Annotated in this window: 102 protein-coding genes, 2 pseudogenes and 1 riboswitch (1 of these 105 cut by a window edge); of the genes and pseudogenes, 36 read left to right on the top strand and 68 right to left on the bottom strand. The window is 71.0% G+C overall.

Annotated elements, in window-relative coordinates:
• From ACFY9I_RS34420 to ACFY9I_RS34400, 5 genes are all read right to left on the bottom strand, one after another.
• Positions 1-2,135: the 5' portion of a ribonucleoside-diphosphate reductase subunit alpha gene (locus ACFY9I_RS34420; protein ID WP_391008822.1), read on the bottom strand. It extends 268 nt beyond the left edge of the window; the window shows 2,135 of its 2,403 coding nt (coding positions 1-2,135); the start codon lies at positions 2,133-2,135; its stop codon lies off the left edge, out of view.
• Between the two features lie 144 nt (positions 2,136-2,279).
• Positions 2,280-2,369, bottom strand: a riboswitch (cobalamin riboswitch).
• A 160-nt stretch (positions 2,370-2,529) separates the two neighbouring features.
• Complete coding sequence (locus tag ACFY9I_RS34415) at positions 2,530-3,519, bottom strand: nucleoside hydrolase (RefSeq protein WP_391008819.1); 990 nt, start codon at positions 3,517-3,519, stop codon at positions 2,530-2,532.
• A gap of 208 nt (positions 3,520-3,727) precedes the next feature.
• The gene (gene mctP, locus ACFY9I_RS34410) at positions 3,728-5,356 is read right to left on the bottom strand and encodes a monocarboxylate uptake permease MctP (RefSeq protein ID WP_391008816.1); all 1,629 of its coding nucleotides are present in this window, start codon (positions 5,354-5,356) and stop codon (positions 3,728-3,730) included.
• On the bottom strand, positions 5,353-5,622 hold the full coding sequence (locus ACFY9I_RS34405; RefSeq protein WP_391008813.1) for a DUF3311 domain-containing protein: 270 nt from the start codon (positions 5,620-5,622) through the stop codon (positions 5,353-5,355). The genes mctP and ACFY9I_RS34405 overlap by 4 nt, the downstream gene beginning before the upstream one ends.
• Before the next feature lie 236 nt (positions 5,623-5,858).
• Positions 5,859-6,623, bottom strand: coding sequence for a UTRA domain-containing protein (locus ACFY9I_RS34400; RefSeq protein WP_391008810.1), 765 nt, complete (start codon positions 6,621-6,623; stop codon positions 5,859-5,861).
• Positions 6,624-6,991: 368 nt separating this feature from the next.
• On the opposite strand from ACFY9I_RS34400, the gene ACFY9I_RS34395 reads away from it, so the two are divergent.
• From ACFY9I_RS34395 to ACFY9I_RS34380, 4 genes are all read left to right on the top strand, one after another.
• Positions 6,992-8,278: an extracellular solute-binding protein gene (locus ACFY9I_RS34395; protein ID WP_391008807.1), complete on the top strand. Its 1,287-nt coding sequence runs from the start codon at positions 6,992-6,994 to the stop codon at positions 8,276-8,278.
• A 233-nt stretch (positions 8,279-8,511) separates the two neighbouring features.
• Positions 8,512-9,504, top strand: coding sequence for an ABC transporter permease subunit (locus tag ACFY9I_RS34390; RefSeq protein WP_391008804.1), 993 nt, complete (start codon positions 8,512-8,514; stop codon positions 9,502-9,504).
• A complete protein-coding gene (locus ACFY9I_RS34385; protein ID WP_391008801.1) occupies positions 9,501-10,364 on the top strand; it encodes an ABC transporter permease subunit in 864 nt (287 codons plus the stop codon). Before ACFY9I_RS34390 ends, ACFY9I_RS34385 begins: the two co-directional genes overlap by 4 nt.
• A gap of 7 nt (positions 10,365-10,371) precedes the next feature.
• The gene (locus tag ACFY9I_RS34380; RefSeq protein ID WP_391008798.1) at positions 10,372-11,979 is read left to right on the top strand and encodes a glycoside hydrolase family 3 N-terminal domain-containing protein; all 1,608 of its coding nucleotides are present in this window, start codon (positions 10,372-10,374) and stop codon (positions 11,977-11,979) included.
• A 100-nt stretch (positions 11,980-12,079) separates the two neighbouring features.
• Here the strand turns inward: ACFY9I_RS34380 and nagB are convergent, their stop codons facing one another.
• Positions 12,080-12,865 (bottom strand): glucosamine-6-phosphate deaminase, encoded by a 786-nt coding sequence (gene nagB / locus ACFY9I_RS34375; RefSeq protein ID WP_391008795.1) that lies wholly within the window; start codon positions 12,863-12,865, stop codon positions 12,080-12,082.
• Positions 12,866-13,444: 579 nt separating this feature from the next.
• On the opposite strand from nagB, the gene ACFY9I_RS34370 reads away from it, so the two are divergent.
• Entirely contained in the window at positions 13,445-14,911 is a 1,467-nt protein-coding gene (locus ACFY9I_RS34370; RefSeq protein WP_391008942.1) for a histidine kinase N-terminal domain-containing protein, read from the top strand.
• Positions 14,912-15,103: 192 nt separating this feature from the next.
• On the opposite strand, the gene ACFY9I_RS34365 is transcribed toward ACFY9I_RS34370, so the two are convergent.
• Positions 15,104-15,361, bottom strand: a complete 258-nt coding sequence (locus tag ACFY9I_RS34365) for a WhiB family transcriptional regulator (RefSeq protein WP_003992873.1) — start codon at positions 15,359-15,361, stop codon at positions 15,104-15,106.
• Positions 15,362-15,680: 319 nt separating this feature from the next.
• Entirely contained in the window at positions 15,681-16,652 is a 972-nt protein-coding gene (locus ACFY9I_RS34360; RefSeq protein WP_391008792.1) for a diacylglycerol kinase family protein, read from the bottom strand.
• 121 nt (positions 16,653-16,773) lie between these two features.
• On the opposite strand from ACFY9I_RS34360, the gene ACFY9I_RS34355 reads away from it, so the two are divergent.
• Positions 16,774-17,217 carry a hypothetical protein gene (locus ACFY9I_RS34355; RefSeq protein WP_391008789.1) on the top strand — a complete coding sequence of 148 codons (444 nt, stop codon included), beginning with the start codon at positions 16,774-16,776 and terminating at the stop codon, positions 17,215-17,217.
• Positions 17,218-17,440: 223 nt separating this feature from the next.
• On the opposite strand, the gene ACFY9I_RS34350 is transcribed toward ACFY9I_RS34355, so the two are convergent.
• From ACFY9I_RS34350 to ACFY9I_RS34340, 3 genes are all read right to left on the bottom strand, one after another.
• Positions 17,441-18,589 (bottom strand): SigB/SigF/SigG family RNA polymerase sigma factor, encoded by a 1,149-nt coding sequence (locus ACFY9I_RS34350; protein WP_391008786.1) that lies wholly within the window; start codon positions 18,587-18,589, stop codon positions 17,441-17,443.
• Entirely contained in the window at positions 18,586-18,999 is a 414-nt protein-coding gene (locus tag ACFY9I_RS34345; RefSeq protein WP_033525425.1) for an anti-sigma regulatory factor, read from the bottom strand. The genes ACFY9I_RS34350 and ACFY9I_RS34345 overlap by 4 nt, the downstream gene beginning before the upstream one ends.
• Positions 19,000-19,325: 326 nt before the next feature.
• Positions 19,326-19,586 (bottom strand): UBP-type zinc finger domain-containing protein, encoded by a 261-nt coding sequence (locus ACFY9I_RS34340; protein WP_391008783.1) that lies wholly within the window; start codon positions 19,584-19,586, stop codon positions 19,326-19,328.
• A gap of 60 nt (positions 19,587-19,646) precedes the next feature.
• On the opposite strand from ACFY9I_RS34340, the gene ACFY9I_RS34335 reads away from it, so the two are divergent.
• The gene (locus tag ACFY9I_RS34335; RefSeq protein WP_391008780.1) at positions 19,647-21,242 is read left to right on the top strand and encodes a Na+/H+ antiporter; all 1,596 of its coding nucleotides are present in this window, start codon (positions 19,647-19,649) and stop codon (positions 21,240-21,242) included.
• An 8-nt stretch (positions 21,243-21,250) separates the two neighbouring features.
• On the opposite strand, the gene ACFY9I_RS34330 is transcribed toward ACFY9I_RS34335, so the two are convergent.
• Positions 21,251-22,174: a pyridoxal-phosphate dependent enzyme gene (locus ACFY9I_RS34330; protein WP_391008777.1), complete on the bottom strand. Its 924-nt coding sequence runs from the start codon at positions 22,172-22,174 to the stop codon at positions 21,251-21,253.
• Between the two features lie 53 nt (positions 22,175-22,227).
• On the bottom strand, positions 22,228-22,818 hold the full coding sequence (locus ACFY9I_RS34325; protein ID WP_391008774.1) for an N-acetylmuramoyl-L-alanine amidase: 591 nt from the start codon (positions 22,816-22,818) through the stop codon (positions 22,228-22,230).
• A 295-nt stretch (positions 22,819-23,113) separates the two neighbouring features.
• Between ACFY9I_RS34325 and ACFY9I_RS34320 the strand changes: the two genes are divergently transcribed.
• The 4 genes from ACFY9I_RS34320 (at position 23,114) to ACFY9I_RS34305 (ending at position 27,143) form a co-directional block, all read left to right on the top strand.
• Entirely contained in the window at positions 23,114-24,520 is a 1,407-nt protein-coding gene (locus ACFY9I_RS34320; RefSeq protein WP_391008771.1) for a family 2B encapsulin nanocompartment shell protein, read from the top strand.
• Positions 24,521-24,643: 123 nt separating this feature from the next.
• Positions 24,644-25,987, top strand: coding sequence for a family 2 encapsulin nanocompartment cargo protein polyprenyl transferase (locus tag ACFY9I_RS34315; RefSeq protein WP_391008768.1), 1,344 nt, complete (start codon positions 24,644-24,646; stop codon positions 25,985-25,987).
• A gap of 316 nt (positions 25,988-26,303) precedes the next feature.
• The gene (locus ACFY9I_RS34310; protein WP_391008960.1) at positions 26,304-26,669 is read left to right on the top strand and encodes a hypothetical protein; all 366 of its coding nucleotides are present in this window, start codon (positions 26,304-26,306) and stop codon (positions 26,667-26,669) included.
• Positions 26,670-26,729: 60 nt separating this feature from the next.
• Complete coding sequence (locus tag ACFY9I_RS34305) at positions 26,730-27,143, top strand: YciI family protein (protein WP_391008765.1); 414 nt, start codon at positions 26,730-26,732, stop codon at positions 27,141-27,143.
• A gap of 213 nt (positions 27,144-27,356) precedes the next feature.
• Here the strand turns inward: ACFY9I_RS34305 and ACFY9I_RS34300 are convergent, their stop codons facing one another.
• From ACFY9I_RS34300 to ACFY9I_RS34270, 7 genes are all read right to left on the bottom strand, one after another.
• Positions 27,357-28,088: a VOC family protein gene (locus tag ACFY9I_RS34300; RefSeq protein ID WP_391008940.1), complete on the bottom strand. Its 732-nt coding sequence runs from the start codon at positions 28,086-28,088 to the stop codon at positions 27,357-27,359.
• 264 nt (positions 28,089-28,352) lie between these two features.
• A complete protein-coding gene (locus tag ACFY9I_RS34295; RefSeq protein WP_391008762.1) occupies positions 28,353-28,802 on the bottom strand; it encodes a VOC family protein in 450 nt (149 codons plus the stop codon).
• Between the two features lie 183 nt (positions 28,803-28,985).
• Positions 28,986-29,441, bottom strand: a complete 456-nt coding sequence (locus ACFY9I_RS34290) for a helix-turn-helix domain-containing protein (protein WP_391008759.1) — start codon at positions 29,439-29,441, stop codon at positions 28,986-28,988.
• 272 nt (positions 29,442-29,713) lie between these two features.
• Positions 29,714-30,610 carry an ABC transporter permease subunit gene (locus ACFY9I_RS34285; protein WP_391008756.1) on the bottom strand — a complete coding sequence of 299 codons (897 nt, stop codon included), beginning with the start codon at positions 30,608-30,610 and terminating at the stop codon, positions 29,714-29,716.
• Positions 30,611-30,612: 2 nt separating this feature from the next.
• Entirely contained in the window at positions 30,613-31,614 is a 1,002-nt protein-coding gene (locus ACFY9I_RS34280) for an ABC transporter permease subunit (RefSeq protein WP_391008753.1), read from the bottom strand.
• A 100-nt stretch (positions 31,615-31,714) separates the two neighbouring features.
• Positions 31,715-33,067, bottom strand: a complete 1,353-nt coding sequence (locus tag ACFY9I_RS34275; RefSeq protein WP_391008750.1) for an extracellular solute-binding protein — start codon at positions 33,065-33,067, stop codon at positions 31,715-31,717.
• A 173-nt stretch (positions 33,068-33,240) separates the two neighbouring features.
• The gene (locus ACFY9I_RS34270; protein ID WP_391008747.1) at positions 33,241-34,260 is read right to left on the bottom strand and encodes a substrate-binding domain-containing protein; all 1,020 of its coding nucleotides are present in this window, start codon (positions 34,258-34,260) and stop codon (positions 33,241-33,243) included.
• 181 nt (positions 34,261-34,441) lie between these two features.
• On the opposite strand from ACFY9I_RS34270, the gene ACFY9I_RS34265 reads away from it, so the two are divergent.
• Positions 34,442-35,794, top strand: a complete 1,353-nt coding sequence (locus tag ACFY9I_RS34265; RefSeq protein ID WP_391008744.1) for a mucin-1 — start codon at positions 34,442-34,444, stop codon at positions 35,792-35,794.
• Here the strand turns inward: ACFY9I_RS34265 and ACFY9I_RS34260 are convergent.
• Both ACFY9I_RS34260 and sodN read right to left on the bottom strand, forming a co-directional pair.
• Positions 35,746-36,093, bottom strand: a complete 348-nt coding sequence (locus ACFY9I_RS34260) for a hypothetical protein (RefSeq protein ID WP_391008741.1) — start codon at positions 36,091-36,093, stop codon at positions 35,746-35,748. The genes ACFY9I_RS34265 and ACFY9I_RS34260 overlap by 49 nt on opposite strands.
• A 101-nt stretch (positions 36,094-36,194) precedes the next feature.
• Positions 36,195-36,590 (bottom strand): superoxide dismutase, Ni, encoded by a 396-nt coding sequence (gene sodN, locus ACFY9I_RS34255; RefSeq protein WP_031140564.1) that lies wholly within the window; start codon positions 36,588-36,590, stop codon positions 36,195-36,197.
• 145 nt (positions 36,591-36,735) lie between these two features.
• On the opposite strand from sodN, the gene sodX reads away from it, so the two are divergent.
• A complete protein-coding gene (sodX, locus tag ACFY9I_RS34250; RefSeq protein ID WP_391008937.1) occupies positions 36,736-37,170 on the top strand; it encodes a nickel-type superoxide dismutase maturation protease in 435 nt (144 codons plus the stop codon).
• Here the strand turns inward: sodX and ACFY9I_RS34245 are convergent.
• Positions 37,074-37,703: a CGNR zinc finger domain-containing protein gene (locus tag ACFY9I_RS34245; protein ID WP_391008737.1), complete on the bottom strand. Its 630-nt coding sequence runs from the start codon at positions 37,701-37,703 to the stop codon at positions 37,074-37,076. The two genes, sodX and ACFY9I_RS34245, sit on opposite strands and share 97 nt — an antisense overlap.
• A gap of 115 nt (positions 37,704-37,818) precedes the next feature.
• On the opposite strand from ACFY9I_RS34245, the gene ACFY9I_RS34240 reads away from it, so the two are divergent.
• Positions 37,819-38,577: a methyltransferase domain-containing protein gene (locus ACFY9I_RS34240; RefSeq protein ID WP_391008734.1), complete on the top strand. Its 759-nt coding sequence runs from the start codon at positions 37,819-37,821 to the stop codon at positions 38,575-38,577.
• Positions 38,578-38,674: 97 nt separating this feature from the next.
• On the opposite strand, the gene ACFY9I_RS34235 is transcribed toward ACFY9I_RS34240, so the two are convergent.
• Genes ACFY9I_RS34235 through ACFY9I_RS34225 form a run of 3 tightly spaced genes read right to left on the bottom strand, consistent with a single transcriptional unit; the run spans position 38,675 to position 41,377 of the window.
• Positions 38,675-39,436 carry an ATP-binding cassette domain-containing protein gene (locus tag ACFY9I_RS34235; RefSeq protein ID WP_391008731.1) on the bottom strand — a complete coding sequence of 254 codons (762 nt, stop codon included), beginning with the start codon at positions 39,434-39,436 and terminating at the stop codon, positions 38,675-38,677.
• Positions 39,433-40,374: an ABC transporter permease subunit gene (locus ACFY9I_RS34230; protein ID WP_391008729.1), complete on the bottom strand. Its 942-nt coding sequence runs from the start codon at positions 40,372-40,374 to the stop codon at positions 39,433-39,435. The genes ACFY9I_RS34235 and ACFY9I_RS34230 overlap by 4 nt, the downstream gene beginning before the upstream one ends.
• Positions 40,375-40,414: 40 nt before the next feature.
• Positions 40,415-41,377 (bottom strand): transporter substrate-binding domain-containing protein, encoded by a 963-nt coding sequence (locus tag ACFY9I_RS34225; protein ID WP_391008726.1) that lies wholly within the window; start codon positions 41,375-41,377, stop codon positions 40,415-40,417.
• A 608-nt stretch (positions 41,378-41,985) separates the two neighbouring features.
• Here ACFY9I_RS34225 and ACFY9I_RS34220 point away from each other — a divergent pair.
• From ACFY9I_RS34220 to ACFY9I_RS34205, 4 genes are all read left to right on the top strand, one after another.
• A complete protein-coding gene (locus ACFY9I_RS34220; RefSeq protein ID WP_391008724.1) occupies positions 41,986-43,245 on the top strand; it encodes a malic enzyme-like NAD(P)-binding protein in 1,260 nt (419 codons plus the stop codon).
• A 261-nt stretch (positions 43,246-43,506) separates the two neighbouring features.
• On the top strand, positions 43,507-44,472 hold the full coding sequence (locus tag ACFY9I_RS34215; protein WP_391008721.1) for a zinc-binding dehydrogenase: 966 nt from the start codon (positions 43,507-43,509) through the stop codon (positions 44,470-44,472).
• Positions 44,473-44,595: 123 nt separating this feature from the next.
• A complete protein-coding gene (locus ACFY9I_RS34210; RefSeq protein ID WP_257567058.1) occupies positions 44,596-44,805 on the top strand; it encodes an HTH domain-containing protein in 210 nt (69 codons plus the stop codon).
• A complete protein-coding gene (locus tag ACFY9I_RS34205) occupies positions 44,805-45,389 on the top strand; it encodes a Clp protease N-terminal domain-containing protein (RefSeq protein ID WP_391008718.1) in 585 nt (194 codons plus the stop codon). Before ACFY9I_RS34210 ends, ACFY9I_RS34205 begins: the two co-directional genes overlap by 1 nt.
• Positions 45,390-45,447: 58 nt before the next feature.
• On the opposite strand, the gene ACFY9I_RS34200 is transcribed toward ACFY9I_RS34205, so the two are convergent.
• Positions 45,448-46,536: a helix-turn-helix transcriptional regulator gene (locus ACFY9I_RS34200; RefSeq protein ID WP_391008715.1), complete on the bottom strand. Its 1,089-nt coding sequence runs from the start codon at positions 46,534-46,536 to the stop codon at positions 45,448-45,450.
• Between the two features lie 396 nt (positions 46,537-46,932).
• On the opposite strand from ACFY9I_RS34200, the gene ACFY9I_RS34195 reads away from it, so the two are divergent.
• Positions 46,933-47,787: a hypothetical protein gene (locus tag ACFY9I_RS34195; RefSeq protein WP_391008712.1), complete on the top strand. Its 855-nt coding sequence runs from the start codon at positions 46,933-46,935 to the stop codon at positions 47,785-47,787.
• A 74-nt stretch (positions 47,788-47,861) separates the two neighbouring features.
• Here the strand turns inward: ACFY9I_RS34195 and ACFY9I_RS34190 are convergent, their stop codons facing one another.
• The 6 genes from ACFY9I_RS34190 to ACFY9I_RS34165 form a co-directional block, all read right to left on the bottom strand.
• Complete coding sequence (locus ACFY9I_RS34190; protein WP_003961784.1) at positions 47,862-48,044, bottom strand: DUF6104 family protein; 183 nt, start codon at positions 48,042-48,044, stop codon at positions 47,862-47,864.
• Between the two features lie 87 nt (positions 48,045-48,131).
• Entirely contained in the window at positions 48,132-51,935 is a 3,804-nt protein-coding gene (locus ACFY9I_RS34185; protein ID WP_391008709.1) for a multifunctional oxoglutarate decarboxylase/oxoglutarate dehydrogenase thiamine pyrophosphate-binding subunit/dihydrolipoyllysine-residue succinyltransferase subunit, read from the bottom strand.
• Between the two features lie 677 nt (positions 51,936-52,612).
• Positions 52,613-53,764: an ATP-binding protein gene (locus ACFY9I_RS34180; RefSeq protein WP_391008706.1), complete on the bottom strand. Its 1,152-nt coding sequence runs from the start codon at positions 53,762-53,764 to the stop codon at positions 52,613-52,615.
• 69 nt (positions 53,765-53,833) lie between these two features.
• On the bottom strand, positions 53,834-54,571 hold the full coding sequence (locus ACFY9I_RS34175; protein WP_391008703.1) for a response regulator: 738 nt from the start codon (positions 54,569-54,571) through the stop codon (positions 53,834-53,836).
• Between the two features lie 131 nt (positions 54,572-54,702).
• The gene (locus ACFY9I_RS34170) at positions 54,703-55,377 is read right to left on the bottom strand and encodes a spermidine synthase (protein ID WP_391008701.1); all 675 of its coding nucleotides are present in this window, start codon (positions 55,375-55,377) and stop codon (positions 54,703-54,705) included.
• A 92-nt stretch (positions 55,378-55,469) separates the two neighbouring features.
• Complete coding sequence (locus ACFY9I_RS34165; protein WP_391008699.1) at positions 55,470-57,122, bottom strand: glycoside hydrolase family 3 N-terminal domain-containing protein; 1,653 nt, start codon at positions 57,120-57,122, stop codon at positions 55,470-55,472.
• Positions 57,123-57,499: 377 nt separating this feature from the next.
• Here ACFY9I_RS34165 and ACFY9I_RS34160 point away from each other — a divergent pair, with 377 nt between their 5' ends.
• A complete protein-coding gene (locus ACFY9I_RS34160; RefSeq protein ID WP_391008696.1) occupies positions 57,500-58,543 on the top strand; it encodes a rhomboid-like protein in 1,044 nt (347 codons plus the stop codon).
• On the opposite strand, the gene ACFY9I_RS34155 is transcribed toward ACFY9I_RS34160, so the two are convergent.
• Genes ACFY9I_RS34155 through ACFY9I_RS34140 form a run of 4 tightly spaced genes read right to left on the bottom strand, consistent with a single transcriptional unit; the run spans position 58,476 to position 62,206 of the window.
• Positions 58,476-59,171, bottom strand: a complete 696-nt coding sequence (locus ACFY9I_RS34155; protein ID WP_391008693.1) for an ATP-binding cassette domain-containing protein — start codon at positions 59,169-59,171, stop codon at positions 58,476-58,478. The two genes, ACFY9I_RS34160 and ACFY9I_RS34155, sit on opposite strands and share 68 nt — an antisense overlap.
• Positions 59,168-60,160, bottom strand: coding sequence for a hypothetical protein (locus ACFY9I_RS34150; RefSeq protein WP_391008691.1), 993 nt, complete (start codon positions 60,158-60,160; stop codon positions 59,168-59,170). The genes ACFY9I_RS34155 and ACFY9I_RS34150 overlap by 4 nt, the downstream gene beginning before the upstream one ends.
• Positions 60,157-61,587, bottom strand: coding sequence for a hypothetical protein (locus ACFY9I_RS34145; protein WP_391008688.1), 1,431 nt, complete (start codon positions 61,585-61,587; stop codon positions 60,157-60,159). Before ACFY9I_RS34145 ends, ACFY9I_RS34150 begins: the two co-directional genes overlap by 4 nt.
• The gene (locus ACFY9I_RS34140) at positions 61,538-62,206 is read right to left on the bottom strand and encodes a sigma-70 family RNA polymerase sigma factor (protein ID WP_391008685.1); all 669 of its coding nucleotides are present in this window, start codon (positions 62,204-62,206) and stop codon (positions 61,538-61,540) included. Before ACFY9I_RS34140 ends, ACFY9I_RS34145 begins: the two co-directional genes overlap by 50 nt.
• Before the next feature lie 847 nt (positions 62,207-63,053).
• Between ACFY9I_RS34140 and ACFY9I_RS34135 the strand changes: the two genes are divergently transcribed.
• A complete protein-coding gene (locus ACFY9I_RS34135; protein WP_391008682.1) occupies positions 63,054-64,235 on the top strand; it encodes a hypothetical protein in 1,182 nt (393 codons plus the stop codon).
• A gap of 84 nt (positions 64,236-64,319) precedes the next feature.
• Entirely contained in the window at positions 64,320-64,817 is a 498-nt protein-coding gene (locus ACFY9I_RS34130; protein ID WP_391008679.1) for a hypothetical protein, read from the top strand.
• On the opposite strand, the gene ACFY9I_RS34125 is transcribed toward ACFY9I_RS34130, so the two are convergent.
• Positions 64,794-65,390 (bottom strand): redoxin domain-containing protein, encoded by a 597-nt coding sequence (locus ACFY9I_RS34125; RefSeq protein ID WP_391008677.1) that lies wholly within the window; start codon positions 65,388-65,390, stop codon positions 64,794-64,796. The genes ACFY9I_RS34130 and ACFY9I_RS34125 overlap by 24 nt on opposite strands.
• Before the next feature lie 583 nt (positions 65,391-65,973).
• A complete protein-coding gene (locus ACFY9I_RS34120) occupies positions 65,974-66,519 on the bottom strand; it encodes a ricin-type beta-trefoil lectin domain protein (protein ID WP_391008674.1) in 546 nt (181 codons plus the stop codon).
• Between the two features lie 148 nt (positions 66,520-66,667).
• Between ACFY9I_RS34120 and ACFY9I_RS34115 the strand changes: the two genes are divergently transcribed.
• Positions 66,668-67,192, top strand: a complete 525-nt coding sequence (locus ACFY9I_RS34115) for a DUF3515 family protein (protein ID WP_391008672.1) — start codon at positions 66,668-66,670, stop codon at positions 67,190-67,192.
• Between the two features lie 41 nt (positions 67,193-67,233).
• Here ACFY9I_RS34115 and ACFY9I_RS34110 read toward each other — a convergent pair whose 3' ends face one another.
• Together ACFY9I_RS34110 and ACFY9I_RS34105 are read right to left on the bottom strand one after the other, a co-directional pair.
• The gene (locus ACFY9I_RS34110; protein ID WP_391008669.1) at positions 67,234-67,746 is read right to left on the bottom strand and encodes a hypothetical protein; all 513 of its coding nucleotides are present in this window, start codon (positions 67,744-67,746) and stop codon (positions 67,234-67,236) included.
• Positions 67,736-68,218, bottom strand: coding sequence for a TnsA-like heteromeric transposase endonuclease subunit (locus ACFY9I_RS34105; RefSeq protein WP_391008666.1), 483 nt, complete (start codon positions 68,216-68,218; stop codon positions 67,736-67,738). The genes ACFY9I_RS34110 and ACFY9I_RS34105 overlap by 11 nt, the downstream gene beginning before the upstream one ends.
• A 183-nt stretch (positions 68,219-68,401) precedes the next feature.
• Here ACFY9I_RS34105 and lon point away from each other — a divergent pair, with 183 nt between their 5' ends.
• Positions 68,402-70,804 carry an endopeptidase La gene (gene lon / locus ACFY9I_RS34100; RefSeq protein WP_391008663.1) on the top strand — a complete coding sequence of 801 codons (2,403 nt, stop codon included), beginning with the start codon at positions 68,402-68,404 and terminating at the stop codon, positions 70,802-70,804.
• Between the two features lie 217 nt (positions 70,805-71,021).
• Positions 71,022-71,516 (top strand): MarR family transcriptional regulator, encoded by a 495-nt coding sequence (locus ACFY9I_RS34095; protein WP_391008660.1) that lies wholly within the window; start codon positions 71,022-71,024, stop codon positions 71,514-71,516.
• A gap of 439 nt (positions 71,517-71,955) precedes the next feature.
• Here the strand turns inward: ACFY9I_RS34095 and ACFY9I_RS34090 are convergent, their stop codons facing one another.
• On the bottom strand, positions 71,956-72,741 hold the full coding sequence (locus ACFY9I_RS34090; protein WP_391008657.1) for a protein phosphatase 2C domain-containing protein: 786 nt from the start codon (positions 72,739-72,741) through the stop codon (positions 71,956-71,958).
• Between the two features lie 377 nt (positions 72,742-73,118).
• On the opposite strand from ACFY9I_RS34090, the gene ACFY9I_RS34085 reads away from it, so the two are divergent.
• From ACFY9I_RS34085 to ACFY9I_RS34065, 5 genes are all read left to right on the top strand, one after another.
• Positions 73,119-76,085, top strand: a complete 2,967-nt coding sequence (locus tag ACFY9I_RS34085; RefSeq protein ID WP_391008654.1) for a nitrate- and nitrite sensing domain-containing protein — start codon at positions 73,119-73,121, stop codon at positions 76,083-76,085.
• Positions 76,082-76,585: a roadblock/LC7 domain-containing protein gene (locus ACFY9I_RS34080; RefSeq protein ID WP_391008651.1), complete on the top strand. Its 504-nt coding sequence runs from the start codon at positions 76,082-76,084 to the stop codon at positions 76,583-76,585. Before ACFY9I_RS34085 ends, ACFY9I_RS34080 begins: the two co-directional genes overlap by 4 nt.
• Entirely contained in the window at positions 76,582-77,079 is a 498-nt protein-coding gene (locus tag ACFY9I_RS34075; protein WP_391008648.1) for a DUF742 domain-containing protein, read from the top strand. Before ACFY9I_RS34080 ends, ACFY9I_RS34075 begins: the two co-directional genes overlap by 4 nt.
• Before the next feature lie 115 nt (positions 77,080-77,194).
• The gene (locus tag ACFY9I_RS34070) at positions 77,195-77,827 is read left to right on the top strand and encodes an ATP/GTP-binding protein (RefSeq protein WP_391008935.1); all 633 of its coding nucleotides are present in this window, start codon (positions 77,195-77,197) and stop codon (positions 77,825-77,827) included.
• 45 nt (positions 77,828-77,872) lie between these two features.
• Positions 77,873-79,108 carry a styrene monooxygenase/indole monooxygenase family protein gene (locus tag ACFY9I_RS34065; RefSeq protein ID WP_391008645.1) on the top strand — a complete coding sequence of 412 codons (1,236 nt, stop codon included), beginning with the start codon at positions 77,873-77,875 and terminating at the stop codon, positions 79,106-79,108.
• Here ACFY9I_RS34065 and ACFY9I_RS34060 read toward each other — a convergent pair.
• The 4 genes from ACFY9I_RS34060 to ACFY9I_RS34045 all read right to left on the bottom strand — a co-directional run bounded on the left by ACFY9I_RS34060 (position 79,057) and on the right by ACFY9I_RS34045 (position 82,525).
• Positions 79,057-79,908 (bottom strand): hypothetical protein, encoded by an 852-nt coding sequence (locus ACFY9I_RS34060; RefSeq protein WP_391008642.1) that lies wholly within the window; start codon positions 79,906-79,908, stop codon positions 79,057-79,059. The two genes, ACFY9I_RS34065 and ACFY9I_RS34060, sit on opposite strands and share 52 nt — an antisense overlap.
• A 103-nt stretch (positions 79,909-80,011) precedes the next feature.
• Positions 80,012-80,353, bottom strand: a complete 342-nt coding sequence (locus tag ACFY9I_RS34055; RefSeq protein ID WP_391008640.1) for a hypothetical protein — start codon at positions 80,351-80,353, stop codon at positions 80,012-80,014.
• A 10-nt stretch (positions 80,354-80,363) separates the two neighbouring features.
• Positions 80,364-81,089, bottom strand: coding sequence for a TetR family transcriptional regulator (locus ACFY9I_RS34050; protein ID WP_391008638.1), 726 nt, complete (start codon positions 81,087-81,089; stop codon positions 80,364-80,366).
• Positions 81,090-81,568: 479 nt separating this feature from the next.
• A complete protein-coding gene (locus ACFY9I_RS34045; RefSeq protein ID WP_391008636.1) occupies positions 81,569-82,525 on the bottom strand; it encodes a diiron oxygenase in 957 nt (318 codons plus the stop codon).
• A gap of 123 nt (positions 82,526-82,648) precedes the next feature.
• Between ACFY9I_RS34045 and ACFY9I_RS34040 the strand changes: the two genes are divergently transcribed.
• Positions 82,649-83,494 (top strand): hypothetical protein, encoded by an 846-nt coding sequence (locus ACFY9I_RS34040; RefSeq protein WP_391008932.1) that lies wholly within the window; start codon positions 82,649-82,651, stop codon positions 83,492-83,494.
• On the opposite strand, the gene ACFY9I_RS34035 is transcribed toward ACFY9I_RS34040, so the two are convergent.
• The 7 genes from ACFY9I_RS34035 to ACFY9I_RS34005 all read right to left on the bottom strand — a co-directional run bounded on the left by ACFY9I_RS34035 (position 83,487) and on the right by ACFY9I_RS34005 (position 90,172).
• Positions 83,487-83,969, bottom strand: a complete 483-nt coding sequence (locus ACFY9I_RS34035) for a DUF3291 domain-containing protein (protein WP_391008634.1) — start codon at positions 83,967-83,969, stop codon at positions 83,487-83,489. The genes ACFY9I_RS34040 and ACFY9I_RS34035 overlap by 8 nt on opposite strands.
• A gap of 147 nt (positions 83,970-84,116) precedes the next feature.
• Entirely contained in the window at positions 84,117-85,595 is a 1,479-nt protein-coding gene (locus tag ACFY9I_RS34030) for a penicillin-binding transpeptidase domain-containing protein (protein ID WP_391008632.1), read from the bottom strand.
• Positions 85,592-87,022 (bottom strand): FtsW/RodA/SpoVE family cell cycle protein, encoded by a 1,431-nt coding sequence (locus ACFY9I_RS34025; RefSeq protein WP_391008630.1) that lies wholly within the window; start codon positions 87,020-87,022, stop codon positions 85,592-85,594. Before ACFY9I_RS34025 ends, ACFY9I_RS34030 begins: the two co-directional genes overlap by 4 nt.
• A gap of 214 nt (positions 87,023-87,236) precedes the next feature.
• The gene (locus tag ACFY9I_RS34020; RefSeq protein ID WP_391008629.1) at positions 87,237-87,422 is read right to left on the bottom strand and encodes a hypothetical protein; all 186 of its coding nucleotides are present in this window, start codon (positions 87,420-87,422) and stop codon (positions 87,237-87,239) included.
• 137 nt (positions 87,423-87,559) lie between these two features.
• Entirely contained in the window at positions 87,560-88,813 is a 1,254-nt protein-coding gene (locus ACFY9I_RS34015; RefSeq protein ID WP_391008627.1) for an ATP-binding protein, read from the bottom strand.
• An 11-nt stretch (positions 88,814-88,824) separates the two neighbouring features.
• Complete coding sequence (locus ACFY9I_RS34010; protein WP_391008625.1) at positions 88,825-89,556, bottom strand: hypothetical protein; 732 nt, start codon at positions 89,554-89,556, stop codon at positions 88,825-88,827.
• Positions 89,557-89,659: 103 nt separating this feature from the next.
• Complete coding sequence (locus ACFY9I_RS34005; RefSeq protein ID WP_391008623.1) at positions 89,660-90,172, bottom strand: dual specificity protein phosphatase family protein; 513 nt, start codon at positions 90,170-90,172, stop codon at positions 89,660-89,662.
• A 112-nt stretch (positions 90,173-90,284) separates the two neighbouring features.
• Between ACFY9I_RS34005 and ACFY9I_RS34000 the strand changes: the two genes are divergently transcribed.
• A complete protein-coding gene (locus ACFY9I_RS34000) occupies positions 90,285-91,088 on the top strand; it encodes an NERD domain-containing protein (protein ID WP_391008621.1) in 804 nt (267 codons plus the stop codon).
• A gap of 316 nt (positions 91,089-91,404) precedes the next feature.
• Here ACFY9I_RS34000 and ligD read toward each other — a convergent pair whose 3' ends face one another.
• From ligD to ACFY9I_RS33985, 3 genes and pseudogenes are all read right to left on the bottom strand, one after another.
• Complete coding sequence (gene ligD / locus ACFY9I_RS33995) at positions 91,405-92,286, bottom strand: non-homologous end-joining DNA ligase (RefSeq protein ID WP_391008619.1); 882 nt, start codon at positions 92,284-92,286, stop codon at positions 91,405-91,407.
• Positions 92,287-92,443: 157 nt separating this feature from the next.
• Positions 92,444-94,852, bottom strand: a complete 2,409-nt coding sequence (locus tag ACFY9I_RS33990) for an ATP-binding cassette domain-containing protein (protein ID WP_391008617.1) — start codon at positions 94,850-94,852, stop codon at positions 92,444-92,446.
• 198 nt (positions 94,853-95,050) lie between these two features.
• Positions 95,051-95,224, bottom strand: a pseudogene (locus ACFY9I_RS33985) (VOC family protein); the annotation flags it as partial.
• A gap of 293 nt (positions 95,225-95,517) precedes the next feature.
• Here ACFY9I_RS33985 and ACFY9I_RS33980 point away from each other — a divergent pair.
• Entirely contained in the window at positions 95,518-96,576 is a 1,059-nt protein-coding gene (locus ACFY9I_RS33980; RefSeq protein ID WP_391008615.1) for a Ku protein, read from the top strand.
• A 297-nt stretch (positions 96,577-96,873) separates the two neighbouring features.
• Here ACFY9I_RS33980 and ACFY9I_RS33975 read toward each other — a convergent pair.
• Both ACFY9I_RS33975 and ACFY9I_RS33970 read right to left on the bottom strand, forming a co-directional pair.
• Positions 96,874-98,124: pseudogene (locus ACFY9I_RS33975) on the bottom strand (beta-ketoacyl-[acyl-carrier-protein] synthase family protein); the annotation flags it as partial.
• A 151-nt stretch (positions 98,125-98,275) separates the two neighbouring features.
• On the bottom strand, positions 98,276-99,592 hold the full coding sequence (locus ACFY9I_RS33970; RefSeq protein WP_391008613.1) for a lysylphosphatidylglycerol synthase domain-containing protein: 1,317 nt from the start codon (positions 99,590-99,592) through the stop codon (positions 98,276-98,278).
• A gap of 733 nt (positions 99,593-100,325) precedes the next feature.
• Here ACFY9I_RS33970 and ACFY9I_RS33965 point away from each other — a divergent pair.
• Positions 100,326-100,655 (top strand): hypothetical protein, encoded by a 330-nt coding sequence (locus ACFY9I_RS33965; RefSeq protein ID WP_391008611.1) that lies wholly within the window; start codon positions 100,326-100,328, stop codon positions 100,653-100,655.
• A gap of 42 nt (positions 100,656-100,697) precedes the next feature.
• Here the strand turns inward: ACFY9I_RS33965 and ACFY9I_RS33960 are convergent, their stop codons facing one another.
• Genes ACFY9I_RS33960 through ACFY9I_RS33930 form a run of 7 tightly spaced genes read right to left on the bottom strand, consistent with a single transcriptional unit; the run spans position 100,698 to position 107,786 of the window.
• Complete coding sequence (locus ACFY9I_RS33960) at positions 100,698-101,630, bottom strand: NAD-dependent epimerase/dehydratase family protein (RefSeq protein ID WP_391008609.1); 933 nt, start codon at positions 101,628-101,630, stop codon at positions 100,698-100,700.
• The gene (locus ACFY9I_RS33955) at positions 101,627-102,712 is read right to left on the bottom strand and encodes a cytochrome P450 (RefSeq protein WP_391008607.1); all 1,086 of its coding nucleotides are present in this window, start codon (positions 102,710-102,712) and stop codon (positions 101,627-101,629) included. Before ACFY9I_RS33955 ends, ACFY9I_RS33960 begins: the two co-directional genes overlap by 4 nt.
• Entirely contained in the window at positions 102,709-103,464 is a 756-nt protein-coding gene (locus ACFY9I_RS33950; protein WP_391008605.1) for a glycosyltransferase, read from the bottom strand. The genes ACFY9I_RS33955 and ACFY9I_RS33950 overlap by 4 nt, the downstream gene beginning before the upstream one ends.
• Positions 103,461-104,309, bottom strand: a complete 849-nt coding sequence (locus tag ACFY9I_RS33945) for a YhjD/YihY/BrkB family envelope integrity protein (RefSeq protein WP_391008603.1) — start codon at positions 104,307-104,309, stop codon at positions 103,461-103,463. The genes ACFY9I_RS33950 and ACFY9I_RS33945 overlap by 4 nt, the downstream gene beginning before the upstream one ends.
• Positions 104,306-105,781 (bottom strand): AMP-binding protein, encoded by a 1,476-nt coding sequence (locus tag ACFY9I_RS33940; protein ID WP_391008601.1) that lies wholly within the window; start codon positions 105,779-105,781, stop codon positions 104,306-104,308. Before ACFY9I_RS33940 ends, ACFY9I_RS33945 begins: the two co-directional genes overlap by 4 nt.
• Positions 105,781-106,710 carry a glycosyltransferase gene (locus ACFY9I_RS33935; protein WP_391008599.1) on the bottom strand — a complete coding sequence of 310 codons (930 nt, stop codon included), beginning with the start codon at positions 106,708-106,710 and terminating at the stop codon, positions 105,781-105,783. Before ACFY9I_RS33935 ends, ACFY9I_RS33940 begins: the two co-directional genes overlap by 1 nt.
• Positions 106,707-107,786 (bottom strand): 3-oxoacyl-[acyl-carrier-protein] synthase III C-terminal domain-containing protein, encoded by a 1,080-nt coding sequence (locus tag ACFY9I_RS33930; protein ID WP_391008597.1) that lies wholly within the window; start codon positions 107,784-107,786, stop codon positions 106,707-106,709. The genes ACFY9I_RS33935 and ACFY9I_RS33930 overlap by 4 nt, the downstream gene beginning before the upstream one ends.
• A gap of 421 nt (positions 107,787-108,207) precedes the next feature.
• Between ACFY9I_RS33930 and ACFY9I_RS33925 the strand changes: the two genes are divergently transcribed.
• On the top strand, positions 108,208-110,676 hold the full coding sequence (locus ACFY9I_RS33925; protein ID WP_391008595.1) for a hypothetical protein: 2,469 nt from the start codon (positions 108,208-108,210) through the stop codon (positions 110,674-110,676).
• A gap of 304 nt (positions 110,677-110,980) precedes the next feature.
• Here ACFY9I_RS33925 and ACFY9I_RS33920 read toward each other — a convergent pair whose 3' ends face one another.
• From ACFY9I_RS33920 to ACFY9I_RS33910, 3 genes are read right to left on the bottom strand one after another with little or no spacing between them, the layout of a single operon-like run.
• Positions 110,981-111,190: a hypothetical protein gene (locus ACFY9I_RS33920; protein ID WP_391008593.1), complete on the bottom strand. Its 210-nt coding sequence runs from the start codon at positions 111,188-111,190 to the stop codon at positions 110,981-110,983.
• A gap of 12 nt (positions 111,191-111,202) precedes the next feature.
• The gene (locus ACFY9I_RS33915) at positions 111,203-111,616 is read right to left on the bottom strand and encodes a type II toxin-antitoxin system VapC family toxin (RefSeq protein WP_391008591.1); all 414 of its coding nucleotides are present in this window, start codon (positions 111,614-111,616) and stop codon (positions 111,203-111,205) included.
• Entirely contained in the window at positions 111,613-111,876 is a 264-nt protein-coding gene (locus tag ACFY9I_RS33910) for a CopG family transcriptional regulator (protein WP_391008589.1), read from the bottom strand. The genes ACFY9I_RS33915 and ACFY9I_RS33910 overlap by 4 nt, the downstream gene beginning before the upstream one ends.
• A 516-nt stretch (positions 111,877-112,392) precedes the next feature.
• Between ACFY9I_RS33910 and ACFY9I_RS33905 the strand changes: the two genes are divergently transcribed.
• Positions 112,393-113,055: an SUMF1/EgtB/PvdO family nonheme iron enzyme gene (locus tag ACFY9I_RS33905; protein WP_391008587.1), complete on the top strand. Its 663-nt coding sequence runs from the start codon at positions 112,393-112,395 to the stop codon at positions 113,053-113,055.
• The last annotated feature ends 367 nt before the right edge of the window (positions 113,056-113,422 follow it).

The raw sequence follows: 113,422 nt of genomic DNA, 5'->3' as shown, positions 1-113,422 counted from the left end.
TACGGGGTGCGGGCGGCGGCCATGTCGATCAGGCCGCGCTGCGGGATCTCCCACGCCGTGCGGTACAGCGCCCGTACGTCGGCCGGGATCCACGCGAAGCCCTGCACCGAACCGTTGGACTCGCGCAGCGCCTCACGGGTGCGGGCGTCCCAGACGCCCAGCTCCTTCAGGTCCTTCACCAGATACGAGTTGACCTGGAGGAACTCGCCGGACAACGTCTCGCGCTTGAACAGGTTGGACACCTGCGGCTCGATGCACTCGTACACACCGGCGATGGAGGCGATGGTGGCGGTGGGCGCGATGGCGAGGAGGAGGGAGTTGCGCATGCCGGTCGTCGCGATGCGCTCGCGCAGGGCCGCCCAGCGCTCCGGCCAGGTGAACTCGACGCCGTAGTGGTCGGGGTGCAGCACACCGCGAGCCGTACGGGTCTTCTCCCAGGCCGGCAGCGGGCCGTTGCGTTCGGCGAGGTCGGCGGAGGCCTCGTACGCGGCGAGCATGACGCGCTCCGCGATCCGTGTCGACAGCGCCTTCGCCTCGGGGGAGTCGAAGGGCAGGCGGAGCTGGAAGAAGACGTCCTGGAGGCCCATCGCGCCGAGGCCGACCGGGCGCCACTTGGCGTTGGAGCGGCCCGCCTGCTCGGTGGGGTAGAAGTTGATGTCGACGACGCGGTCCAGGAAGGTGACGGCCGTGCGGACGGTCTCGTCCAGCCGCTCCCAGTCCATGTCGCCGGTGGCACGGTCGACGAACGCGCCCAGGTTCACCGAACCCAGGTTGCAGACGGCGGTCTCCCCGTCGTCCGTGACCTCCAGGATCTCCGTGCAGAGGTTGGAGGAGTGCACGACATGGCCCGGCTCGGCCGTCTGGTTGGCCGTGCGGTTGGCGGCGTCCTTGAAGGTCATCCAGCCGTTGCCGGTCTGCGCGAGGGCGCGCATCATGCGGCCGTAGAGGTCACGGGCCGGGATGGTCTTCCTCGCCAGGCCGTTCGCCTCCGCCGCGCGGTACGCGGCGTCGAACTCCTCGCCCCACAGGTCCACCAGCTCGGGCACGTCGGCCGGGGAGAACAGCGACCACGGCTCGTCGGCGTTCACCCGGCGCATGAACTCGTCCGGGATCCAGTGCGCCAGGTTCAGGTTGTGCGTACGCCGGGCGTCCTCACCGGTGTTGTCGCGCAGCTCCAGGAACTCCTCGATGTCGGAGTGCCAGGTCTCCAGGTAGACCGCGGCGGCGCCCTTGCGCCGGCCGCCCTGATTCACGGCGGCGACCGAGGCGTCCAGGGTCTTCAGGAACGGCACGATGCCGTTGGAGTGCCCGTTGGTGCCCCGGATCAGCGAACCGCGGGAGCGGATGCGGGAGTACGACAGACCGATGCCGCCGGCGTGCTTCGAGAGGCGGGCCACTTGGTGGTAGCGGTCGTAGATGGAGTCCAGCTCGTCCAGCGGGGAGTCCAGGAGGTAGCAGGACGACATCTGGGGGTGCCGTGTACCGGAGTTGAAGAGGGTGGGGGAGGACGGGAGGTAGTCGAGGCGGCTCATCAGCCGGTAGAGCGCGGCGACTTCGTCCACGGACCGTGCGGTGTCGTCCTCGGCGAGGCCGGCGGCGACGCGCAGCATGAAGTGCTGGGGCGTCTCGACGACCTTGCGGGTGATCGGGTGCCGGAGGAGGTAGCGGCTGTGCAGGGTGCGCAGACCGAAGTAGCCGAAGCGGTCGTCGGCGGCCGGGTCGACGAGGGCGTCGAGGCGCTCGGCGTGGACGCGGACGAACTCGGCCGTACGGTCGGCGACCAGGCCCTCCCGGTGGCCCACCGCGATGGACTCCGTGAACGTCGTGACCCCCTGCGAGGCGGCCTCGGCACGGATGCCGACGGCCAGCAGACGGGCGGCCAGCTTCGAGTAGGCGGGGTCCTCGGAGATGAGGCCGGCGGCCGCTTCCGTGGCCAGCTCGCGCAGCTCTACGACCATCTCGGCGGCGTCCGTACGGGCGGACCGGCCGCGCAGCGCGGCGGCGGCGACCCGGCCGGGGTCGGCGTCGGGGAGGTCGGCGGTCAGCTCGGTCAGGGTCCGCAGCAACGCGGTACCGGGAGCGTCGGTCTCGGTCGCCGGGTCGGCTGAAACCGGTTCGGCTGGCGCGATGGTCACGTGGGGCTCTCCCTCGCTCGGCTGGGGACCTCGCGGAGGGCATGAGGCAGCACACGAGCGCACGGGGCGTCGCGTCCACCGGCCCATTCCGCGAGGCCCGGACGTCAGGGCACCCGGACCGGACGGCCGGGCGCACTGTCGGCAGGCGTTCGGACTGAACGGGCGTGCGCGAAAGGGCATGAACGCACGCGAGTACACCGTTGCGGGACAGTTCCGGATTCGCACCGGATTCCCCTGCGGCGACAGCGAGCATGAGCATACATCTTGTGCCGGGCCGCGGTGCCACCCCCAGATGTTGTGTCCCGTCGACTTCGGAGCGTGTCAGGGCGTCAACTCAGGGGTGCGGAGCGCGAGGTCGTCCAGGGCCCGGCCCGTGGGCGGGGCGGGCCGTCCTTCAGCCCAGCCCGGGCCACCGCGGCAGTGTCGTCACGAAGTCCTCGCCGAAGTCGCGGGTGCCCGGGCCCAGGGCGACGCGGCCGGTCGTGCGGAGGCGGGCGGTCAGGGCGGGGGACTCGGAGTAGTAGACGCGTCGGGCACCGGTCGGCACGAAAACGGTCTGGCCGCGCGTGAGTTCGCTCGCGCACTCCACGACGACGGCGCCCTCGGCCGCCTCGACGAACGCCTCGTCCCCGCAGACGCCCACGGCCAGCGGATCGTGCAGCGGGCAGGTGCCGTCTCCGCCGTGGCGGGTGTAGGCGTCCATGTACGTGCGCATCAGACGGGCGGCGAGAGCCGTGCCCGGGCCCGCGGCCTCCAACGCGCCGAGGTCGGCGGGGCGGAACAGGCAGCGGTGCGAGGCGTCCAGGTCGACCATGGTGAACGGGATGCCGGAGGAGAGGACGACCTCGGCGGCGTCCGGGTCGGCCCAGATGTTGAACTCCGCGACCGGTGTGAAGTTCCCCGGCACCTGCGCGGCACCGCCCATGAACACGAACTTCCGGACCCGGTGGGCGACATCGGGGTCCTCCAGCAGGGCGATGGCCACGTTGGTGAGGGGGCCGGTGGCACACACCGTCAGCTCGCCCTCGTACTCCCGCGAAAGCCGCAGCAGGGCCTGCGCGGACGACTCCGTCGGGTGCGGGGCCGTGGAGTCGGGCAGCGTCTCGTCGCCGAGGCCGGCCGGGCCGTGGAATGCGGAGGCCTCCCGGTAGGGGAGTTGGGACAGAGGGCGGCCGGCGCCTCGGTGGACCGGGACGTCGGCGTCGATACGGAGGGCTCGGGCGAGGGCTCGGGCGTTGGTGTAGGTCGCCTCGGCGGGGAGGTTACCGCCGACCGATGTGTAGGCCTTGAGGTCCCACAGCCCTGTGCCGAGGAGGTACTGCAGGGCCACGGCGTCGTCGATACCGGGGTCGCTGTCGAGGACGATCGGGGCGCGAACGGTCACCGGGTCAGCCTAGCCGGGTGTTTTTCGCCCCCGGCCGCCCCTACCCGTCCCATCCACGTCCCGTCCCCAGGGGCTGCGCCCCTTCGACGCCGGGCCGCACCCGACAACGAACCCCTTGGGGTCGAAGGGGCAGCGCCCCTGGGGACGGGACGGGTAAGGGCGGCCGGGGGCGAAGAACACCCCCCGGCCGCCCTGGGACCGCAGCCTTCTAGTGCCCCGCCCCTGCCGTGGCCGGAGGCAGTTCCACCTGGACGCCCGCGTCACCGGCGTCGGCCGTGTAGTCCTCCGGCTTGGTCTCGTCGATGCCGTCGGGCGCCTTGACCGCCCGCAGGACGAACGTCAGGACCACCGTGACCACCACGTTGAGCACGAACGCCGTCAGACCGATGTAGCCGATCTCCCCGATCCCCGGGATCTCCGCGGAGGACCCACCGAAGTGCTTCTGCGTCGGCGAGGCGACACCGTACGCCGCGACCGTGCCGTACAGCATGCCGACCGCCCACCCCGCGAGCAGCGCCCAGCGGTGGAACCAGCGGGTGAAGAGGCCGCCGACGAGGGCCGGGAAGGTCTGGAGGATCCAGATGCCGCCGAGGAGCTGGAAGTTGATGGCGACCGTCTTGTCCATCGTCAGGACGAACGCCAGTGCGCCGACCTTCACCAGCAGCGACACCAGCTTGGAGACCTTCGTCTCCTGCGCCGGTGTGGCGTCCGGCTTGATGAAGTCCTTGTAGATGTTGCGGGTGAAGAGGTTCGCCGCAGCGATGGACATGATCGCCGCGGGGACCAGCGCACCGATACCGATCGCGGCGAAGGCGACGCCCGCGAACCAGTCGGGGAACATCGTCTCGAAGAGCTGAGGGATCGCCAGCTGCCCGTTCTGCACCTGGATGCCGGCCGCGATCGCCATGAAACCCAGCAGGGCCAGCAGGCCCAGCATCAGGGAGTACAACGGCAGGATCGTGGTGTTGCGGCGGATGACCTCGCGGCTCCTGGACGACAGCGTCGCCGTGATCGAGTGCGGGTACATGAAGAGCGCCAGCGCCGAGCCGAGGGCCAGCGTCGCGTACGTCCACTGGTTGGCATCGCCCGGGACGAGGGAACCGCGCGGCTTGTCCGTCGCCGGGTTGGTCTGGCTGTACGCCTCGCCCGCCTTGGCGAAGATGTCGTCGAAGCCGCCGAGTTTGATCGGGATGTAGATGATCGCCACCGCGATGACGATGTAGATCAGGGTGTCCTTCACGAACGCGATCAACGCGGGGGCCCGGAGACCGGACGAGTAGGTGTACGCGGCCAGCACACCGAAGGCGATCAGGAGCGGCAGGTCCTTGATGAACCAGTTGGTGTCCTCGCCGCCGCCCACGCCCATTACGTCGAGTACGGCCTGGATGCCGACCAACTGGAGCGCGATGTACGGCATCGTCGCCAGGATGCCGGTGAGGGCCACGGCCAGGGACAGGCCCTTCGAGCCGAAGCGACCGCGTACGAAGTCCGAGGTCGTCACATAGCCGTGCTTGTGGGAGACCGACCACAGCCGGGGCAGGAACGTGAAGATCAGCGGGTAGATCAGGATCGTGTAGGGCACCGCGAAGAAGCCGGCCGCGCCCGCCGCGTAGATCGCCGCCGGTACGGCGACGAACGTGTACGCGGTGTAGAGGTCGCCGCCGAGCAGGAACCAGGTGACCCAGGTGCCGAACGACCGGCCGCCGAGGCCCCATTCGTCGAGGCTGTGCTCGTTCTCGGCCTTGCGCCAGCGAGCGGCGAGGAAGCCCATGACCGTGACGGCCAGGAAGAAGAAGATGAAGACGGCGAGCGCGACGCCGTTCACGCCGTCCTTCACCGGGAGGCACCCCCGCCCCGTGCCTTGGACTTGCGGGCGCGCTGGTCACGCTGCCACAGGACGTACGCGATGCCGGTGAGCGCGGTGGAGATGAGCACCCAGGCCATCTGGTACCAGTAGAAGAACGGGATGCCCATGAGCACGGGGTCCGTCTGGGCGTAGGAGCCGACCCAGAGCATCGCCACGAACGGGGCGAACAAACACAGGGCGATGACCACTCTGACAGGTGTGACCACCGGTGGTCCCACTTCAGGCGCTTTTGACATGTACCGGTTCCGTCCCCTCGCTGATCACCACTGATCACGGTTTGGCGCGGAGGGAAATGTAAGGGACGGGTTCCGTCGTTTGGAACCCCCTGTCCGGATAACGGATGCGGAGGTTCTGTGTCCAGCGGTGCCGGAACCCCTGGTGAGCAGGATCCGCAAGCCCTGTCGGCAGCACCGTCCTGCCGCTCCGGCGGAGGGGAGTGAGCCCGTGAAGACGGGTCCGCCGCCCCGGCTGCTCAGTCCTGCGGCCGCTTGAGCCGGGCCACGAACTTGTACCGGTCGCCCCGGTAGACCGACCGCACCCACTCCACCGGCTGCTCGTCCTTGTCCAGCGAGTGGCGGGAGAGCATCAGCATCGGCAGGCCAACGTCCGTGCCCAGCAGCCCGGCCTCGCGCGGGGTGGCCAGGGAGGTCTCGATCGTCTCCTCGGCCTCGGCGAGATGGACGTCGTACACCTCGGCGAGAGCGGTGTAGAGGGAGGTGTACTTGACCAGCGACCTGCGCAGCGCGGGAAAACGCTTGGCGGACAGATGGGTCGTCTCGATCGCCATGGGCTCGCCGTTGGCCATGCGCAGGCGCTCGATGCGCAGCACGCGGCCGCCTGCGGTGATGTCGAGCAGCCCCGCGAGGGTGTCGTCGGCGGTGATGTAGCCGATGTCGAGGAGCTGCGAGGTCGGTTCGAGGCCCTGGGCCCGCATGTCCTCCGTGTACGAGGTGAGTTGCAGCGCCTGGGAGACCTTCGGTTTGGCGACGAACGTGCCCTTGCCCTGGATGCGCTCCAACCGCCCCTCGACGACCAGCTCCTGGAGAGCCTGCCGCACGGTCGTGCGCGAGGTGTCGAACTCGGCGGCGAGTGTGCGCTCGGGCGGCACCGGGGTGCCGGGCGGCAGCGTCTCGGTCATGTCGAGCAGGTGCTTCTTCAGGCGGTAGTACTTGGGCACGCGTGCGGTACGGACGGTCGCCCCGTTCTCGTTCTCCGCACTGCTGACGTCGGTGCTCATGCTCCGCCTTCCCGGCTCCTAGTGGCGTGATCCTTCTGTATACCCGCACAGCCCCCGCTGGTCTAGTCCACGAAGGCTCCTCCGTCGACCCGCTTCGGCGGGGTGCAGTGGTCTACCTGAAGAGTGTGGCTGAACCGCGCTGTTTTCGCTGGCTCATTACATAAAGGTTCTTGCATATGTAGGTCGCATAACGGCTGGTGGGAGGTGGTTCGAGGGCTCTTGACAGGGGGATTGGCACGGGTCAAGCTCCGGCGTACTGGTCTACACCATTGGTCCAGGTCCCGGCCCCATGGGCGGTACGTCTGTCACCGCGGGGAGCAGGGGGGTTTGTGGCATCCCTGAGGAATGGCATCCCTGAGGAGGGTGGCGTGAAGAGGAAGCTGACGACCGCGATCTGTGTCGCGGGCATGATGGTCTCCATCGCGGCGTGCGGGGGCGGCGGGAGCGGGCGTGAGAGCTCCGACACGGGGGCGGACACCAAGGAGCTGACCGTCTGGCTCACGGTGGACGCGCAGAACAACTGGCCCGAGCTGGTCAGGGCCGCCGACGCGGCGGTCGAGAAGAAGCACCCCGGGATCACCATCAAGCACGAGTACTACGGCTGGCCCGACAAGAACGCCAAGCTCGACGCCGTCCTCGCCACCGACAAGGCCCCCGACGTGGTCGAGATGGGCAACACGGAGATGCTCGCCTACCTGGTCAAGGGTGCCTTCGCCCCCCTCGACCCGGAGAAGTTCGACAACGCGGGCGCCTGGCTGGACGGCCTCAAGGCCTCCGTCACCTATGAGGGCAAGACCTACGGCGTCCCCTACTACGCCGGTGGCCGCGTCGCCAACTGGCGCAGGGACGTCTTCGCCGCCGTGGGCGTCAAGTCCCCGCCGAAGACGTACGCGGAGCTCACCTCCGCCCTCGACAAGGTCCAGAAGAAGCGGGGCGACAAGTTCAGCGCCTGGTACCAGCCCACCCGCGACTGGTACGCGGCCATGTCCTTCGTCTACGACGCCGGCGGCTCCATAGCCGTCGAGTCCGGCGGCGAGTGGAAGGCCAACCTCTCCTCACCGGAGTCCGTGAAGGGCCTGGACGAGTTCAAGAACGTCGTGGACTCGTACATGCACGGCGACAGGACCAAGGACGAGTCCGACCGGTACATCGTCTACGGCCAGGGCAGGTCCGGCATGATCTTCGCCCCCGCCTGGGAGGGCGCGACCGCCGCGGCCAAGGAGAACGACAAGACCGGCAAGCTCGCCGGCAACGTCGAGAACTTCGTGATGCCCGGCCCGTCCGGCAAGAACCTGCCCGTCTTCCTCGGCGGCAGCGACCTCGCCGTCCCGGTGAAGTCCGACGCGCGGACGGTCGCCGCCGAGTGGATCAACGCCTTCACCGGCTCCGCCGGCCAGAAAGGGCTGATCGAGAAGGGAAACCTGCCCAACAACAGGACCGACCTCGCCACCCTCAAGGACGACCCGGCGACGGCCGTCCCGGCCACGGCCGCCGAGTCCAACTGGTTCGTGCCCATGGCGCCCGGCTGGGGCCAGGTCGAGAAGGCGCAGATCCTGCAGACCATGCTGCAGAACATCGGCACCGGCAAGAAGTCGGTCGAGGAGGCCGCGAAGGAAGCGGACGCCGAGATCGACAAGGTCATCAACAACGAGTGAGGGTGACCTGCCGGTCGGGCCCGGTCGTCGTGGCCGGGCCCGGCCGGAGGCGCCACCCCTGGCCCACGGGTGTGACCCGGGTCCGGCCGGTGGGTGATTCACAAAAGTGCCGCGGCGGTGCCGGGTCGGTGCCGGTGCGTCGTGGCCGGCCGCGCGGTTCCCCCGCGCCCCTTACGGGGCGACGCTGACGGGGCGCTGATCGGCTGCCTCTTCCTTTGTCTTAGGAGCGCGCGATGAGTGCCGCAGATACGACTGCCCCTACGAAGGTGCCGCCCGCGCGGTCCGTGCCGCCACCGCCTTCGCCGGCGGTCACCAAGGAGCGGGCCACACGTTCGGTGGGCGGAGCCGCCGTCCCCTGGGCCCTGCTGGCCCCCTGTCTGCTGATTCTCGCCGTCGTCCTCGGCTATCCGCTGGTCCGGCTGGTCACCCTGTCCTTCCAGAAGTTCGGCCAGTCCCAGTTGTGGGGTTTCCAGCCCGCGGAGTCGGTCGGCTTCGACAACTTCTCCGAAGTGCTGGGCGACAGCGAGTTCTGGACGGTCGTCGTCCGGACCATCGTCTTCGCCGCCGCCTGCGTCGTCTTCACGATGGTCATCGGCATGGCGATCGCCCTGCTGCTCCAGCGGGTCTCCGGCTGGGTGAAGACGCTCATCAACATCGCGCTGGTGGCGAGTTGGGGCATGCCGATCATCGTGGCCACCACCGTCTTCAAGTGGCTCTTCGACTCCGACTACGGCATCTTCAACGCGCTGCTCAGCAAGCTCCCCGGCGTCGACATGATCGGCCACAACTGGTTCGCCGGCGGCCCCGAGGGCCTGGCCGTCATCACCCTGCTCGTGGTGTGGGGCGCGGTGCCGTTCGTCGTCATCACCCTCAGCGCCGGACTCACCCAGGTCCCCAAGGAACTGGAGGAGGCCGCCCGCCTGGACGGCGCCGGCGCGTGGGGCGTGTTCCGCTACGTCACCCTGCCCATCCTCAAGCCGATCATCGTGATGCTCACGACCCTCTCGGTCATCTGGGACATGGGCGTCTTCCCCCAGGTCTTCGTGATGCGCAACGGCCACCCGGAGGCCGAGTTCCAGTTGCTCACCACCTACTCGTACGACAAGGCCTTCGTGGTCAACGACTACGCGCAGGGCTCGGCCATCGCACTGCTGACCGTGCTGTTGCTGCTCGGTGTGATCGGGGTCTACATGCGCCAGATGCTGAAGATCGGAGAAGTCGAATGAGCGGCACCAACGTGATCGCCACCACGGGAAGCCGCTCGGGGCGCCGCAGGTCGAAGCTTGGCTGGAACCTGCTGGGCCTCCTCGTCTTCGTCACCGCCGGCTTCCCCGTCTACTGGATGCTGAACACGGCGTTCAAACCGGCCAAGGACGCGATCGACCCGGATCCGAGCCTCCTGCCGACCTCGCTCACCTTCTCCAACTTCGGCCGGGCACTGGATATCGCCGACTTCTGGGGCCCGGTCGGCCGCAGCCTCGTGGTTTCCCTCACGGTCGTCGTGATCGGCGTCGCCGTCGGCATGCTGGCCGCCCTGGCCATCTCCCGCTTCGCCTTCCGCGGTCGGAAGGTCGTCATCGTCGGCATCCTGGCGGTCCAGATGGTGCCGCTGGTCGCCATGATCATCCCGGTCTTCCTGCTCCTGAACGACCTGGGCCAGTACGACCGCCTCACCGGCCTGATCATCACCTATCTGACCTTCATCCTCCCGTTCACGGTGTGGACGCTGCGCGGCTTCATCGTCAACATCCCGCGCGAACTGGAGGAGGCGGCCATGGTCGACGGGTGCTCCCGCACCACCGCCTTCCTGAGGGTGGTGTTCCCCCTGCTCGCGCCGGGCATGGTCGCGACCTCGGTCTATGGCTTCATCCAGGCGTGGAACGAGTACCTCTACGCCCTGATGCTGATGAGCCAGCAGAACCAGACGGCGACCGTCTGGCTGAGCAACTTCACCACCAAGCACGGCACCGAATACGCCCCGATGATGGCCGGATCCACCATGATGGCCGTGCCGATCGTCGTCCTCTTCCTCCTCGTCCAGCGCAAAATGGCCGCGGGCCTCACCGCGGGTGCCGTGAAGGGATGACCCACCGATGACGACATTCGCCACTGGCTCGGACACACTCACCCGGGACGCGCTGACCGTCCTCCAGCCCGGCTTCACCGGCACCACCGCCCCCGACTGGCTGCTGCGCCGCCTCGGCGAGGGCCTCGCCTCCGTCGGCCTCTTCGGCCGCAACATCACCTCGCCCGGCCAACTGGCCGCCCTCACCGCCCGGTTGCGCGCCGAGCACGAGGACGTACTGGTCGCGATCGACGAGGAGGGCGGCGACGTCACCCGCCTGGAGGTCCGCACCGGTTCCTCCTTTCCAGGCAACCACGCCCTGGGCGCGGTCGACGACGTGGACCTGACCAGGGAGGTCGCCTTCGCGCTCGGCCACCGTCTGGCGGGGTGCGGCGTCAACTTCAACTGGGCGCCCTCCGCCGACGTCAACTCGAACCCGGACAACCCCGTCATCGGCGTCCGTTCCTTCGGCGCCGACCCCGACCTGGTCGCCCGTCACACGGCCGCCTACATCACCGGTCTGCAGGCCGCGGGCGTCGCCGCCTGCACCAAGCACTTCCCGGGCCACGGTGACACCGCCGTCGACTCCCACCTCTCCCTGCCCCGCATCGACGCGGACCGCGCGCTTGTGGACTCCCGCGACCTGGCCCCGTTCCGCGCCGCCATCAGTGCCGGGTCGCGCGCGATGATGAGCGCCCACATCCTGGTCCCCGCCCTGGACCCCGACCGCCCGGCAACGTTGTCGCGCGGCATCCTCACCGGACTCCTCCGCGGCGAGCTCGGCTACGACGGCCTCATCGTCACCGACGGCATGGAGATGCGGGCCATCGCCGGGACCTACGGCATCGAACACGGCAGCGTCCTCGCCCTCGCCGCCGGAGCCGACGCCATCTGCGTCGGCGGCGGCCTGGCCGACGACGAGACCGTCCGCCGCCTCCGCGACGCCCTCGTCGCCGCGGTCCGCTCCGGCGAACTGCCGGAGGAGCGCCTCGCGGACGCGGCCGACCGGGTCCGCGCCCTGGCGAAGTGGACGAGGTCGGCGACCGGTGGAGCGGGGGAGAGCACCGGTGCCGGTGCCCGGGCCGGTGGGGGCGCGGGTGCAGGGACGGGCCGCGAGGCGGTCGGAGGGCACGGCGCGCTCCGGGAGAGCGGGGAGGCCGAGGGCATCGAGGAGCTGGGCGGCACCGGCACGGGCGTCGGACTCGTGGCCGCCCGCCGCGCCCTCACGACGACACACGTGGAGCCCTACATGCCGCCCACTCAGCCCCTGTACGTCGCGGCCTTCGCCGCCGTGGCGAACATCGCGGTCGGCGACGAGACCCCGTGGGGTGTCGGCGCCGAGCTGGCCCGCTTCCTCCCGGGCACCGAGACGGGCACTTTCGCGGGCGACAGCGCCGGCGCCTCCGCCCTGGCGGTCGCCGGCACCCGCCGTATCGTCGCCGTCGTCCGCGACGAACACCGGCACCCGTGGATGACCACCGCCCTCGACGCCCTCCTCGCCACCCGCCCCGACACCATCGTCGTCGAGATGGGCATCCCCCAGGCCCCGCCCCGAGGCTCCCTCCACATCGCGACACATGGCGCGGCGAGGGTGTGCGGACGGGCGGCGGCGGAGGTCATCGCAGGGGTCCGGTAGGGCGTCGGACGTTCCCCCAGCCACAGGCGTGGTGACACAGGGGCGCCACGGCCCGCGTCTCCACCGGGCCGTGGCGCCCCACAGGCGTCCTCCGGTCGCTTCAGATCCCCTGCCAGTCCGGCTTGTTGCGGTACGTGTGCCGGAAGTAGTCCGCCAGCTTCAGCTTCGACGCGGCGCCCTCGTCCACCACCACGGTCGCGTGCGGGTGGAGCTGCAGCGCGGAAGCCGGGCAGACCGCCGCGACCGGCCCCTCCACGGTCGCCGCGACGGCGTCCGCCTTGCCCTCGCCCGTGGCGAGCAGCACCAGATGCCGGGCCTCCAGGATCGTGCCGATGCCCTGGGTGACGACATGGTGCGGCACCTGATCGATGTCGCCGTCGAAGAACCGCGCGTTGTCGATCCGGGTCTGCTCGGTCAGCGTCTTGATCCGTGTCCGGGAGGCGAGCGAGGAGCACGGCTCGTTGAATCCGATGTGCCCGTCGGTCCCGATACCGAGCACCTGCAGATCCACGCCGCCCGCCTCGGCCAACGCCCTGTCGTACGCCGCGCACGCCCCCGGCACGTCCTCGGCGGTCCCGTCGGGTCCCATGAACGCGTCCATGCCGAGCCCCAGCGGCTCCAGCACCTCGCGCCGCAGCACCGAGCGGTACGACTCGGGGTGCTCGGCCGGCAGCCCCACGTACTCGTCGAGCTGCGCGATCCGCGCCCGCGAGACATCCACGGCACCGGACCGCACCTTGGCCGTCAGAGACTGGTAGACGGGCAGGGGGGTCGATCCCGTGGCCACGCCGAGCAGGGCATCGGGCTTCCGCCGGAGCAACCGGGCCATCGCCTCGGCTATGAGCTCGCCAGCCGCCTCGGCATCCGGAACGATGACAACTTCCACGCTGGGCCTGCCGATCTGGAGAAGGGGTGACGCGAGGGGACCTGGAGGACGTATGTGGTTTAGACCAATCTAGCAGAGGGGGCTTCGGGTGGGTATGCCCGTCCTCTCCCTCACCTTCCGGCCCACCCCCTGCCGAAGCGGGCTACCCTGCGAGTGAGCCGTCGGCGGATACCCGGGCAGGGGAACAACAACAAACATCCGCCAACGCATGGACACACGCAGTGGTCTAGTCAACAATGCGTGGTAGGGAATGTGATCGATCAGCGGTCCCGACCGCGGCGATCACGCATCGACAACACGAGCCTCCGCCTTCCCCGCACAGGAAGGCGGACCGAGGACCCGGCGCTCTCTGCCCTGACTGCTCCGGATCCTCATCCTTCGGCCGACCGGGACCGCACACCCCACGGCCGATATTGCTCCGGGCTGCGGTGCCGGGAGGGTTGAGGGTCCCTCTCAGGCGCCGCGGCCCGCGGGTGTTCTCCGGCCGGGTCGCGCGGTTCCCGCGTCGCAATTCCGGACGGCGCACCACTGTTTCCGGTCATGTCCGTACCGCCAGGTACGCTCGCACACGTGCCCTCCATGAACGAACTCGTCCGCCAGCACACCGCGCTCAGCGACTCCGACCTGGAGTGGCTGCATCTGCTGGTGTCGGAGTGGCAGCTCCTCTCCGACCTCTCCTTCGCCGACCTCGTCCTCTGGGTCCCCACGCGTGACGGCACCCGCTATGTCTCCGTGGCCCAGATGCGCCCCAACACCGGCCCCACCTCGTACCAGGACGACATGGTCGGCCACCTGGTCCCGCGCGGTCGCCGTCCCCTCCTGGACGTCGCCCTCGACGAGGGCCGCATCGCCCGCGAGGGCGACCCGGAGTGGCGTGAGGAGGTGCCGGTACGGGTCGAGTCCATCCCCGTGAGCAGGGAGGGCCGTGTCCTCGGTGTCATCGCGCGCAACACCAATCTGCTGACCGTGCGGACCCCGAGCCGACTGGAGCTGACGTATCTCCAGAGCGCGTCCGACCTGGCCCAGATGATCGCGGTCGGAGCCTTTCCGTTCCCCGACCAGCAGGTCGACATGGATGCCTCACCCCGGGTCGGTGACGGCCTGATCAGGCTCGACGCCGACGGCATCGTCCAGTACGCCTCCCCGAACGCCCTCTCCGCGTACCACCGCCTCGGCCTCGCCGCCGACCTCGTCGGCTGCCACCTCGGCCGTACGACCGCTGAACTCGCCCCCTCCCGGGGTCCGGTGGACGAGGCGCTGGCCAAGGTGGCGAGCGGATGGGCGCCGCGCGAGTTCGAGATCGAGTCCAGCGACGGGGTCATCCAGTTCCGTGCGATCCCCCTCAAGCCCAAGGGCCCGCGCATCGGTTCGCTGGTGCTGTTGCGTGACGTGACGGAACTGCGGCGCCGTGAGCGCGAGTTGATCACCAAGGATGCGACCATCCGGGAGATCCACCACCGGGTGAAGAACAACCTCCAGACCGTCGCCGCGCTGCTGCGTCTCCAGGCCCGCCGGATCGAGTCCGAGCGCGGCCGGGAAGCGCTCGAGGAGGCCGTACGACGGGTCGGGTCGATCGCGATCGTCCATGAGACGCTGTCCCAGAATCTGGACGAGCGGGTGGAGTTCGACGAGATCGCCGACCGGGTGCTCGCCATGGTCGCCGAGATCTCGCCGGGCAAGGTCACCGGCCGGCGCTCCGGGCGCTTCGGCATCCTGGACGCGGAGGTCGCGACCCCGCTCTCCATGGTTCTCACCGAGATCCTGCAGAACGCACTCGAACACGGCTTCCGCGAGGGCGACACCGGAAACGTCGAGGTCTCGGCGGTACGCGGCGGCACCACCAAGGAGACCCGTCTCCTCGTCACCGTCCAGGACGACGGCGTCGGTCTCCCCGAGGGCTTCGACCCGCACCGCTCGGGCAACCTCGGCCTGCAGATCGTACGGACGCTGGTCGAAGGGGAGTTGGGCGGGACCTTCGACATGGTCCCGGCCCCCGAGCGCGGCACCCAGGTGATCCTCGACATCCCGGTACGCGCCCAGAAGTAGCGCCGGCGCTCCCGGTTCCCACCACAGACGTCGTACGTCGGCACAGCACTGAGCCCCGGACCATCGTGTGGTCCGGGGCTCAGGCTCGTGGCTGATTAAGCGCACCGGGGGCACTGCGCGCTGCGGCTCGGGGGCGGGAGAAGCGCACTCGCTGTGCGCGCCGCCAAGCTCAGGCTATTGCTGGGTGGGATGTCAGGCGGATGCCTGACGGGCCCGGTTGCGGGCGGCGCGGCGCTTCATGGCGCGGCGCTCGTCCTCGCTGAGACCACCCCAGACGCCGGAGTCCTGGCCGGACTCAAGCGCCCACTGCAGACACTGCTCGATAACCGGGCAGCGACGGCAGACAGCCTTGGCTTCCTCGATCTGCAGCAGCGCAGGACCGGTGTTGCCGATGGGGAAGAAGAGCTCGGGGTCTTCCTCGCGGCAAACGGCGTTGTGACGCCAGTCCATGGCTGCTACCTCTCCTTGGTATTACATGCACGTTAGCTTGTGAATGTGAACGCTTTCACGAATCCCTCAACAAGTGAAGGGCCGATCACCAGACGGACTGGTGTGGTCCTGTGGATTGAGGAGGGGTTCTGGCGCTTGCTTGAGCCGGTGTTGCGGGCTGTCCGGAGCGCCACGTAGAGACTCGCAAACCTCGGCGGCGGATACAACCCCTTCCGGAAAGTTTTTTTTGATTCCTCGGTGTCGACTGTGTCACAGCCGTACTTCCATGGGGTGGACCCTGGCCTAAACGTTCGAGTGGAAGGACTTTTGCCCGTTCCGCTCACACAATCACACGCAGTGCACGGCGTACGCCTGTGAACGTCACGCTCGTTCGCAGTCCGAGGTGGTCGCCGTCCATCTGAAGGGGGAGGGGCGCCTTCGAATGCAAGGTGAAGTCGGTCAGGTCGTGCAGGGTGGTGGCGTGCTTGCCCTGGGGGCCACGCTCGGGGGACGAAGTGAGCAACTGCGTGCCATATCGGGCGAGCGCGGGCGTCGACATGCGGCTGAGACCGAGCACGTCGAGACCTTTGTCGAACGAGGCCTTAGGCGAGGCGTACACCGGGCGATTGCCCAGAAACGTCCACGGGGACGTGTTGCAGACTATGGACAGCACAAGATCGGAAATGGGGTCCTCGTCGGCCCGCTCCAAAGTGATCGTGCCGAGTCTGCGGTGGGGCTCTTCCAGAAACTGCCGGAAAGCCTGACGCAGGTAAAGAGCGTGTGTGGATTTCCGTCCCCGCTCTCGCTGTTGCTCGACCCGGCCGATCACACCCGCGTCGAATCCCAGGCCGGCGCAGAAGGTGAACCAGCGGGACGGCACCGTCTCGTCCTCCGTGCCCCGGGTGCCGGAGGCCATGCCCAGGCCGACCGTCCGCTCCCGGCTCTCGCGCAGGGCGTCGAGGAGGACGCCGGTGGCCTCCACCGGGTGGTTGGGAAGCCCCAGGGCGCGGGCGAAGACATTGGTGGAGCCGCCGGGGACGACGGCGAGGCGGGGGAGTCGGTCGGGGTCGGGGCCGTGGTGCAGCAGGCCGTTGACGACCTCGTTGACCGTGCCGTCGCCGCCGAGCGCGACGACCAGCTCGACGTCCCCCTTGCCTTCGGCGGCCTGGCGGGCGAGGTCCCGGGCGTGCCCGCGGTACTCGGTGGTGACCGCTTCCAGCTTCATCTCGCTCGCGAGCGCGTGGATCAGCACATCGCGCGTACGTGCGCTTGTGGTGGTTGCCGCCGGATTGACCACGAGAAGTGCACGCATGGGTTGCAGCGTACCTACTGGGTGGTACTCGGCCCATACCGAGGTGGAGATCAAGGGGGAGATCAGGGAGTGACGATGCGCACGTGGGGGCGCGCGAAGGGGCGACGGCTACCCTTCAGGGGTGAGTTCTGAGCAGATCCCCACGCCGGACACCTCCGACGCCGAGCCCCGCCCCGGGCGGCTGACCGCCGCGGCGGCGCTGGCCGCGCTGGAGGGGGCGGCCCTGCTGGTGGGCGGGGGCGCCATGCTGGTGCTGGGCTTCACCGGCGACTCGGACGACCTGAGCACCGGTGTCACCGGAGGCATCACGCTCATCGCGCTGGCCCTGCTGCCGCTGATCGCGGCGCGAGGGCTGTTGCTGCGGCGGAGCTGGAGCCGGGGACCCGCCGTGATCACGCAGATCATGGCGCTGCCGGTGGCCTACAACCTGTTGCGGGCGGACAGCGTGGCGATCCCGGCGGGGATCGTGCTGGCCGTCGTCGCGGTGACCGCGCTGGTGCTGCTGATCAATCCCGCGACGACCCGGGCTCTCGGGATCCAGGGGCCGGGCCGGGTGGAGGAGTAGGTGGAGCCGGTCGGGCGGAGGGAGTAGGCGGTAGCCGGTCGGGCGGAGGGAGTAGGCGGTAGCCGGTCGGGCGGACCGGCACCTTCGCCACTCCCGTCGGCCACTCCTCGACGAGACCCGACGGCCGCCCTTCGACGAGGCCTCCCGACTGCTCCCGACGAGGCCCTTGCCGGCTACTCCGCGACGAGGCCCCGCCGGTTACTCCGCGACGAGGCCCCGTCGGCTACTCCTCGACGAGCAGTTTCTCCCGGAGCTGTGCCAAGGTCCTCGCCAACAGGCGGGAGACGTGCATCTGGGAGATGCCGACCTCCTGGGCGATCTGCGACTGGGTCATGTTGCCGAAGAAGCGCAGCAGCAGGATGCGCTTCTCGCGCGGCGGGAGGTCCTCCAGCAGCGGCTTCAGGGACTCCCGGTACTCGACACCCTCCAGGGCCTCGTCCTCGGCGCCCAGGGTGTCCGCGACGGCCGGGGACTCGTCGTCGGTGTCGGGGACGTCCAGGGAGAGGGTGGAGTAGGCGTTGGCCGACTCCAGGCCCTCCAGGACCTCCTCCTCCGAGATGGCCAGCTTCTCGGCCAGCTCGTGCACCGTCGGGGAGCGGCCGTGCTGCTGGGACAGCTCGGCCGTGGCCGTGGTCAGCGCCAGGCGCAGTTCCTGTAGCCGGCGCGGCACCCGCACCGCCCAGCCCTTGTCGCGGAAGTGCCGCTTGATCTCGCCGACGACCGTCGGGGTCGCGTATGTGGAGAACTCCACACCGCGGTCCGGGTCGAAGCGGTCGACCGACTTGATCAGGCCGATGGTGGCGACCTGCGTCAGGTCGTCCAGCGGCTCGCCGCGGTTGCGGAACCGGCGCGCGAGGTGCTCCACGAGCGGCAGGTGCATCCTGACCAGCCGGTTGCGCAGCTCCGCGTACTCGGCACTGCCCTCCGGCAGGGCGCGCAGCTCCACGAACAGGGCTCGCGCCCCGCTGCGGTCCTGAGGGACGTGCTGCGTGCTTCGCACGCTCTGCGCGCCCGCCTCGTCGTGTCGCTCGTGCTCGCTCATAGTCCCGCCCGCCGTCACCGTTCCCCCAGCTCTCGACTGTGCGCGAGCGGGGGAGGCCCCAGTCCGCCCTCGTGAGGGCGTGGTGCTCCGTAGGGCACCCTCCGGATCCCTGCGCCCTTCGGAGGGCGTCTCGTCGCCGGCCGGCTCGCTCCACCGAGACGCTCCGGCCGTCGCCACGGAGTCGTCCTCCGGGTGCGGCCGGGCCTGCTCGGGGATGCCGTCGACGCCGTCCGCGAGATGCGCCGGCCCGCTCGGACCGCCGTCTTCCTCCGCGGGCAGTTCCCGTGTGCCGCGTTCTTCGTCCCGCACCGGCCCGTCCCCGTTCCTCACGCCGGCCCGGGTCCGGCGCCGCGCTGTTTGTAGAGGCTGATCGAAACGGTTTTGTCGTCGGCCACCGCGGAGGAGACCTTGCCCGCCAGGGCCGACAACACGGTCCAGGCGAAGGTGTCACGCGAGGGGGCGTGGCCGTCCGTGGTGGGGGCCGAGACCGTGACCTCCAGCGAATCGTCGACCAGACGGAAGACACAGCTGAGCACCGAGCCGGGCACGGCCTGCTGTAGCAGGATCGCGCAGGCCTCGTCGACCGCGATGCGCAAATCCTCGATCTCGTCGAGGGTGAAGTCCAAACGGGCCGCGAGGCCGGCCGTCGCCGTACGCAGCACCGACAGGTAGGCACCCGCGGCCGGCAGCCGGACTTCCACGAAGTCCTGGGTCCCGGGCTCGCCTGCGATCTGGGACACCCTCACCTCCAAGGTGGTACAAGCTTTTTCGGGGGCCGAGGGTCGCCCCCCGGGGTAACGCGCTACGTGGTTCAGCGGTGACGCTATCGCGCCTCAGAGCGCCGTGTCCTCGGGGTCCCGAGGACCCCACCCCATGTTGTCACTCATAGTAAGCCCATGAATACGCTCGGTGGCTAGGGGTCTGCGGGACTCAAATAGGAAGAGCGCGCGCCGGATTGACGTACCCAGGCGTCCGGCTGCCGAACCTTGTCGCACGAGTACGTCGACGTGTCCCGGGGTGGCATGGTTCCGTCGTGCGATGTCGCGGACGTGTTCGGCCTGGTCGTTCAGACGAGTACATGGTCGACGAAGCACCAGCGCCAGCTCTCGCCCGCCTCGAACGTGCGCATGATGGGATGGCCGCTCTCCTTGTGGTGCGCGGTCGCGTGTCGCATCGGCGAGGAGTCGCAGCAACCGACGTGCCCGCACTCCAGGCACATCCGCAACTGCACCGGGTGGTTCCCCGAGGCCAGGCACTCCGAGCAGGTTTCGCTGAGGGGTACGGGTTCGGGGTGCGGCAGCGCGTCCGTGTGCGTGCACTGTTTCATGACTGCCAGGTTACGACGGGTGCGCGAAAGCTCGCGCGGAAACGAAGGCGGCGGAGAGCGATGCACTTCTTGCCCTTGCTGTTGCTGGTCGCAGGGAGCGCGACGGTCGCCGGAGCCGCCCGGCGCACGCCGGTGCCCGCCCCGCTGCTGCTGGTGGCCGTGGGGCTCGCGGTGTCGTACCTGCCGGGCGTGCCGCACTACGAACTCGATCCCGAGATCGTGCTGCCGCTGATCCTGCCCCCGCTGCTGTACACGGCCGCCGGTGACAGCTCCTACCTCGATCTGCGGGCCCAACTGCGGCCCGTGGCGCTGCTGTCGATCGGCTATGTGCTCTTCGCCACCCTCGTCGTCGGATGGGCCGCCTATCTGCTCGTGCCGGGCCTGCCGCTGACCGCCGCGCTGGTGCTCGGCGCCGTGGTGGCGCCGCCCGACGCGGTCGCCGCGACGGCGGTAGCCCGCCAGGTGGGGCTGCCGTCGCGGATCACCACCATCCTGCAGGGCGAGTCGCTGGTGAACGACGCGACCGCGATCACGGCCTACCGGGTGGCCCTCGCGGCCACCGTCGGCGAGGGCGCGAGCTGGGGCGGCGCAACGGTCGACTTCCTGGTGGCGGCGGTCGGCGGCGTGGCGGTGGGTCTGCTGCTCATGGTGCCGATCCACTGGCTGCGCACCCACCTGAGGGAGGCCCTGCTCCAGAACACCCTGTCCCTGCTGATCCCCTTCGTCGCCTACGGCCTCGCCGAGTGGGTCCACGCCTCCGGAGTGCTCGCCGTGGTCGTCGTCGGCCTGTACCTCGGCTACCGCACCTGGCAGGTCGACTTCGCCACCCGCCTCCAGGAGGAGGCCGTCTGGAAGATGGTCGCCTTCCTGCTGGAATCAGCGGTGTTCGCCCTCATCGGACTGCAACTCCCGGTCGTCCTCGAAGGACTGGACGAGTACGAAGGGGCGCGCGCCACCTGGTACGCCGTGGCGATCTTCCTCGTCGTGGTCGCGTCCCGGTTCGTGTGGGTGTATCCGGCGACCTTCCTGCCCCGGATGCTGTCGCGGCGCATCCGGGAACGGGAGCCCGACCCCACCTGGAAGGGGCCTTTCGTGGTCGCCTGGGCCGGGATGCGCGGGGTCGTCTCGCTGGCCATCGCCTTCTCGATCCCGCTCACGGTGAACGGCGGGGACGACTTCCCCGAGCGGAACCTGATCCTCTTCCTGACCTTCACGACGGTCATCGGGACGCTGGTGATCCAAGGGCTGACCCTGCCGCCGCTGATCCGGGTGCTGAAGCTGCCAGGGCGCGACCGGCAGGCCGAGACCCTGGCCGAAGCCAACGCCCAGGCGCAGGCATCCCGGGCCGCCGAGGCCCGCCTGGACGAACTTCTCGCCGACGAGCACAACGAGCTACCGCCGCCCCTCGTCGATCGTCTCCGCACGGTCCTGGAACGACGCCGCAACGCCGTCTGGGAGCGGCTCGGCGCGGTGAACCCGGTGACCGGGGAGAGCGCCGACCACACCTACAGCCGCCTCACCCGGGAGATGATCGGCACCGAACGCGAGGTCTTCGTGAAGCTGCGCGACGGCCGGTACATAGACGACGAGATGCTGCGCACGCTGCTGCGCAGGCTGGACCTGGAGGAGGCGGCGGCCTACCGGGAGGTGTCCTAGAAGGCTGATCAGGAGGCGTCCTCGAACGGGCGGCCCGTGATCACCGCGGCGACCGTCGCCCCGTGCGGGAAGGCGCCCTCCGACGTCAGGGCGACAAGTCCGTAGAGCAACTTGGCGACATAGAGGCGTTCCAGCGGGAGGCCGTGCCGGCTCTCGAAGTCGGCGGCGAAGGCGTCCAGTTCGGGGGTCGTCCGGGCGTAGCCGCCGCAGTGGAAGCGGTCGTCCAGGCGCCAGTCGCCGCGTGGGCCGCCGAAAGCCTGGTCCTGGAGCCGTCGTATCTCCTCTTCGAGGAAGCCGCCCCTGAGGACGGGGACGCCGAGTGTGCGCTGGTCGGGGGCCAGGCCGGCGGCCAGACCGGCAAGGGTGCCGCCGGTACCGCAGGCGATCGCCACCACGTCGGCCCGGCCGCGCAGTTCCAGGCCGAGGTCCAGGCAGCCGCGTACGGCGAGAGGGCTGCTGCCGCCCTCGGGGACGACGTACGCGCCCTCGGCGTCGGCGGCGCGGAGCACGGCGGCCAGGGCGGCCGGGTCCGTCTTGTGGCGATACATCGATCTGTCGACGAAGTGCAACCGCATGCCGTCGGCGGCGCAGCGGGCCAGGGAGGGGTTGAGGGGCCGGTCGGCCAGTTCGTGGCCACGGACCACACCGATGGTGGGCACGCCCAGGAGGCGGCCCGCGGCGGCGGTGGCGCGCAGGTGGTTGGAGTACGCCCCGCCGAAGGTGAGCAACGGACGGCCGGCCGCCGTGCGCAGATGGGGAACCAGTTTGCGCCATTTGTTGCCGATGAGCTGCGGGTGGATCAGGTCGTCGCGCTTGAGGAGCAGCGTGACGCCGTGGCGGGCGAAGCGGTCGTCGGCGACTTCCTGGAGGGGGGACGGCAGCAGGGGGGCCAGCGCCGTCGCGGGGTCGGGGGAGCAGGGGTGGCCGGTCACCTGCCCATTGTCGGACACATGACCGGCCGGCGTCGGGCGCGCCCCGAAGGGCCCTAGTTCAGGCGGGCCCGCACTTGCTCTCTCATCCGCGCCATGGTGAAGCCGCGGGGGTCGACCTTGCCCGGCTGCCACTCGAGATGACCGATGACGGACCGCTGCGTCCAGCCGTGGTGGCGGCAGACGGCGGCGGAGACTCGCGCGATGGCGTCGAGCTGGGCCTCGGGCCAGGGGTCCTGGCCGTCGCCGAGGTTCTCGCACTCGAAGCCGTAGAAGTGGCGGTTGCCGTCGGTGTTGGCCTCGTTGTCCGCCGGCAGGGCCCTCTCGGCGATCACGGCCCGCAGTACGTCGTCGTCGCCGAGACCGGCGTGATTGGCGCGACCGTAACCGACCAGGTGGACCCGGCCGTCCTTGGTGATGACACCGTGGCACAGGGGGCCGGGCAGCCCCGAGTAGCCGTCACGGCAGATACGGACGGTGCGCTCGCTGCCCGAGGTGACGGTGTGGTGGATCATCACCCCGTGCACGGGGCCCCAGGGGCCCTTGTGGTTGCGGTTGTGATGCTCCCAGTCGCCGACCTCGACGACCCGGACGCCCTCGCTCTTCAGGACGGTGAGAAATCTGCCCGCGGACATGGGTGGGGCCATGGCCGACTCCTTTGTGCTGTGCGACGGCAACGGGTCGTGGCCGCCTCGTACGCAGGCTTGTACCGCTGACGCCTTACTGGGGGCCAGTCGACCGCGGGACGCGCGCGTCGATCCGGTCAGATTCGGTTTGGGTGCCGGCCGGCCCCGGCTGGTCGACACAGCCCTCGGACATGCCCAGTTCTCGTAAGATCCATTCCCGCTCTTTCGGGTAATAGCACCGCCACGGTGGGTGCTGGGACGCTGGATCGCGAGATCGGTGACCGCGATATCAGTGCACACCCGGAGGGGAATCCGTATGTCGGTAGGCGAAGAGGTCCGTTCGCAGCAGGACCGGCCGCAGCAGAGTCTCGGCACGGCCGCTGCCCGGAACCTGGCCACCACCACGAAGTCCACGCCCCAGATGCAGGAGATCAGCTCGCGCTGGCTGCTGCGCACCCTGCCGTGGGTGAATGTGCAGGGCGGTACGTACCGGGTGAACAGGCGGCTCACCTACGCGGTCGGCGACGGCCGCGTCACTTTTGTGAAGACCGGCGACCGGGTCGCCGTCATCCCCGCGGAGCTGGGCGAACTGCCGTCCCTGCGGAGTTACGAGGACGTCGAGGTGCTGGGCGAGCTGGCCCAGCGGTGCGAGCAGCGGGAGTTCGCGCCCGGCGATGTGCTGGCCGAGTTCGGCAGTCGGGCCGAGGAGGTGTTTCTGCTCGCGCACGGCAAGGTGGAGAAAATCGGCACCGGCCCGTACGGCGACGACGCGGTCCTCGGCGTGCTGGCCGACGGCGCCTACTTCGGCGACCAGGCGCTGCTCGACGCCGACGCGATCTGGGAGTACACGGCCCGCGCGGTCACCGCGTGCACGGTGCTCGTCCTGCCGCGCCAGGCCGTCGAGCAGATCGCGGAGCGCGCCGAGACCCTGAGCGAGCACTTGCGGGAGCAGCGCGCCATCCCGTCGCAGCGCACCAACAAGTACGGCGAGAAGGAGATCGACCTCGCCGCCGGTCACAGCGGCGAGCCGGACATCCCGCACACCTTCGTCGACTACGAGGCGGCGCCGCGCGAGTACGAACTGAGCGTCGCCCAGACCGTCCTGCGCATCCACACACGCGTGGCCGACCTGTACAACCAGCCGATGAACCAGACCGAGCAGCAGGTCCGGCTCACGGTCGAGGCGCTCAAGGAGCGCCAGGAGCACGAGCTGATCAACAACCGGGAGTTCGGCCTCCTCCACAACTGCGAGTACGACCAGAGGCTCCAGCCGCACGACGGCGTGCCCAGCCCGGACGACCTGGACGAACTGCTCTGCCGTCGCCGGGGCACGAAGCTGCTGCTCGCCCACCCGCGCGCGATCTCCGCGTTCGGCCGCGAACTGAACAAGCGCGGGCTCGTCCCGGAGACCATCGACATCGCCGGGAACCGCATCCCGACCTGGCGCGGCGTACCGATCTACCCGTGCAACAAGATCCCGGTCACCGAGGCCAGGACCACCTCGATCATCGCTATGCGTACCGGCGAGGAGGACCAGGGCGTCATCGGTCTGCGGGCCGCGAACATCCCGGACGAGATCGAGCCCAGCCTGTCCGTGCGTTTCATGGGCATCAACGAACAGGCGATCATCAAGTACCTCGTGACGGCCTACTACTCGGCCGCGGTCCTGGTCCCCGACGCGCTGGGCGTTCTGGAGAACGTCGAGATCGGCCGCTGGCGGTGACCTTGGCCGACCCGATGTCGTGTCCCCGCCCGACAGGGCGGGTACACCCCGGGAGTACGCGCCAGGCGGCCGGGGAACCGCCACCGTCCGCTGACTCTCCGAGGCGATCCCATGGGTGAGTTCATGACGGAGACGAAGCAGAGTCCCGCCGAGATCCTGACCGGCACCACTCTGAACAGCGAGATCCCGGAAGAGCGGAACGCCGTCCCGCTCCCCCCGGAGCCGAGGGTGGCGGAGAACGCCGGGGGCCTCGTGGGCACGGGGGGAGCCGGTGAGCCGGTGAGGGTGGTGGAGTCGGCGCAGGGCGGTGAGGCCGCGGGAGCCGATGAGTCGGCGGAGGCGGTGATGCTGGCGGAGGCCGTGACGTCGGCGAATGGCGTGGATTCGGTGGCGCCGGTGGCTTCTGCCGGTGGTCGGGTGCCGGTCGGTCGGCCGGGGGCGGCTCCGTTCGACGGGCAGGAAGCGGCGGGAATCCTGGAGCAGGCGCGGGTGTCCGTCGACCCCGAACTGCGCCGAGCCGTCGAGTCGTTGCCCGTCTCGATGCGCCGGGTCGCGCGCTACCACTTCGGCTGGGAACGGGCGGACGGCACTCCCGCCACGGGCAACGCGGGCAAGGCGATACGACCCGCCCTGGTCCTCGCCGCGGTCACGGCGCTCGGCGGGCGCGAGTCCGCCGCCGTACGGGCCGCCGCCGCGGTGGAGTTGGTGCACAACTTCACGCTGCTGCACGACGACGTGATGGACCGGGACACCACCCGCAGACACCGGGCCACCGCGTGGACCGTGTTCGGGATCCCCGACGCGATCCTCGCCGGGGACGCGCTGCAGGCCCTGGCCCAGCGGTTGCTCGCCGAGGACCCGCATCCCGCGTCGGCCGCCGCCTCCGCCCGACTCGCGTCCTGTGTCGTCGAACTCTGTGCCGGCCAGCACACGGACACCGAGATGGAGGGGCGCCGGCCGGAAGAGGTCACCCTCGACGAGGTGCTCGCCATGGCCGAGGCGAAGACGGGCGCGCTGCTCGGCTGCGCCTGCGCGCTGGGGGCGCTGTACGCGGGGGCAGGTGAGGAGGACGTCGAGGCCCTCGACGCGTTCGGCCGGGAGGCCGGGCTCGCCTTCCAGCTCATCGACGATGTGATCGGCATCTGGGGCGACCCGAGCCGTACCGGCAAGCCGGCCGGGGCGGATCTCATGGTCCGCAAGAAGTCCCTTCCGGTGGTAGCCGCGCTGGCCTCCGGCACCCCGGAGGCCGCGGAACTCGCCGAGTTGTACGGAGTGCCGTACGAAAAGGGGGATCTGGAGCGTACGGCGCTGGTGGTGGAGCGGGCCGGGGGCCGGGACTGGGCGCAGGTCCAGGCCGCCGACCGGATGGCTCGGGCCATGCATGAGCTGTCTCGCGCGGTGCCGGATCCGGAGTCGGCCGGGGGGCTGCTGGCGTTGGCGGAGTTCGTGACGCGTCGTAGCACCTGAGGCGGCGCCGGGTGGGCGCCGGCCGGATGTCGTCCGGTGTCGGCCGGGTGCCGGGTGATGCTCCGGAGGCCTTGCTGCCGTGTTGACCTGACCCTGCGCGGGGCCGGGCCTTCGGAACGGTGGGTCCCGCACATCCCCACGGTGTGCGGGGCCCGTCTTTTTTCGCCCCCGCCGCCCCTATCCGTCCCGTCCCCAGGGGGCGCTGCCCCTTCGACCCCGGGCGCCTGAGGGGGGAGGGGTGGGGGTGAGACGAGTGCCGCCGGTCGCCGGCGTACGGCGGGGGGCGCCCCCGCCCGGTCGGCCATACCCTGAGGGCATGGGCATCGACGAGCATGTCTGCCCGGTCTGCGGACAGCCGGTGGCCACGGTCGTACGGCGGCACAAGACGCTGGGCGCGTGGGTACCCGTGTGGGGTCCGGGTCCGTGCAGGAACCCTAGGTGTGCGGCGTATGTCGACGAGGCCGTGGAGGCCGAGGGGGCCGCCGCGGAGAAGCCACGGGCCGTGGCTCGGCGGACACATGGAAGCCACGCCACGCACGGCGGTCATCATGCGCAGGGAGCGCGAGCCGAACGGCAGGGCGAAGCGACCGCCGAGACGGCTGAGGAAGCTGAGACGACTGGGACAGTTGACGCGGCTGGCGCGGCTGGGGCCACTGAGGTGCGGACCGACGAGAAGACCTGAACGGCGAGGACCGCAGCACTCGGGGCTTCGGAAAACCAGGGAAGATGGAGGAGCGGACTCATGAAGTACCTGGTGATGGTCCTGGGCTCGCAGGCGGACTACGACGGCATGCGCGGCAAGGCGTCCGAGCGGTCCCCGGCCTGGACCCATGAGGAGGTGCGGGCCATGTACGCCTACATGGGCGCGATCAACGACGACCTCGCCGAGACCGGGGAGATGCTCGACGGGCAGGGACTGGCCGAGCCGGCGCGGACCCGGTGCGTCACGGTCGACGCCGACGGCGAGCCGGTGATCACGGACGGGCCGTATCCGGAAAACGAGGAGTTGCTCGCCGGCTACTGGCTCCTGGACTGCGTGAGCCTGGACCGTGTCACGGAGATCGCGACCCGGATCGCCCGGTGCCCCGGGCCCGAGGGGGCCACGGAGTACCCGGTGGTGATCCGGCCGGTGATGGAGGGCGCGGGGGACGTCTGAGCCGTTCGGAGAGGTCGGGATCAAGGAGGTCGAGGGCCTGTTGCGCCGGTGTGCGCCGCGGGCCCTCGGCGCGCTCGTGCGGCGGTACGGCTCGACGGCGCCCCTGCGCCGCTGAGGACGCCGGGCGGGAGGTGCGGATCGCGGCGGCAGGGCAGTCGGCCGTTCCGTCGGACCCGCTGCTTCCGACCCGCTGCTTCCGTCCCCCGCCCTCCCTCACTCGACCAGTGGCAGTCCGCCCGTCTCCGGGTCGCGACCTGTGAGGCAGTACGTGCCGCCTGCCGGGTCGCGCATCACGGTCCAGTAGGGGTGGACGGCCACGACGGTGGCGCCCAGGTCTTCGTGAAGGGCACGGGCGGCGGGGATGTCGGAGCAGGCGAGGTCGAGGTGCGCGGAGGTGGGGTGGGGGGTGTCGAGACGCTGGAGGAGGATGCGGACGGGGAGCCCGGTCGGTGGGCGCAGGACGTGGAACTCCGGGCGTGAGCCGGGGTGGGAGTCCCAGCCCGTCAGGGCGGACCAGAACGCGACCTCGGCCTCGAAACTGGCCGGTGACAGGTCGAGGCACACCTGGTCCAGCCGACTCCCGTCGACCACCGGCGGCCGCACCGACTCCCCGTGCCACGCCACCGCGCAGAAGAGCTGCCCGGCGGGCGAGCGCAGCACGGCCCAGCCGTCGTCCGGGGCGACCACGTCGGCGCCGAGGCGGACCGCCCGGTCGACGAGCGCGGGCACGTCCTCGACGGCGAGGTCCAGGTGCGCGCCGCCGTCACCGGCCCCGACCCCCTGCGCCTTCACACACGCGTCCCCCGTCTCGGGCAGCAGGGTCACGAACTCACCCGCCTCGCCGCGGGCTTCGGAGAGCTTGGTCGCCGTGACCGCCGTCCAGAAGGAGCACGCTCGTTCGACGTCGGCCGCCGGCCGGTCGACGAAGGCGTACGTCCACCGGATGGGCTGGTGGGTCTCGTGGGTCTCGTGGGTCTCGTGGCTCCCGTGCTTTCCGCCTCCCGCCCCGGCAGCCGGACTTCCGCCTGTATCCCCGCCGCCGCCCTCGCGCCCGTGCCCGCCCTGGCTTCCGCTCACTCCACCCACAGCGCCTCCCTCTCGTACGGCCCGACCTACCCGTCGGGTCGGACACCTCGTACGCTCTCCCGCCGCCCCGCTCCGCGCAACGACGTTTCTCCCGTCGGCGTCGGCGTCGGCGTCGGCGTCGGATCAGGATCGCCGCTGCATGAAGCGCAGCATGTTGCCCGCCGGGTCGCGGAAGGCGCAGTCGCGGACGCCGTACGGCTGGTCCGTCGGCTCCTGGAGGACGTCGGCGCCGGAGGCCTCGACGCGGGCGTAGAGGGCGTCGCAGTCGGTGGTGGTGAAGTTGACGCCACGGAGGACGCCCTTGGCGAGGAGGGTGGCGATGGTTTCGCGGTCGGCGGGGGAGATGTCCGGGTCGGCGGCCGGAGGCTCCAGGACGATTTCCACATCCGGTTGGAGAGGGGAGCCCACGGTGACCCAGCGCATGCCCTCGAAGCCCACGTCGCCGCGGACCTCCATGCCCAGGACGTCGCGGTAGAAGGCGAGCGCCTTGTCATGGTCGTCGACGGCGAGGAAGCACTGCGCGAGCTTCACATCCGGAACCCGGGGGCTGTTGTTCGTAGCGTTCGTGGACATGTGCTCACGCTAGGGGGTGTTTGAAAGTCCCGCACAGCACCCACGGCGCCCGGCACGCACCCTCGCCGCACCGGCCAAAGGCCCAAGTAGCTCCGCTACGAGGACCTTCGCCCGGCACGCCGAGGGCACGCACCGAACACCGCGGGCACCGCGCTGGACTTTCAAAACACCCCCTAGGACGCTTCACTCGGTTCCGCCGGGCATACGCGACGCCGCCTCGTCCGGTTCCGCCGTGCGTATGCGTATGCGAGTGCGGGTGGGGCGGGTCAGGCGTTTCGCCACGCACGCCGGGATCACCGCGCTCTCCTCGTGCGAGCGGGCGCGGTACGCGCTCGGGGTCTCGCCGACCAGCTCCGTGAATCGGGAGCTGAAGGAGCCCAGTGACGTACACCCCACGGCTATGCACACCTCCGTCACCGTGAGGTCGCCCCGGCGCAGCAACGCCTTGGCGCGCTCTATGCGGCGGGTCATGAGATAGCCGTACGGGGTTTCGCCGAAGGCCGCGCGGAAGCTGCGCTGGAAGTGCCCGGGGGACATCAGCGCGGTGCGGGCGAGGGCGGTCACATCCAGCGGCTCGGCGTACTCGCGGTCCATGCGGTCGCGCGCTCGCCGCAGCCGTACCAGGTCGTCCCGGTTCATGCCCACAGCATCGCACCGGCCACTGACAACGGGCAGCCGAAGGTGGTGCTCGGTGGGAGGAACGGCTGGAACGGCGGGCCGACCTGGCCGAATGACCACGGAGCTGGCCTTCCCCCTGCTCGTCGCCCCTCACGACCGGGAGGGAGGTCACCGGGACGGGGCAGCCGGTCACCGAGATCCCCCAGCCGCCCAGCCGCCCGCACCGCCCAGCCGCCCGCGCTGCGCGGCGGCACCAGGGACGTGCCCGAACCTCGCCGCGCCCGCGCCCCGTGTCAGCCCTTCACCGCCGAACTGGCCACGCCCTGCACGAACCACCGCTGGAAGAAGGCGAAGACGATGAGCACCGGCAGGACGAGGAGCACGCCGAAGGCGAGGATCTGGCCCCAGTCCGGGGGCTGCTGCCCCTGGAAGACGCTCATTTCGAGCGGAAGGGGACGTACCGACGGATCGGAGACCATCAGAACCGGCCACAGGAACGAACCCCACTGGGTGAGGAAGGTCAGAATGGCGACGGAGGCGAAGGCGGGCTTCGACATCGGGACGATGATCGCGAAGAAGGTGCGCCAAGGGCCGGCGCCGTCGATGCGGGCGGCTTCCTCGATGCTCGGCGGGATCGTGCGGAAGAACGTGTGGAACTGGTAGACGGAGAAGGCGTTCGCGATGAACGGGAGCGCGAGGATGAACAGCGTGTTCCGCTGGTCGTTGAACATGTAGAACAGCGGCACGGCCACCGACTCGAACGGGACCAGCATCAGCAGCAGGACGAGCGTGAAGACGGCCTCCCTGCCCCGCCACTTCAGCCGTGAGAGCCCGTAGGCGGCCATCGAGTTGATGAACAGGCCGCCCGTCACCACCACGAAGGCAAGCAGCAGGGACACGCCCATGAACTGCCAGAAGTAGCCCGTGCTGTCGGAGTTCAGGCTGTCCAGGACGGCGGAGTAGTTGTCGAGGGACAGGTGGGTGGGGAGGAAGCCGGACAGACCGTTCAGGACCTCGTCGGACGGCTTGAGGCTGCCGAGGAGCAGGTAGAGCACGGGCAGCGTGAAGACGAACGCCAGGACGGAGAGGACGGTGTAGTCGAGGAAGCGGCGCAGCGGCCCGCGGGACAGGCCGGCACCCGTGCTCGTATGCGTGCTGGCACGCGTACTCGTACTGGTAGTCGTGCTCATGGTCAGTCCTCGTTGTCGGGCCGGACGAGGCGGCGCTGGATCAGGGTCAGGACGACGACGATCAGGAAGAAGACGACGGTGATCGCGGACGCCTGGCCGATGTTGTTCTGGTCGAAGGCGGTGGTAACGGCCTCGTACATCACCGTGCGGGCGGCGTCCTCGTCCAGCCCTCCGCCCTTGACCAGGACGTACACCTGGTCGAAGACCCGGAAGGACAGCACCGAGGTGAGCAGGGCGACGAAGACGAGGGTGCCGCGGATACCGGGCAGGGTGACGTTGCGGAACTGCTGCCAGCGCGAGGCCCGGTCGAGCTGGGCGGCCTCGTAGAGCTCGCCGGGGATCTGCTGGAGTCCGGCGAGCAGGATCACCATCTGGAAACCGACGCCCTGCCAGACGGAGAGCACGATGATCGAGGCCATCGCGGTCAGTCCGTCGCCGAGCCAGTCGAACGCGCCCCAGTTTCCGAAACTCACCGCGTCCAGCGCCGAGTTGAGCATGCCCTGGTCGCTGCGGGCGAGGATCAGCCGCCAGATCACGGCGACCAGCGCCATCGGGAAGACGACCGGCATGAAGAAGAGTGACCGGAAGAGACCGATCGCCTTCAGTTTGCGGTTCAGCAGGATCGCGAGGCCGAGGGCCAGGCCCGTCTGGAGGGGGACGACGACCACGGCGAAGGTCAGGTTGTTCAGCAGCGCCCGCAGGAAGGGGCCGGACAGGTCGGGGTCGGTGAACAGTCGCCGGTACTGCTCGACGCCGAAGAAGGCCGGCTCCAGCGGGGAGCCGAGGCGCACGTTGTAGAAGGAGAGCACCACGGCGTAGCAGAAGGGGATGCCGACGAAGGCGATGAGCCCGGCGACGGCGGGAGCGGACATGAGCAGTCCGTGCAGCCACTCGCGCTTGCCGCGGGAGGGGCGGGAGGGGTGGTCGGGGTGCGCGGAGGTGGTCGCGGGGGGCGCCTGGTCCCGGCCGGACGGCGCGGTGTGCGCGGGTTCCACGGTTTTCACGAGTGGGTCCTCTTCCCGGCGGGGGCGGGCGGCCACGCTGTGTGCGCCCGCCCCGGCCGATGGGTTCGACTGGGCCCGATGGGTCCGACAGGCCGCGTTCCTACGGGATCTCGTAACCGGCGTTGTCCGAGAAGTCCCGGTCGATGGCGCGGGCGGCCTCGGACAGGGCGTCCTTCGGGTCGGCGCCGCCGTAGATCGAGTTCACGGCCTCGCTGAACTTGGCGGTCACCACGGGGTATCCGGCGGTCACCGGACGGGTGACGGCGACACAGGACCTGGTGATGTCGTCGGCGCCGCAGGGCTTGGCCAACTGGTCGGCGAAGAGCTGGAGCGGACCGCCCTGCTTGTACAACTCACTCGCCGCCAGCGCCGACTTGGTGGCGGGCGGGGCGCCGTTGGCCTTGGTCATCGCGGTGACGTTGGTGTCTCCCAGGAGGGAGTCCAGGAACGTTCCGGCGGCCTTGGCGTTCTTGGAGTTCGCGCCGACACCCCAGGACCACGATCCCTGGCCCGTCTTGGGACCGTCACCGAAGTCCGGCAGCGGCAGCACGACCAGGTCGTCGCCGAGCGCCTCGCTGTAGGCGGGGTACATCCAGTGCCCGACCCAGCTCAAGGCGACCCGGCCCTTGGCGAAGGCGTTGCCGTCGGTGTTGGCGTCCGTGTACGTCTTCCAGGACTGGAAGGTCTTCATGGCCGACACCACGGCCGGGGTGTCGAGAGCGCCCTGCGCCTTGCCGTCCTCGAGCAGGGAGCCACCGGCCGACCAGACGATCGGGGCGAAGCCGTAGGTGCCCCACTCGTTGGCGTAGCCGGTGCCCTCCTGGAGGTCGATGACCTTGCCGTCGGAGTCCTTCGCCTTCAGCGCCTTGAGCGCGGCGTCGAACTCGTCCGCCGTCCAGGCGTCGTCCACGCCCTTGGGGTACTTCACCCCGGCCGCGTCCAGCAGCTTCTTGCTGCCGTACATGCCGAGGCCGGAGTCGAACATGCCCAGACCGTAGTGCTTGCCGTCGATCTCGCCCTGTGCCTTGCTGGCGTCGGTGGCGTTGTCGAGGGTCTTGGCGGATACGTAGCCGTCGATCGGGGCGAGCTTCTTGTTGTAGACGAAGTTCGCCATGGTCGGGCCGTCGAACTCCAGGACGTCCGGCAGCTTGTCGGCGTCCGTGGCGGTGATCGTCTTGGTGTAGTCGGTCTCCGGTATCAGCTTCAGCTCGACCTTGACCTTGTCCTGCGAGGAGTTGAACGACTTCACCGCGTTCTGCAGCGCCTCCGCCTCGCTCTTCTGGCCCTGGTGCGCCCAGACGCTGATCGTCCCCTCGCCGCTGCCGGCCTCGGCGGAGGTGTCGCCCCCACCGCCCCCGCCGCAGGCGGCCAGCGCCGCCAGGGGGACCAGGGCCAGCCCGGTACGGGCCGTGCGACGGAACCTTCTGCTGGTGGAGCTGTTGGTCGGGCTCATGGTCTGTGCCTCCGTGCGGGATGAGGGTGCGGATTGCTTTCCGGCGGGGGTGGGACGTTCGAGGGAGGTGGGGCAGGGCGGGCTCGTGCCCGCGGGGACGTACGGCGGTCCACCGCCGTGACATACGGCGGGGGCGGGGCGGGGCTCGGGGACCAGCGAGGACGTACGGCGCTCTACTGCGGTCCGCGCGGACGGGGCGGCGCGGTCGTCTCGCGCAGGACGAGGCGGATGGGCATCCGCACCTGGCCGTGCTGCTCGGCGTCCGGCTCGTCGAGCAGCCGCAGCAGCAGCCGGGCGGCCTCCGCTCCCTGCCCGGCGACCGGCTGGGCGACGGTCGTCAGCCCGACCACATCGGCGAGTTCGTGGTCGTCGAAACCGACGACGGACACGTCGTCCGGCACCTTCAACCGGTGCCGTCTCAGGGCGCGCAGCGCGCCCATGGCCATCTCGTCGGACTGGGCGAACACGGCGGTCGGCGGCCGGGACGCGGCAAGCAGCTCGGTCATCGCCCGCTCGCCGCCGTCGACGGTGTAGTCGCCGTCCGCCACCAGCGCGGGGTCGTACTCGATCCCGGCCTCGGCGAGGACGTGGAGGTAGGCGGCGCGACGGTCGACCGGGGTGGTCCAGTGCAGAGGTCCGCTTGCCCCGGCGATCATGCCGATCCGGCGGTGACCCAGGTTCACCAGATGCCGTACGGCGCTCTCCGCGCCCGCCCGGTCGTCGATGCCGACCACCGTGAAGCCGGGCCGCGCGCCCCCGACCGTGGAGGCCAGCGGCACCCCGAGCGAGCGCAGGGCCGCGGACTCGTCCTCGTCCGGGATGAGCAGCGACAGCACGGCGTCGACCCGCTTGCGTACCGGCAGTTTGGTGAAGAAGCGCTTGCGCGCCTCGGCCGAGCCCAGGTTGTAGAGCAGGACGTCGTACCCCGCGGCGCTGAACACCTGCTCGGCGGCGTCCAGCACGGTGCCGAAGAACCAGCGGCCGATGTACGGGGCGACCACCCCGATCGTGTACGTGCGCCCACTGGCCAGGCTGGACGCCGAACGGGACGCCGTGTAGCCGAGTTCCGCGGCGACGGCCGCGATCTGGGTGCGCACCTCGTCCGAGACGCCCGGCCGGCCCCGCAGCGCGCGGGACACGGTGGACGCCGAGACCCCGGCGGCGCGGGCGACATCGGTGATGCTGACCGTCACGGCGGATTTCTCCCGTCGGTTTCACGTCGGTGTGGTCTGTGGGGTGACGTGACCGTAAACCCGACCTCCTTGTTGCGCAAGCGTTTGCGTTCAGTTTTACTTGCGCTGATTCTCAAGCGATACATTCCGAATTCATGGTCAGCGCACGCGTTTGGGCGCTCCGAGCCGACAGGAACCGCGCATGCGATACGCCCCGCCCGGGCTCTGCGTGAACGACTTCGCCCTGCTCCGTGACGACGACGGCACCTACGCCGTGCTGCATCTCCAGGGCCCCTGGACCACGGAGTTCGACCATCTGCGGATGGAGACCTCCTACGGCCGGGCCACCTCCACCGACCTGATCCACTGGCGGCCCGAGGGCACCGCCTTCGGCAACGGCCCGCCCGGCCGTTTCGACCAGCAGGCCGTGTGGACGATGCACCCCTTCCGGCACGGCGACGGGATGGCCATGTTCTACACCGGTGTGAGCGGGCTCACACCAACGGGCTGGCCGCTCCAGTCCGTCGGCCTCGCGTACTCGCACCGCACCGACGGCACCGGCTGGCGCCGGCACGGCACGACGCCGGTCGTCGAGGCGGACCCCCGCTGGTACCGCACCGCCGACCGCATGGGCTGGCGCGACCCCTTCGTCGTCCCCGACGACGAGGGCGACGGCTGGGCGATGGTCGTCTGCGCGAGTGACGCTTCGCTGCCCGTGGAGGTCAGCGGCTGCGTGGCCCTGGCCACCTCCGCCGACCTGGAGCACTGGACCGTCCACCCCCCGCTGATCTCCCCCGGCGACGTCGACGAACTCGAATGCCCGGTCCTGGAACGCCTCGACGACGGGACGTGGCTCCTGCTCGGCTCCATCGGCGCGAGCCGGGGCTTCGAGGCGTGGACGGCCCCCAGGCTGCGCGGCCCCTGGACCCGGCGCGGCCCACTCGGGCCCACGGGTGCCTACGCCCCGCGCGTGATCCCCGCCCCCGACGGCTCCCGAGTGGTCCTGCACACCACCCCCCGCCGCGTCGGACTCACCGACAGCGGCGACCGCTGCCGCGGCATGCTCGCCCAGCCCAAGTCCCTTGTCCTACCGGCTGATTCGGCTCCCCACCTGGCATGGTGGCCGGGTCTGGACGCCTGGCTGGGCGAGTCGACCGAGGCACCCGCCCTCCATGCCGTGGGCGATATCGAGGTCTCCGGCCGCCCCGTGGAAGTCGCCCTGCGCACGACCGTCCCCGGCTCCGCCCACCCGGTCCTCACCGTGACCTGCGACGGCAAGAACCTCCGCGTCTCCGGCCCCGACGACACCCCCCTCGACGAGACCGTCCTCGCCGAACCCCCGACGTCCCTGCGCATCCTGACTATCGGTGAGTACGTCGAGGTCTACGCCGACGGCGTCTTCGTTCTCACGAGCCTCTGCTACTCCGGCCACCCGTCCCCCTGGACGGCGATGTCCGAGGGTCGGCCGCGAACCGTCCCCGTCCGCCCCCTTCACCTCCCCGACCCCTACCGTGACGACGCGTCGGCGATATGGCCGGGCCCCGCCGGGAACTGACCCACTGCTCCCTGCTCCGCCTCGACCAACCGCTCGATGCCCATCCCGACGAACCACTCCACCTCGCCCAGCCGCGCGGCCACGGCCAGGAGCCGGTCGTACTCCGACCGGAGGACCGGGAACCGGTGGTGCGCGACGACGTGGACCAGATGGTCGAAAGCCAGGTCGTCCTCGTCCGCGTCCACCAACCCGACAACCGACCGCAGGGCGTGGGTCGACCGCTGCTCCGCGGCCATCCGTCGCGCGACGTCCCGCGCGATGGAACGGATCAACGGGCCGGGCGGCAGAGGAGCGGTCATGGGTCGATTCTCCGCCCGCCCCGAAAACAACCGCACCCGGCCCGTCACACCGCCGTGCGGGACGGCGGCAAACGGACCGGGTGCGATCGAGAGAGCCCGGGTCAGGCCTTCTTGGTTTCCCAGAAGATCTTGTCGATCTGGGCGATGTAGTCGAGCGCCTTCTGGCCCGTCGCCGGGTCGGTGGAGCCCTTGGCGGCCGAGAGGGCCTTCAGGGTGTCGTTGACCAGCTGGTGCAGCTCCGGGTACTTCTCGAAGTGCGGGGGCTTGAAGTAGTCGCTCCAGAGCACCGAGACGTGGTGCTTGGCGAGCTCGGCGCGCTGCTCCTTGATGACGGTCGCGCGAGCCTGGAAGTGCGGGTCGTCGTTGGCGGCCATCTTCTCCTGCACGGCCTTCACCGACTCCGCCTCGATGCGGGCCTGGGCCGGGTCGTACACACCGCAGGGCAGGTCGCAGTGCGCGCTGACCTTGACCTTGGGGGCAAACAGGCGGGAAAGCATGGAGCATTCCTTCCTCGTGATCGTCTTCTCAGGTGGGACATTACTCCCTACGAGAGAGCTTTACGCGAGTGCCCCCATGGGCTTAGGACAAAAGTCCGGGGTCACACTGGGACTGGTGGAGGAACGGACCGGGGAGGTGCCGGGGATGCCGGAGCCGTCGCAGGAGAGCGAGCGCGGGAGGGCCCTCCTGCCCTTCGGGGTGGCCGAGGTCACGGGCCCCTCCATGATTCCGACGCTGCGCCACGGTGATCAGTTGATCGTCCACTATGGGGCACGCCTCGGCGTCGGTGACGTGGTCGTGCTGCGGCACCCCTTCCAGCAGGACCTGCTCGTCGTCAAACGGGCCGCCGACCGGCGTGACGGCGGCTGGTGGGTGCTCGGGGACAACGCCTACGCGGGCGGTGACAGCACGGACTACGGGGTCGTCCCCGACGAACTGGTCCTCGGCAAGGTCCGCTTCCGGTACCGGCCCAGGCCCGAGGGTCAGCGCTCGCCGTTGGCGCTCGTCCGCTGGGCGCTCTCGGCGGCCCGTCCGGTGTTCGGCGAGCGGTCCGCCTCCAGGCGTTTGCGCGCCCGGTAGGCGGCCACGTTGGCGCGGGTCGCGCAACGGTCCGAGCAGTAGCGCCGGGAGCGGTTGGTGGAGGTGTCGAGGTAGGCGTTGCGGCACGGCGCCGCCTCGCACAGGCCGAGCCGGTCGACCCCGTACTCGGTGAGGTGGAAGGCGAGGCCCATCGCGGCGATGGCGGCATAGCCGGCGGTCGCGTTCGAAGGATGGTCCGCAAGGTGCATGTGCCACAGGGGGCGGCCGTCGTCGTCCCGGAAGTCGTGCCCCGAGATCTGCGGGCTCACCGGGAACTCCAGCAGGAGCGAGTTCAGCAGGTCCACGGCGAGGGTCTCGTCCCCGCCGTCCGCGGCCTCGAACACCGAGCGCAGCCGGGCCCGCACCGAGCGGAACCGGGTGACGTCGGCGTCCGTCGCGCGCCGCGCGGCCGACTGGTTGCCGTCGAAGAGGTCGCGCACGGCCTCGACCGCGGTGAGCGTGTCCTTGCCCCGGAGCGGCTCCTCGCTGTTCACGAGCCGTACGGCGTAGTCCGAGTAATAGGCCAGTTCCACTTGTAGTCCTTACCGGGGCGTTCTATCGTCGTGGTGCGGGGCGAGTAACGGGTGCTCGTACATACAGGGTATTACGCGCTCTGGGGGAGAAGCGGTACGCGGAGGAAGGGGCCTCATGACCACCACGACCGGGACCGACTGGCACGCCTGGCAGGAGAGCTGGGACCGGCAGCAGGAGTGGTACCTGCCCGACCGCGAGGAGCGCTTCCGGGTGATGCTGGACATGGTCGAGGCCTTCGTCGGCCCGGAGCCCCGCGTCCTGGACCTCGCGTGCGGTACGGGTTCCATCACGTCCAGGCTGTTCGAACGGTTTCCGAAGGCCGTCAGTACCGGTGTCGACCTCGACCCCGCGCTGCTCACCATCGCCGAGGGCACGTTCGAGGGCGACCGGCGGGTCACCTTCGTCACCGCCGACCTCAAGGACCCCGACTGGACCGCCCGGCTGCCGCACGACTCGTACGACGCCGTCCTGACGGCCACAGCCCTGCACTGGCTGCACAGCGAACCCCTCGCCGTCCTCTACGGTCAGGTCGCGGAACTCGTCCGCGACGGCGGTGTCTTCATGAACGCGGACCACATGATCGACGAGACGACGCCCCGGATCAACGCGGCGGAAAGCGCGCACCGCCACGCGGGCAGGGAACGGGACAAGGCGGCCGGCGTCGTCGACTGGGCGCAGTGGTGGCGGCTCGCGGCCCGGGACCCGGTCCTCGCCGCGCCGACGGCCCGCCGTTTCGAGATCTACGGCGAGCACGCCGACGGCGACATCCAGAGCGTCGACTGGCACGCACGGGTCTTGCGCGAGAAGGGCTTCGCCGAGGCCCGCGCGGTGTGGTGCTCGCCCTCGGACTCGCTGGTGCTGGCGCTGAAGTAGCCGCTCGCGGGTGAAGCGCTGGGTCGTCGTGGCACGAGTAAGGGGCGGTACGGAGATCCCGTACCGCCCCTTCTGCGCGCTTTCGCGGGTGTACCGGTCAGAGGACCTTCGAGAGGAACGACTGGGTGCGCTCCTCCTGCGGGTTCGTCAGTACGTCACGGGGGTTGCCGGACTCGACCACCACACCGCCGTCCATGAAGACCAGGCTGTCGCCGACCTCGCGGGCGAAGCCCATCTCATGGGTGACGACGACCATGGTCATACCGGACTCGGCGAGGTCGCGCATGACGTCGAGGACATCGCCGACCAGCTCCGGGTCGAGCGCCGAGGTCGGCTCGTCGAAGAGCATCAGCTTCGGCTCCATCGCCAGCGCACGGGCGATCGCCACGCGCTGCTGCTGGCCGCCGGAGAGCTGGGACGGGTAGTTGCCGGCCTTGTCGCCGAGGCCCACCCGGTCGAGCAGTTCGAGGGCGCGCTCGCGGGCCTGGGCCCTGCTGACGCCCTTGACCTGGACCGGCGCCTCCATGACGTTCTCGGTGGCCGTCATGTGCGGGAAGAGGTTGAAGCGCTGGAACACCATGCCGATGTCACGGCGCTTGAGCGCGACCTCGCTGTCCTTGAGCTCGTACAGCTTGTCACCCTTCTGGCGGTAGCCGACCAGCTCGCCGTCGACGTACAGCCGTCCGGCGTTGATCTTCTCAAGATGGTTGATACACCGGAGGAACGTGCTCTTGCCGGAGCCGGACGGGCCGATGAGGCAGAACACCTCACCCCGCTGTACCTCCAGGTCGATGCCCTTGAGGACCTCTACGGGGCCGAAGGACTTGTGGATGCCCTCGGCCTTCACCATGGCGGTCATGCCGAGACTCCCTTCGGACGGCGCACGGGCAGCACGGCCGCCTTGAAACGCTGGACCGGCGTCGGCGGGAGGGACCGGGTGGAGCCCTTCGCGTAGTACCGCTCCAGGTAGTACTGCCCCACGCTGAAGACGCTGGTGAGGATCAGGTACCAGGCGGCGGCGAGGAACAGCATCTCCACGATGGCGCCCGAGCCCTGGCCGATGTCCTGGGCCGCCTTGAGCAGATCCACGAACTGCACCGTCGAGACGAGCGACGTGGTCTTCAGCATGTTGATGACCTCGTTGCCCGTGGGCGGCACGATCACGCGCATGGCCTGCGGGATGACGATCCGGCGCAGCGTCCTGGCGTGACTCATGCCGAGCGCGTGCGACGCCTCCGTCTGGCCCTCGTCGACCGAGAGCAGACCGGCGCGGCAGATCTCCGCCATGTACGCGGCCTCGTTGAGACCGAGACCGAGCAGCGCCGTGAGCAGCGGCGTCATGAACGAGGACCAGTAGTCCTTGTAGATCGGGCCGAGGTTGATGTACTCGAAGACCAGGCCCAGGTTGAACCAGACGAAGAGCTGGACCAGGACCGGCGTACCGCGGAAGAACCAGATGTAGAACCACGCGATCGACGAGGTCACCGGGTTCCTGGACAGCCGCATCACGGCGAGCAGGATGCCGCCGACGATGCCGATCACCATGGACACCACGGTGAGCAGGAGGGTGTTCAGAACGCCCTCGATGATGCGGTCGTCGAAGAAGTAGTCGGGGATCGCGCCCCAGTTGATCTTCTCCGCCTGCGCGAACGCGTAGATGATGGAGCCGAGGAGAGCGAGCGCGATGGCCGCGGACACATAACGCCCCGGGTGCCGGACGGGGATGGCCTTGATGGCCTCCGGGCCGGCGGGGGGAGTGTCCGAGGGACCGTCCGTCTTGCTGACGTCAACAGTCACGGGTGGAGCCTTTCAGAACCGAGCAGAACCGAGCCGCGAATCAGGAGCCGCCGTTGATCTTGGCCTCGGTGACCGCGCCGTCCTCGACGCCCCACTTCTTGATGATCTTCTCGTACTCGCCGTTGTCGATGATCGCCTGGACGGCGGCCTGCAGCGCGTCACGCAGCTCGTTGTTGTCCTTGGCGACGGCGATGCCGTAGGGGCCGGCCTCGACCTGGTCGCCGACGATCTCGAAGTAGTCGCCGCCGCCCGAGGTCTTCACCGAGTACGCGGCGACCGGGTAGTCGGCGGAGACGACGTTCGCGCCCTTCGAGCGCATCCGGGTCTCGGCCTCCGGGTTGGTGGCGAAGTCCTCGATCTTGAGCGCCTTCTTCTTGTCGTCCTTGCACTTCTTCGCCTGGTCCTTGGCGAGGTCGTGCGAGAACGTGTTGCGCTGCACGGCGATCGTCTTGCCGCAGAGGTCGTCCCAGGTCTTGATGCCCTGGTCGTCACCCTTGTTGGTGTACAGCGAGACACCCGCCGTGAAGTAGTCGACGAAGTCCACACCGGCGCCGACCTTCTTGCCGGTGTCGGCGTCTATGCCCTCCTGGCGGTCCTTGGTGTCGGTCATGGCCGACATCGCGATGTCGTACCGCTTGGCCGCCAGACCACCGATGAGGGTGTCGAAGGTGGCGTTCTGGAACTTGAAGTCCACGCCGAGCTGCTTGCCCATCGCGGCCGCGATGTCGATGTCGATGCCGACGACCTTGCCGGAGGCGTCCTTGTACTCCACCGGCGCGTAGGCGATGTCCGAGCCCACGTTGATCACGCCCTTGTCGCGGAGCGCCGCGGGAAGCTTGTCGGCCAGTGGGGCCGCGTTGGTGGAGGCGGTTTCGGAACCGTTGTCCTTCTTGGTCTGGTCACCGCAGCCGGTGAGCAGCAGGGCGCCCGCGACCGCGATCGCTCCGACCGCGGCTGTCCGGGAGCGCAGGCCGGTCGTACGACGGGTGGTGCTTGCGGTCATGGTGGGTTCCTCCGGCGGGGTGGTGTGGAGTTGCCGACAGGTCGACGGTTCACACGCGTCTTCGAGTGTGGCGACCTCGTGTGATTACGGCATCTTGCCATTCGGGCATGTGCAATCAGATGACCGGCCATGTCAAAATCGGATAACGGGTGACCCCCGAATGACCCACGAACCGCTGCGGACCAGCCGATCGCGCCGGATCTTGTGCGGGAATCCCTCCTTCCGGCCGGAAGATCTTCGGCGCATCTCAGGATGCGATCGGCCCTGATCTCCGTACACATGGTCGTACAGGACTTGTCATGACTTGCTCGGACTTGTCCCGCCATCCGTCGAAGAGTCGAACGACCCGTGATCGTCTTCAAATGACCTTCGAGTTGTGACCTTCGAGGTATGAACAGGCGTGGACTCGTCGCCGGCGCCGTCCGTCCGGTAAGAAGGTTCCTTACACCCCTCATCCGGGGCCCAGGGCGCGTGTGCGGCGCGCCCGTCGCGTCTGAGCCCGTACGTGTCGCCATACGCATCGGTGACCTGGGACTTACGCGGTGCCCGCCCGCCCCCGAACCGGGAGCGGTCACCCTCAAACCATAAAGACCTAAGGGGTAACAAAAGTGGCAGCGGAGATTGTCAATCCTCGCACCGGCACCGGCAGCGGCAGCGGCAGCGGCGACGGCAGTACGGGTCAGGAGGGAGGCGGGGAGCCTCTCAATTCCGTGGACTCCTTCGACCCCGCCTTCGCCCTGCACCGCGGCGGCAAGATGGCCGTGCAGGCCACCGTGCCGATCCGTGACAAGGACGACCTGTCCCTCGCCTACACGCCCGGCGTCGCGCGGGTGTGCACCGCCATCGCCGAGCAGCCGGAACTGGTCAACGACTACACCTGGAAGTCCTCCGTCGTCGCCGTCGTGACGGACGGTACGGCGGTCCTCGGTCTCGGGGACATCGGCCCCGAGGCATCCCTCCCCGTGATGGAGGGCAAGGCCATCCTCTTCAAGCAGTTCGGCGGCGTCGACGCGGTGCCGATCGCGCTCGCCTGCACGGACGTCGACGAGATCATCGAGACCGTGGTCCGCCTCGCGCCCTCCTTCGGCGGTGTGAACCTGGAGGACATCTCCGCGCCCCGCTGCTTCGAGATCGAGAAGCGGCTCCAGGAGCGCCTCGACATCCCGGTGTTCCACGACGACCAGCACGGCACGGCGGTCGTGACGCTGGCGGCGCTGCGGAACGCGGCCCGGCTGACCGGCCGGGGGCTCGGCGACCTGCGCGCCGTGATCTCGGGAGCCGGCGCGGCGGGTGTCGCCATCGCCAAGATGCTGCTGGAAGCCGGTCTCGGCGATGTCGCGGTCGCCGACCGCAAGGGCATCGTCTCCGTGGACCGCGAGGACCTCACGCCGGTCAAGCGCGAGCTCGCCGAACTCAGCAACCGGGCCGGGATCTCAGGCTCCCTGGAGGACGCCCTCGCGGGCGCGGACGTCTTCATCGGCGTCTCCGGCGGTACGGTCCCGGAGGAGGCGGTCGCCTCCATGGCCGACAACGCGTTCGTGTTCGCCATGGCCAACCCGAACCCCGAGGTGCACCCGGACGTCGCCCACAAGTACGCGGCCGTCGTCGCGACCGGGCGCTCCGACTACCCGAACCAGATCAACAACGTCCTGGCCTTCCCGGGCATCTTCGCGGGCGCCCTCCAGGTGCGGGCCTCCCGGATCACCGAGGGGATGAAGATCGCGGCGGCCGAGGCGCTGGCGTCGGTCGTCGGGGACGATCTGGCCGCCGATTACGTCATTCCGTCGCCGTTCGACGAGCGGGTCGCTCCGGCGGTGACCGCGGCGGTCGCGGCGGCGGCTCGGGCGGAGGGTGTCGCTCGACGCTGAGCCCTGGGGACGGGTAGGGGCGGCGGGGCGGCGGGGGCGTTTTCTTCGCCCCCGCCGCCCCTACCCGTCCCATCCTCAAGGGGCTGCGCCCCTTCGACCCCCATGCGCGGGTCCGGTGGGGCTGGTCGCGCAGTTCCCCGCGCTCCTCAAAAGGCAAGGGCTGCGCCCCGTGCCTTTTGCTCGCCGAAGTCCGGGCGACGGGACGCGTGTCACAGTCGTCTTCGGTTCCATCGCCCCCGGCGTCCCCCTATGGTCAGGCGCATGTTCGCTGCCTACGCCGCCCGCATCGACCGTGACCAACCTTTGAACGGACTGGAGTTGGGCGACCGCCCGGCACCGGAGCCCAGGCCGGGCTGGACCACCGTGAAGGTGAAGGCCGCCTCGCTGAACCACCATGATCTGTGGTCCCTGCGTGGCGTCGGCCTCGCCGAGGACAAGCTGCCCATGATCCTCGGCTGTGACGCCGCCGGTGTCGACGAGAACGGCAACGAGGTCGTCCTGCACTCGGTGATCGGCCAGACCGGCCACGGTGTCGGCCCCGGGGAACCCCGTTCGATCCTCACCGAGCGCTACCAGGGCACCTTCGCCGAACTCGTCTCCGTCCCCACGTGGAACGTGCTCCCCAAGCCGGCCGAACTCTCCTTCGAAGAAGCCGCCTGCCTCCCCACGGCCTGGCTGACCGCCTACCGCATGCTCTTCACCAACGCGGGCGTACGCCCTGGCGACTCCGTCCTCGTCCAGGGCGCCGGCGGCGGTGTAGCCACCGCCGCGATCGTGCTCGGCAAGGCGGCCGGCCTTCGGGTCTTCGCCACCAGCCGGGACGAGGCCAAGCGCAAGCGGGCCCTGGAACTGGGCGCGGTGGAGGCGCTGGAGTCGGGGGCCCGGCTGCCGCAGCGCGTCGACGCGGTCATCGAGACCGTCGGCGCTGCCACCTGGTCCCACTCGGTGAAGTCGCTGCGCCCCGGCGGCAGCCTCGTCATCTCGGGCGCCACCAGCGGCGACCGCCCCTCCCACGCCGAACTCACCCGCATCTTCTTCCTCGAACTCAAGGTCGTCGGCTCCACCATGGGCACCAAGGACGAACTGGAAGACCTCCTCGCCTTCTGCGCCGCGACCGGCATCCGCCCGGTCATCGACGAGGTGCTGCCCCTGGACCGCGCCCGCGAGGGTTTCGCACGCATGGCGGCGGGCGACCAGTTCGGCAAGATCGTGCTCACCACTCCCTGACCGACTCCGTACTCCGTACGGATGTTGGGGGTTTTCCGCGTTACGGCCGGCCCGGATTCCGGGCCGGCCGTCGTCATGTCAACTGAGGTTGACGTGACGAGGATGTCAACGTAAGTTGACGGTATGACCGAAGCAACGGATCTCGCCGAGCGTGCGGGCGACCGCGACCCCCGGGTCGGGCTGCGGGCCGTCGCCGCGCTGCGGAGGCTGCTGGAGCAGTTGGAGTCGGTGCAGGTGCGCAGTGCGCGCAACCAGGGCTGGTCGTGGCAGGAGATCGCCACGGAACTCGGAGTCAGCAGGCAGGCCGTCCACAAGAAGTACGGGAGGCATTGATGTTCGAACGATTCACGAAAGACGCCCGGGCCGTGGTCCTGGGCGCGGTCGACCACGCCGAACGGACCCACGCGCACGAGGTGACGGCAGAGCACCTCCTCCTCTCCCTGCTGGACCGAAAGGCCGGCCGCGCCTCGTTCGCCCTGGACGCGCTGGGGCCGGCCGACCTGCGGGGCTCCGTGGAGCGGGCGCTCGCCGAAGCCCGCCGTCGGGGCGGCCTCTCCCGCGCCGACGCGGACGCCCTCTCCGGGCTCGGCATCGACCTGTCGGAGATCGTCGGCCGTGTCGAAGAGGCCCACGGCGCCGGTGCGTTGGCCTTCCGGCGGGGCGGCGGAGACGGTGAGCGGAAGAGGAGGGGCCTCCTCTCGGGCCACCGACCCTTCACCCGCGACGCCAAGGACGTCCTCACCCGGTCCCTCCGCGCCGCCCACGCTCACCGCGACCGCCACATCGGAGACGAACACCTCCTCCTCGCCCTCACCGTCCGCCCCGGCCTCCCCGCGGAGGTCCTCGCGGATCATGGGGTGACGTATGAGGGGCTGGAGCGGGTGCTGTACGGCGCCGGGGAGGCGAAGGCGGGCTGAGAGCCGGAGGCGGGGGCGGGGGCCTGTGTGGCGCCGTAGCCCGTAGCCCGTAGCCCGCCTACGCCTTGGGTGTTCTCAGGGTCGCTCCGATGTGGGCCGCCGCTGTCGACAGGTGGCGGCGGGCGTCGCGGAGTTGGGCTTCTGTCACGCCGTGGTCGCGGGCCGCGTCGCGGATGTCGTCCCGGAAGCGGTCCAGGAGGCGGTCGAGATCGCGGGCCGGGTCTCCCGTGAGGGCCTCGTGCACCCAGGCGGGCTCGTAGTCGGCAGGGAAGTCCTCGGGGGTCGTCGAGTACTCGGGCTCACGACCCGCGCCCGTGCTCGTGCCTGCGGTCGTGCCTGTGGTCGTCCCGGTCGCCCCCGTGCGCCCGAAGCCGAAGTCCTTGCCGAACTCCTTTCCGAAGTCCTTCCCGAACTCGCCGAACTCCTTGGCTAGTTCGGTCAGCCCCTCGCGCACCCCCGTCGGCCAGTCGCCCCGGGTGAAGTGGTCCTGGACGTGATCCTGGACCCGTCTGGCGATGCGCTGCAGCTCCTCCTGGGCCTGCGTACGGGCCCGTTCCTGTGCCTCCTTGGCCTGGCGGCGGGCCCGCTGGGCCTCTTCGCGGGCGCGTCGGCTCTCGTCCTTGGCGCGCCGGGCCTGCTCCTTCCACTCCTGCTTGACGCGTCGCAACTCCTCCTTCGCGGCACGCCAGGACTCGTTGTCGGCGTACGCCCCGGGCTCCCCGAACGGTCCCTGCTCGCCGCCGCCCGTCCCGTCGTCCTTGCGCGCTTCGGAGGTCGCCGCCCGCATCTCGCGGCGGAGGTCGCCCGCCGCGCCCCGTACGTCGGCACGGATCTCGGCGGCCAGCTCCGCCACCGACTCGCGGATCTCCAGCTCCAGGTCGGCCAACTCGCCACTGCGGTCGGCCAGTTCGGTGCGGCCCGCGTCAGTGATCGCATACACCTTGCGGCCGCCCTCGGTGGTGTGGGTGACCAGGCCCTCGGCCTCCAGCTTGGCCAGGCGCGGGTACACGGTGCCGGCCGAAGGCGCGTACAGCCCCTGGAAGCGTTCCTCCAGTAGCCGGATCACCTCGTAGCCATGGCGTGGCGCCTCGTCCAGCAGCTTCAGCAGATACAGCCGCAGGCGTCCGTGGGCGAAGACGGGAGGCATGTCAGAGCACCTTCTTGTCGGTCGTGCGAGAGGTGGTGCCACCGTCGGCCACGTCGCTGTCGGTGGGCGGAGTGTCGACGGGAGTGCCGGCGGAGGCGCCGGAAGCGGGACGCGTTGCGCTGTGCCCGCCGTCGCTCCCAGGTGGCCGTTTCCCGGGTCCTCTTCCCAGGGCGCGTCCTCCGCCGGGGGCATGCGGAGGAGGGTGTTGGCCGGACGCGGCTATGGGCCACTCGGACACGGCGCTGACCTCCTCGACAACCCGACAGGACGGAACACGTAATACGCGCACTATCGCGTCTTCCGTAATTCACGATATATCTCGGTAACGGAAAGTCAAGGCACCCGTTCTGGTGATCCTGTGGGATGCATACGGACAAAACGCCCTAGCGTGGGGGTATGTCGACGGATCGCCCACAGGGACCCCGGGGCCCCCGGCCCACCGCTGCCGCCCCCGGCGCGCTGCTGCTCTGCCGGGCGGGTCCCGACGCCGTCGCCCCCGTCGCCCAACTGCTCCGCGAACGCATGCTGCTCGCCCCGGCGGGCCCGGGCTGGGCCGTCCTCGTGCCCGAGGGGAAGCCCTGGCTGCACGGCGGGGAGCCCGTCGACCGTGTCCTCACCGGCTGGGCCACCGCCCTGGCCGTAGGCGCCCCCTGGCCCGTACTGGCCCTGTGGTGGGACGCCGACCGCGGTGGCTGCACCCTGGCCGCCGGCTTCCGTCGCACCGTCGGCTACGTATGGCTCGCGAACGGCACCCCGGTCGGCGAGGACGAGGCCATGCGCACCTTCGCCGCCCGTTTGGGCCTGGACCCGGTCCTCGACACCCCGTCCCTCTACGACCTCACGAGGCCCGACCCGGCGGCGGACGCCCGTGCCCGCCTGCTGGGACTCCTCGCCGTCCTGGCCCGTGCCGGAGTTGCCCTCCCCGCGGGTCTCACGCCGGGAGAACCCGCCGACCGCCTGCGCGAGGTCGCGCGCGTCCAGCCGGACGTCCAGTGCATCGAACGGACCGGCCGGCGCGGAGCCGTCCGCACGGAAGCGGACGCCCTCCAACGCGGTCGGCTGGGGCCTTGGCTTCCCTGGGCCGGCACTCCCGGGGCCCGCGCCCTCGCCACCACACAGCTCCTCGTGGGCCTGCCGCTCACGGCCTGGGGTGTGCACCGAAGAAGCGCCGGCTGGCTCACCGCCGGCGGCCTCCTGATCACCCACGGCACCCTCAGCCTGCTGTACGACCTGTCCCACCCGCGCGACTGACCGCCCCGGCACGACCGCCGTCCTGTCACGACTGACCGCCCCGTCACGACCGCCGGCAGTGGACCCTCGGGCGGCTACTCGTCCTCGTCCTCGTCGTCCAGCCGCGCCAGCCACGTCGCCAGCCGCTCCACCGGCACCTCGAAGTCCGGATTCAGATCCACGAACGTCCGGAGCTGCTCGGCCAGCCACTCGAAGGTGACCTCCTCCTCGCCGCGCCGCTTCTCCAGTTCCTCGATGCCACGGTCCGTGAAGTACATGGGTCAAGGATAAGTGCGGGAAAACGGCCGGGCCGCACCCCCGCGCGAGGGTGCGGCCCGGCCGCGTACGGATGGCGTCGAGAGCGGTTACGCCTCGAACACCTCGCGCACCAACTGCTCCTGCTCGGCCTGGTGCCGCTTCGCGGAACCCACCGCCGGCGACGAGCCGTGCGGGCGGGAGATACGGCGCAGGCGCTCGCCGTGCGGGACGTCCGCGCCGACCGCGAGGTCGAGGTGGTCGATCAGGTTGAGGGCGATGAAGGGCCAGGCGCCCTGGTTCGCCGGCTCTTCCTGGGTCCACAGGTACTTCTCGGCGTTCGGGTACTTGCCGATCTCCGCCTGGAGCTCGGCACCCGGCAGCGGGTACAGCCGCTCGATGCGGATGATCGCGGTGTCCGTGACGCCGCGCTTCTGCCGCTCGGCGTCGAGGTCGTAGTAGACCTTGCCGGCGCAGAAGACGACCTTCTTGACGGCGGCCGGGTCGACCGACGCGTCTCCGATGACCGGGCGGAACTGGCCGCTCGTGAACTCCTCCGCCTTCGACGCGGCGGCCTTGAGGCGCAGCATCGACTTCGGGGTGAAGACGACCAGCGGCTTGTGGTGCGGGTTGTGCACCTGCCACCGCAGGAGGTGGAAGTAGTTCGACGGGGAGGTCGGCATGGCGACCGTCATGTTGTTCTGCGCGCACATCTGGAGGAAGCGCTCCGGGCGGGCGGACGAGTGGTCCGGGCCCTGGCCCTCGTAACCGTGCGGGAGCAGCAGGGTGACGCCGGACGTCTGGCCCCACTTCTGTTCCGCCGACGAGATGAACTCGTCCACGACCGTCTGGGCGCCGTTGACGAAGTCGCCGAACTGGGCTTCCCACATCACCAGGGACTCGGGGCGGGCGAGCGAGTAGCCGTACTCGAAGCCCATCGCCGCGTACTCGGAGAGCAGGGAGTTGTAGACGTTCAGCCGCGCCTGGTCCTCGGAGAGGTACATCAGCGGGGTGAACTCCTCGCCCGTCTCGCGGTCGATGATCACCGCGTGACGCTGGCCGAAGGTGCCGCGCTGCGAGTCCTGGCCCGCCAGGCGGACCGGGGTGCCCTCCAGGAGGAGCGAGCCGACCGCGAGGGTCTCGCCCATGCCCCAGTCGATGGTGCCGTCCTCGACCATGGCCGCCCGGCGCTGCAGCTGCGGCAGCAGCCGCGGGTGGGCGGTGATGTGGTCCGGGACGTTGACCTGGGACTCGGCGATGCGCTTGACCGTCTCCGCCGTGATCGCGGTGTTCACCGCGACCGGGAAGCCGTCCTGCGGGTCGTGGACCTCGCCGGACGTCGGCTGCGAGGTGGCCTCGCGGACCTCGGTGAAGACCTTCTCCAGCTGGCCCTGGTAGTCCTGCAGCGCCTGCTCGGCTTCTTCCAGGGTGATGTCGCCGCGACCGATCAGGGACTCGGTGTAGAGCTTGCGCACCGAACGCTTCTTGTCGATCAGGTCGTACATCAGCGGCTGGGTGAAGGCCGGGTTGTCGGTCTCGTTGTGACCGCGGCGGCGGTAGCAGATGAGGTCGATCACCACGTCCTTGTTGAAGGCCTGGCGGAACTCGAAGGCCAGACGCGCCACGCGGACACAGGCCTCCGGGTCGTCGCCGTTCACGTGGAAGATCGGGGCCTCGATCATGCGCGCCACGTCCGTGGCGTACATCGAGGAACGCGACGACTCGGGGGCCGCGGTGAAGCCGACCTGGTTGTTGATGACGATGTGGACCGTGCCGCCGGTGCGGTAGCCGCGCAGCTGCGACATGTTCAGGGTCTCGGCCACCACGCCCTGGCCCGCGAAGGCCGCGTCGCCGTGGAGGGCCACCGGCAGGACCGTGAAGTCCGTGCCGCCCTTGTTGATGATGTCCTGCTTGGCGCGGGCGACGCCCTCCAGGACCGGGTCCACGGCCTCCAGGTGCGACGGGTTCGCGACCAGGCTGACCTTGATCTGCTCGCCGTCCAGGCCGGTGAAGGTGCCCTCGGCGCCCAGGTGGTACTTCACGTCGCCGGAGCCGTGCATCGACTTCGGGTCGAGGTTGCCCTCGAACTCGCGGAAGATCTGGGCGTACGACTTGCCGACGATGTTCGCCAGGACGTTCAGACGGCCGCGGTGGGCCATGCCGATGACGACCTCGTCGAGTCGGGACTCCGCCGCGCTGTCGATGACCGCGTCGAGCAGCGGGATGACCGACTCGCCGCCCTCAAGGGAGAAGCGCTTCTGACCGACGTACTTGGTCTGCAGGAACGTCTCGAAGGCCTCCGCCGAGTTCAGGCGGCGCAGGATGCGCAGCTGCTCCTCGCGCTCCGGCTTGGTGTGCGGGCGCTCGATGCGGTCCTGGATCCACTTGCGCTGCTTGGGGTCCTGGATGTGCATGAACTCGATGCCGGTGGTGCGGCAGTACGAGTCGCGCAGCACGCCGAGGATGTCGCGCAGCTTCATCAGGGACTTGCCGGAGAAGCCGCCGACCGCGAACTCGCGCTCCAGGTCCCACAGGGTGAGCCCGTGCTCGGTGATGTCCAGGTCGGGGTGCTTGCGCTGGCGGTACTCCAGCGGGTCGGTGTCGGCCATGACGTGGCCGCGGACCCGGTAGGAGTGGATCAGCTCGAAGACGCGGGCGGCCTTGGTGACGTCATCGTCGTGCGAGGCGTCGATGTCCTTGAGCCAGCGGACCGGCTCGTAGGGGATGCGCAGGGCCTCGAAGATGTCGTCGTAGAAGCCGTCCTCGCCGAGAAGGCGGTTCGCGACCATCCGCAGGAACTCACCGGAGGCGGCGCCCTGGATCACTCGGTGGTCGTACGTCGAGGTCAGGGTCATGACCTTCGAGATACCGAGCTTGTTCAGGGTGTCCTGGCTCGTGCCCTGGAACTCGGCCGGGTAGTCCATGGAGCCGACGCCCATGATGACCGACTGACCGGGCATGAGGCGGGGCACGGAGTGGACGGTGCCGAGGCCGCCGGGGTTGGTCAGGGAGACCGTGACACCGGTGAAGTCGTCCATCGTCAGCTTGCCGTCACGGGCGCGGCGGACGATGTCCTCGTAGGCCTGCCAGAACTCGAAGAAGTTCAGCGTCTCGGCCTTCTTGATGCCCGCGACGACGAGCTGGCGGTCGCCGTTGGGCTTCACCAGGTCGATGGCGAGGCCGAAGTTGACGTGCGGCGGCTTGACGAGGGTGGGCTTCCCGTCCTTCTCCGCGTAGTGCCAGTTCATCGACGGCATCGTCTTGATGGCCTGCACCATCGCGTAGCCGATCAGGTGCGTGAAGGAGATCTTCCCGCCCCGGGCGCGCTTGAGGTGGTTGTTGATGACGATGCGGTTGTCGAACAGCAGCTTCACCGGGACGGCGCGCACGGACGTGGCCGTGGGCAGTTCCAGGGAGGCGTTCATGTTCTTCGCGACCGCGGCGGCGGGGCCGCGCAGCGTGATCAGCTCCGGGCCGTCGGCGGCGGCGGGCGCGGCCTGCTTCGCGGGGGCGGAGGCCGCCGGCTTGGCGGGCGCTGCGGGTGCCGGCCTGGCGGGCGCCGCGGCCGCGGGCTTCGCCGCGGCCGGGGCTGCGGCGGGCTTCGGGGCAGCCGGGGCGGGGGCGGCCTGGGCTGCCGGAGCGGCCTGGGCCGGGGCGGCGGGCGCCGCGGGCGTGGTGGTCGCTGCGGCCCCCGTGGCCGCAGTGCTCGCCGGAGCCGAGGCGGCAGCGGCCCCTGGCTTGTAGTCGGCGAAGAAGTCCCACCAGGCTCGGTCTACCGAGTTCGGGTCCTGGAGGTACTGCTGATAGATCTCGTCGACGAGCCACTCGTTCGGACCGAAGGCCGCGGCGGGGTTCTTACCCGCTTGGTCTGCGTCGGTCGAGATGCTCGAGTTACTGGGGGACTGTGGCGACACGGCGGCAACCGCCCTCTTCCGCTTCACAAGGTGATGGACAGCGGGAATTAAGGCTACGCCTCCGTGGCCGGGAAGGTCAGGCCGAGTCCGCCCATCGTCGCGTAAGTCACATTGGAAAGCGTGTTTCGGGGGTGGAAATGGCGGGAAACAAGCGTGGTTCCGGTCTGGAAAGGGTGTGCGGAAGGCCGGTGGGGCATGCGTCGGTGCGGGCCTGCGGGGATGTGCACGCGGCCCTCTGCTCGAACGCACCTGATCACACGTGTCCGGCTGGCCGAACCTGTCGTGGATCTTGTGGCTCCGGTTCGAACTTTACGTCAACTTGGCACAGAAGTAAGCCCCGGGAGGATGAGCGATATTCGGCAATGGTGGGGGGATTCAGCCAGGAGTGATGTGGGTATTGCGGGATTTTTCCGCCCCCGCCGCCCCTCCCGTTCCCGTCCTCAGGGGCTGCCGCCCCTTCGACCCCAATCGGGCGCTTGAGGGGGCGGGAGACGCGGCTGGACGGCGGGTGCGGGTTCGTGGGGGCTGGTCGCGCAGTTCCCCGCGCTCCCAGAAGAGGCCTGCGGCCCTTCGATCGGCCGGGAGGCCGTCCAGGGGTGCGGAGGCCGCGCGAGCGACCACACCCCCCGTACCCACCGACGAGACCCAGGTCCCGAGGTCGGCCGCGCCCGGCGGGCTCAGACCGGCTGGGGGCGTTGGGCCGGCTGGGGCGGGACGCCCGGGAGGAGGACCTGGATGCGGCAGCCCTTGGGGGATTCGGCCACGCCGATGCGGCCGCCGTGGAGATCGACCGCCCAGCGGGCGATCGCGAGGCCGAGGCCGGTGCCGCCGTCGCTGCCGGGGCCGTGGGGGGAGCTGACGGCGCCGCGGTTGAAGCGTTCGAAGACGCGGTGCCATTCGGTCTCCGGGATGCCGGGGCCCTCGTCCAGAACCTCCAGCTCCAGGGAGTCGGGGGTGGGGCCGCGCCTGGCCTTCACCGTCACGCGGCCGTGGGCGGGGCTGTGCTTGACCGCGTTGTCGATGAGGTTCGCGACGACCTGGTGGATGCGTTCGGGGTCCGCGTTCGCCGTGAGCTCCGGCGGGTGCACGTCCAGGTGCAGGTGCACGTCCGTACGCGTGTGCTTGCCGGAGTCCGAGGCGACGCCGCCGCGGGCGGAGGAGACCATCTGGGCCTCCTTGAGGACGCCCGAGAGGTAGGGCCAGACCTCGAAGCGGCGGCGGCGGAGCGGGACCACGCCGTTGTCCAGGCGGGACAGGTCCAGCAGGGTCTCCACCAGACGGCCCAGACGCTCCGTCTGCTTGAGGGCCGTGCGCATCGTCTCGGGGTCGGCCTGGGTGACACCGTCGACGATGTTCTCCAGCACCGCGCGGAGCCCGGCGATGGGTGTGCGGAGCTCGTGGGAGACATTCGCCACGAGCTCCTTGCGCTGGCGGTCCTGGGCCTCCAGCTCGTCGGCCATGAGATTGATCGTGTGAGCCAGGTCACCCAGCTCGTCCCGGCGGTTCTCACTGACCCGGCGGGTGTAGTCGCCGCGCGAGATCGACCGGGCGACCGCGTTCATCTCGTCCAGGGGGGCGGTGAGTGAATGCGCCACGAACTGCGTGATGAGAAGTGTGGCGATCATCGAGAACACCGTGATGAAGCGCAGCTCCGTCTTGGTGTGCACCGCGATCATCGACAGGACCGTCGTGATCAGGACCGAAATGACGACGAGCGCGCCCAGCTTCGTCTTGATCGAGAAGGGGCGCAGACCGCCGAGCGGTCCCGCGCCCTTCCGTGACTGCGCGCCACCGAGGTTCCGCGACCTTGGGTCACCGACTCCGCTCATCACGCCACCAGTCCCCTGTGCCTACGTGTCCGCGTATGCCCTGCGCACGCGGTGCGAGTGCCGACGATGTCAGGGGTTCGGGGTCTCCAGGGCGTACCCGACGCCGTGCACCGTGCGGATCCGCTCCGCGCCGATCTTCCGCCGCAGCGCCTTGATGTGGCTGTCCACGGTCCGCGTCCCGGACGCGTCCGCCCAGTCCCACACCTCGGCGAGCAGCTGCTCGCGCGAGAGTACGGCACGCGGGGTGTTCGCGAGGCAGACGAGGAGGTCGAACTCGGTGGGTGTGAGGTGCACGTCCTCGCTGCGCACCCGGACGCGGCGCTGCGCGTGGTCGATCTCCAGCTCGCCGAGGCGCAGGATGCCCGAGCGGGGCGTGGTGGCGGCGAGCGCGGCACGCTCCACCCGGCGCAGCAGGACGTGCACGCGGGCGGCCAGTTCCCGCATGGAGAACGGCTTGGTCATGTAGTCGTCGGCGCCGACGCCGAGCCCGACCAGCATGTCCGTCTCGTCGTCCCGGGCGGTGAGCATCAGCACGGGGACGGGCCGCTGGGCCTGGACGCGCCTGCACACCTCCAGGCCGTCGAAGCCGGGCAGCATGATGTCGAGGATCAGCAGGTCGGGCTGCCAGGCCTCGGCGGTGTCGACCGCGGCCGGCCCGTCGGACGCGGTCTGTACGACGAAACCCTCGGCGCGCAGGCGGGCCGCGATGGCGTCGACGATCGTCGGGTCGTCCTCGACCACGAGCACGCGGCGCTGTGCGCCCGGCGTCGCCGTGGTGCTGTTGTGGGTGGTGTGTGTCTGCTCCATCGCCCGCCCCTGTGTTGCTTTCCGGAATCCGTGGGGTGATCCCTTGACTGCGCGTGGGTGCGCATGACTGCGATTGACGCTTGAATGATCGGCGCCAGGGAAGCAGGGTACGGGCAGTCACCGCGCCAGGGCTATCCAGGTCGGACCGCGAGGTGCACCACGTCCGGAACTCCTCGGGCAACCGGGATCTCTTCGGTACGCACCTGTTGGAACCCGGCATTCCCCAAGGATTCCTCGAATTCCGCAGATGGTTGCGCCGACCACACGGCCAGCACCCCGCCTGGCCTCAACACCCTTGCGCAGCTTGCCAGTCCGGCCGGGGAGTACAGACTCTGGTTACCCTCGGAGACGGTCCAGCCGGGCCCGTTGTCGATGTCCAGGCAGAGCGCGTCGAACGTGGCGGATGTCTCATTGACGTACTCGACGAGGTCGGCTTCCACGATCTCCGTCCGGGGATCCGCGAGGGCTTGCGCGGACACCGAGGCCAGCGGTCCTGTGCGGTGCCAGGCGATGACGGAGCGTTCGCGTTCGACAACCGTGATGGGTCCCCAGCGTGGGTCGGCGGCGGCGTGCGCGAGCGAGAAGCCGACCCCCAGACCGCCGATCAGCACACGTGGCCGGGAGCGGCCGGACAGCGCGGAGAGAGCGGCGTCGACCAGGAGCCGCTCGGAGCGGCCGTCCGAAGTGTCCATGAGGAAGCAGCCGTTGGCGATGATCTGCAACAACTCGCCGTGGCGGCGCAGCACGACCTCGCCGTAGGGGCCTTCGTGACGGTCGATGACTTCGGGTTCGTCGATGACAGGCATGTGCCCATCTTCACTCTTGCGCGGCGTGAGCGCGTCCCAATCACCACGCCCCGGTGACGACCGGCCCGCGACGCGGCGGCGAGTCGACCTGATCAGAGCGCCAGACCGTGGCCGTACGGGAAGACCGGGCCCTCGGTGTCGTCGGTGTCGTCGGTGTCATCGGGGCTGTCGGGGCTGTCGGGGCTGTCGGGGCCGTCGGGGCCGTCCGGGCGGGACGCCTCCAACGCCGCCGTCGAGCGCGGCAGTTCGAAGGGCAGCCGCCCTTCGGCCCGCGCCCGCCCGAAGGCCACGTCGAGCAGGGCCGCGTCCGAGGCACCGTAGTCGGCGACGAGCGCGGCGGCCTTCGCGGCGATCTCCGGGAGTGCCACGGGCCGTTCCAGACGCACGCAGACCAGCGTGGGCACGGTCTCCAGCAGCGCCAGGATCTCCTTCAGGCGTTCCTCGCCGAACGCCGGCGACCCGGAGTGGATGGAGGACTCGGGGGACCCCGGCCGCTCGTCGTACGGCGTGCGCAGCCGCAGGACGGCCACGTCCGCGTGGGCCGGATCAGCCACGACATTGCCGTACAGGGACGCGGTCTGCGCGCCCAGACCCTCGACGTACAGGTTGGGGCGGTCGGAGAGCGGGAGGAGGGAGTGGTTGGTCAGCACGGTGAGCGAGCGGCGCTGGGCGGCCTCGCCGAGGGCGGTGAAGTCGGCGGCGCCGACGGTCTCCTCAGCCCGGTCGGGGTCGACGTACCGGTGCTCGAAGAGGCCGAGTACGAACTTCTGGCGCAGCAGGCGTCGTACGCAGGCGTCGACGCGCTCCTCAGGGATCCGGCCGGAGCGGACGAGTCGGACGATCGCTTCGGGGCACTGTTCGCCGCCGAACCGGTCGGCGCCCGCGTGCAGCGCGTCGGCCGCGTCCGACGCGTCGGCCGCGCGTTCGGCGACGGTGAGGTGTTCGACGCCCCGATCGCGGGCCTGACGCGTCTCGCCGCCGATGGGTGCCTCGCCGAGCAGGCCCCAGTCGGTGCAGACGATGCCCTCGATCCCCTGCGAGCGGTCGGCCTCGATCGCCGCCCCCGAGGGCGCGAGGTGGAGGTCGCGCATGCCGCTGGGGGAGTGCTTGACCATGGCGGCGACCGAGCGGTGGCCGAGCCGGGGCCCCTGCAGCCCGCGCACGTACGCCTGCACCAGCGCACTCGTCCCCTCGACGGACGAGCCGAACATGCCGGACCGGCGGGGTCGGCGGGGCTCGGTGGACAGGTCGGCCCGCGGGTGGAGGGCGACGCGGAAACCGACGGAGAGGTACTCGCGGCGGACCGTGTTGCCGAACTGCTCCACCAGCTCGGGCTCTCCGATCGCGGCCAGGCCCACGGGCTCGGGCCAGACCGAGAAGGCGCCGGAGCGGGAGGACGCGCCCGGGTCGTCCGTGAACGCGTGACGCGGGTCGGTGGAGAGCGTGACCGGGATGGAGAGCCGGGTGTCCGCCGCGAGCGTCTGAAGCCGGTTGACCCACTCGGCCGTCTCCCGGACGCCGTACCTGCCCGGCAGGTTGAAGTGGGTCAGATGACCCTCCGCGACCAACTCGGTGGTGCCCTGCCGGACGAACGGCCCTTCACCGGCCTCCGTGAGCGTCCCGTCACCGTTCATCGTCAGCGTCGCGTGGAAGAGCTGGCCGGCCTTCTCGGCCAAGGTCATCCGGGCCAGGAGGTCTTCCACCCGTTCGTCCACGGGACGGTCGGGGTCGAGGTACGGGAGCATCGCGTTCCTTGTACGGGGAGCCGGGCGGGCCGGTGTCGGGCTGTGCGAGGAGGGCGGCGTCGCCGCGCAGGCTCGTTCAGGGAAGCAGCAAAACCGAGCAGGTACCAGGTCTTGGTCAAGTGGCCACAATCACGGGGCAGATGGCTTGAAAGAGGACGCGATTGACTCGTGTAACCGCCGGTCCGCGGCCTGCCGTCAGCAGGCTGGCGCGGGTGTCGCGGGTGTCGGTGCGGAGGATCGGCGGCGGAGGGGTCGCAGTGGCGTGAGGCCCTGTGAGGCTGTCGAGTTGCTGTGAATCGCGTGGAGGGTGGTGACGGTCACAGACAGGCGGGTCCCGGGACGTCGAAGGTGAGGTGAAACGGAAGGAGCGCCTCACCTTGGATGCCGCCGAGACTGTGGAGCCCGCCGAGTCTGCGGAGTCCGTGGAGGCGACGGAGCCTGGGGAGACGAGGGAGCCTGAGGGGACGAGGGAGCCTGTAGAGGCCGGGGCGGTCGCGGCGCGGGCCGACGTGATGCCGTCTGCGGACGGGCCCGTCCTCGACGGCATCCCACGGCAGCCGGGGGCGGCGCCGGTCCGGAAGGCCGTACGGGAGGCGGCGGCGCCCGTACGGGTGGCTGGGGATGAGTCCCCCCAGGTGACTGGGCGTCAGCCGGTCACCTCACTCAACCGCTCGGGCGTTCTGCCGGCGTGGCTACGTCCTTGGCGGTTGTCGCCCACCCCCACGGGGACGCCCTTCACCTTCTTCTACGCCACCGTCCTGGTGGTCACCTCGGCCGTGGCCGAGTACGCCGACCCGGCGCTGGTACAGGCGCTGCACCGAGGCTCCAGCACCGATGTGGCGCACCTGGTCCGCGATCCGGTGCTCGTGCTGTCGGCGAGTGCGCTGTGGGTCGCCGGCGGGATCGCTTCGCCGTACGTCCTCGGCTTCCTGGTGGTGCTGACCGCGCTGGAGCGTCGGATCGGCGGGTGGCGCACGGCCGGGGTCTTCCTGTTGGGCCATGCCCTCGCCACCCTCGCGACCGAGGTGCCGGTGGGCCTCGCCGTACTCGCCGGCCACCTCCCCGCCAGCTCGCTCCACCGCCTCGACTACGGCATCAGTTTCGGGGTGGCGGCGAGCGCGGGGGCGTTGGCGGGGCTGCTGCCGCCGTGGTTGCGGTGGCCGATGCTGCTGGGGTTCGGCGCGATGCTGGTGGACGACCTGATGGCGTTCACGGACCCGATGACCAACTGGGGCCATCTGCTGTCCCTGGCGATCGGGGTGGCCACCTGGCCGGTCGTACGCCGGTGGTACGCCGGTGGTGGCGGGCGGCCCGGTCCGCCGGGGCCGGGCCGTGCGAGAGCGCGGGCCCGGCTCAGGCCGCCACGACCGCCGCGTAACCGCCGGCCGCCTCCAGCGCGTCGAGCCGCCCGTGGAAGGTGACGCGGCCGGCCGACAGGACGGTGACGTCGTCGCAGGCGCCCTCGACGTCCTCCATGAGGTGCGTCGACACGACCACGCAGGCCTTGCGCCCCAACCGCCGTACGAGGGCGTGGAAGTCGGACCGCTGCTGTGGATCGAGGCCGGTCGTCGGCTCGTCGAGGAGGAGCAGGCTGGGCGAGTTGACGATGGCCTGGGCGATGCCGACGCGTTGCTTCATCCCGCCGGAGAGGGTACGGAGTTTGTGGCCCAGGCGGTCGCCCAGGCCTACGGCCTCCGCCGCCTCGGTGACCGCCTCCGGGATGCGGCCACCCGGCATCTCGCGCAGCCAGGCGGCGTACGACAGGAACTCCCGGACCGTGTAGCCCCTGAACACGCCGAACTCCTGGGGCAGGTAGCCGAGGCGGCGCCTGATCTCCAAGCGTTGGGCCGGGACGCGCGGGTCGCGGTCGAGGAGGGTGACCGAGCCTTCGGTGGGCGCGATCGCGGTGGCGAACACCCGCAGGAGCGTGGACTTCCCTGCACCGTTGGGACCGAGCACGGCGTGCACGCCCGGGCCGAACGTGAGGGTGAGCTCGTCGAGAACGAGGACACGGCGACGGCGTACGGACAGGCGGGCGGTCTGGATCATCGGGGGCCTCGGGGTGCGCGGCGGTCGCCGGGGGTGGGGGTGCCGAAGGCGTGGCGGCGGAGGAAGAGGAGTTCGACTAGGACGGCGGCGCCGATGGCCCAGACCGTCTGGGCGGATTCGCCGAGGAGTTGGTTCAGCGCGGTGATCAGTTCCTTCAGGCGCAGCCCGGTCACCGGATGCTTCTGGGTGTGCAGCCGGGCGACCGCGGCCACGACGAGGAGCCAGCCGGAGGTGGTGAGCAGGGCCGAGAGCCGGCTGTCGACGTACGAGCTGAGCAACAGGGTCGTCAGGGTGAGGAACAGGCAGGGCAGCAACCACCCGGCGGGCCCGACTTCCAGTCGGGCACGGGGGTGCACGGGCGCCCGCGCCGACAGCGCGAACGCGGCCGCGGCCAGCAGCGGTACACACAGCGCCAGCACCTGCCCGGTTCTGATCAGCAGCAGCCGTAGGCCGCCGGCCGGGGTCGTACGGGTCACCTCCGCGAACGGGTCGGCCTTGCCCCCGTAGCTCGCGGCGACGCAGAGCAACGGCAGGAGAGGGGCGAGCAGCAGGAGTACGGGCAGGGTGTCGGCGGAGCCGTCGAAGCGGGCCAGTGCGACGCCCGCCGCGCAGACGCCCAGGACGGCGAGCAGCCAGGGCAGGCGCAGCCCGTGGACCGCGGCCAGCCACGGGGGCCGCCGCCATGGCCGGCCACCCCCCTGTCTCGCCGGTGGCGGCGGATCTCCGGGCGGGGGGCCGCCGAGCCGGTTGAACAGCGCCCCGCGCACGGCGTCCAGCCGGGCACCGTGCGTCCCGGACAGCACGGCGGAGTTGACGGATCCGGAGCAGCGGAGGCAGGTGAGGAGGTGGGCCTCGGTGTGGGTGAGCAGGTCGGGGGAGAGCGCGCCGTGGGCGTAGTCGGTGATCCAGGAGGAGGGCAGGTGGCGGTCGTCGGCGGGGAGGAGGGCCCGGGGCGGGGTCAGGGGGGTCAGGGGCATGGGGTCGGTCATGGGGTGGCCGCCTTAGGGACCGGAGGGAGACGGGGAATGTGGTCGTCCTGGCGGACGGCGGCGAGGTAGCGGGTCAGCCAGGCGGCTCGGATGTGGTGGGGGAGTGCGGAGAGGTGTGCGGTGAGGCGGGGGACCGCCTCGTCGTCGCCGGTGAAGTCGCGTAGGCCGGCGGGCAGCAGCCAGAAGGAGACCGCGGACATGAGGTGGCGGTCGTCGTTCGTCCAGTGGCGCTCCGACCAGCGACAGGCGGGGTTGGAGAGTTGATCGGCGACGTGCAGGAAGCGGTTCTCCTCCGAATGGGCGAGGTCGATCTCCACCGTCCAGGCCGCGGCTGGGTCCGGGGAGGAACACGCCTCATAGGACTCCCGGAGGGCCAGCACGTGCGAGGGCGCTCCCTCGACGCCCGCGAGTCTGTCGCCGAAGTGGGCGGCGAGCGTGTGCGCGTCCCGCCGGGCGACGGCGAGGTGGTCGTCCGACACGCACACCGTCGGTGAGCCCCGTACACAGCGCACCTGGAAGGGAGCCGTGACGGGCCTGTTCGCCGTGGTGTCGAAGGGCTGTGCTGCGGCGATCGGGACCAGCAGCGCGCAGAGCACCACGGGGAGCGCCCACCGCCGTGCCAGGACGCAGACGGCCGTGGCAGCAAGGGCCACCATGAGGGTGAGCATCAGCCAGCCGGGCCAGAGAGCGGGATAGTCCCCCATGTCGGGACGGTGCGAGGGCAGGCCCCATGTGTGCTCCGGAACCGTGGGGCCCGCATAGCGGCGCAGGGGCGTGACGGCGTGGACGATCCGCGGCATCGCCCACTGTGTCGCCCCGAGTTCGGCCCCGCCTGTGAGCGGGCTCAGCAGGCTGCAGAGAAAACCGGCGAGGACCGGAACGGCACGGAAGGGCAACAGGGCCCCCACGGTGTGGGCGAGGCAAGTGAAGGCGGTCAGCAGAGCCGCGCAGTAAGCCACTTCCAAGTACGGGGGAACGCCTGAGGCGGGTGTCCGCCACAGCGCCGCCAGGAACATCACGAGGACGGCGAGTGCGAAGCCTGCCAGGGGCCACAGCACCGACGGCGCGCAGAACAGCAGAGCGTGGGTGAACGGCCCGCGCGCCGAGTACTCCCGGACCCACCGGGCCCCGGCCCGCGCCTCGGCGCCCCCCTGCCGGCACGCCACGCCCACGGCGACGGGCAGGGCGAAGGTGAGACTGGTACTCAGGGCCATCCCGGTGTCGCGCCAGTCGTCCTGCCAGTTCCAGTGGCCCACGAAGAGCGTCGCGCAGACGGGGATCGTGGTGCCGCACAGCACGGCCACCCAGATTCCGGGACCTCGCCGCAACCCCACGCGGAGCACGGTCAGATGACCGCCGCCTTCCGGCCCCCGTCCCCTACGGACGCGGTCGAGGAATTCGGTCGCCACGGCTGCCACCACCCTCATTCCCGTCCTCCTCCTGTGCCCGCAGCCACTTCCGCAGTTGCTCGCAGCCCCGTGAGGCCCGCGCCTTGACCGTTCCCTCGGGTACGCCCAGCCGCTCGGCGGTCTCGCGGACGGAGAGGCGGTGGAGGTAGCGCAGTTCGATGACGTCCCGCTGGGCTCGGGGCAGGCCGGCGAGCGCGGCCGCGACGGCCGCGTACTTCAGGGACGAGGCGAGCAGACAGTCCTCGGCGGAGGGAACGGCGACCGCGGTGGGGACGGCCTGGAGGCGTTCGTCGAGAGCCACCCTGCGCCCCTGCTCCCGCATCAGGTCCAGGGCCCTGCGGTGCGCGATCCGCATCAGCCACCCCGGGACGTTGCCCTCGTGGAACGACGACGCGCCCTTCCAAGCGGACAGGAACGCCTCCTGTACGGCCTCCTCCGCCGTGTCGGTGGAGAAGCCGCGGTTGAGCAGGTAGGCGAAGACGCTGCCCGCATGGCGGCTGAAGAGTTCCGCGAGTGCCTCCGTGCTGCCCTCGGCCGTGGCGCGTACGAGTCGGTTGTCGCGGCAGGCGGACTCCTCGGGGGAGGGCGGGTCGGGCGGCGGGTCGGTGCAGGACCGGCACCCGGGAAACGTGGTCATGCGGCCTCGGTGCTCGTTGGTCGATCGGGCCGCGAGGTCCCCAGGTGCGGCCGCCAATGTCATCACGTTCAGTTCATCGTTCGATGCGCTGTGTGAGGTTGCGTGCGTGGCTGGCTGTGGGGCGGGGCGGGGGTGTGCGCGGGTGGCGTGAGCGTCGCCCGCACGCCGGTCGCGGGCGCGCGAAGGGCGCGCGCCGACGGCGCCTCCACTCTCCCCCTCGGCGCCTCGCGCAGCGCCCCTCGGCGCTGGTGCAGCGCCCGCCCGGCCGGTGTCCCGCCCGGCACCGGCCTGCCCCGGAGCTCGTCGGCGGCCATCCGTCTTGTCCCGTCACGTTCGATGCTGCATCAGGGCCGGTGTCTTACCTGGGAGATGAGCGAACGGATTGATCGGGAGGGCGTGGCTGTGTGCAGGTTGACTCTGCACTTTCCGTCCGGTGTGGAGGTAGGGGGGTGTTGCTGTGAGGCGATACCCGTGAGGCTACGTCCGCAATGCCGTTGGCTCTGGGGTAGCGCTGCCGGCGGCGGGATGGCCGATGTGAAGGCCGGACTCGGGTTCAGGATGGCGCCAAACTCCCCGCCGAGGAGCGCGCCGGAACCCTCGCGGTGCTGGCCGAGGCGTTCCCCGCTCTGGCGTTCCCGGATCCGGATACGGAGGTGCTGCGGGCGAAGCCGCCGCCTCATCTCAAGCCGACGCCGGGGGGCGGTCCGGCGTGGGCGCCGAAGGGTGGAACTGGTGAGCCGGTGGTGGTGCACCTGGGGGCAGTGCCCAAATAGACACTGACGGGCTGGTGTTACGCCTGGGTACGGTTCAACTCCCTTACCGGAAAATGATCATGCTGGGAGTTGTTGTGCGTCTTTCCCGTACCGCGCCCGTTGCTCTGGCGCTCACCGCGTTGCCCGCGCTCTTCGTGACGACGGCTGCGGCCTCGCCGCCGCCCGCCCCCGAACCGTCCGCCCCGACAGCGGTGTTCACCCTCGACGCCTCCAGGGGGACCTTCTCGGCGAAGGCGGCCGGCGGTCAGCGCGTGAGCGTGCTGGCCACCCACATAGGGCAGGGCGCGGACACCAAGATCCTCAAAGCCGGGGACGAGCGGGCCGTGTCGGACACCACCTTCGCCCGGTCCTCGGAGCCTTCCGCGCGCTCTGCGTGGGCAGCGTCCTCGAAGTTCGCAGACCTCTCCTGGGCGGACGTCGGCGCGAAGACCTACACCGTCTACCGTGACGGCGCGAAGATCGGTACGACGTCGAAGCCGAGCTTCCGCGACACCAGTGTCACGCCCGGCACGGAGGCGGACTACCGGATCATCGGGGCCGGGAAGAAGGACACCCACACCTGGGGGATGACCGCGACCATCCCCAGCAGCGATACCACCGAGGCGCTGAACGCCACAGCGAAGGACATCGAGGCCAAAGCCCGCAAGTACGACAAGTCAACGCTGCGCTGGCGCTCGTTCATCCGCCCGACCTGGGCCGGCATCCCCAAGGAACTCGCGAAGCTCTCGGGCTGCAAGTACACCACGGGCTACAAGTACGCCGGGGACGCGCGCGGCTTCTCCAAGTCGACGAAGAACCCCGGCTCGCGCGCCGGGGTCACCGGGACGGTCAACTGGAAGAGCGGCAAGGTCACATGGGACCGCTTCACCGGCAAGACCCGCGTCTACAAGAAGTCCAACTCGAGGCTGGTCGCCACCCGTAAGGCCAGCGTGAAGAAGATCACGTTCAAGGCGCTGAACAAGCACAACGGCAAGGAGCGCGGCGTGCGCATCATCGTCGACGCCACCGACCCGTTCTGCCCCAAGACCGGTGTCAAGCGGGCCGGGATCGGGGTGTCCGCCACCGTCCAGATGACGCGGGGCGGCAGCTTCCACGTGACGGGCAAGCACCGCCAGGCCCCCGACCACGAGCTGTACATGTACAACTACGCGGGCAAGAAGTACAAGACGAAGACGATCCTGCAGGACAAGATGCTCGACCTGCGCTGCATTTCGCAGCCGGCCTGCCAGCTCCAGAACATCGCCGCCAAGGGCTGACCCCGCCCACGCCCGCCGGTACGGGCGGTGGGATGATACAGGGGCGGCCTCCCGCAGCGGGAGACCGCCCCTGGAGGGAAGATCATGAAAGTCACATCCGGCAACGTCCAGTTCGGCAAAGCCACTCTGGGAAGTGCCCTCTTCTACGCCGTGAACGTCACCGTCAGCTCATCGCTGATCGGCCTGGTCGTCGACCGGGCCTGGGCCTCCTTCGCAGACGGTCCCTGGGACCCGCTGCTCTACGGCGAAAGCAGCGATCTGCTTTTCCCCGCCGCCTGCCTCCTCGTGCTGACGGCGGCCCGCCTCATCCTGCCCCTGGCGCCACGCTGGAAGGCCATCCTCGTCGACAGCTCCCTCTACCTGCTGACGCTCCTGATCTGCTACGGCGCGGGCTCCCTGGCGGACGGCGAGGGCGTCGGCACCGCCTTCGGCGGGGCTTTCTTCGTCGCGCTCCTGTCCCTGTTCACGCTCCAACTCCCCGCCGCCTGGGCTCTGATCGCCTGGGCCACCGGCCACCTCAACCCCACCGCGCCCCGCGGCGAGCAGAGCCCGGCCTCGTCACCGGCCGGCAGTCTTCTTTGACGGTTTCACCGCCCAGGAGGTCATCTCCTCCAGCATCTTGCGGTTGATCGCCCCCGACCACGAGGCGGCGATCTTGTGCCGGGAGTCGATGACGAAGGTGAAGGGCACCCCCTGGGACTGGAGGACGCCCTTGGGCATGTCCAGGGTGGACTTCCCCGAAGGATCATGCAGGTTCGGGTAGGGGACGTCGAACTCCTCGATGAACGCCTTGGACGCGGCGATGCCGCTCCCGTGGTTGATGCCGACCACGACCACGCCCTTGCGCTTCATCGACTTCTCGTAGTCGACGAGCATGGGCATCTCCAGACGGCACGGCCCGCACCAATGCGCCCACGCGTTGACCACGACCGTCTTGCCCCGGTAGTCCGACAGCCGAAACGGCTTCCCGTCGACCGTCGTCCCCTTGATGTCCGGGGCATCGGGACGGCTCTTCACGTCGATGGTCAAAACCCCACTGTCGGACACGCGGTATCCGGTCCGCTCGGAGCCGTCCATCGACGTGACGGCAAGGATGCCGCCACCCCCGACGACGGCGACGGCGGCCACGGCAATGGAGACGGTGGAACGCTTCACAGGTCAAATCCTCGCTCGGTCACGGAATATGCCTGCCATCCTCCCAACGCCCCAGGAACATCCCGGCGTTGGGGTGCTGCCCTCAGGGGCAGTGCCCAAAGAGCCCCATCGCCCACCTGTTCGAGCCGCGCAGCATGAAGGACACTTCCCCGCAGCGCGGGAGGGCAGAGAACGGAGTGCTGCTGTGCAGGTAGGAAAAGCCGCCATCTCGGTCGCGATAGCGGCCAGTGTGTCGCCGCGAAGGACAAGGCGGCCTGCTTCACCATGAGCGGCAAGACCGGCAAGGGCGCCACCCTGCGCCAGGCGAAGTGCTCCAAGAACTCCACGTAGCGCTGGGACATCGAAGGCGTCCTGATCGGCAAGCCCTCCGACTCCTACTATTGTGGAACCTCAACAACATGAGGATCACCAACTTCTGGTCCAAAAAGTCCATCCTGAGCCCGAACAACAAGAGCGGAACCAAGCTCAAGCTCGGAAGAAGGGCGGCAGCGTCAAGGACGAACGCTGGGGCCTGTCCTGACCCGCTCCCGCACATGGGGCAGGGCCCGCACCGTACGGTGCGGGCCCTGCCCCATGCGGGCTGTTACAGCGCGGTCGGGTCGTTCTTCTTCCAGATCAGCGAAAACGCCTGCTTCTTCAGCTGCGCCGTCTTGTTCGAGTACTTCATCAGTGTGATCTTCGAGCCCTTCTTGTCCGACTGCGCCGACATCACCAGCTTGCCCGAGCCGTAGGAAATGATCCGCCGGTCATCCAGCGTCCACCACTGCGCCTTCGACTTCTTGTTGCACCCGTACTGATGCACCGACGCACCCGACTTCTTCGACGTCGGCGCCAGGCACTTGCCCGACTTACGGTTCTGGATCGCATAACGCGGGCGCTCGGCCGGCTTGTTCGCATTGAGCCAGTTCAGGTTCCAACGCTGCGTCGTGGACTTCTTGTTGCAGCCCCGCAGCTTCACCGCCGCCTTGGACTTCTTCGAGTTGTCCATCGAGAAACACAGGCCGGTCTTGCCGTACACCTTGGTAAGACCTGTGTTCTTGTACGGGTCGCCCGCGGGCGCCGCCCCCACCGGCGCGGCCACACCCCCCAGCACCGCCACCGCGGCACCGGACACCACCACAGCCTTCATCGTCCTCAACACCACAGGTCCCCTCCCACAACACGCTCGCGGCCCCTGCGGCCCGAGTCCGCCCGAGCCTACGCACGACGATCACCAGGCGGTATTGGCCCTGGGGGCAGCGCACTTGAGGGCAATACCCGCCTCCTACAGTTCCCTCATGCCCAAGCACTCCCGCACCCTGCCCATCCTCGCCAGCGTCCTGACCCTGGCCGGCGCCGCCCTGCTGGCCATCCAGTTCCTGCCCGCCGCCGCACCATCGGCCGAAGGCGCCCCCCAGGCCAAAAGCGCCATCTGCCGCGACCTGGCCGAGGGCTACCCCGACAAGATCGGCGAACACGAGAAAACCGCCACCTCCCCCGGCGCCGCCGTCTACGGCGACAACGTGATCACCCTGCGCTGCGGACTGCCCGAGATGCTGCCCACCACCGACATGTGCGTCACCGCCAACGGCGTGGACTGGGTACTGAAAAACAGCGGACAGGACGAGGGCGACAAGACCATCACCACCTTCGGACGCAAACCGGCCGCCGAAGCCGTCATCGACCCCGAAGTGCCCTCCGACGTCGCCCTGGTCGAGCTCGCCGCAGCGGTGAAGAACCTCCCCCGCAACGGCCACAAGTGCATCGACCAGGACGACGCCGCACGCCCCAGCCCGACCGGCAGCACGCACCACACCCCCTGACAGCACGAAGGCCCGCACCCGGTCAGGGTGCGGGCCTTCGTCTACGGGGACGCCCTGCGGGCCTCCGCAGCCGCGGGCGGCTGAAGTCCGGTCTCCGGTTGTGTGGAGCCTTCGGTCTCGGGTGCCGCGGCGGGCGCGGGGGCGGCGCGGGCGGTGCGGGTGCGAGCGGCCACCTTGGCCGACCGGGTGTCCGGGCCGTGCTCAGCACGGGTGAGCAGGCCGTCCAGAACGCGGGCGTCAGCCGTCTCGTTGGTGTCGTCCAGTCCGGCCTCGGCCGCCAGACGGCGCGCGTATTGCCACTCCTTTGCCGCCGTCGGCACCGCCTCCGGGAGCGCCGTCAGCAGCCCGGACGGCTCCAGCGCGGGCAACGGCTCCGTGCCGGTGACGGAGAAGTCCGGCGCCGCCATCAGATGCGAGGCCAGCACCACCGATTCCGCCCCGGACTGCGACCGCAGCCGCACCGCCGTACCGGCGAGCGCCACCACTTGGTGGTCCCCGTCGCCGTAGGTGATCCAGTCACCGGGCCGCAGCACCGCCCCGCGCTCAGCAGCCACCGGCCACCCCCGCGGACACCGCAGCTTCCGTGTGCAGCGGAACGGACAGGCCCACGGCCAGCTCGTGCGTCCACAGCAGATGGAACAGCACCGGCAGCACCGCGATCTCATCCCCCACCGAGGCCGCCCCGTCCAGCAGCGGCCGCGGCTCGGCGAACGCCGCCAGCAGCTCGGAGGCAACCCGCTCCAACCGGTGCCGGGGATGGCGGTAGCCGGCCAGCCAGCGCACATTGCGCACCACGATGGCGTCCGGTGCCCCCACCAGCCGAAACTCCCAACCCACCTGAGCGAAGGCCGTCCGCGTCGCCTCGAACTTCGCCACGTCCCGAGGCTTGCGGCGATCCGCCGGACGGCAGTCGACCACCACCGCCGTGCCGTCTTCCCGGCGGGCGAAGTAATCCGGCGCGTGCGAGACGGCCTTCCCCGCCTCCGACCGCCAGAAGAGCCAGAACGGCTGCGAGGAGATCCCCACCGCATGCACCACGACCAGCTAACGCTGGCGAGATCACTTGCCGGATCAAGCTGACCTTTGCAAGGTCAAGCGCTACAGGACACGTTTTGATCGCCCACAGCGAACGTCGCTCCCTCGGGGAACATTCACCGGCTCATGTGCATTGAGTCGGCATAGCTCAACTTGACTGCCGAGGGAGAGATCATGGCTTCGACGTCCGCACCGCTCACCCTGCCCGTACTGCCGCTCGACGACGAGGTCGTGCTGCCCGGCATGGTGGTGCCGCTGGACCTCAATGACACGGATGTACGGGCCGCGGTGGAGGCCGCGCAGGCGGCGGCGCGGGCGGTGCCCGGGAAGCCGAAGGTGCTGCTGGTGCCGAGGATCGACGGGGCGTACGCGAGCACGGGTGTGCTCGGGACCGTCGAGCAGGTCGGACGGCTGGCCGACGGGGACCCGGGGGCGCTGATCCGCGCCATAGGGCGAGTGCGGATCGGGGCCGGGACGACCGGGCCCGGCGCCGCCCTGTGGGTGGAGGGGACACGCGTCGACGAGAGCGTGCCGGAGCCGCTGCCCGGGCAGGTCGCCGAACTCGTCAAGGAGTACAAGGCACTTGCCACGAGCTGGCTGCGCAAGCGTGGCGCCTGGCAGGTCGTCGACCGGGTGCAGGCCATCGACGACGTGTCCGCGCTCGCCGACAACTCCGGGTACTCGCCCTTCCTCACCACGGAGCAGAAGATCCAGCTCCTGGAGACCGGTGACCCGGTTGCCCGGTTGAAGCTCGCCACCCAACTGCTGCGCGACCACCTCGCCGAGCAGGACGTCGCCGAGACCATCGCCAAGGACGTCCAGGAAGGCGTCGACAAGCAGCAGCGTGAGTTCCTGCTGCGGCGTCAGCTCGAAGCCGTCCGCAAGGAACTGCGCGAGCTGAACGGCGAGAAGGACGGGGAGGAGTCCGACGACTACCGGGCGCGCGTCGAGGCCGCCGACCTGCCGGAGGCCGTCCGGGAGGCCGCGCTCAAGGAGGTCGACAAGCTGGAGCGGTCCAGTGACCAGTCGCCCGAGGGCGGTTGGATCCGGACGTGGCTCGACACCGTGCTGGAGCTTCCCTGGAACGAGCGGACCGAGGACGCGTACGACATCCAGGGCGCGAAGAGCGTCCTCGACGCCGAGCACGCCGGGCTGGAGGACGTCAAGGAGCGCATCACCGAGTACCTCGCCGTGCGCAAGCGGCGTGCCGACCGGGGGCTGGGTGTCGTCGGCGGCCGGCGCGGCGGCGCGGTGCTCGCCCTCGTCGGGCCGCCCGGCGTCGGCAAGACCAGCCTGGGCGAGTCCGTGGCGCACGCCATGGGGCGGAAGTTCGTCCGGGTCGCGCTCGGTGGTGTGCGGGACGAGGCGGAGATCCGCGGGCACCGGCGTACGTACGTGGGCGCGCTGCCCGGTCGTATCGTCCGCGCCATCAAGGAGGCCGGGTCCATGAACCCGGTCGTCCTCCTCGACGAGATCGACAAGGTCGGCTCCGACTTCCGGGGCGACCCGGCCGCCGCGCTGCTCGAAGTCCTCGACCCCGCGCAGAACCACACCTTCCGGGACCACTACCTGGAGGTCGAGCTGGACCTGAGCGACGTCGTCTTCCTCGCGACGGCCAACGTGCTGGAGGCGATCCCCGAGGCCCTGCTCGACCGGATGGAACTCGTCCGGCTCGACGGGTACACCGAGGACGAGAAGGTCGTCATCGCCCGGGACCACCTGCTGCCCCGGCAGTTGGAGCGGGCCGGGCTCGACGCCGACGAGGTCGTGCTCGACGAGAGCGCGTTGCGCAAGCTCGCCGGTGAGTACACGCGCGAGGCGGGCGTACGGAACCTGGAGCGGTCCGTGGCGCGGCTGCTGCGCAAGGTCGCGGCCCAGCACGAACTGGGGCAGCGCGAGCTGCCGTTCACCGTCACGGACGGCGATCTGCGCGCGCTCATCGGGCGCCCGCACCACGTGCCCGAGTCCGCCCAGGACCCGGCGGAGCGGCGTACGGCCGTGCCGGGCGTGGCCACCGGCCTCGCGGTCACCGGCGCGGGCGGCGACGTCCTGTACGTCGAGGCGTCGCTCGCCGACCCGGAGACGGGCGCGGCGGGGCTGACGCTCACCGGCCAGTTGGGCGACGTGATGAAGGAGTCCGCGCAGATCGCGCTCTCCTTCCTGCGCTCGCACGGCGCCGAACTGGAGCTGCCCGTCGCCGACCTCAAGGACCGGGGCGTGCACATCCACTTCCCGGCGGGGGCCGTGCCCAAGGACGGGCCGAGCGCCGGTATCACCATGACGACCGCGCTCGCCTCGTTGCTGTCCGGCCGGCTGGTCCGCACCGACGTGGCCATGACCGGTGAGGTCTCGCTGACCGGGCGCGTCCTGCCCATCGGCGGGGTGAAGCAGAAGCTGCTCGCCGCGCACCGGGCGGGCGTCACCACCGTCATCATCCCCAAGCGCAACGAGCCCGACCTCGACGACGTCCCCGCCGAGGTCCTCGACAAGCTCGACGTCCACGCCGTCACGGACGTCCGCCAGGTGCTGGAGCTGGCGCTCGCCCCGGCGGGGGTGGAGGTGCCGGTGGCGGCGTGAGCGGCTTCGGCGCGCACGGGTCGAAGGCTCCGGTGGCGGCGTGACGGACGTCCACCGGGTGGTGGGAGGCCCGGACCCCGTGAGGGAGATCCGGGCCTTTCCGCTTGTCAACGGCCACGCGGGTGGTGGACCGGGGCGGTCCGGACGGGGCCCGGCCTGCGAAATACTGACGTCCGCGGAACCGGACAAGGCGAGATCGGACATCAGGAGCGCTGACGTGCACGACGAGGGCGGAAACGGCGAGGGCGGCGGTGTCGAGGCCGGACTGCCTGCGGGCGGGATGGACCAGGCGTTCCTGGCGCTGGAGAGGGAGCTGACGGTCCTGTTGCGGCGGGCCCGCGCCAAGTCCGGGGAGATGGCCCGTGCCGTCCACCCCGACCTGGAGTCCGCCGCCTACGGCCTCCTCGCCCGCCTCGACGAGGCCGGCCGGCTCCGGGCCACCGAGCTCGCCGCCTACATCGGCGTCGGCAAGGCCACCATGTCCCGTCAGCTCCGCGCCCTCGAACACCTCGGCCTGATCGCCCGCGAACCCGATCCCGCCGACGGCCGCGCCTGGCTCGTCCACCTCACGGACGAGGGCCGCGCTCGCTTCCGTGCGGTACGGGACGCACGGCGCGGCGCGTACGTACGGCAACTGGCCGGCTGGGATCGCGACGAGGTGGCCGAACTGGCCCGGCTCCTGCAGCAGTTGAACCGGGGAGTGGAGAGCTAGGAGCGCACGTGACCGGGAGCCGTTGGCTGCCGGGGGCCGGGGGCCGGGGGCCGGGGGCCGGGGGCCGGGGGCCGGGGGGCCGGGAAGCGGGAAGCGGGAAGCGGGGATTAGGGGGGCCCGGGGCAGTGAGGGCGGGCAGGCTTGGGGCCGGGAAGCCGGGAAGCCGGGAAGCCGGGAAGCCGGGAAGCCGGGAAGCCGGGAAGGCTCTGGCAGCGGGGCCGGTAGCCGGTGGGCGTGGAGGTCGCGACTTGTGGGGTCGGAGGCGTGGGGTGTCCGGGAGTTCGGAGGCGGTGAGGTCGGCGGTCGGCAGAGGTGGTGCCGGCGTCCGAGGGCCAGGGGACTGGACATCCGGCGGCCGGGAGCCGTGAGGCGGAGCGAGGGTGGATGGATGCCCTGAGAACGGTGGCCGGAGCCGGGAGGTGGGCAGCCGGTGGGGCCGTCACCAGTTCACGAACACCACGCTCGCGTCGTCGTGGCGTTTGCCTCGGCCCAGGAATGCTCGGTCGACGTCGGTGGTTTCGAGTTGCCGTACCCGCTCCACCAGTCCGTGGGCGCCCGCCTTCCGTACGAAGGTGAGGCAGTCCGTCCAGTCACCCTCGCGGAACTTCTCCACCCAGCGGGCCGCCCCGTCCGTCAACGCGGCCAGGGCACGGACCTGTTCCAGGGGGACGGTTCCGGTCACCGCGCGTGCGGCCACCGCCGGGTCGGCGGCGGCGGTCCAGAAGCCGCCCTCCTTGTTCCGGACGGTGGAGTCGGCGATGGCGGCCGTCGCCAGGGAGGCCGCCGGCAGCCGGGACAGGCGGTCGTCCAGTACCGCCGTCACCACGCCGTCCGGACTCTCGAACAGCAATGCCGAGTCCGACAGCACCAGATACTCCACGGCCGTCGGCGACCAGCGGGCCAGGGCCACTGTGGCCTGCGGGGTTCGTGGGTGAGAAAGGTCACAGGTTTGGGTGTGGGCCCGGGCGGTACGAGAGATGGCCTGTGAGAGGACGTCAGGCAGCGGTGAATCCCGTTCCGAAACGGATAGTTCGGTCAGGGTGCCACCGAGGCGGGAAGTGAACCATGCGACCGAATGTCGACAGCCGTACTCGCCGGGCGGTGGAGTCACGCCGTCGAGGAGCACCAGGGCGCCGCCCTGTCCCCCCGCGGGCAGGGCGACCGACGCGAAGTCCTCGTTGGGGCGGAGGGGGTCGCCGGGCTCCGAGACGAGTTCAGTGCGCATTCGGCCAGTCTGCACGAGCCCTCCACGAGATCTGTGAAAGGCCGACAATGGTCGCCGTACGACCCGGACCCTCCAGACGGGGCGCCGGGTTTGGCATGGAATGATCGTGAGTGGTGAAGCGCGGCGGCGAATACTGTCAAAGCGCGTCGCCGACGTCCAACCGGTCGACCGAGCGGGGCGCGGTCACGAGCCGGAGGAACTTGCCCGCCAACTCCCCGGGGATGTTCACTCCTTCGGGTGGCGGGACTGATGATGCGGGACCACTGCCCACCGGCACTGGGAGGGTCGGGAGCCGTACCGGGGGGACGGCCGTAGTTGACCAGTTGACGGATCGTCACCCGGGCCCATGGGTACACGAGTCAGGAATGCGAGCACCGGTGCAGAAGACGCGGCCTCGGCGCACAGGCAAGCAGGCAGCCTCGAAGGCCTCCGCGGCCTCCCCGAACCAGCGGGGGACGGCCGAGGCCCCCACCGTCGGCACCGGACGCAAGGCGCACGTACGCAACCGGCTCATCGTCGCCGTGGCCGTCGTGGCCGCCGCCATAGCGGGCGCGGGGGCGCCCTCGATCCTTGCCGCCTCCGAACAACTGCACGACACCCAGAGCCTGGTCACGCTCGCCGGACGGACCGAGGAAACACTCACCCTCGCCCACGCGCTGGCCGACGAGCGCGACGAGGTCACCGCGTACATCGCCGCCGGGCGGCCCAAGTCCGCCGCGCCCAGCGAGCAGCACGGTGACCGTGTCGACCGCCAGGCCGAGGAGCTGAGCGCTGACACCGGCACCCCCGCCGCGCTGCGTGAGGACATCGGGTCCATCACCGGCGTACGGGAAGCGGCACTCTCCGGTAAGAGCACCGCTCTCGAAGCGCACACGGCGTACACCGCCGTCGTCACCGAACTCCACTCCCTCGCCGAGGAGCTGGCCGAGCAGCTGCCGCCCCGCGCGGGCGGCGGCGCCCACGCGCTCGCCGAACTCGACACCGCCGTCCAGCAGGCCGCCGCCGCCCGAGGCCTCCTCGTCGCCGCGCTCAGCGTCCCGACGACCACCCAGACCGTGATCGACCCGGTCACCGGGCTGCCCACCACCACGACCGGCGTCTCCGCCGCCGACAAGAAGGAGCGCGACGCCCTCAGCGCCGCCGCCCAGCAGGCCCGCGTCCGTTCCGACGCCGCTCTCGCCGACTTCCGCGAGACCGCGCCCGCCGCGTCCCGGTCCTCGTACGACGCCACGGTCACCGGCCCCGAGGCCGACACCGCCGACAGGTACCTGACCGACCTCACCGGCCGTCCCACGCTCTCCGACAGCGAGCAGGGCACCGACGCCAAGAAGGTCGACGCGGCGCTCTCCGCCCGTGTGGACCTGATGCGCGGCGCCGAGTCCTCCCTCTACGACCGGCGCACCAAGGACCTCGCCCAGCTCCGCGACGACGACGTCACCGCCCTGGAGATCCGGATCGCCGTCCTCGGCGCCCTGATGCTCCTCGCCGTCGGCGTCGCCACCGGCATGGCCCGGTCGCTGACCCGCCCGCTCGCGGTGCTGCGCATCGGCTCCGCGCGGGTCGCGGGCGACCCGGTCGCCGAGGAACCGATCAGGTTCACCGGGCGCAACGACGAGTTCGCCCAGGTCGTGCGCTCCGTGAATGCGCTCCACGCGCACGCCCTCGCGCTGCACGAGCGCCTCGCGCCCCTGGAGGGCGACCGCAAGCACCTCATCGGCCAGCGCCAGACCATGGCCGACGACCGCGACCGGCTCCGCGCCGAACTGGCCGAGACAACCGCCCATCTGACGAAAATCCAGCACAGCGTCCACGCCACCTTCGTCAACCTCGCGCTGCGCACCCTCGGCCTCGTCGAGCGTCAGCTCGCCGTCATCGAGTCCCTGGAGGAGCGCGAGCAGGACCCCGACCGGCTCGCCACCCTCTTCAAGCTCGACCACTTCGCCACCGTCATGCGCCGCCACAGCGAGAACCTCCTCGTCCTGGCCGGCCACGAGCACGTCCAGCACCACGCCGGACCCGTCCCGCTCGTCGACGTCGTGCGCGCCGCCGTCAGCGAGATCGAGCGCTACGAACGCGTCCGCATCGCCACGCTGCCGCCGCACGCGCATGTCGCCGGGTTCGCCGCCGACGACCTCAGCCACCTCCTCGCCGAACTCCTGGAGAACGGCACCTCCTTCTCGCCGCCGGAGATGTCCGTCGAAGTCACCGGCCGGCTGACGGAGAACGGCGAGATCGCCCTCTCCGTCCTGGACGGCGGCATCGGCGTCGCCCCCGACCGGCTCGCCAGGCTCAACGCCCGCATCACCGACTTCGACCCCGAGGCCCCCTACGACCAGGAGGACGGCGAGGGCCTCGGCCTCGGCCTGTACGTCGTGGCCCGCCTCGCCCACCGACTCGGCATCCCCGTACGGCTCCAGGAGCACGACTCGGGCGGTACGGCGGCGGTCGTCGTCCTGTCCCAGGGACTGCTGGCCCCCGCGCCCGCCGTACCCTCGGGCACCCCGGATTCGATCACGCCGGCGCTCTCCCTGCCGGGCGCCGACGCCGAGGCCAACTCGAACATCCTGCCCGGTCGTTCGGTCACCGTCCGTGAGCCGGAGGGCGACGGAGACCCGCTCATCGAGGCGGCCGAGCGGGCACTGCTGGCGAGGGAAGCCGTGGGGACGGCCGTCGACGCCGCTCAGGCCGCCGGGACCGTCGTACCGGAAGACGACGCGCCCCCCGGCCCGGCGGAGGCCGAGGCCGTGTCCGTGTCCGAGACGACGATGGAACTGTTCGCTCCGGCGGCCCCTGGGGAGGCCACCGAGGACATCGATGGCACGGACGCCGGCGGCACGGATGCCGATGGCACGGATGCCGGCGGCACGGACGCCGATGGCACGGATGCCGACGGCGCGAACATCCACGGCGCGAACATCCACGGCACGAACATCCACGGCGCGAACACCTACGGCACGGACGCCGACGACCCGTACGGCACCGAGGCCGAAACCCATGAGCGTGCCGCCGACGGGGCTGACGCGGCGCGCCAGGCGGAGGTGTCGCGGGCCCAGGGGGCGAGGGGAGAGGAGACCCCCCGCCTCACCGACAAGGGCCTGCCCAAGCGCACGCCCAGAATCACCGCGCACACCCCCACGACGCCCAGGCCACGGGTCGGGGGCGTGAACGCCGATGAGCTGCGCCGCCGCCTCGGCGGATTCCACCAGGGGGCCAGGGAGGGGCGTCGCGACGTGGAGGCGGAGATCGCCGAGCAGTCGGGCGAGACGCGTATGCCCGCGCCACACGAGTACCGGACAGAGGCAGTTGACACCACGGGGGGCACTTCCGAGGAGGAAAGCAGTTGACCGCGCCCATTACCTTCGGACTGAGCAGTGAAGCCCGCAATCTGCACTGGCTGCTGACCAACCTCGTCGAGGAGGTGCCGGGACTGCTGTCGGTCGCGGTGGTCTCCTCCGACGGCCTGCTGCTGCTCTCCTCCGACCCCGGCAGAGTCGCCGAAGCCCGCCGGGCCCAGGACGGGCAGCCCCAGGGCCCCCGCGGCTCCGCCGCCGACCTGGCCACCATCGTCTCCGGCATCGGCAGCCTCACCATCGGCGCCGCCAAGCTGATGCAGTTCGGCGGGGTCAAGCAGACGATGGTCGCGATGGACGAGGGCAGTCTCTTCGTGATGTCGATCAGCGACGGCTCGCTCCTCGGGGTGCACGGCGCCCCGGACTGCGACATGAGCGTGGTGGCGTACCACATGGCGCTCTTCGTCGGCCGCGCCGGCCATGTCCTCACCCCGGAACTCCGCAGCGAGCTGCGCAGGTCCCTGGAGGCCGAGGCGGCCGGGAGCCGGCGATGAGCGGTCCGAGGAAGACCAAGGCACGTGCCGCCAAACCGGGTCCGGCGAAGAAGCCCGGCGGGCCGAAGAGCGCGAAGAAGCTCCCCGTACGCGGCGGCGACCGCAAACCCGCCCGGGTACGCCCCTACTCGCTCACCGGCGGACGCACCCGCTCCGGCCACGTCCTGCTCGTCGAGACGTTCGTCGCCGTACTCGAAGCCCCGGCGGAGCGGCTCGAGTTGGCAGGGCTCCCCTCCCCCCGGGTGGGCGATGCGGGAGGATCACCCCACGCCAAGGTGATGCCCGAGATGCGGGCCATCGTCGAACTCTGCCGCCGCATGCGGACGGTGGCGGAGATCGCCGCGCTGCTGAGAATGCCGCTCGGTGTGGTCCGCGTCCTCCTCAGCGATCTCGCGGACCAGGGAAAGATCCGCGTGTACGGAACAGGTCATGGACCGGGACAGCCGGACCGTGCTCTGCTGGAAAGGGTGCTGAGTGGACTCCGCCGTCTCTGACGCCGCCTCGGCCGGCGTCAACCCCGACGCCTCGGCCGGCGTCATCCCGGGCGTCGACGACGACGCCCCCCGCGTCGACATCGACGTGGACGCCCCTCGTGCCGACGCCGGCGCCCTGTGCGCCGACGCGGCGGGGGCCTCGCCCGCGCCCGGGGCGGAACCCGAAGAAGAACTGAAACCCTGGCAGTCCGATCTGTCCCGGGCCCCCATCGCCACCAAGATCGTGGTGGCGGGCGGCTTCGGCGTCGGCAAGACCACCTTCGTCGGCGCGGTCTCCGAGATCACCCCCCTCAGGACCGAGGCGCTGATGACCGAGGCCAGCGCCGCCACGGACGACCTCTCCGCCACGCCGGACAAGCTGACCACCACCGTGGCCATGGACTACGGCCGCATCACCCTCGACGACGACCTCGTCCTCTACCTGTTCGGCACCCCCGGCCAGGAGCGGTTCTGGTTCATGTGGGACGACATGGTGCGCGGCGCGATCGGCGCGGTCGTCCTCGCCGACACCCGCCGCCTCGGCGACTGCTTCCCCGCGCTCGACTACTTCGAGAGCTGCGGACTTCCCTATGTCGTCGCGGTCAACGAGTTCGACGGCAGCGTGCGGTTCGACCCCGAGGACGTACGGGACGCGCTGACGGTGCCCGCGCATGTACCCGTCATGCTCATGGACGCGCGCAGCAGGGTCTCGGCGATGGAGACCCTGCTGGCGCTGTGCGCCCACGCGATATCCGTCAGCCCCGAGTAGTCCCTGCCTGCGGGACGACACGGACGAACCAGGAGACCTGTCCGAATGCGGAAGATACTCGTCGTCGGAGCCGGTCAGTCCGGGCTGCACCTGGCCCTCGGACTGCAGTCGCACGGGTACGAGGTCACACTGATGTCCAACCGGACCCCGGACGAGATACGCGCCGGCCGCATCATGTCCACCCAGTGCATGTTCGACTCGGCACTGCGCCACGAGCGCGAACTGGAACTGAACTTCTGGGAGTCCCAGGCACCGAGGATCGAGGGCGTCGGGGTCTCCGTCGTCGGCCCGGACGGGCAGCGCGCCGTCGACTGGGTCGGCCGCCTGCGCGGGTACGCCCAGGCCGTGGACCAGCGCGTGAAGATGGCCGGCTGGATGGAGACCTTCGCCCGGCGGGGCGGCCAACTGGTCATCCACGGCGCCGCCGTCTCCGACCTCGACTACTTCTCCCGTGTCTACGACCTCGTGCTCGTCACCGCCGGGAAGGGCGAGCTGGTGCGCATGTTCCGCCGCGACGCCGCCCGCTCCCCCCACACCGAGCCGCAGCGCGCGCTCGCCGCCGTGTACGTCCACGGCGTGCGCCCGCGCCCCGAGCACCCGGACTTCGACGCGGCCCGCTGCAACCTGGTGCCCGGCCTCGGTGAACTCATCGTCCAGCCGGTCCTCACCACCTCCGGCCGCGCCGACGCCCTGTTCTGGCTGGGCCTGCCCGGTGGTCCGCTCGATGTCTTCGAGGGCGTCCGCAATGCCGAGGACCAGCTCGCGCTGACCCTGGAACTGATGCGGCGGTACACCCCCTGGGAGTACGCGCGGGCCGCCGAGGCCGAGGCGACCGACCCGGGCGCCGCGTTGGTCGGCCGCTACACACCGGTCGTCCGGCACCCCGTCGCGCGGCTGCCCGGTGGCCGTCCCGTGCTGGGCGCCGGGGACGTGGTCGTCGCCAACGACCCGCTCACCGGACAAGGGGCGAACTCGGCGACCAAGTGCGCGGCCGTCTACCTCACCGCGATCCTCGACCACGGCGACGCGGAGTTCGACGAGGCGTGGATGCGGCGGACCTTCGAGCGGTTCTGGCGGATCGCCGGGCCGGTCACCAAGTGGACCAACACGATGCTGGCTCCGCCGGCCGAGCATGTGCTGGGGCTGGTCGGGGCGGCGGAGGGGCTGCCGGTGGTGGCGGATCGATTCGCCAACGGGTTCGACGACCCGTCGGACTTCGAGAGCTACTTCTACGAGGCGGAGAAGACCCGGGCGTATCTCTCGGAGGTTGCCGGGGGCTGAGGACTCGAGGGCTTCGGCGGGGCGACCTTTCCGAGCCCTGCCCCGCCCGTCGTGCTCTTCTCCCACTTCTCGACGGCGGTGAGCTGTCGGGGGGTGAGGGCGGCGAGGATGTCCTCGATCTCGTCCAGGCGGTCACGTACGTCGTTGTGTTCCCTCTTGCGGCGCTCGGCCAGGGTGAGCTGGCGGTCCAGGGCGACGCGGGCCCTGCGGGCGAGTGCGTCGGTGTCCTGCTCGGTGCCGACCATCCGCTCGACCGTCCGGGCGCGTTCCCGTGCGACCTGGTCGATCACATGACCCTGTTCCAGCGCCCGGTGCGGGTCGCGGGCCATGAGGAGGCGTACGTACGGGGAGAGGGCGGTGCTGCTGTTCTGGTACTGCTGCCGGGCCAGTTGGCCGGCCGCTCCCCGGCTGTGGTGCAACGAGAGCCTGGCCACCGCCAGCCGCTGATCGAGCGTGGCCACCTTGCCCCGCTGCTTCGCCAGCTCCTCGTCGGTCGCGGTGAACGCCTCGGCGGCCTGCTCCGCCTCACGGTGGAGCCGCTGGAGGTCGGCGAGGAGGCGAGCGAGCGAGCGGGTGCCGGAGGAGGAAGCCTCAGGGCCGGTGCCGGTGCCGGTGCCGGTGTCGGTGTTCGCGTCCTCGGTGGTGTTCGCGTCCCCGGCGGTGGCCGCGTCCGCGCTCTCGTCGGCCGCTGGAGGTCCCGGTGCCGCCACTGCGGGGGCGAGGGGCATGCCGAGGAGGGCGCCGGCGGTGAGCGCCGTGAGCGTTGCCGTCCCTACCAGGCGTCGAAGCCTTCCTGACACGTCATCACCTCCGGTGCGGAGGTGGGCCTTCCACCTCGCATCGGCAGGATGGGGGGCGTGCGGGGCAGGCGCGCGCCGGGTGAACCGTTCGGCGCCCGGGGGGTCACTCGTCGGTGGGGCGCGGCCTCGCGGGCGGCGTGGCGGATTGCCCGTCCGGGGCGTCCGGGGTCTCGGCGCCGGCGGACTCGCCCGGCTTCGACCAGGGCCACCTCGGGCGGCGGGCGGGGTCCGCGTCGGGGGCGTACTCGTACTTCCAGAGCTGGTGCAGGAAGCCGCCCCGGCCGGCGTCGACCCGGCGGTAGACGAGGACGGTCGGGGGGCCGCCGGCCGCGTCGGGCACGGGGACCCGGTACGTCTTCGGGGGGTGGCCGGTGATGCCGAGCAGTACGGGCAGGACGCGCCCGTCGAGGGGGCCGCCCACGAAGGGGGTGTCTTGGCTCTTCACCGGACCAGTGTCACAGCAGGTGACCGGCGTCGCCGACGAGGGGGAGGACGCGGCGGGCCAGGGCGCCCACGGCGCCGTCGGAGGTCTCGATGGCGAGGGCGTGCCGGACGACGGCCGCCGTCTGCGGGTCGCGGCCGGCGGTGGCCGTGAGGCAGGCGACGAACTGGTCCACGAGCCAGTCCCGAAGTTCGCCGACGTCCGGCCGCTTTCCCTCGTCGAGCCAGATGAGGGAGGCGGCCTCGACGGAGGTGATCCACATACGGACGGTCATCCGCAGCGGGAGACCGGGCTCGGCCACCTCCAGGTGTCGGAGGATGTGGTCGGCGGCGGCCCGCCGGACCCCGTCCACGATGGCCGTCGCCCGAGAGGTCTCCACGACGCTGCCGCCCTGGAGGAGGGCGCTGAAGCCGGCGTCGTGTCCGTCGACGAAGGTCAGATAGCGGTCGAGGGCGCGGGTCAGCCGGCTGGTGAGGGGGCCTTCGGCCGGCTCGTCGAAGCAGTGCTCCAGATCCTCGGCGGCCGAGCGCAGGGCCGCCTCGTAGAGCTGCTGCTTGCCGCCGGGGAAGTAGCGGTAGACGAGGGGGCGGGAGACCCCGGCCGCCTCCGCCACGTCGTCGAGGGAGACGTCCTCCGGCGCGTTGTGCGCGAACAGCTCCAGCGCCGCGTCCAGCAACTGGCTGCGCCGTTCTTCCACACTCAGTCGACGGTACGCGCGGGTGGGGGCCTCGGACGTCATACCTCGCAGCGTACGGGCTGCGCCGCTGGGCCGGGTGCCTGGTGGCTCGGGGGTGCGTGTGGTCTGGCGGGTGCGGGTGGTCTGTGGTTGCTCGCGCATTTCCCCGCGCCCCTGAAAGACCGGGGCGTGCGCCCTTGAAAGGCCGGGCGTTGCGGGTCTGGTGGAGACGGTTCTGTGGGCTGGGGTGTGTGGGTGGGTGCGGGTACGTCGTGGCTGGTCGCGCAGTTCCCCGCGCCCCTGAAAGGCACGGTCGCTGGCCCTTGAGAGACCGGGGCGTGCGCCCCTGAAAGACACGGTCGCGCGCCCTTGAGAGACCGGGTCCCGCGCCTCTGAAAAGCCGGGGCTGCGCCCCGCGCTTTTCGGCCCGGCCCGCAGGGCCGTGTCTTCAAGGGCGCGGGGAACTGCGCGAGCAACCACAGACCACCCGCACCCGCCGACGCACCGTACTCCCACCCCCCGACGCGCCCGGCCGGAAAGAACTACGCCAGCAACCCCGAGGACTTCCACATGCGGCGCCCGACCCCCTGGAGGACCCCGATGTCGTCCAGGAAGTCCGTCAGCCGCTTCGCACCGGTCTGCATGATGTCGCGGCGGTGGGCGCTGGCCCGTACCTGGGCGACGGCCTCCCGTCGGTCGAGGCCGACGTTCGAGTAGACCTCGGGATTGATGAAGGCGACGGAGAAGACGCGGGCGAACTCACCGGAGCTGACCCGGGTGAAGCTCCGCGACCAGCGGGGCGCGGTCACCATCTGGCGTCGCAACTCCTCGCGGGCGTACCGCACGTGCCGGGCCTCCTCGACGACATGGATGCGGGTGACGCCCCGGACGAGCGGCTGCACCCGCTCGTCCGGGAAGGTGAGCCGCTGCATCCAGTCGAGGATCTCCTCGCCGAGCAGGGTCGCGGTGAAGGAGCCGGGGGTCGTCGAGACCGTCTTGAAGACGCGGCCGAGGTTCTGGTGCAACCGGCTCACCGGGTAGTACGGGGTGTCGCCCTTGGCGATCAGCCGGGCGAACATCCTCGAGTGCCGGCACTCGTCCTCGATCTCGGTGAGCGCGTAGCGGACGTGGGCGCTGGTCGCGGACTTGTCGTAGATGTGCCGCACGAGGAGCTGCATCAGGATGATCTCGAACCAGATGCCGAGGGAGGCCAGCGCCGCCGCCTCGTGCTGTGACAGGGCGATCCGCTGCTCCTGCGACATCCGCCGCCACATCGGCGTTCCGTAGAGGGACACCAGCTCCGGCGGCCAGAACCACTTGCCCCCCTCGAAGGGCGCGTCCCAGTCCAACTCCTTGTCCGGGTCGAAGGAGTGCTTCGCCGAGGAGACGAGCAGCCGCTCGGCCACCTGCTCCCGGTCCTTGAGGACCCCGAGCGCGTCGCGGAGCACATCCGCCTCCGACACCGGGTTCGTCGAATCAACCGAGGTCACCGTAGTCATGGCGTCGCAGCTCCTCGTACGGAAGTTCAGGGAGTTACCAGCGGTCACCGCTTATGAGACTACTTGTCAGCAAGGTCGTCAATCCCTCGCGCACCACTTGTGCAGTAGCGTGCTGGCGTGTCCATGCCTCCACCGCCCCAGCAGCCCCAGCCCTTGCCCCAGCCCCCGTACCCGTATCCGTACGGCCAACAGCCGCCGCAGCCGGGTCCCTACGGGCAGCCGTACCCGCAGCAGCCGCCCCAGGGGCAGCCGCAGGGACCGTACGGCCGGCAGCCCGCCCCTCCGTACGGGCAGCCCGGTCCCGCAGGGTGGCCGCCGCCTCCGCCACCGCCCAAGAACAACGGTGTGAAGATCGCCCTCGGCGTCGTGGGCGGGGTCGTCGGCCTGATCGTGGTGGGCGTGGTGGGGCTCGGCGTCATCGGGTTCAAGAACGAGCAGAGCTTCCCCGAGGCCGAGTACAGGCTGACGCTGCCCGAAACCCTGCTCGACGGCGAGTACCGGCTGGACCAGGACCTCTCCGATTCCGAGGGGCAGGAACTGGAGAAGGAGGCGGAAGGCGCCTGGGACGCGCGGGACATCAAGGCCGTGATCGGCCAGTACGGCTCGGGGGACGACATCTCCGTCCTGGCAGTCTCGGGGATGTACGGCCGGTTCAAGAACGCCGAGGACGCCCGCGAGCGGATGCTGGAGGGGGCGGCCGAGTCGGACGGCGCGACCGTGGCCGTGCAGCCCGAGGACTTCACCCCGTCCGGCTCGGACACCACGCTCACCTGTCAGGTCGGTGTCATGGAGGAGGCGGGCACCGAGGCCACCGTGCCGATGTGCAGTTGGGCCGACGGGAACACCGGTGCGATCGTCCTGGAGATCACCGCCGATTCGCTGACGCAGAAGCCGTCCGACGTGGACCTGGAGGCCTTCGCCGAGCGCGTTCACCAGGTCCGCTCCGAGGTGCGCCGGCCGATCAGCTGACGGCGTCGAGGAGGGGTTCCGCCGGGCCGGCCGGGAACGAGGTGCGCAGGGTGAAGGCGTACGGGGTCGGGCCGTGTGCGCGCAGGTGGAGGAGCCGCTCCTCCGCCTCGGCAACGGTGGGGCGGTGGCCGGCGGGGACCCACCACAGGGCGGTCGCCGCCTCGGCCAGGCGCTCGAACCACTCCCGCCGTCGGGACAGCAGCTCCCGGTGCTGCCCCTGGTACATGAACGCGGTCAGGGCGTCGGTGTCCCGCCATACCGACATGTTGATGATCAGCCACTCGTCACCGAGGACGGGGATGTCCGTCGCATTGCCGGAGTCGCTCTGGAGGCGCCAGACGAAGCCGGCGGATCGGTCCGCGACCGCGTTCACCGGGGCGAGGGCGTCCACGAAGTCCCTCAACTGCGGGGACTCCAGCGGGGCTTTGAGGCGGGAGATGTTGACCTGGGCGAGTTCGTACGTGGTGGGAGTCATGACCGAACGGTAGGCAGAACGGGTTCGGGGGTACACCGCTTATCTCGGCTGGTGGTCATGGTGCGTACGGCGCGCGCCGGCGCGCGCCGGTGCAGGCCGGTCGCGTCCGCGTGGCGCAGCCGCAGCGCGTTACAGCCCCGAGCCCCTTCAGGGGCGCTGCCCCCGGGCGGCGGTTTTCAGCACCGTTTTCATCACCTCCCTCGCGATCGGGGCCGCGTCGCCGCCCCCGCTGATGTCGCCCCGCACCGACTCCGCGTCCTCGACCACCACCGCCACGGCCACCTCGGGTTCGCGCGCGCCGTCGGACTGGGCCCAGCCGATGAACCAGGCGTAGGGGGTGCCGGAGTTGCCGATGCCGTGCTGGGCGGTGCCGGTCTTGCCGCCGACGGTCGCGCGGCGCAGGGCGGCGTTGGCGCCGGTGCCGTGCTCGACGACGCCGCGCATCAGGTCGCGCAGGCGCCTCGCGGTGGTCGGGGTCATGACCTGGCGGAGGGGGCGGGCGCGGGTGGTGGCGACCGTGCGGCCGGTGGCCGTGGTGGTGCGCTCGACGAGGTACGGGGAGCGGACCGAACCCCCGTTGGCGACTGCGGCCGTGACGAGCGCCATCTGCAGCGGGGTGGCCCGGGTGTCGTACTGGCCGATGGAGGACAGGGCGAGCTGGGCCCGGTCCATCCGGGTGTCGAAGCTGCTGGGGGCGACGGAGAACGGGATCCGCAGGTCCGGGTCGTTGAAGCCGAAGGCGCGGGCCGTCTTTGTCATGGCGTCGAGGCCGACGTCCACTCCCAGCTTGGCGAAGACCGTGTTGCAGGACCACTCGAAGGCGTAACGCAGGGAGGCGTTCTCGCAGCCCTCGACCTCGTTGGCGAGGGAGGTCGTGGTGCCGGGCAGGGTGTACGGGGCGGGCGAGCGGGTGCGGGCGTCGAGGTCGTCGATCACCCCGGCGTCCAGCGCGGCCGCGGCCGTCACCACCTTGAACGTCGAACCCGGCGGATACGTCTGTCGCACCGCCCGGTTGAGCATCGGCTTGCTCTCGTCCCCGTTCAGCCGCGCCCACGCCTCCGCCGCCGAGGGGCCGTTGCCGGAGAGCGCTCCGGGGTCGTACGACGGCCGGGAGACCAGCGCCAGGACGCGTCCGGTGGCCGGTTCGAGCGCGGCGACCGCGCCCCGGCGGGCGCCGAGCCCCTCGTAGGCGGCGCGTTGGGCGGCCGCCCGGAGCGTGGTGACGACCTCGCCGCCCGTGTTCCGGTCGCGGGTGACGTCGTTCCACAGGGGGAGGAAGGACAGCAGCGGGTCGCTGCCGTCGAGGACGGGGTCCTCCGTGTGCTCCAGGAACGTCGTCCCGTACACCTGCGAGGCGAAGCCCGTGACGGGCGCGTACAACGGCCCGTCCCTGTACGTCCGTTCGAAGCGGAGCTGCTCGCCCGTGTCCTTCGAGCCGGTGACCGGTTCTCCCTCGACCATGATGTTCCCGCGTGGCTGGCCCCAACGGGCGATCGACGGGCGGCGGTTGGCGGGATTGTCGTCGTACGCCCGCGACTGGAGGACCTGGACGCGGGTGGCGTTCACCAGGAGGGCGATCAGCAACAGGGCGCACAGGGCGGCTGCACGGCGGATGTACTTGGTCACGCGCCCCTCCCGCGGGCGGAGCCTCTCGCGAGGGTCGTGCCCCTGTCCTCGGGGCCGTCGAAGCGGTCGTACTGTCTGCGGGCCGAGTCGCTGAGCCGCATCAGCAGGGCCACGATGATCCAGTTGGTGACCACGGAGGAGCCGCCCTGGGCGAGAAAGGGCATCGCCATGCCGGTGAGCGGGATGAGGCCGGTGACGCCGCCGGCGATGACGAAGACCTGGAGGGCCACGATCGAGGCGAGGCCCGTGGCCAGCAGTCGGCCGAAGGGGTCGCGCAGCGCGAGGCCGGTGCGGTAACCGCGCTCCACCAGCAGCGCGTAGAGCAGGAAGATCGCGGCGAGGCCGGCGAGGCCCAGCTCCTCACCCGCCGTGGCCAGGATGAAGTCCGACTTGGCGGCGAAGCCGATCAGGGTGGAGTGGCCGAGCCCGAGACCGGTGCCGAGCAGCCCCCCGGCGGCGAACGCGAAGAGGGACTGGGCGAGTTGGCCCGCACCTCGGCCCGCCTCGATCGACGCGAACGGATGCAGCCAGTCCTCGACCCGGCTGTGCACATGCGGTTCCAGCCAGCCGACGGCCACCGCGCCCACACACGCCAGCAGCAGCCCCACCGCGATCCAGCCGGTGCGCCCCGTGGCGACGTACAGCATGATCACGAACAGGCCGAAGAACAGCAGCGAGGTGCCCAGGTCCCGTTCCAGGACCAGAACGCCGACGCTCAGCAGCCAGATGGTGACGATCGGGCCGAGCACACGCCCGGTGGGCAGTTGCAGACGCTTGAACCGCCAGATCCGGCGCCCGGCGTACGCCAGCGCGTTGCGGTTCGCCGCGAGATAGCTCGCGAAGAACAGCGCGAGCAGCACCTTCGCGAACTCGCCCGGCTGGAGGGAGAACCCGGCGATCCGCACCCAGATCCGGGCCCCGTTGACCGGCGGGAACAGGATCGGCAGGGCCAGCAGTCCGAGGGCTGCCACCACCGAGACGTACGCGTAGCGCTGGAGCACCCGGTGATCGCGCAGCAGGGCCACGACCGTGATGAACAGCGCCACCCCGAGCGTGGACCAGTTCAGCTGCGCGGGTGCCGCCAGGTCGGCCGGTGTCTCCAGGTCGAGCCGGTGGATCAGCACCAGGCCCAGGCCGTTCAGCAGCACCGCGATCGGCAGCAGCAGCGGATCGGCGTACGGCGCCCGCAGTCGCACCACCAGATGGGCCAGCAGCGCGAGCACGCCGAGCCCGGCGCCGTAGTCGGCGGCGCCGGGCGGGACGGTGCCGTTCTTCGCCATACCGACGGCGCAGTAGCCGTACACGGAGAGCAGGACGGCCGCGACGGTGAGGGTGAACTCGACGCCTCGGCGCCGGAGCAGGCGTACGGCGGGTGGGGACGGGTCCGAGGGATCCGCCGCCAGGGTCGGTCCGGCCTTGGTGGTCATGCCCGGAACTTACCCAAAAGGGATGCTTTGCGTGGTTTGCCGCTCAGCTCGGCACGGGCGTGGCGTCGCCCAGGCCACGATGGAGCGAGCCGGCCCCCGCGCCCAGGTGTCGTCGGTGAGCGGGTATCACCGCTGGTTGCCGTCGGCGGTCTGGCCCCGGGGCCGGCAGTGGATGCCGACGTGTTCGCCGCACCTCGCGACCCGAACCACCTCGCTACCGCGCATCGGCGCTGCGCAGGACCGGACCGTCGGGGGCGGTGACCTCGCCGGTGACCACGTTCATGCTCTCTCCGGGGGCCTCCCGGTCGGCGCCGAGCGCGGGATTCGTGGCCGCGAAGGCCAGAAGGGCGCCACCGGCAGCGGCTATGCCGAACCGCATGAGCAGACTCCGCAGGGACATTGATGCTCCTCCATAAGGGGTCGAACCTGACTATTCGCCACAGTAGGAGGAGGGAGCAGGGGGCGCCTTCTGCGATGGGCCATCGGGGAAGGCGCCCCCTGCGGGCGCGGCCCTCGACGGGTAGGGGGACCGTGTGGTCAGCTCCCGTCGCCCCGCAGCCGCAGAACGGCCGACGCGCCTCCGTCGGCGGCGTTCTCGAATTCCAGCCGCGCCCCCAACACCTCCGCCTGCCCCACGGCGATGGTCAGCCCGAGCCCATGCCCCTTGGTGGAACCCTCGGTCCGAAACCTCTGCGGCCCCTCGGCCACGAGATAGTCCGGAAACCCGTTCCCGTGATCCCGCACGCTCACCACGGCCCCCTCCACGGTCAGCACCACCGGAGGCCGCCCGTGCTTATGGGCGTTGGCCACCAGATTCCCCAACACCCGTTCCAGCCGCCGCCGGTCCGTCTCCACGAACGCGTCCTCGACCACCCGCACCTCGGTCTCGCCGCTCGCGTGCGCGGCCACCCGCTCCGCCAGCACCCCGAGCCGGATCGCGTCCAGTTCCACCCGCTCGCTCCCCGTGTCCAGCCGCGAGATCTCCAGCAGATCCTCGGTCAGCGTCCGCAACGCGGCGACCCGGTCCCGCACCATTTCCGTCGGTCGCCCCGCCGGCAGCAGTTCGGCCGCCGCGTGCAGCCCGGTCAGCGGGGTGCGCAGCTCGTGCGCGACGTCCGCGGTGAACCGCTGCTCGCTCATCAGCTTGCGCTGCAGCGTGGACGCCATGGTGTCCAGCGCGGCGGCCACCGCGGCCACCTCGTCGCGGTGCCGCGCCGGGTCCGTCGTCAGGGGGTCGCCGACCCGGGCGTCCAGGTCGCCCGCACTGATCCGCCGGGCCACCTGGGAGGTCGTGCGCAGCCGCCGGGTCACTCCGCCGACGCCGAGCGCGCCCACCGTCAGCGTCACCCCGATGGCCAGGGCCGAGGAGCCCAGGATGGCCCGGTCGAGGTTCTCGATCGTCGCCGCGCTCTGCGCGTAGTCGAGCTGTACGGCGAGGGCGCGGCCGTCGGCGGGGGCGGCCGCCCACATCGTGGGGTCGCCGTCGACGACGCCGACCATCGTGCCGCGCTGCCCGCTCACCGCCAGGTCGCGCAGCGACTCCGGCAGTTCTCGCGTGTCGATCCCGGACTGGGGTGGCAGCCGGCTCCCGGCCTCGTACGCCTTCACGGCCTCGTCGAGGCGGACGAGCGCGCGGGAACGGGCGTCGCTGACGGTGCGGTGGGTGACGGAGACATGGACGAGGGCGCCGAGCAGCGCGGCCAGCCCGCAGCACATGACGGTGATGAAGGCCAGTGCTTTCCAGATGAGCGAGGAGGTCCAGCGACGCAGGTCGAACCGTTTCCGCGACATTCTCACCGCGCTCACCCCGGGCTCGCCGACGACGAGGCGGAGGGGGCCGTGGCAGACGGCTTCGCCGGGCCGTCCACGCGCAGGATCTCGTCGCGGGTGACCAGCATCGCCCGCTGCTTCTCGTCCCAGCTCCACCGTGTGCGGTACTCGTAGCCGACGATCCCCGCGGGGGAGTGGATGATCACGGTACGGCCGGCCAGCTCGACCCCGAGCATCGCGTCGTCGTGGGCCAGCACCTGCACCAGCCGGTGCGCCCGGAACGTGTACATCCGCACCGCCGTCTGGTTGCCGGGCAGCAGCCGGAAGCCGAGCACCAGGTCGTCGCGCCCGTCACCGGTGAAATCCCGGTAGTAGGCCTTGAGGACGGGACACTCGGCGCGGTCACCGCCCTCGCCGCAGTCGGCCATGCGTGCGCTCGTCCCGCCGTACAGGGGCTCGGGCCCGGAGTACGTGTCGGGGTCCGCGGCGATCTCCGCGCGGACGACGGCCACCGGGTCCACCTTGTGGATGTCATCACCGGGGGCCTTGATTCCCCGTACGACCTCCTTCTCGGCCTCGCCGTAGTAGTTGGCGGGGGAAGAGGCGGGCGGCTCCCCGGGCCACAGCCGGGTCGGGCCGCTCGCGGTGCGTGTCGCGCCCGCGCTCACCAGGCCCCCGGCGTCGCCGCAGGCACCCAGCAGCAGCGTGGCGGCCAGGGCGGCCGAGACGCCGACGGCAGCGCGCGTGGGGCGGCTGGGGGACACGGGACTCCTGGGTGTGCGGGTACGGGGGAGGGCGGTCGTGGTCCCGTACACCCTATTCGAGCGGTGGATTCCTTCCCCTGACGCCCCGGCCTCCGGCCCCGCGCTACTCGGCCAGCTCCTCCAGGAACCGGACCGTCGGCAGTCCCGTGTGCAGGTACTCCACGAACAGCTCGTTGTGCAGCGCCCACGGCGAACGACGCGTGCGGATCAGCCGGATCGCCTCCTCGGCGGAGTGCCCGTCGCGGATCAGCGCGTGCGCCACGACCAGACCGGACCGGTTGTACCCGCTGTAGCAGCGGACGAGGACCCGCTTGCCGTCCTCCAGCGCGTCACACGCGGCCTGCGCCAGCCGCATCACACCCGCCAGTTGCGTACCGTCCAACGGTCCGTCCGGGATCGGCCACACATGGTGCTCGACGCCGTCGTCCGGCCCGTATCCCGGCAGCCGCAGCAGGGTCTGCACCAGATCGAACTCGTCCCGTACGACCGCGAGTGCGACGTCGCCGGTACCGGCCCGCCCCGAGAACTCGTGTCCGCCCATCCACAGGCCGGGCACGATCTCGCTCCACGGTTCGTCCGGAGCCGGAACACCGGGTCGCTTCCTGTCTGTCCGCAACGGCACCTCCCCCAGGCCGTGGGCCCCGACGACGGGTCGTCCCCACAAAGGTAGCCGGGTTCTTGCCGATGGAGCACCCCGCCTGGTCCCATGGTTCGTGGGGTGATGGCTCATGAGCGGACTGCGCGTCGTACCGGCCTGGCGTCACGGACTGGAACGCCTGTACGTGTGCCGGCCCGACGGGAGGAACATCGCCTGGTACGACCGTGAGGCGGGCCGGGTGAACCTCCTCAGCGAGGAGCTCGGACAGGACGTGCTCGCCGTCCTCCAGCCCTTCATCACCGGCCCGGTCACGGTGGGCCCGCCACCGGTGCCGAGCCCTGCCGAACTGGCCCGGCTGAGCCTGCACCCGGACGACGACCTCGCCCCGAACCGCCCCGGCGAGGCCCTGCTGATCGCCCTCGACCGCGACCCCGGACCACCGCGCCGGCTGCGCCCGGACCCGCGCCGCCGCGCCCTGGCCGCCGAGCAGACCGTCGGCGACGCGCTGGACCGGCTGGACGGCGCCGGCTGGCACACCCTGCACTCCGTGCCACTGCCCGGAGGCGACCGCGTCCACCACCTGGTCATCGGCCCCGGGGGCGTGTACTGCGTCCGCTCCCTCTACGCCCGCAGGCGGCGTGTCGTCGTCACCGACCCCATGGTCGCCGTCGGCCGGCACGAGCCCCGCGCGCTGCTGCGCGGGCTCCGGGCAGACGCCGACCGCGCGTCCTATGCCCTCACCGCCGAGGTCCGCCCCGTCCTGGCCCTCGCCGAACCGTCCGCGCTCGCTCTCACCACGCCCCCGCGGGAGGTCCGTGTCGTACGGGACGCGGATCTGTCGGAGCTCGCCCGTACGGGCGGGGTGCTGAAGCCGGCGGACGTGGAGGGGTTGCACGCGGTCGCTCGGGACCGACGGACGTGGACTCGGGTGTAGGGCGTCCCTCGGGTGCGGGTGTAGGGCGTCCCTTGGGTGCGGGTGCGGGTGCGGGTGCGGGTGCCGGTGCCCAGGTGCGGACGTGGGTGGGGGTGTCGCCCTTGGGGGCTGCGCGCCCGGACCCCCCTGTCGGCCTGCGGCCTCGTCCTCAAGCGCCGGACGGGTTGGAGGGGGCGGCGGGACGGGCCACGAAGGCCGACCGGGCTGCGGGGCTGAGGCGGGCTGTGGGGCTGTGGCGGCCGGCCAGTGAGGCGGTGGCGGGCCGCGGCCCCAGCCGGGCTGTCGGGGCTCATGGCCCGCGGAGCGCGGGGGCGGTTCACGGCAGTGCGTGAGCGGCGTCCGGGGCGAGGAGGGGGGCCAGGAGGTCGCCGTAGTCCTGGAGGCGGGGGGCGATGTCCTGGGCGCGGAAGGTCAGTTGGGCGGGGGAGCCGCACTCCTCGACCTCGGTCCAGGTCACCGGGGCGGACACCGTGGGCTCGGGGCGGGCACGCAGGGTGTAGGGCGTGGCCGTGGTCTTGCGGGCGGCGTTCTGGCTCCAGTCGACGAAGACCTTGCCCGGGCGCAGGCTGCGGGTCATCCGGTGGACGACCCGGCGGGGCATCGCCTTCTCGGCCTCGACGGCCAGCGCCTTGGCGTATTCGGTCACCCGCTCCGAGGAGGCCCCGCGCACCGCCGTCAGCAGATGCAGCCCCTTCGACCCGGACGTCTTCGCGTACGCCTCGATCCCGTCCGCCGCGAGCCGCTCCCGCAGCCAGCAGGCGACCTCGCAGCACTCGACGACCGTCGCGGGCGACCCCGGGTCCAGGTCGAACACCAGCCGGTCGGCGTCGTCGGAGGTGTGGACGGTCCACTGGGGGGTGTGGAACTCGGCGACCAGGTTCGAGGCCCACATCAGACTCGGCAGGTCCTGGAGCAGCACCATGCGGGCCGGGCCCTCCATCCGCCGTACCTCGGCGGTCGTGACCCACTCCGGTGTGCCGGGCGGCACGTTCTTGGTGAAGAACACCTGGCCGCCCGGCCCGTCCGGGTAACGGAGGAAGGAGACCGGGCGATCCCGCAGATGCGGCAGCAGGGCGTCCGCGCTCGTGGCGTAGTAGTGCAGCAGCTCGCCCTTGGTGAAGCCCGTCGCCGGGTGGAGGACCTTCTCCAGATTGGACAGGGCGACCCTGCGGCCCTCCACCTCGGTGATCGGAGTCATGGGAAGAGAGTCCCACGACCGCCGCGAGGATGCGTATGTAAGGGGCGAAAGTGGGGGAAAGGGAATGCTCCAGGCCCGGCAGTCACGCCTGAGGCCCCCGGCAGTCCCTTCCTCGGGCCCCTGACTATCCCTTCCCCAGGCCCCCGGCAGTCACTTCTCAGGCTCCGACATACGCCGCCAGGTGCTCGCCCGTGACCGTGGAGCGGGAGGCGACGAGGTCGGCGGGGGTGCCCTCGAAGACGATGCGGCCGCCGTCGTGGCCGGCGCCCGGACCGAGGTCGATGATCCAGTCGGCGTGCGCCATGACGGCCTGGTGGTGCTCGATGACGATGACCGACTTTCCGGCGTCGACGAGCCGGTCGAGCAGCCCGAGCAGTTGCTCGACATCGGCCAGGTGGAGCCCGGTGGTCGGCTCGTCGAGGACGTAGACGCCGCCCTTGTCGCCCATGTGGGTGGCCAGCTTCAGCCGCTGCCGCTCACCGCCGGAGAGCGTGGTCAGCGGCTGCCCGAGGGTGAGATAGCCGAGGCCGACGTCCGCCATCCGTTCCAGGATCTTGTGGGCCGCCGGGGTGCGCGCCTCACCGGCGCGGAAGAACTCCTCGGCCTCGGTCACCGACATCGCCAGCACCTCGCTGATGTCGCGGCCGCCGAAGCGGTACTCCAGCACCGACGTGTCGAACCGCTTGCCCTCGCACTCCTCGCAGGGGGTGGCGACGCTCTGCATGATCGCGAGGTCGGTGTAGATGACGCCGGCGCCGTTGCAGGTGGGGCAGGCGCCCTCGGAGTTGGCGCTGAACAGCGCCGGCTTCACGCCGTTGGCCTTGGCGAAGGCCTTGCGGATCGGGTCGGCCAGCCCGGTGTACGTCGCCGGGTTGCTGCGCCGGGAGCCGCGGATGGGAGTCTGGTCGACCGCCACCACACCCTCTGCCCCCGCTTGTCGGGGCATCGCGCCGTGCAGCAGCGAACTCTTGCCGGAGCCGGCGACACCGGTGACGACGGTGAGCACGCCGAGCGGGATGTCGACATCGACGTTCTGGAGGTTGTTCGCCGTGGCGCCCCGGATCGCGAGCGTGCCGGTCGGCTTGCGGACCGTCTCCTTCACGGCCGCCCGGTCGTCGAGATGACGCCCGGTGACGGTGTCGCTCGCCCGCAGCCCCTCCAGGGTCCCCTCGAAGCAGACGGTGCCGCCCGCCGTACCCGCACCAGGGCCCAGGTCGACGACATGGTCGGCGATGGCGATCGCCTCCGGCTTGTGCTCCACCACCAGCACGGTGTTGCCCTTGTCACGCAGCCGCAGCAGCAGGTTGTTCATCCGCTGGATGTCGTGCGGGTGCAGCCCGATGGTCGGCTCGTCGAAGACGTACGTGACGTCCGTGAGCGACGACCCGAGGTGGCGGATCATCTTGGTGCGCTGTGCCTCGCCGCCGGAGAGCGTGCCCGAGGCCCGGTCGAGCGAGAGATAGCCGAGCCCGATCTCCACGAACGAGTCGAGGGTGTGCTGGAGCTTGGCGAGCAGCGGCTTCACCGACGGCTCCTCGATGCCGCGGACCCACTCCGCCAGGTCCCGGATCTCCATCGCACAGGCGTCGGCGATGTTGACCTTGCCGATCCGTGAGGAGCGGGCCAGCTCGCTGAGCCGGGTGCCGTCGCAGTCGGGGCACTCGGCGAAGGTGACCGCCCGGTCCACGAAGGCCCGGATGTGCGGCTGCATCGACTCGCGGTCCTTGGACAGGAACGTCTTCTGGAGTTTCGGGATCAGTCCCTCGTAGGTGAGGTTGACGCCGTTGACCTTGACCTTGGTCGGCTCGCGGTAGAGGAAGTCGTGCCGTTCCTTCTTGGTGTACTCGCGGATCGGCTTCTCCTTGTCGAAGAACCCCGACTCGGCGATGATCCGTACGACCCACCCGTCCCCGGTGTACGTGGGGATGGTGAACGGGCCCTCGGAGAGCGACTTGGTGTCGTCGAACAGCTGGGTGAGGTCGATGTCGGAGACCTTGCCCCGGCCCTCGCAGTGCGTGCACATGCCGCCGGTGCGGCTGAAGGTCACCTTCTCGGTCCTGGTCTTGTCGGCACCCCGGTCGACCGTGAACCCGCCGCTCGCCGAGACCGAGGCGGTGTTGAAGGAGAACGCGCCGGGCGGCCCGATGTGCGGCTCGCCGAGCCGGCTGAAGAGGATGCGCAGCATCGCGTTGGCGTCGGTGGCGGTACCGACGGTGGAACGCGGGTCGGACCCCATCCGCTGCTGGTCCACGGTGATCGCGGTGGTCAGTCCGTCGAGCACGTCTACCTCGGGCCGCGCCAGGTTCGGCATGAAGCCTTGCAGGAAGGCGCTGTACGTCTCGTTGATCAGCCGCTGCGACTCGGCGGCGATAGTGTCGAACACCAGCGAGCTCTTGCCCGAGCCGGACACCCCGGTGAACACCGTCAGCCGGCGTTTCGGGATCTCGATGCTGACGTCCTTGAGGTTGTTCTCCCTCGCCCCGTGCACACGGATCAGATCATGACTGTCGGCGGGGTGCGGCCCGGGAGACTGCGCCTGCGCCGGCGCCCTCGTGGCCTTGGTCATCGTTCCTCCATCTGTCGGGCGGGGCCGCGTTTCGCGGTCCCCGCCGGCGTCGCCCGACCGGATCCGATCCGCTGGGAACACTACGTGCGGCTGTGCGTCTTCTGCGCGGTGACGACGGAGATCGTGTGTTCGTCATCTGATCCGCGTTGAGGGGGGTGTCCATGGGCCCCGTCCCGCCGGTCCCTCGGACCCCGAAGGTCAGACCTCGTGAACACGGATCAGGTTGCCCGCGGGATCACGCACGGCGAAGTCGCGCACACCGTACGGCTGCCTCGTCGGCTCCTGGACGATCACGGCCCCGGCGGCCTCCAGCCGCGCGAAGGTGCCGTCGAGGTCGGCGGTGGCGAGGAGGACACGGGCGTACACCCCCTTTGGCCATCAGTTCGACGCGTTGAAGATCCAGGTCCAGGTCCAGGTCCAGGTCCGTATCCAGGTCCATGCCCTTCACGCTAGGCGCGGCCGGGTCGCCCGCGCTTCTCGAATCCTGACCGGTACGGCGAGGGGGGTGTCCTGCGGAAGCGGTGAGGCACCGGACGCTGCCGCGCCCGGTGGTCGACGGGCAGGTGTGATCGGTCGGAGTTACGGTGTGGGAAGCCCGGAGGGGGTGCTCGGGGGCGGTCGGGGGGCGGGGACGACATGCCCCACGGCTACGACCCGAAAGGTGCGTGCTGCTCGTGCGATCCATCTGGAACGGCGCCATCTCCTTCGGCCTGGTCAGCATCCCGATCAAGCTCGTGAACGCGACCGAGAGCCACTCCGTCTCCTTCCGCCAGATCCACCTGGAGGACGGCGGACGCATCCGTTACCGCAAGGTCTGTGAGCTGGAGGAGCGCGAGGTGACGCAGGGGGAGATCGGCAAGGCGTACGAGGACGCGGACGGCACGATGATCCCGATCACGGACGAGGACCTGTCGTCGCTGCCCATTCCGACGGCCAAGACCATCGAGATCGAGGGCTTTGTCCCGGCCGAGAGCGTCGACCCGCTCCAGGTGGACGCCGCGTACTACCTCGCGGCGAACGGCGTTCCCGCCGCCAAGCCGTACACCCTCCTGCGCGAGGCGCTCAAACGCAGCGGAAAGGTCGCCATCTGCAAGTTCGCCCTGCGGGGGCGCGAACGGCTGGGCATGCTCAGGGTGGTGGACGACGTCCTGGCCATGCACGGGCTGTTGTGGCCCGACGAGATCCGTACGACCGAGGGGGTCGCCCCGGACGCGAGCGTCACCGTCCGCGACAAGGAACTCGACCTGGCGGACGCCCTGATGGACACGCTCGGCGAGGTCGACTTCGAATCCCTCCACGACGACTATCGCGAGGCGGTCGAGGAACTCATCGCCGCGAAGGCCTCCGGCGAAGAGCCGCCCGCCGTCCCCTCCCCGGCCCCGGGCGGCAAGGTCCTCGACCTCATGGCCGCCCTGGAGAAGAGCGTCCGCGACGCCAAGGAGTCCCGGGGCGAGGACACCGCCGACATCACCCCCCTCGCGTCCCGTCCCACCCCCAAGGAACCCTCCGGCAAGAAGTCCACCACCACGACGAGGAAGACGGCCGCCGCCCCGAAGAAGTCGACGGCGAAGACGTCCCAGCCCGCGAAGAAGACCGCCGCCAAGAAGTCGGCCGCCAAGAAGACGACGGCAGCGAAGTCCGCGGAGGCCAAGTCCGCGGAGGCCAAGTCGACAGCCAAGAAGACCCCCGCGAAGAAGACAGCCACCCGCAAACGCTCCGCGTGACCCCGACCGGCTGGACGATCGTGCGGCCGGGCTATGGGCGTGCGGCTGGGGCAGGGCGGACGGCGACCGCCTGCGTGCCCGCTGTGCCCGCTGTGCCCGCTGCGCAGCCTATGCGCCGTAATACGCCGGTGTGCGCCGCCGGGCGGCGGTCGGCCGCGGAGCCGAGTCGGCCGGAGGGGCGACGGGGGCGTGGGGCCGGTGCCGCGGCAGGCAACGTTTGCCCGTCGCGACGCCCGGCACGCCGAGAGCACGCACCGGACGCCGCTCCTTGACCGGCGAACGTTGCCTGCCGCGGCACTAGACAGCGCGGCGGAGCGCGAGGACCGCGTTGTGGCCGCCGAAGCCGAAGGAGTTGGAGAGGGCGAGGTCACCGTCGGGAGGGAGGGGGCGTGGGGCGGTGGTGACGACGTCGAGGGTGATGGCGTGGTCCTGGTCGGCGCAGCCGAGGGTCGGCGGGATGAGGCCGTGGTGGAGAGTGAGGGCGGTGACCAGGGCCTCGACCGCCCCGGCCGCCCCCTGGAGATGCCCGAGGTTCCCCTTGAGCGCCGTCACCGGAACGCGGCGCCCCGACAGCACCTCGGCCAGCGCGTTCGCCTCGGCGAGGTCACCGTCGACCGTGGCGGTGGCGTGCGCGTTGACGTGGACCACATCGGCAGCCGATGCCGTCGCGTCCCGCAACGCCCGCCGCAGCGCGAGCGCGACCCCCGCCCCCGACGGATCCGGCGCCGCCAAGTGGTGCGCGTCGGCGGACAGGCCCCACCCCGCCGCCTCGCAGTAGACCCGGGCGCCCCGAGCCCTCGCGTGATCCTCGGCCTCCAACAGCAGGAACCCCGCCCCCTCCCCGTTCACGAACCCGTCCCGGTCCCTGGCGAAGGGGCGGGACGGGCTCTCCCCGTCGCCGCTCAGCCGGTGCCGCGACAGCGCCCGCATCGCCGCGAACGACGCCATGATCGCCGGGGTCACCACCGCCTCGGCCCCGCCCGCGAGCGCCACGTCCACCCGGCCGTACCGGATACGGTCGACGGCCTGTCCGATCGCCTCGGTACCGGAGGCGCACGCACTGGTCACGGTCCGAGCCTCCCCGGTGATGCCGAGGTCCAGCGAGACCTGCGACGCCGCCTGCGAGGGCACGCACATCGGCGTGGTGAGCGGCGAGACGCCACGCAGCCCCCGTTCCCGTAACCGCCGGTCCCCGGCCACGAGGACCGACGCGTCACCGAGGATCGCCCCGGTGGACACCCCGACCCGCTCCGGATCGAGACCGCTCTCCGCCGCACCGGCGACATCGAGGCCCCCGTCCCGCCACGCTTCCCGCGCCGCCAGTACGGCGAACCGCGCGGCCCGGTTCATACGCCGCGCCCGGGGCCGGGAAAGCAGGTCGGCGGGATCCACGGGCACCGTCCCCGCCACCCGCACGGGTAACTCCGCGAACTCCTCCCCCTCCAACTCCCGTATCCCACAACGCCTTTCGAGCAGCCCCTGCCACAACTCGCCCACCCCGACCCCGAGTGGCGTCACAGCCCCCAGCCCCGTGACGACCACCCGACGCCCCACCGAGTACGACATGAACCAGCCCCCAGCCACCCAGCCCCGCCCGACCCTCCGTCCCCCAAACGGTTCCCCGCTCAACTGCCCCCTGCACCCCGCTCGCCCACCCCACTCCCCACCCGCCGGCCCGCCCCACCCCTCGGCCCTGCGCTCAGAGCACCTTCGCCCGGACCAACGCCGACAGAACGAGCGTCCCCGGGAGGAGGGGGAGCCAGACGGTGAGGACGCGGTAGCCGATGACCGTCGTGGTGGCGAGGGCCGCCGGCGCGCCGAAGGCGACGAGGGTGAAGACGAGCGCCGCGTCCATGGGCCCGAGCCCGCCCGGCGCGGGCACCGCACCGGCGGCCGTACTGGCGACGAGATAGGCGAACAGCATCTGCGGCCAGGACAGCGGCAGCCCGAGCGACGACCCGACCGAGGCCACCACGGCTCCCTGGCACAGGGGGAAGGCCGCGGCCCCGCCCCACAGGGCGACCGCGCGAACGGGCCGGCTGTGCACGAGCCGGGTGTCCGTGAGGGCGGTGCGCAGCCCTCCGATCAGAGGCTGCCGCAGCGGTCGTACGGTCGTGATCAGCGTGACCACGGCGGCGAGACTGACGCCGGTGATCGCGCCGACGAGGGCGAGCGTCTCGCCCTTCGGGAGCAGTTCGGCCAGTTGCAGCGTGCCGGGGAAGGCGACGAGGAAGGCGAGGATCACCAGCGTCTTGGCGACCGGTTTGACCGCCGAGTACAGGGCGAGCGAGGAGGTGGCGCGGGGGAGGGAGATGCCCTGGCGCCGCAGAAAGCGCAGCACGACCGCGTGCGCCCCGATGTTGCCCGGTAGCGCGTGCCCGGCCGCCCCGGCGGCGAACTGCGTCGCCAGCAACTGACCCGGTGGCAGCCGCTCCGGCACCGCCCCCTGTCGTACGGACGCGGAGGCCACCGAGCACAGGCCCGTGAAGACGACCCCGGCCAGCAGCCATCGCCAGTCGGCCGACGCCAGCCGCAGGGCACCGCCGTGGACCGTACGCCAGTCGACGGCCGCCCACACCCCGAGCAGCACCAACGGCAGCAGGGCCAGGGCGAGGCGCAGACGGCTGGCGTTGCCGGGGGAGCGGGCGGGGAGAAGCGCCTGCAGCCGGGCGGGGAGGAACGCCGGGTAGCGGTTCCGACGGGTGGCGGACGCCTCCTCCTCGGAAGTCGGCTCCTGGCCGGTGAGGGGGATGGAGGCGGGGGCGGGGGCGGGCAGGGAGGCGGCCTCGGCGAAAGCCAGGGCGGTGTCACAGGCCCTGGTGAGGCCGGTACCCGGTGCGGGACAGGAAGGGTGAGTGCGGTCGGGGGCCGCGGTGAGACCGGCGGTGGAGGCCTGGCCCGGGACGTGGGTGAGGTCCGGGGGAGAGGCCTGGCCGGGTATCAGGGTGAGGGGGTCGGGGACCGGGGAAGGGGTGGGCCGCGAGGGGGGCGGCGCGTCGAGCGGGAGCGGAAACAAAGTGCACGTCGTCCTTCCGCGTCGCGTCGGTACGGCGGGGGACCGCACCGACGGAGGCAGGGCAAGTCAAGAACGAAGGGAACCCCAGGACCGTTCCCACCCCAAATGGATCCCCGGTATCCACCCCCCGAACTCCTGCCGCCGTCAGAACGACGACACCGCCTCCGAACAGCCGCTCTCCCGCAAAACCTCCCGAACTTCACCGTCCCCACATGAGACACAAGTCACCTCCACCACCGCCCCGCCTCGCCCTCGCTGCGGCTGCCGGGCGCGTCCGCGCCCACATCCGCGCCGAGGCCTTCGACCGGTGCGTGCCGGGGTGGCGGTTTCGGGTTCTGTGCATCTGCTCGGCGGTTTCCCCGGCCTGCGGCGGTGTGTGACTGGTGACTGTCTGGCGCGACCCGTCCGGGGCCCGCCCCGGCCCGGCTGGGTCGCGGGCGCGTCGTGGGGATCGGGCGTCGGTTGTGACGCCCCCGTCACGCAAGGTCTACGGTGAGAGGCCTGGCAGGCGAGGGGGTGGCGGTCGGCCGGGCCGCCCCCGACCGACCCCGACCACGGGATGGGAAAGCGCGGCGGCGGCAAGTAAACTCCCCGGCGGAAAAGATCAATTCGCCACATCCGTAAGGCCAGGTCACCCGATGCACGCGGCCCCGACTCACCCGACGCCCTGGTGACCCCTGACCAGACGAACCAGTCCCCGGAGCCCCCCGCCCCGCCCCCCACGCCCTGCCGGGTGACGGTCTGCCGAGACTGCTGCTGCGGCACCCCCAAACTCCCCGGCGTCGACCACGAGGCCCAGACCACCCGCCTCCACGCCCTCGTCCCCACCCGCATATCCACCTGCCTGGACGCCTGCGACCAGGCCAACGTCATCGTCGTCCAACCCTCCTCCGCCGGCCGCGCCGCCGGCGCCCGCCCCGTCTGGCTCGGCCTCGTCAACGACCCCGAAGCCACCGAGGACATAGCCACCTGGGTGAATTCCGGCGGCCCCGGAGTAAGCCCCATGCCCCCCATCCTCGACCTCTACGTCTTCACCCCACCGGGCCGCCGCGGCCTCACCTGACCTCGGCAGACCGGAACGGGCGGCCGCCCGGCACCGTTCCGATCAGCTGCGGTCGGCGGCGAGGCGGGCGAGATGGTCGTCCAGGGACCGACGCGGAACCCAGCCCTGGGCCCTGGCCCGGCTCAGGTCCAGCACGACCGGATGCGCGAGTTGGTCGACGGCGTAGCGGCTGAGCGCGGGCTCGGTGCGGGCGGTCACGGCGGCCAGGGCTTCGGCGGTTCGCGCGGCGGCCCGGGCGACCCCGAGGGGCAGATGACGGATGCGGACGGCGATCCCGTGCGCCCGCAGTACCCGGCGCAGGGCGGTGTCACGGGAGTACGGGCTGTCGTCGGCCACGTTGTACGCGCCGGGCGGCCAGGTGGTCGCGGCCAGACAGGCGTCGGCCAGGTTCTCCACCGCCGTGAGGCTGAGCCGGACGTCGGGGCCGGGGAGCAGCAGCGTGCCCGCTCGGACGCGGGCGAGGAGGCGGGGAAGGAGCTGGGTGTCGCCGGGGCCGTAGACGGCGCGCGGGCGCAGCACCACGGCGCCCGCCGCCAGGGCGAGGTCCTCGCCGGCCGCCTTGGTGCGGCCGTAGGCGTTGAGGTGTCCGCCGCGTGGATGGTCCTCGGCGACATGGCCGCGGTCGCGCCGGGGGTCGTACACGCTCGCGCTGCTCACCCACACCACCGGCCGGCCGGCCGCGGCCCGAAGCAGTCGCGCCGCGCCGTCGACGTTGACCGCGAACATCTCCGCCTCGGCCGCCGAACCGGGCAGCGGGTCGCCGACCGCCGCCGCGCAGTGCACCACGACGTCGACGCCGGCGAGGTCGGGGCGGTCGCGGGCGGCGTCCCAGAACCGGTGCGTACCGGCCGGTCCCGGCCTGCGCCCCACGCAGACGACCTCCGCCCCCGCCGCGGCGGCCGCACGGGCGATCCGGCCGCCGCAGAAGCCGCTCGCCCCGGTCACCGCGACGCGTGTGCCGAGCCCGGGCCTCATGAGGCGGCCCGTACGGTCAGCGTGCGCCAACTCGGCAGTGCCGCCCGGCGGTTCACCCGGGCCCGCACCACGACCGGCCGGTGCGGGGCGAGCGCGGCCAGGACATCGGCCACCTGGGCACGGGCCAGGCGGGCGCCCGGGCAGGTGTGCGGTCCGGCGCCGAACACCAGGTGGGCCAGTTCCGGTCGGGGAGATCGCCGGTGCGCGCCCACGGCGTGCCGGGCCACCAGCAGCAGCCGGTCCCCGCCGCGCACCGGGCAGCCGCCGACGGTCCCGTCCGCGCCGGCGACCCGGGGCAGCAGGGGAGAGGGGGCGGTGAGCCGAAGCAACTCATCGGCCAGGGCGGGGCGTTGCGCCTCGTCCGCCGCCTCCCCCCAGAGGCCGGCGTCCGCGCACCAGGCAACGGCCCGGGGCAGCGCCGCGAGGGTGGTGTTGACGGCGGCCACGGCGACCATGGCGTCCAACGGGTCGGTCGTACCCAGAAGTTGTCGGAGCCGGGCCGTGGCGTCTGCTCCACCGTCTCCGGTCTTGCGGCGCGGGCCCGGCAGATGGTCTCGGATCGAGGCGGCCGCAGCCCGGGCGGCCGCCTCCGCCACGGTCACCGGATCGGCGGTGGACCCCGACCCCAGCAGCGCGCAGACCACCTCGCCCGCCAACTCCTGTGCCAGGGCGACCAGTTCCACCTCTCCGCCGTGGGCGAGCGGGGCCAGCCGCCGGACCAGCACAGGACGCCACAGTGCGCGCAGCCGCTCCACCCCAGCCGCCCCGAGATCCTCGGCGAGGCCACGCCGCCCCGCGCGGTGCGCGGCGCCCTCCTGGTCGAACAGCACCCCGCCCACGGCGGTGTCGGCGAGGGCCGCACGGGCCGCACCACCCGTGGTGCCGGCCGCCGCCCGGTCCAGCGGCAGCCTCGTCAGCGCCTCCCGGTACGCGTCGGCGTCGTGCACCAGCAGCGTCCGGCCGATCCGGCGCACGGGGCGGCCACGGGTGGCGGCGAGCAGCGCGAACAGCACGGGATGGCTGCGCAGATAGACCCGGCGGTCGCGGCGCCGGGCCCTGCCATGAGTCGAGGCGAGCGTCATCGAACGTGGATCTCCGTGAGGTCGACGGGCCGGTAGCGCCGGTCCCAGTACCAGAGAAGGGTGCGGCGTGCGCCCCAGGCCCGCAGTCGGCGCAGACTGTTGTGCACCACCAGCCGCTCCGCGCGCACGATCCGGTCACTGTGCTCCCGGGCCCGGTTGAGCAGCGCCACGTCCTCGGAACGCTCGTGCAGCGCTACCCGCAGGGCGCCGCCGCAGCGCAGGTAGAGGCCGGCGGTGATGGCCAGGTTGTGGCCGTGGCACAGAACGTAGGGGGTGCGGTACCGGGGATCGCGGTGGGCGCGGCGGTGACGGCCGTACAGAGCCATCAGCCGGATCAGCGCGGGCAGCAGCCGCGCCTCGGCGAACGTGGGCCGCTCGTCGCGGCGCGGCACACTGCGACCGCAGACCATCTCGGCGCCGCGTTCGAACTCCGCCTTCGCCACCGCCGTCCAGTCCGGAGCGGGCAGACAGTCCGCGTCCGTCCGCAGGAGGTGGCACGCGCCACGGTCGATGGCGTGGCGGAAGCCGGTGTCGGCCGCCGCGCCCGCGCCGGCCTGCGGCTCGTCGATCACCTCGACGCGGAACGGCGCCGTGGCGGCGAACTCCCGTACGACGGCCGCCGTTTCATCGGTGGAGGCGTTGTCGACGACCACCAGCGAGAACGCGGTGTCGTGCTGCGCCGCGAGCGCGGCCAGGGTGGTACCGATCGAGGCGGCCTCGTTGTAGGCGGGGACGACGACCCACAGTGTCAACTCGTTCTCCTTGCAGGCTGAGTGGTGGAGGACCAGGCGGCGGCGCGGAGCAGTGCCCGCGCGCACAGCCCGCACCAGACGAGCAGTCCCACGAGCAGCCCGGCCGACCGGTACAGCTCCTCGTGCAGCGCGGCGGTCGCCGCGAGATAGTGTCGCCCGGCGGCAGCCAGGAGGTGGCAGCCCAGCGCCGTCACCAGCGCGGCCCGCGCCGCGGCGGCCGGCGTCGGCCGCCCGGGTGCACGCCATGGGGCGAACAGCAGTACGGCCGTGAACAGGGCCCAGACCGCGGGGACGCCCAGCACGGGCCCGCCCACCGACACCGCCACGCCGACGGCGAGGAGGCAGCCGAACAGCCCCACCGCGAGCACGGCGTCCAGCAGCGCGTCCCGGAACGGGTTGCCGCTGCCCGCGTTCTGCCCGCACATCGCCCGTACACCGGTGCGCAACGCACGCGTCGTCCGGATCACGGACCAGCCGAGCGCGAGCACCAGCATCGGCCGCCAGCTCTCCGCCGCCACGGGCAGCCGAGCCGCGAGCGCCGCACCCTGCGCGGGCAGCACGGCGGCGGCGAGATCCCGTACGGCCCCATGGACGGCCGTGCCCGCCACCCCGGTCCCGGCCGCGAAGGAGGCGGTCAACAGCACGGCCGGGGCCGTCCCGACCAGCAGCGCATAGGTCAACGCCCCGGCGAGCGCGTCGCCGTTGGCGCAGGTGTAGCGCCGATGGGCCACCATGACCCGGTCCACGGCAGGCTTCAGCACGCGTGCGGCGCGCCGGCTCAAGGACGGCACGTATCCCGTGTGCCCGTGCCCCTCACCCGCGGGTGCCGTCGGCCGTTCGCTCATCCGAGGTTCCCCAACCGTGCCGTCGCGAGACGCGCCGCCGCCGCGCGGTCCGGTTTGCGGGAGCGGCCCGCGAGCGGGACGGTCGCGAAGAGCAGGGCGTCGGGACGGGCGGAGCCCATGCGGCGCAGGGGAGCGGCCAGGGCCGAACGCAGCGCACCTTCGTCGGCGCCGGGACGCGGTTGTACGACGGCGACGAGCCGCTCGTCACCGTCGTCCGCCGGCACGCCGACGAGCACGGCCAGGTCCACGCCCGGCACATGCAGGGCGGGCTCGTACAGCCCGGGGTAGATGTTCTCGGCCCGGCGCAGCACCATGTCCTTGCAACGGCCCTGAAGAACCATCCGGCCCGTGCCGTCCAGCCGCGCCCGGTCGCCCGTACGGACCCAGGGGTCGGGGTCCTCGCCCAGATAGCGGTGGCGGGCCGCCGGGCCGGACAGCAGCAACTGGCCGTCCGCGTCCGTCGTGGCCTCGACACCGGGCAGCGGGGCGCCGACCAGGTCGCCGTCGCCCTCGTACGCCGCCTTCTCCCGCGACTCCACGGCCGCGGCCGGAAACAGCTCGGTGAGCGCGTACACCCCCCACGCCTCGGCCGCGCCCGCCCGCCTCACCCGCGTCAGCAGTTCGGCGCTCGCCGGGGCCGACCCCGTCCACACGCGCCCGTGAACCGGGAAGCGTGCTCCCGCCCGCAGGGCGTCGCGTAGTTGAGGAGGCGTCAGATACGTTCCCGCGGGCCGCAGTCGACACAGCTGTCGGGCGAGCACACGCGGCCGGCGCGCCGGCAGAGCGACCGGGGCGCCCTGCCCCAGGGACGGGACGAGGACGAAGAAGGTGCCCCCCAGCACCGGTTCGCCCGGCCGTGCCCGGAAGAGGGCGGCCACCGTGTCCATACCGGCGGTCAGGCTCGCCCGGCTGTGCACGACGGCCCGTGGCCGTGAGGTCGTGCCCGAGGTGAAGACGATCACCGCGTCGCCGTCGCCGTCGTACCGGTACGCGACCCGGCCCGTGGTCTCGAGCGCGGGCCCGCAGCCGGGCAGGCGCGGCCCGACGGTGGCCACCGGCCCCAGTGCTCCGAGGTCGGGCAGCGCGATTCCGGCCCGCCGGGCCAGCGGGCCCGCCCAGCCCGAGGCGGCCTGCGCGGTCGCGTCGGCGAGCACCAGCGACGGCCGTGCCAGCGTCAGCCGGGCGCGCAGCACCTCCGCTCCCGCACCGGGATCGAGGACGGCCCCGCGCAGCCCCAGCCGCCACAGGGCGAGCAGCACGGCGAGGGCGCGGGGCCCGGGCCGTACGGCGACTCCGACCGTGTCACCGGCGCGCAGCCCGCGCCGGTGCAGGGCGGCGGCGTACCCGTCGGCCAGCTCCGCGAGCTCACCGCGCCTGGCACGCACCCGCACGGCCCCGGCGCGGGTGGCGGCGAGCACGGCGGGCCGCTCGGGCCGGTCGGTGCGCAGCGCGTGGTCGAGGCGGTCGAGCATCAGCGCGGATCCTCCCCGTGCCCGCCACTGCCCAGGTCGAGGTACCAGCGGGCGGTGCCCGCGATCCCGTACGCCCGAAGCCGCCGCGTGGAGTTCTCCACCACCATCGCCCGGCAGCGCACGATGTGTGCGGTGTGCCGCCGTACGGCGTTGAGGAACAGCCGGTCCGTCGGCGAGGGGCGCCGGGGCATGCCGCCGACGGCCCGGTAGAGCTCGGCGGTGATGGCCATGTTGTTGCCGGCGTGCATACGGTACGGGGCCAGGTAGCCGTGCCTGCGGGCGTGCGCGGGCCGCAGCCGCCCGAACAGCGCGGCCATCGCCACCAGCGCCTGGAACCCGGCCCGCCCGAACGGCCCGTGCTCATCACGCCGGGCGACGATCCGCCCGCACACCATCCCCGCGCCCGCCCGGTCCGTCAGTGCGGCCCGGGCGGCGGCGGTCCAGCCGGGCCGGGGCAGACAGTCCGAGTCCGTACGGGCGAGCAGCGTCGCGCCCCGCCCCATCGCGTACCGGAACCCGGTGTCCACGGCGCAGCCCACGCCCTTCTCCGGTTCCTCGATCACCTCCACCGGAAACGGCGCCTCAGCGGTGAAGGACCGGGCGATGGCCCCGGTGCGGTCCGTCGAGCCGTTGTCGACGACGAGAAGCGTGAAGTCCCGGTCCCGCTGCGCGGCGAGCGCCGCGAGGGTGCCGCCGAGCCGTGCCTCCTCCTGATGAGCGGGCACGATCACCCACATCACCGGGTCCGCCGGGTCCGCCGGGTCCGCCGGGTCCGCCGGGTCCGCCGGGTCCGCCGGGTCCGCCGGGTCTGCCGGGCCCGCTGGGTCCGCCGGGTCCGCTGGGTCCGCCGGGTCCGCCGGGGCCTCCGAGGCCGCTGGGTCCGCCTGTCCCGTCTGTTCCGTCTGTTCCGTCTGTTCCGGGAGGGTCACGACTTCTCCCACACCATCGTCATGATGCTGATGCCCCCGCCGAGTCCCACGAAGAGCACCCGGTCCCCGGGCGCCAACTGCCCGTGTATTCGGTCGAGCTGCACCCCGATGCTCGCGCTGGCGACATTGCCCAACTCGGGCACGGTCACGACCAGTTTCTCCCGGGGCACCCCGGTGACCTCGGCGAACCGCTCCAGGTACGGCACCGTCACCTGATGCACCAGCACCTTCGCGAAGTCGTCCCACTCCATCGCCATGCGGTGCAGAGTGCGGTCGACGACAGCGGGCCCCGCCTTCTCGAAGACGCGCCGCAACTCATGCCCGTCACCACGGAAGTAGGTGTACTCGTCCCCGCGCGGATGACGCGACCCGCCGCCCGGTATCCCGCCCACCTCCCAGTGCTCTGAGCAGGTCTCGCCGTCCACGTCGAGGATCCCGCCCCGCTCCACCGCCTCCACGACGACGGCCGCGCCCGCGTCCCCGAACGTGTAACCGGCGAAGGAGTCCCGGAACTCGGCGACATCGGCGGGCGCCGTACGCACCGCCCGGCTCGGCGTCTCCCCCGTCACCACCAGCGCCCGGCGCGCCCGCCCGGCGAGAATCATGGAACGGGCCAGGTCGATGCCGTTGACGAAGCTGTTGCAGGCATTGGTGACGTCCAACGCGTGCGCCTTCGAACCCAGCTCCGCCTGCACGATGTGCGCCGTGGCCGGCTCTGCCACATCACGGGTGGCCGAAGCGAACAGCAGCAGATCGACGTCCAGCGGATCGAGCCCGGCGCCCGCCAGCGCCCGCCGCCCCGCCCCCACCGCGAGCGTCGACGCGAACACCCCCTCACCGGCGACCCGCCGCGTGTCGATCCCGGTCACCTGGCTCAGCAGGCCCGGCGGGAACGAGCCCCCGCCCCCTTGCCCGGCTTCCCGCCGCAGACCTCCCACTGCCTCCCGCTGCAGCCGCTCCGACGACACGACCTCGTCCGGCAACAGACTGCCCACGGCGGTGATCCCGACTGCTCCGCCCGTCCCGGCCCCGCCCGTCCCGGCCCTCTGCCGAGGGCCCTCTGCCTGTCTGATCATGCGCGGATCGTTTCACGCCAAGCGCCGGGCGGGCCTGAGTAGGCGTGCTCAGATCACGGGGCGAGACGCATAGGCAGACGTACGGGGCCGCGGCCACCGACTTGCCGTGCTGCTTCTCCCCCCACACGGTGTCACCGACCTCCAGGGGCCAGCCCCAGGCATGGCGCGAAACGATCGGTACGGACCTCGCTGATGCCCACCTCGACACATGCCGCGCGGCCGCCACCCGCTCGAACAGGTCGAGGACGGGCCGCCAGCTTGGCGGTTCGCGGGCGGATGCGTCGGCATCTGTGCGGTCCTGCTCGGTGAACAGCAGTAGGCCTGCAGGGCATTGGAGTGTTCCTTCTGCTGGCATTCTGTGAGCCGCATGCGACGGACAGAAGCGACTTCACCCCCGGAAGCGGATCTGTACGGTGCTCGGGTGACACGCGAAGCGGAATCCGGTCTGGCCACCCACGCTCTTCTTTCCTGGAGTACGGAGCGTGGCGAACGTCTTGATCCAGTGGCCGCGGACGCGGTCCTGCATCTGCTCGCCCTGAGCGGCGCCAAGGTACGCGACGGGCTGCCCGAGGCCACTCCTGACCTGGTACGGGCCGTGCTGCTCGAGGCGCTGCCGCAGTTCCTCTCCGTCACACCGGGCGAGGAGGGTGCGGCACTCGGGGTGCTGCGCGCGCTGGCGGACCGCACCAGAGCGGGCGGGCGGCTCAACGCCAAGCGGCACGCGCGACTCCGCGAGGCAGTCGACGAGTGCGCAGAGGAACACCTGCGGGTGATGTGTGACCCATGCGAGTTGACGCTCCCTCGCTTCTGGGGCGGCCTGTTGCGGTCACGCGGCGTCGACGTACGAGACGCGCAGGCGGTGCGGGGAGAGTTGGAGGAACTCGGGCGGTTGCCGTACGCGGAGCGTGTGAGGCTGCTGTCCCTGCCGGACGCGACGGATGCCGGGGAGCCCGACGCGGGCTCCCCGGCCGCGGTCCCGGCGGCGTGGGCGCTCGGCCCTTACCGGCGCGGACTGGCGATGGAACGGCAGGCTGCGGCCGCGGTGGCGCTGGGACAGCGCCTCGCCCTGTCGCTGACAGAGTCGGACGAGGCGCCCTGGGCACCGGACCTGCTCGGCTCCGAACAGGTGGCACGCCTGATGGATGCCGATGGTCTTGACGAATGGACCGAGGCGGTCACGAAAGCCGGGCTGCGCGTGGGACGCCGCTGGTCGTTGGGGCCGGCCGAACTGCCGTCGGCGGCGCTTCCCGCCCCCGGTCCGCGTCCGGACGACATGGCGCTGGTCACCGCGGTGGGCCAGGTGGTCGAGCAGTACGACATCCTGAGAGGGGAAGAACTCTTCGCGCCACCGCACCCGCTGCCCGGGGACCGAGACGGCCTTGTGGCCGCGCTGTGCGGCAGCGGGTTGCTCGCGCCCGCCGCGCAGCTCGCCGCGTCCCCGCCCGCTGACGTCGACACTGACGGGGTCGACAGCGCGCTCACGACCGGCTTTCTCGTCCTGGATCCTGAGGGCAGGCCCCGGCCCGGGCCGTCCCTGGAAGCCTGGCGCGAGCGGGACGTGGGTGAACTCGCGGCTCTCGCGGTGCGCGCCCTGGTGGAACTGTGCGCACGGCTGGACGACGATCCGGACCTCGGGGACGGCTTCGAGGGCAAGACCCTGGGCGATCTGATGGCACTCCACTGCGCGGCGGGCGAGACCCGGTCGGTGGCGCGGGATGCGGCTGTGGCAGCCGACTGGGTGGTCCCCCCGGAGGCGTCGCTCGCCGCACCGGTGCGTGGCCCCAAGGACTCCACGGAGCTGGAGGAGCCCGGGTGCACGGTGGAGACGTACCGGCTGCCGTCATTGCCGGAGCTCGAACGACTGCTGCAGATGGGCCAGTTGGACGGACAGGACGCCATCGAGCTGGCGCCTGAGGCTCAGCGGCTGGTCGACCGCCTGGATCTGCTGGCCGCGGCCGGTGCGGTGTGGCGGCGTGGCGACGCGTACGGGCTGACCCCGCTGGCTGCTGCCGTACTTCGAGAGGCGCTGCTGCTGGCGTACGGCGGGGGCTGGCCACCCCGAGCCGGTGAGCCGACGCGGGAGACAGACGGGGCCGCCGCGGGTGACAGCGAGGGGCACGGGTGGACGCCCTCGAGCGTGGCGGACCGCTTCCCCACCATGGAAGCGGTGGTCGCCATGGATGCCGCACGGCTGGTCCCCGCAGCGCGGCAGTGGGACGATCCCGCCGCCCACCGGGTGCTGAGCCAGTGGGTCGCGGGCGGCGAGGGGCCCTTGCGCTGGCCGTCGCTGCTGGCGGCGCTGGCGGCCCCTGCGCCGCCCACGGAGCTGCGGGACCACCGCAGGCTGGTGGCGCTGACCCTGCCGGACGCCCCGCCCGAGCTGCTCGCCGGTCACCTCGGTGACCCGGTACTCGGCGCCTGGGCCGCCGAGGTGCTGCGGGCGGTGGGGGAGACGGTCGAGGAAGAGGCCGTGCCCCTCTCGTCCCGGCTGCTGTGGAGGCTGGACCGGCTGCACGCCCTCGCGGTCCCGGCCCGGCGCGCCTCCTTCGCCCTCTACGAAGTCCCGGAGGACGAGGAGGAGCCGCAGGAAGGAACGGGCGGTAGCCGCCCCACCCCGGAACTCGGCGCCCTGTACGAGGGCTTGGAACAGATGGCCATCGGTTGGCCGGGCGGTGCACCCGCGCTGGTGTCGGACCTCGCCCGTGCCGACCCCGCCACTGCATCGCATGCCCTTCAACTGCTCTCGGACCACCCGGACGAGGAGATCGCCGGGCCGGCTGCGTTGGCGTACGAGGAGTGTGAGAAGGCGTACCTGGCGCAGGTACGCCAAACGCAGCCGACCACGCGACGTAAGGGCGGCGGTCGCAGCAGGGGCAAGAAGCGTCGCTGAACCAGACCACCGGTCGTCCCCGCGGAGGCCGTGGCTCGCATGCTCCCCCGGCGGCCTGTGTCATGAAGTGCGTAAGCGGTGGCTGCGGCGACGGGCTCTCACGTTCGTGTCGTACGTGCTGGCCCGCGAAAGTGAGACGGAGTGTTCCTCCGTCTCATTCGGAGCCGTCCATATCGGAAAACACGCAGGTCGCAGCAGGTGCCTTTCTGCTGCGGCTGCATCGCGTGTTTCGCCGTCCCGCGAATGTCCCGCGCGAAGCGCTCTGCGGGATCGGACATTTGCATCAGGAGCGCGCACGTGCACGTTACGAGGATTCGTCCCACAGGTGGTTTTCCTGAGCACTCCGGAGATGCCCCGGCTCGCTACTGGGCCGAGCGAAGAGATCGATGTCGCCACTGACCTGGTTGACGATCTGGTGGGCCTGGACGGCGTAGCCGCCTGCCAGGGCGTAGCCGAAGTCGGCGTCGAGCGCGTCGAGCCCGCTGCGGATCAGTCGGCGGTGCGGCTCGTCCACTACGCCGCGGCTTCAAATCCTGATGACGGTGGCGCGTCCACCGCAGAGGGCGGTGAGGTCCTCCGGGTCGGAGGTCAGGATCGCGACCGGGGCGGGGGCGGCGAGGGAGGTGGCGCTGAGTATGGCGTCGATGGCGTATTTCTGGCCGTGCTGGCCGGCGTCGGCGAGGAGGACGGCGGCGTGGCGGGCGATGGGTTCGGTGACCGGCTCGACGATGAGGCGGGACAGTGTCCACTCCAGGGCCGGCCGGTTGATCCGGGGGTGGACCACTTCGACGAGGGTTGCCGCAGAGGTGATCACTCGCAAGTCGTCGGCGCGTGCGAGGGCGAGCCAGCCGGTGACTGTGCGATCGCGCAGCACGGCCTTGGCCAGCCCTTCGCTGTCCAGGACGAGAGTGCCACCGGGGACGGCGGGAGAGCGGGTCACGTGGCGTTCGCCCCGTCCTGTGTCTGCTCCGATCGGGCCTGGTGGAGCTGGTCGCGGAGAGTCTGGATCTCCTCGTCCGTGACGGGCCCGTGCTCGGCCTCGGCGACCTGGATGAGCTCGTTCAGATTGTCGCGTTCGATCTGACGGGCCACGGCCGCGGCCACGTAGGCGGACAGCCCGGAGGGGCCGCTGCGGGCCTTGGCGGCTTCGGCGATGTCGCGCGACATAGTGATCGAATACTTGCCGGTAGGCTCGCTCATCCTACCCCTCATCCTCCCTGTGGGTGTCGGAGTCCACCTTGCAGAGAGATGGCGAAGATGCAGGTCGCGTGCTCAATCAGCCTGCACGACACCCTTGCCGACCTGACTGCCCATCAGGCGAGGGGAGTGGCCGAGGCGGCCGGCGCGGAGCCCATGGCCTTGGCCTCGGAGAAGGTCGCGTCAAGGTCGACAGCGAACGCCGTGCCACAGGCCCGACCAACTGACGTAGCGTCAGGCCTGTTCGGTCGGCGGGTGCCAGAATCGGGCCCACGACCTGCACTTTCGCGGTGATCGCGGTTACACCACTCGGCGGGACGCCATCTGCGGTAGTGGTGCAGAGCTGCGGCGTCCCGGAGGTGATCAGCTGACCACACTCCCGTCCCGGGCGCCGTCCGGGATGCCCGGCTGCTAGCGTCCGGCACCATGTGGGCTCAAGAGATCGTGGCCGACCGACCGGCCTGGCGGCATATCCCTTCTGGAGTGGTCTTCCGGGCTGTTACCGGTGGGACGTTCCGGATGGGGCTGTCCGACGCGGAACTGGACGCGGTTCGTGCCATCGAGCGGGCCGACGGTGCCGATGACAACCTTGAGTCGTTCTTCGCCGACGCTGACCTGGCCCGGCCGGTGCGAGAAGTGCGGGTCGAGCCGTTCCTGATTGCCCGGCATCCGCTCACGGTGGCGCAGGCACGGCACTGGCTGCCCGAGTACGAGGACAGCTTCGCCGAATCGGATACCAGCACGGCCCGGTTCGAGGACGACTTGGACGAGCTGCTCGGGGCGTTGCCCTTCCGGCTGCCTAGCGAGGCGGAGTGGGAGTATGCGGCCCGGGCAGGTACGACCACTCTGACCTTCCGCGGAGACAGGAGGCCGGACGAGGACCAGGTGCTCGACGACTTCGCCGACGAGGAGCGTACGGCCGCGGCTGAGAACGCCTTCGGGCTGGCGGCGATGGGGTCGGCGAACGAGATCTGCGCCGACGTGTGGATCCCGCATTTCACGGACGCGCCGGTGGACGCACGCCCCCGCACTGGGGACGGACCACGGGTGGTGCGCGGAGGCGGCGGCGACCTCAGTCCGTGGCAGGGCTGCGACGAGTGGCTGCTGTTGCTCTCCGCCACCCGCGACGCGTTCCAGGACTTCACTGCGCTCCGCCCGGTCGCACCCGTGCCAACCAGTTAGGGCATGCCGAGCCCATAGGTAAAACGCAGACAGGGTGCGGGGCCTGGGAGCTCCGGTACGGCGACAGGTCTCCCACCGGCGGAAGAACTGCGGACAGGGGGCCTTGTGGGTGCGGGCTTACTTCTTCCTGCCCTGGGTCTTGCCTGGGATCTTGAAGAGCTGGGTTTTTGCTGTCAGGGACCGTGGGCTCGTCCACCTGGTGGTGGTCGTTGGTCGTTGTTGGCCACTGGTGAGCGTCCTCGGACGGCCCAGAGACGGCCCAACTCCGCCACTGAAGCTTCCCCTTGATCGTGGACACCTGGAGACTGGGATCTTGAGGTTCCAGAGGAAGTAGCACCAGGTGGGAAGCAAGTACACGAAGCGGTAC

The sequence above is a fragment of the Streptomyces sp. NPDC012510 genome (assembly GCF_042955065.1).
Taxonomy (GTDB): Bacteria; Actinomycetota; Actinomycetes; order Streptomycetales; family Streptomycetaceae; genus Streptomyces.
Note: the sequence above shows the minus strand (reverse complement) of the source record. Positions and strands in the feature narration are given on the sequence as shown.

Coding starts and splice junctions, on each gene's coding strand:
- ACFY9I_RS34405 (WP_391008813.1), bottom strand. CDS start 5,622: ATGTCAAAAGCGCCTGAAGTGGGACCACCGGTGGTCACACCTGTCAGA.
- ACFY9I_RS34400 (WP_391008810.1), bottom strand. CDS start 6,623: ATGAGCACCGACGTCAGCAGTGCGGAGAACGAGAACGGGGCGACCGTC.
- ACFY9I_RS34390 (WP_391008804.1), top strand. CDS start 8,512: ATGAGTGCCGCAGATACGACTGCCCCTACGAAGGTGCCGCCCGCGCGG.
- ACFY9I_RS34385 (WP_391008801.1), top strand. CDS start 9,501: ATGAGCGGCACCAACGTGATCGCCACCACGGGAAGCCGCTCGGGGCGC.
- ACFY9I_RS34380 (WP_391008798.1), top strand. CDS start 10,372: ATGACGACATTCGCCACTGGCTCGGACACACTCACCCGGGACGCGCTG.
- ACFY9I_RS34370 (WP_391008942.1), top strand. CDS start 13,445: ATGAACGAACTCGTCCGCCAGCACACCGCGCTCAGCGACTCCGACCTG.
- ACFY9I_RS34365 (WP_003992873.1), bottom strand. CDS start 15,361: ATGGACTGGCGTCACAACGCCGTTTGCCGCGAGGAAGACCCCGAGCTC.
- ACFY9I_RS34360 (WP_391008792.1), bottom strand. CDS start 16,652: ATGCGTGCACTTCTCGTGGTCAATCCGGCGGCAACCACCACAAGCGCA.
- ACFY9I_RS34340 (WP_391008783.1), bottom strand. CDS start 19,586: ATGAAACAGTGCACGCACACGGACGCGCTGCCGCACCCCGAACCCGTA.
- ACFY9I_RS34335 (WP_391008780.1), top strand. CDS start 19,647: ATGCACTTCTTGCCCTTGCTGTTGCTGGTCGCAGGGAGCGCGACGGTC.
- ACFY9I_RS34325 (WP_391008774.1), bottom strand. CDS start 22,818: ATGGCCCCACCCATGTCCGCGGGCAGATTTCTCACCGTCCTGAAGAGC.
- ACFY9I_RS34320 (WP_391008771.1), top strand. CDS start 23,114: ATGTCGGTAGGCGAAGAGGTCCGTTCGCAGCAGGACCGGCCGCAGCAG.
- ACFY9I_RS34315 (WP_391008768.1), top strand. CDS start 24,644: ATGACGGAGACGAAGCAGAGTCCCGCCGAGATCCTGACCGGCACCACT.
- ACFY9I_RS34310 (WP_391008960.1), top strand. CDS start 26,304: ATGGGCATCGACGAGCATGTCTGCCCGGTCTGCGGACAGCCGGTGGCC.
- ACFY9I_RS34305 (WP_391008765.1), top strand. CDS start 26,730: ATGAAGTACCTGGTGATGGTCCTGGGCTCGCAGGCGGACTACGACGGC.
- ACFY9I_RS34295 (WP_391008762.1), bottom strand. CDS start 28,802: ATGTCCACGAACGCTACGAACAACAGCCCCCGGGTTCCGGATGTGAAG.
- ACFY9I_RS34290 (WP_391008759.1), bottom strand. CDS start 29,441: ATGAACCGGGACGACCTGGTACGGCTGCGGCGAGCGCGCGACCGCATG.
- ACFY9I_RS34285 (WP_391008756.1), bottom strand. CDS start 30,610: ATGAGCACGACTACCAGTACGAGTACGCGTGCCAGCACGCATACGAGC.
- ACFY9I_RS34275 (WP_391008750.1), bottom strand. CDS start 33,067: ATGAGCCCGACCAACAGCTCCACCAGCAGAAGGTTCCGTCGCACGGCC.
- ACFY9I_RS34265 (WP_391008744.1), top strand. CDS start 34,442: ATGCGATACGCCCCGCCCGGGCTCTGCGTGAACGACTTCGCCCTGCTC.
- ACFY9I_RS34260 (WP_391008741.1), bottom strand. CDS start 36,093: ATGACCGCTCCTCTGCCGCCCGGCCCGTTGATCCGTTCCATCGCGCGG.
- sodN (WP_031140564.1), bottom strand. CDS start 36,590: ATGCTTTCCCGCCTGTTTGCCCCCAAGGTCAAGGTCAGCGCGCACTGC.
- sodX (WP_391008937.1), top strand. CDS start 36,736: ATGCCGGAGCCGTCGCAGGAGAGCGAGCGCGGGAGGGCCCTCCTGCCC.
- ACFY9I_RS34240 (WP_391008734.1), top strand. CDS start 37,819: ATGACCACCACGACCGGGACCGACTGGCACGCCTGGCAGGAGAGCTGG.
- ACFY9I_RS34235 (WP_391008731.1), bottom strand. CDS start 39,436: ATGACCGCCATGGTGAAGGCCGAGGGCATCCACAAGTCCTTCGGCCCC.
- ACFY9I_RS34225 (WP_391008726.1), bottom strand. CDS start 41,377: ATGACCGCAAGCACCACCCGTCGTACGACCGGCCTGCGCTCCCGGACA.
- ACFY9I_RS34215 (WP_391008721.1), top strand. CDS start 43,507: ATGTTCGCTGCCTACGCCGCCCGCATCGACCGTGACCAACCTTTGAAC.
- ACFY9I_RS34210 (WP_257567058.1), top strand. CDS start 44,596: ATGACCGAAGCAACGGATCTCGCCGAGCGTGCGGGCGACCGCGACCCC.
- ACFY9I_RS34205 (WP_391008718.1), top strand. CDS start 44,805: ATGTTCGAACGATTCACGAAAGACGCCCGGGCCGTGGTCCTGGGCGCG.
- ACFY9I_RS34200 (WP_391008715.1), bottom strand. CDS start 46,536: ATGCCTCCCGTCTTCGCCCACGGACGCCTGCGGCTGTATCTGCTGAAG.
- ACFY9I_RS34195 (WP_391008712.1), top strand. CDS start 46,933: ATGTCGACGGATCGCCCACAGGGACCCCGGGGCCCCCGGCCCACCGCT.
- ACFY9I_RS34190 (WP_003961784.1), bottom strand. CDS start 48,044: ATGTACTTCACGGACCGTGGCATCGAGGAACTGGAGAAGCGGCGCGGC.
- ACFY9I_RS34180 (WP_391008706.1), bottom strand. CDS start 53,764: ATGAGCGGAGTCGGTGACCCAAGGTCGCGGAACCTCGGTGGCGCGCAG.
- ACFY9I_RS34175 (WP_391008703.1), bottom strand. CDS start 54,571: ATGGAGCAGACACACACCACCCACAACAGCACCACGGCGACGCCGGGC.
- ACFY9I_RS34170 (WP_391008701.1), bottom strand. CDS start 55,377: ATGCCTGTCATCGACGAACCCGAAGTCATCGACCGTCACGAAGGCCCC.
- ACFY9I_RS34165 (WP_391008699.1), bottom strand. CDS start 57,122: ATGCTCCCGTACCTCGACCCCGACCGTCCCGTGGACGAACGGGTGGAA.
- ACFY9I_RS34155 (WP_391008693.1), bottom strand. CDS start 59,171: ATGATCCAGACCGCCCGCCTGTCCGTACGCCGTCGCCGTGTCCTCGTT.
- ACFY9I_RS34150 (WP_391008691.1), bottom strand. CDS start 60,160: ATGACCGACCCCATGCCCCTGACCCCCCTGACCCCGCCCCGGGCCCTC.
- ACFY9I_RS34145 (WP_391008688.1), bottom strand. CDS start 61,587: ATGAGGGTGGTGGCAGCCGTGGCGACCGAATTCCTCGACCGCGTCCGT.
- ACFY9I_RS34140 (WP_391008685.1), bottom strand. CDS start 62,206: ATGACCACGTTTCCCGGGTGCCGGTCCTGCACCGACCCGCCGCCCGAC.
- ACFY9I_RS34130 (WP_391008679.1), top strand. CDS start 64,320: ATGAAAGTCACATCCGGCAACGTCCAGTTCGGCAAAGCCACTCTGGGA.
- ACFY9I_RS34120 (WP_391008674.1), bottom strand. CDS start 66,519: ATGAAGGCTGTGGTGGTGTCCGGTGCCGCGGTGGCGGTGCTGGGGGGT.
- ACFY9I_RS34115 (WP_391008672.1), top strand. CDS start 66,668: ATGCCCAAGCACTCCCGCACCCTGCCCATCCTCGCCAGCGTCCTGACC.
- lon (WP_391008663.1), top strand. CDS start 68,402: ATGGCTTCGACGTCCGCACCGCTCACCCTGCCCGTACTGCCGCTCGAC.
- ACFY9I_RS34090 (WP_391008657.1), bottom strand. CDS start 72,741: ATGCGCACTGAACTCGTCTCGGAGCCCGGCGACCCCCTCCGCCCCAAC.
- ACFY9I_RS34075 (WP_391008648.1), top strand. CDS start 76,582: ATGAGCGGTCCGAGGAAGACCAAGGCACGTGCCGCCAAACCGGGTCCG.
- ACFY9I_RS34065 (WP_391008645.1), top strand. CDS start 77,873: ATGCGGAAGATACTCGTCGTCGGAGCCGGTCAGTCCGGGCTGCACCTG.
- ACFY9I_RS34050 (WP_391008638.1), bottom strand. CDS start 81,089: ATGACGTCCGAGGCCCCCACCCGCGCGTACCGTCGACTGAGTGTGGAA.
- ACFY9I_RS34045 (WP_391008636.1), bottom strand. CDS start 82,525: ATGACTACGGTGACCTCGGTTGATTCGACGAACCCGGTGTCGGAGGCG.
- ACFY9I_RS34040 (WP_391008932.1), top strand. CDS start 82,649: ATGCCTCCACCGCCCCAGCAGCCCCAGCCCTTGCCCCAGCCCCCGTAC.
- ACFY9I_RS34035 (WP_391008634.1), bottom strand. CDS start 83,969: ATGACTCCCACCACGTACGAACTCGCCCAGGTCAACATCTCCCGCCTC.
- ACFY9I_RS34025 (WP_391008630.1), bottom strand. CDS start 87,022: ATGACCACCAAGGCCGGACCGACCCTGGCGGCGGATCCCTCGGACCCG.
- ACFY9I_RS34020 (WP_391008629.1), bottom strand. CDS start 87,422: ATGTCCCTGCGGAGTCTGCTCATGCGGTTCGGCATAGCCGCTGCCGGT.
- ACFY9I_RS34015 (WP_391008627.1), bottom strand. CDS start 88,813: ATGTCGCGGAAACGGTTCGACCTGCGTCGCTGGACCTCCTCGCTCATC.
- ACFY9I_RS34000 (WP_391008621.1), top strand. CDS start 90,285: ATGAGCGGACTGCGCGTCGTACCGGCCTGGCGTCACGGACTGGAACGC.
- ligD (WP_391008619.1), bottom strand. CDS start 92,286: ATGACTCCGATCACCGAGGTGGAGGGCCGCAGGGTCGCCCTGTCCAAT.
- ACFY9I_RS33990 (WP_391008617.1), bottom strand. CDS start 94,852: ATGACCAAGGCCACGAGGGCGCCGGCGCAGGCGCAGTCTCCCGGGCCG.
- ACFY9I_RS33960 (WP_391008609.1), bottom strand. CDS start 101,630: ATGAGGCCCGGGCTCGGCACACGCGTCGCGGTGACCGGGGCGAGCGGC.
- ACFY9I_RS33955 (WP_391008607.1), bottom strand. CDS start 102,712: ATGACGCTCGCCTCGACTCATGGCAGGGCCCGGCGCCGCGACCGCCGG.
- ACFY9I_RS33945 (WP_391008603.1), bottom strand. CDS start 104,309: ATGAGCGAACGGCCGACGGCACCCGCGGGTGAGGGGCACGGGCACACG.
- ACFY9I_RS33940 (WP_391008601.1), bottom strand. CDS start 105,781: ATGCTCGACCGCCTCGACCACGCGCTGCGCACCGACCGGCCCGAGCGG.
- ACFY9I_RS33930 (WP_391008597.1), bottom strand. CDS start 107,786: ATGATCAGACAGGCAGAGGGCCCTCGGCAGAGGGCCGGGACGGGCGGG.
- ACFY9I_RS33910 (WP_391008589.1), bottom strand. CDS start 111,876: ATGAGCGAGCCTACCGGCAAGTATTCGATCACTATGTCGCGCGACATC.
- ACFY9I_RS33905 (WP_391008587.1), top strand. CDS start 112,393: ATGGGGCTGTCCGACGCGGAACTGGACGCGGTTCGTGCCATCGAGCGG.